Below are 84,278 nucleotides of genomic sequence, written 5' to 3'. Positions count from 1 at the left end.
GTCGACCGGCAATTTCCTGCCGGTTTCCCGGTCCGGGCCGCCAATAAGCCCCACGAATCGGGCGATCCTGCCGACCGGCAAAATCCTGCCGCTTGACGACGGTATTTTCCCGATGGCAGCATCACATTCCATCAAGTGGACGTCAGACGACGACCAGCGCAGTCACCTGAAGGTTTAAAGCATGGCACTGCAATTCGCGAGCACGGCGAACAGAACCGTTCTCGCCCGCAGTCACACCCGTCGCCTCGACCAGGCGATCGTCGACTCCGGCTACCGCAGCCGCTTCCGCACCTGGGAGCGGGTCGCCACTGTCCGAAACAACCCGGTCCGGGAACTGGACGACAGCGGCGAACTCTTCTTCAGCCCCGAACTCGTGCCCGCCCTGGCGCACCCGATCCTGGCGCAGGCCGACCCCGCCGTCCGTGAGACCGTGCTGGTCCACCGCCTCTACGAGTACCTCAGATTCACCATCGACCTGGAGCAGAGCGCCGTCATCCCGGTCACCGGCCACATCAGCCGCGGGATGTCCGGACTGGACCTGCCCGAGCCGATGCGGCTGGACGCGTTCAAGATCGTCACCGACGAGGCCTGGCACGCGCAGTTCACCTACGAGATCCTGCGCTCGGTGCGCGAGCGCACCGGCGTCGCGCCGGCGCTCCCGCAGACGCCGACGTTCACCACCGAACTCGCGCGGATCCACGAGGAGCTGCCCGGCGAGATCCGCGGCATGGACGAGCTGCTCTTCGCGATCGTCAGCGAGACGCTGATCTCCTCGATCCTCGACGAGCTGCCCAAGGACACCCGGCTCCCGGTCGGCGTCCGGGACATGGTGGCGGACCACGCGGTCGACGAGGCCAAGCACCACTCCTACTTCTCGACGCTGCTGCGCCACCTGTGGCCCGCGATGACGCCCAAGGAGCGCGAGCTGGCGGGGCCGTACATCCCGCGCCTGATCTTCGCCTTCCTGGAGCCGGACTACCCGAGCACGGCGCTGGGACTGCGGGCCTCCGGGCTGACGGGCGCCCAGGTGGAGCAGGTGCTGAGCGAGGTCTACACCCGCGACAAGGTGGTGGGCGACGTGCGCCGCAGTGCCGCGCCCACCCTCCAGTACTTCGTCGAGGCCGGCGCCCTGGACCACGGCGCCACCCTCGAAGCCTTCCAGGAAGCGGGGTTGGTCACGTGAGCGCGGCCGCATCCGTCCGGGCCGCGCGGACCCTGACGCCGACCGTCACCCAGTACTGGCTCGGCGGCGCGCCCGGCGGCACGCCGCTGCCGCCCGCCCGGCCCGGCCAGCACGTGACGCTGCGGGTCGGCCCCCGGGTCAAGACCTTCACCATCCTGTCGGTCCGGGACGAGGGCTACGAGCTGGCGGTGCGCAACCGGAGCCGCGGCGACCGGCGCGACCACCTGTCGCCCGGCCTGCACGTGGGTGCCGCCCTGCGCATCACGGCCCCGAAGGGGCAGTTCACCGCCGACAGCCGCACGCCGTTCACCCACTTCCTGGCCGGCGGGGTGGGGATCAACCCGATCCTCGCGGTGCTGGCGGCGGGCCGGCTGCGGGACTGGCAGCTGGTCTACGTCGACCGCGGCGCGGACGAGTTCCCCTTCCTCGACCGGGTCCGGCAGTTGGCGGCCGAGCAGCACGGCACGGTGCGCACCGTCGACACCGCCGCGGCCGGGCGCCCGGACTGGGCCGCGATCGTCGCCGCGATCCCGGCGGGCAGCACCATCGGCGCCTGCGGGCCCGCCGGGATGCTCGGTGAGGTCCGGGCCGCCGTGCAGCAGGCGCCGGGCCCACGGCAGTTGATCACCGACGGGTCGGCGGGCGGCACCGGCTCCGAGCTGCCCGACTCGGTCGAGGTGGAGTGCGTGAAGACCGGCGTCACCTTCCGGGCCGCACAGCACCAGCCGCTGCTCGACGCGTTGAACCGCAACGGCGTGGCCGTGCCGTCCTCGTGCCGCCAGGGCATCTGCGGCACCTGCGAGATCGAAGTCCGCACCGGCCGGATCGACCACCGCGACGAGGTGCTGACCGACGAGGAGAAGGCCGAGTCCGGCTACATGCTCCCGTGCGTGAGCAAGTCGATCGGTGCGCGGCTCGTGCTCAACGTCTGACGCCGGCGCTCCCCCCACCACCAGAGAGACCCCCGTGAACCAGCTCATCGCCGGCTACGCCGGCCGGATCGGCCTGAACCTCCCGTTGGAGCCGACCCTCGAGTGCCTGCGCCAGTTGCACGCGGCACACCTGTACTCCGTCCCGTTCGAGAACTTCAGCATGCACGCCAACGCGGCGCGGGGCCTCGGCGACGAGGCGCTGCACGACGCGATCGTGGACCGGCGCCGCGGCGGCATCTGCTTCGAGACCGGCCGGCTGATGCAGCGGCTGTTCGAGGAGTGCGGCTTCGCCCACGAGCTCCGCCTGGCCAGCGTCACCACGCCGAGCCGGACCCCGGCGACCCACCAGGTCTTCGTGGTCACGATCGACGGCGAGCGGTGGCTCTTCGACATCGGCTTCGGGGCCCGGGGCCCGCGCGGACCGGTGCTGCTCGCCGACGGCGCGACCGCCGACCACCCCGCGCTGTCGACCGGGGTCCGCTTCGACGAGAGCGGCGGCGTGCCGGTCTGGACCGTCTCGATCGTCGAACACGCTGTCAACTCCGAACAGTGGCAGGACATCTACGCCTTCGTCGACAGCCCGGTGGCGGCCGTCGACCTCGACATGGCGCACTTCTACACCACTGCGTCCCCCAACAGCCTGCTGAACCGGCACAAGGTGGCGAGCATCCCCACCCCGACCGGCCGGGTGAGCGTGCGGGACGGACACCTGACGATCGTGCACAACGGCAGCAGCACCACCACCCCCGTCGAGGACGAGGCCGAGCTGCTGGAGCTGCTCGACCGTCACTTCGGCCTCGCCGTCCCCGCGCGGGACCTCACGCTCGAAGGGTAGGACCATGCACTTCCTGACCGTACCGGGCTACACCGGATCCGGCCCCGACCACTGGCAGACGCACCTGGAGCACGACTACGCGGGCTTCTCCCGGGTGGTCCAGCGCGACTGGGAGACCGTCGACCGCGACCGCTGGGTCGCCCGGCTCGACGAGGTGGTGCGCGGCATCGACGGCGAGGTCTTCCTGATCGGCCACAGCTGCGGCGCGGTGACCGTCGCCCAGTGGGCCGCCGCCCGCTACGACCACCGGGTGGTCGGGGCGCTGCTGGTCGCGCCGGCCGACATCGACGCGCCCGACGCGCTGCCCGCCATCCAGCCGCAGGCACCGCTGCCCACGTCCGAACTGCCGCTGCCCACCCACCTGGTGGTCTCCGACGACGACCCGTTCCTGGCGCTGGAGCGGGGCCACGAACTGGCCCGGGCCTGGGGGAGCACCCTCGAAGTCGTGCCCGGTGGCGGACACCTCGCCACCCGCGACGGCTACGGCCGCTGGGACTACGCGGCCCACCTGATCTCGCGGCTCACCGGAACCGCACTCGAACCGACCTCGGGACGTGTCCCCCTTGCGCAGTGAGCTCGCCGCGGTGCCGCGGCCCGTCTACTTCTACCTCGCCGCCTCGTTCTTCATGGGGCTGGCCAACACCATCTTCGACGTGGTGTTCAACTTCTACCTCGCGGACCGGGGGATCGGCGAGGGCGACGCGGGCGTCATCTACGCCATCGCCACCGGCGCCATGGCGGCGGCGGTGGTTCCGCTGCTGCTGCTGCGCCGGATCCTGTCGCAGCGGACCCTGCTGATCGGCTTCTCGGTGCTCTACACCGTGCCGTTCGCGGCGCTGCCGTTCGTCGCCTCGATCGCGTCCGCGTCCGTGGTGCTGAGCCTGATCCTGGCCGGCATGCTCGGCCTGCTGTCGGTGGGCAACGCGATGGCCGGCGCCCAGGTCCCCGAGACCGCCCGGACCCGGCTGTTCAGCACCTTCTTCATCTGCTACCTGGGCGCCGGCGTGGCCGGCTCCGCGCTGGTCTCGGTGGTCGGCGGGTGGCTGCACACCAGCGACCTGGAGAAGTACCGGTTCTTCCTGCTGCTGTCGTTCGCGGCGGCCTGCGTGATGCTGGTGCTGCGCCTGCCCTCGGCCCGGCCGGTGCCGCAGGCGGCCGCCGCCGCAGGCACGCTGACGGAGCCTCAGGATCCGGGCGAGAAGCGCAACTTCGTGGCGCTGTTCGTCGCCGCCGGGTTCCTGGGCGCCTCGATCGCGCTCTTCTTCCGGTTCGCCAACGTGCTCTTCGCGCAGGTCTACCACCTCCCGGTGGGCGACATCTCGCTCATCCTGGGCAGCGACAAGGTCGTCAGCATCATCGGTGCGATCTTCGCGCCGGTCCTGGTCAAGCGCTTCTCGCTGCGGCCGAGCGCCGCCTTCTTCGGGTGCCTGGCCGTGGTCGGCCTCGTGCTGCAGACGCTGACCGTCCCGCTGGTCGTGTTCGTGGTGCTCTACCTGTCGCGGCTGCTGTTCAACTACTGCCTGATGCCGCTGCTGGACACGGTGGCCATGTCGGGCTTCGCACCGGCCCGGCAGGTGGTCTCGATCGCCCTGCGGCAGTCCTCGTTCTACCTGGGCGGAGCCGTCGCGGCGGCCGTCTACGGCGCGCTGCTCGGCGCGGGGCGCTGGCAGGCGGCGCTGTGGGTCTCGGCGGGCTGCGCCCTGGTCGGCTCGCTCACGATGATCCTGGTGCGGACCCACGAACCCCGACCCACCCGCAGTGCGGACGAAGAGAAGGTGCTGGAGCATGCTTGACCTCGACAACCGCGACGCCGCGGCCGCCGTGGCCGCCGACGGAACCGCGACGGGCACGCTCGTGGTGGTGGACCCGTACTCCAGCGGCTCGGTGCTGGCCCGGCGGGCGAGGGAGCGCTACGGCGTGGCCGCGGTGGCCGTGCTGACCTCCGAGACGCTGCCGCCCGCGCTGGTCGCGACCTACCCCGCGGCGGACTTCACCGCCGAGGTGCGCTTCTCCGACCCGGCGGCGACCGCCCGGGCGGTCGAGGACCTGTGCGGCGGGCGCCCGGAGTTCCTCGTCTGCGGGTCCGAGCCGGGGGTGGAGGCCTTCGACCTGCTGGCCGCGCACTGGGGAATGCGCCCCAACTCCGGCTCCTCCGAGGCGCGGCGGGACAAGTTCCTGATGCAGGCCCGGCTGCGCGAGGCCGGCGTGCGGTACATCCCGCACCACAAGGGCGCGGACACCGCCTCCGTGCTGGACTGGTGCGCCGCCAGCGGGCTCGCCGAGTACGTGGTGAAGCCGGTCAAGTCCTTTGCCACGGACGGCGTTTACTTCTGCTCGGACCTGGCCGAGGTGCGGGCCGCCTGCGAGCGGCTGTTCGGGCGGCTCGACCTGGCGGGCGAGCTGATCACCGAGGTGCTGGTCCAGGAACGCCTGGTCGGACCGGAGTTCGTGGTCGACTCGGTCTCGCTCGACGGGTCGCACTTCGTCGTCGACATGTTCCGGTACACGAAGGAGACGGTCGACGGGAACCCCGTCTACCGGGCGATGACGGCCGTGGAGGTCGGCGACCACCCGGAGATCACGGCCTACGTGGAGCAGGTGCTCACCGCCCTGGGCATCGAGAACGGCCCCGGGCACAGCGAACTGATCCTCACCGCCGACGGACCGGTGCTGATCGAGACCGGCGCCCGGATGCACGGCGGCCTGGGCGCGAAGCTCGTCGACGTGTCCTCGACCCACTCGCTGATCGACCTGACCCTCGCCGCGCGGATCGACCCGGCGGAGTACCGGCGCCGGACCGGGGTGCGGCCGTCGCTGCGCAAGGGCGTGGTGGAGTGCTTCCTCTCCTCGCCGACGGCGGGCACGGTCACCGCGAACCGGGTGCGCGAGGCCTGCGCCGGCCTGGACAGCTTCCTGTTCGACACCTGCGCCCAGCAGCCGGGCGACCGGATGGAGCAGACCGTCGACCTGATCACCTCCTACGGCCGGGTGGTCCTCGCCAACGCCGACCACGAGGCACTCGCGCGGGACACGGCCGTGGTCCTCGACCTGGACCGGCGCGGCGCACTCGTCGAGGTCCGGCCGGACGCGTAGGGCCCGACCGGCCCGGGACCGGAGCCCCGGGGAGTCGCAGCCGACTCCCCGGGGCTCCGGTCGCACGGGTCGACGGTGCGTCAGACCGCCTTGCGGAAGGCGGCCTGCTGGGTGAGGACCAGCGCCGTGATCTCCTCCGCGAGCTGCGGGCCGAGCTCGCCCCAGCCGTCCTTGTAACCGTAGACACCGGCCAGGGTGCGGGCCTCGTAGTCGCCGTTCATGATCTCGACGTCGTCGGCCGTGATGAGCCCGGGGTGGGCGACGCCGAGGGCGGCCGAGACCTTGACCAGCTCCCGGCGCAGGGTGCGCAGGTAGACGGCGGCCCGGGTGGCCTTCGAGGCCGGGTCCAGGCCGCGGGCCAGCCACGGGTTCTGGGTGGCCACGCCGGTGGGGCACTTGTCGGTGTGGCACTTCTGCGCCTGGATGCAGCCGATCGACATCATCGCCTCACGGGCCACGTTGACCATGTCGGCGCCCAGGGCGAAGGCGACGGCGGCGTTCTCGGGCAGGCCGAGCTTGCCGGAGCCGATGAAGGTCAGCTCGTCGGTCAGCCCCAGCTCGGCGAAGGTGCCGTAGACCCGGGAGAAGCCCATCCGGAACGGCAGCGCCACCGAGTCGGCGAACATCCGCGGCGCCGCACCGGTGCCGCCCTCGCCACCGTCGACGGTCACGAAGTCGACGCCGCGGTCGCCGCGCGCCATCAGCGTGGCCAGCTCCTGCCAGAACCCCAGCTCGCCCACCGCGCTCTTGACCCCGACCGGCAGGCCGGTCTCGGCGGCCAGCAGCTCGACGAAGTCGAGCATCGAGTCGACGTCGCCGAAGGCGGAGTGCCGCGACGGGGAGGCGCAGTCCTGGCCGACCGGGATGCCGCGGATCGCGGCGATCTCCTCGGTCACCTTGGCGCCCGGCAGCATCCCGCCCAGCCCCGGCTTGGCCCCCTGCGAGAGCTTGATCTCGATCGCCCGCACCGGGGCGCCCGCGACGACCTCCTTGAGCTTGTCGAGGTTGAAGGTGCCGTCCTCGTTGCGGCAGCCGAAGTACGACGTCCCGATCTGCAGCACCAGGTCGCCGCCGTTGCGGTGGTACGGGGACAGGCCGCCCTCGCCCGTGTTGTGCATCGCGCCCGCGAGCGCGGCCCCCTTGTTGAGCGCCGTGATGGCCGCGCCGGAGAGCGAGCCGAAGCTCATCGCGGAGATGTTCACCACGCTGGCCGGCCGGAACGCCTTGGCCCGCCCGCGCGGCCCGCCCAGCACCTTGGCCGAGGGGAGCGGGGCCTGCGGGTCGTGCGCGTCGGGCAGGGCGCCGGCGAAGGTGCGCTGCTTCAGGTAGGCGTGTCCCTGGACGTGCTCGACGTCGACCTCGGTCCCGAAGCCGAAGTAGTTGTTCTCCTCCTTGGCGGAGGCGTAGATCCAGCTGCGCTGGTCACGGCTGAACGGGCGCTCCTCCTCGTTGGAGGTCACGATGTACTGCCGCAGCTCCGGCCCGATCGTCTCCAACAGGTACCGGGCGTGCCCGATCACCGGGAAGTTCCGGAGCAGTGCGTGACGCTTCTGCATGAGGTCGCGGGCGGCCAGAAGCGCCACCGCGGTCGCGGCGACGGCGCCGATCCTGCGGGCGTGCATGAACGTTCCTCCTAGAGGCACGGCTCCACCGTCGTGGGGCGCAGCCGTGGTGCCGGGTCGGGCGTGGCGTCGGGCGACGGGCACGGCCGATCAGGCGTCGAACGTCCCCCGAGGAATGCGCCTCGATAGTAGGAGGCCCGGCCCGGCGGCCGGTGGTCAGGGTGCCGGTCGTGCCGGTGGGTCAGGAGACGTGCAGCAGGGCTGCCGCGAAGACCGCGGTGACCCAGGTCCAGAGCGCGGACAGGATCAGGTGCGCGGCCGTGCGGAACCGGTCGCCGCGCCAGAGCCGCGGCGAGAAGTACGCGAACTCGGCCAGCCAGCGGGCGCCCCAGAAGACCGTCTGGCCGGCCAGCAGGGTGGTGCCGAGCGGCGTGCCGGCCAGTAGTTCACGGCTCAGCAGGAGCGGGAGCAGGCCGAGCAGCACGCAGGTCAGCCCGATGAAGAACAGGTGGGCGTAGGAGACCTGGCGGGTCAGCAGGGTGGTGCCCGCCAGGTCGCCGGGCCAGCCGATCAGCCGGGGGAGGACGGCGTGACCGAGGCCGGCGCCCACCAGGACGGCACCCACCAGGCGCAGTTGGGTGTCGAGGAGCAGGAGCTGGGACATCAGTCGGCCTTCCGGAGGGCGAACGCGGTGACCAGCCCGGCCAGGCGCCGTTCGGTGACCACGGTCAGGTCCGCGGCCGCGGCCAGCCGCAGCCATTCGGCCCGGGGCAGGAAGTGCCAGGCGCCGGGCCCGTACACCGCGATGTTCGCGGCGTCGCGCAGGTGCTCCACCAGGAGCAGCGTGCCGCCCGGGCGCAGGGCGCGGGCGCACTCGGTGAACAGCGCCAGGCGGTCGGCCCGGTCGCGCAGTTCGTGGGCGGCGAAGACGGCCAGCACCGTGTCCAGGGCGCCGTCCGGCACCGGCAGCCGGTCCGGCCGGCCGGGCACCGTGCCGGGCGCGGGCGGGACGCGCCGGCGGGCCCGGCGGATCGAGCCCTCGGTGGTGAGGGCCGGGTCGTACAGGTCGACGATCCGCTGCGGTGCGCCGGGGTGGTGGGCGGCGACCGGTCGGCTGGTCTCGTCCAGGCCGGCGGACACCACGAGGTGGTCGCCCGGGCCGGCCGGGAGCAGCTCGCCGAGCCAGCCGTAGGACTGCAGGTCGGAGCGGTCGTACACCCGCCAGGTGGCGAGGGTGCTGCTGGCCAGCCAGGCCGTGGCGAGCAGCGAGCCCGTCCGGACCAGTCGGGCGGCCGGGCCCGGGAGCCGCGGGGCGAGGGCCCAGCCGCCCGCCGCGGTCAGGCAGCCGGCGGCGTACCGCGGCCAGTTGTAGCGGAGGACCTCGCGGACGCCGGAGGAGCGCGGCGGGGTGCCGGGCCGGGCGGAGGCCGGCGTCGGTGGGGGCCCAGTCCGCGGGAGTGGTGCGGTCGTCGGACGCGGGGCGGTCATCGGTGGCCCCCGTCCAGGGCGCAGAGCCGGCCCGGCTGCCAGCCGTAGTCGAGGTTCGCGACGTGGAAGGCGTTGGCGAGCACCGGCGTCGCACCGGCGAAGGGGCCGTGGTCGAAGAAGGTCAGCCGGGGCACCTCGACCGCGACCGGCACCGGCTCCCAGTGCGTCCGGACGGCCTTCACCACCAGGACCGACCGGGTCTGCGCCTCGTACTCGAAGGTGTAGGGCAGCGGGCCGGCGTACCGCCGCGCGTGCTTGGCGTCCGCGAACGGGCTGCCCGCCGGCAGCGGTGCCGGGGTGCCGGTGAGCGCGGCCCGCACGTGCAGGTCGGCCCGGCCGTCGGCGCTGACCACCTTGAACTCCAGCGTCCGGTCGACCACCCGGGTGCCGATCCGGGCCAGCCGGTAGTTGTAGCGGGAGAACGTGTTCCCGCCCAGGGCCATCAGCCGGTTGTCGGTGTCGCTGCGCAGGATCCGCAGGCCGCGCATGGTGCGACCCCCGGGCGTCGGGAAGCGGCTGAAGATCCGGTACCCGGTGAGCAGGAAGTCGCCGCCGAGGCCGGACGGCAGCCCGGCGGGCCGCAGGGCCCGGGCGTCGACGACCGCCGCCGCGACGAAGCCGTGCTCGGTGCCGGTCGGGTCGGTGTACGTGTCCAGGGCCAGTCCGGGCGGCAGCAGCGGGCGGAGCAGCTCGGGCGGCAGCGCGTAGGTGAGCACCAGCGAGTGCGCGAAGTGCGTCCGAATGGGCAGCGGGTGACGCTGCAACAGGTGCCTCACGAGAAGTCCTCCTCCGACGGTCCGACGCGGGCCACGCGGACCACGCCCCACAGCATCGACCGGTCCTCGGCCGCCAGGCCCGGGCCGGCCGGCCCCGGCTCCCGTACGCTCCGCAGCACCACCACGCCGCCCGGCCGCACCGCGTGGCGGACCGCCGCCCGCAGCCGCCGGGCGAACTGCGGGTCCGGGCCGTCCAGCACGTTGGACAGGGTCACCGCGTCGAACGCGCCGGGCGCCGAGCGCTCCAGCACCTCGGCCACGTCGCCCAGCACCAGGCGGACCGGGGGCACCGGGGGCACCGGGGACACCGGGGGCGCTGCGGGCACAGGTGGCATCGGCGGCTTCGGCAGCACTGGCGGTACCGGCGGCATCGGCGGCACCCGGTCCGGGGTGCCCGCGTCCGGCAGCTCGCGTCCGGCGAACAGGCGCCAGGCCCAGGGGTTGGCGGCGTTGGGGTGGCGACCGACCGCCCGGGCGATCCGGCGGCGCAGCACCGTGTCGAACCCGGGCGGGAGGACCCCGCGGAACTGCGGCCGCAGCGCCAGGGCGAGCGAGCCCGCCGGGCGCAGGGTGAGCCGCAGCAGCCGGCGCAGCCCCGGGCCGTCCAGCGAGCGGTGCCACTGGCGGGCCTGCTCGACCGGGTCCGCCAGCCGCAGGAACCGCTCGACCGCCGCCGGTCGCCAGGCCGGCAGCAGGGCGCCGGCGGTTCGGCGGCCGAGCCCCAGCAGGCGTTCGGCGGAGCCGTCGACCGGGTGCGCGGGCCGACCGTCGCCGCCCGCTGCGGGCTCCGTCAGCCGGGCCCGGGCGTAGGCGAGCTGGGCCGGGTTCAGGTCGACCGCGGTGACCCGGTACCCGGCCGCCGCGAGCGCCGCGGCGGTGTCACCGGCGGAGGCCACGCACAGGACCCGCGCGCCGGGTGGCGGGAAGGCGGCCAGTTCGATGCCCGGGTCCTCGTACATCCGGCCGAACAGGACCCGCGGACCGCCGGCCTGAAGCGCGGTCAGGCGCCCGCCCGACCACGGGTTGGCGCTCATCCGGCGGCCGTCCGGGGTGCGGCGGCCGGCTTGCCGGCGACCAGCCAGACCAGTGCCAGCAGGGCCAGGTCCTGCACCACCAACCGTCCCGGCTCGGGGATCTGTGCGGCGCCGAAGAGCAGCCCGCCCGCGTTGAACCCCACCACGAGCACGGTCTGCACCACCGCCGCCGCCCGGGCCCGACGGCCGGTCAGCACCCACACCCCGAGCGCCACCTCGGCCAGGCCGATCGCCAGCAGCAGCGGTGTGACCGCCCACCCCGGCAGCAGCGGCAGACCGGCGACGATCTCCCGCTGATCGGCCCGGCCGGGCCACACCTTGCACCAGAAGCCCTCGTACCACCACACCAGCGCGACCGCCGCTGCGGGCAGTCGGATCCCCCCGGACCTGATCATCGGTCGTCCTCTCGCTCGGCAGTAGCATGACCGATAAGTTGAACATGTTCAACTTGCGGTCGGCGGGCCGTCGGGAGGGTCCGGGCTCACACCCGGGCGTGGGAGGAGATGTCGGCGGTGAACTCGTCGACCATCGCGCTGGTGACGGTTCGGCGGGACTGGGCGAGCGCGGCGAGGAAGTCGGCGGTGCTCGCGCCGGCGGGCAGCTGGTCCGCGCCGGTGGGCGGGGCGACCGTCCCGTCGGCGGCGAGATCGCGTTCGAAGGCCGCCTGTGCCGCGGTCCGGGCCACGTGCCCGATGTCGGCCGGCGTGAACAGTTCGCTCGCGGCGACCAGGGCCGCCACGTCCACCTCGGCGCCGTGCCCGGTGTACCGGGACCAGATGGCCTCGCGCGCGGCCGCGTCCGGCGTGCCGATCGGGATCACGTAGTCGAACCGCCCGGGCCGCAGGAACGCCGGGTCGAGCGACCGCACCGAGTTGGTCGCGCAGACCAGCAGCCGCTCGTCGCGCTCCCGGAACCCCGGGATCAGCTTGAGCAGTTCGTTGGTGACCCCGTGCATCGCCGACGATCCGGTGCGGACGGGGGCGATCTCCTCGACCTCGTCGATGAAGACCAGCACCCGCTCCAGCTCGGCGATCCGGGCGAACGCCTCCCGCAGCCCCGCCGCGAGGCTGCCCTCGTCCGCGAGCCGCGAGGGCAGCAGTTCCACGAACGGCCAGCCGAGCCGGGAGGCCACCGCCCGGGCGAAGGTGGTCTTGCCGGTGCCGGGCGGGCCGAACAGGGTGATCGCGCGCGGCGGCTGGACGCCGTGCCGGGCCGCCCGCTCGGGTTCGGCCAGCGGCAGCACGACCCGGCGCTCGATCAGCGTCTTCTCCGCGGCCATCCCGGCCACCCCGTCCCACAGGCCCGCCGGCAGCAGTCGCCCGCCGAGGTCCGCCAGGGCGTCGGCCGAGCCGCCCGAGCCCGGCTCGGTCTTCTCGAAGTACCCGACCGCCGGCCGCCGGACGTAGCCGGCGTTGCGCAGCCCGTCGCCGAGCAGTTCCTCCTGCGGCAGCACGTACGCGATCCGCCGCACCCGGGCCTCCACCAGGCGGCGCTCCAACTCGCGCAGCAGCGCGCTCGCCAGTCCGCGTCCCCGCCACGCCGGGTGGATCGCGATCCGCATCACCCAGGCCCGCTCGCCGCCCACCTGCGCCAGGGCCGCCCCGACGGGCACCGAGCCGTGCACCGCGACGACCGCGGGCTGGCGCTCCGTCAGCGCCGCGATGCACTCGGCCAGCGAGAAGACCGACTCCTGTCCGAGGTCGGCGGTGCTGTCGATCAGGTGGACGACGCCGGCCAGGTCGTCCTCGCGGTAGTCGTGGATCAGCCAGTTCACCGATGCCCCTCTCGGATGCGTGCCGGATGCCTTCCGGTGCCGGGGACCCTAGGCGGGGTGGGCGGTCGTGGGCCCGCGCCGACCCGGACAACGGGGCGTGCACGAACCGTACGGACGGGCGGTGGCGCTGCGGGTGCACCGGGGTGGGGAGGAGTGCACCGGGGTGGGGAGGGGTGCGTGGGGGTGTGGCGGGGTGCACGGGGGTGTGGCGGGGTGTGCCGGGCCTTGTTCGGGCGGCGGGCACCCGGGTCGCCGGTCCGGCCGCCCGGTGAAAGGCTGAAAGGACCAGCCATATTCGCTGTTGTCCTGGAAGGTGGCGAAGAGCCATGGCTGAACACCCACACGCCGCGCTGATCCGCAAGGGGTACGAGGCATTCTCGCGGGGCGACATGGACACCCTGAGAGGGATGATGACCGCGGACTGCACCCAGCACGTCCCGGGCAGCAGCACGATGTCCGGTGACTTCAAGGGCGTGGACGCCGTTCTCGGCTACTACGGCCGGCTGGCGTCGGAGACGGCCGGTTCGTTCCGGGTCGAGATGAAGCACCTGTTCGTCGACGGCCGGGGGCACGTGATGTCGGTCCACCGGTTCACCGCCGAGCGGGGCGGCAAGACGATCGACATGACGGGCGGCATCGTCTTCCGCGTCGTCGGCGAGAAGATCACCGACCTCGACGAGTGCGTCGAGGACATGGCGGCGGTCGACGCGTTCTGGGGCTGACCCGACGCCCGCCCGGCCCGATCCACGCGCGGCACCGGTCCGCGTTCCGCAGAAGAGCTGCGGGACGCGGACCGATCGCTGCGGGCGGCCGGGCGGCGGGGGTGGGCCGGTGATTGCTGGTACCTGAACAGGCTTATGGTGCAGGGGAGTTGTCGAGCATCGCGGAGGGCTGCAGCGTCCTTCGGTCGGTGCGGACCGGTGATTTTTTGCGACCGCCGGGAAGACAGAACCTGCAGCTCAGATGAATGGAATCCTAAGAATCGATCTTCTGCATCCAGATCGGCTCATGCCAGAAGCATTGACATGGCGTACTCACCACATGACTCTGAGTACCGCCCGGCCGCTGGTCGGGCTGCCGTCGGACCCTGGAGGTTCCTGTGAAGTCGACTGCCACCATGAAGAAGGCCACCAAGAAGATCACCGTCCGCCGCACCGGGGACGTGCGTTTGACCTCGGCCCCCTGCGACACCCCGTACTACCGCTCCGCCTGACGGTAGCGCGGCGATCCGGCCCGGGCGCCCCGGTTCCCCGGGGCGCCCGGGTGTCCATCACACAGGGGAGTGACGTGAGCCAGGGCCCACTTGCGGTGCACGAGTTGAGTTATGTCCCCGAAGGCGACGACGTGGTGGTCGGCCGGCTGGAGACCGGCGCCTACGCCGTCTTCCCCTCGGACGGAGCCGAGTTGCTCAAGCGCCTCTCCGCCGGGACGCCTCCCGAGGAGGCCGCCGCCTGGTACGAGGAGACGTTCAGCGAACCGGTCGACATCGACGACTTCGTCGCCACGCTCCACGAGTTGGGCTTCGTCCGCGAGGACGCGGCGCCGACCGGGCCCGCCGTACGGCTCCGCTTCCAACGGCTGGGCCGGGCGGCCTTCTCGCCGTTCGCCTGGCTCTGCTACGTCGTCGTGCTGGCCGGCTGGGTGGTGACCCTGGTCCGGCACCCCGAGGTGCGGCCGGCCGCGTCGCAGATCTTCTTCACCCGGTCGCTGCTGGTGGTCCAGGTGGTGATCACCTTCGGCCAGGTCCCGCTGCTGCTGGCGCACGAGGGCTTCCACCTGCTGGCCGGTCGGCGACTGGGCCTGCCCACCAAGCTGCGCCTGAGCAACCGGCTCACCTACATCGTGGCCGAGACGCAGATCAACGGTCTGATGAGCGTGCCGCGCCGCCGACGGTACCTGGCCTTCCTGTCCGGCGTGCTGCTCGACGGCGTGGTGCTGGGGATCCTGGTGATGGTCGCCGCGGCGAACCGGCAGGCCGACGGCAGCCTCCCGCTGAGCAGCCGGGTCTGCCTGGCCCTGGGTTTCACCGTGCTGATGCGGATCATCTGGCAGTTCCAGCTCTACCTGCGCACCGACCTCTACTACGTCTTCGCCACCGCGCTGAAGTGCTACGACCTGCACGACGCGAGCAAGGCGGTGCTGTGGAACCGGATCTGGCGCCTGCTGCGCCGCCCGGAGCGCCAGGCCGACCTGAGCCGGTGGACCGAGCAGGACCGGCGGGTCGGCGCCTTCTACGGGCCGTTCATCGTGCTCGGCTTCTGCGTGCTGGCCGGGATCACGGTGAACGTGAGCATCCCGGTCACCGTCCGGTACTTCAGCCTCGCCGCCCACTCGCTGGGGGCGGGCCGGTTCGACGCCCACTTCTGGGACTCGCTGCTGTCGCTCTCCATGAACGTGGCCCAGACCGTGGCGCTGATCGTGCTGGCCCGGCGCAAGCGCCGTGCCGCCCGCGCGGCGGCCCCGGCGGCGGCCCCGTCCTCGAACTCGCCGATCGAAGGGTGAACTGACATGGCCGGTCATCGCAGGATCGTGGGCGCGAGCCCGGCAGCCCGGCTCCGGCTGGCCACCGAGGCCGGGGCCGACCGCGCGGTGGTGGCCCGCTGCCACCGGCGGCTGCGCGGACCGTACACCGGCGTGGACACCGTGCTGCGCGCCGTGCTGCCCGAGGCGGTCCGCCGGTGGCCCGAGCTGGTGGAGCACCACCGGGTGGAACTGCTCTACGGGATGCCGGAGTTGGCGGAGCTGATCGGCGCCGCGCCGCAGACCCTGCTGAGCGAGACGGACTTCGAGGAACGCACCCGGTTCTTCGGCGCCGCGATGATCCGCTGCATGAGCCAGGGCGTCGTCTCCTTCCTGATCGGCTACGCCCGCCGGGTGCGGTCCGGCGGCGGGCTGCCGCCCTACCTGGTCTTCGACGAGGTGGACCAGGCGGAGCCGACCACCCAGGAGCTCATCGCCCTGCTGGTCCGCCGGGCCGATCCGAAGCACCTGCAGGTGACGGTCTGCGCAGCCGCGGGCCCGCTGCCGGACGAGCTGGAGCAGGTCCTGGCCCGCTGCGCCGACCGGGTCGACCTGGCGGGCCCACTGTCGGCAGCCGGCAGCGAGCACGAAGTGGAGCGCGGCGATGCCGAGTTGGCCGAGGCGTACGTGGCCGGTGACGGTACCGGCGTGGACGCCGCGGAGCTGATCGCCTACCAGCGCCTCGACCCCGCGGCACGGGCGCGCCTGCACGACCGGCGGGCGGACGCGTTGGAGCAGGCGTCGCCGAGCTGGGGCATCAGGGTCGGCGCCCTCGCCTACCACCGCGAGCACGGCAGTGACCCGTCCGGCGCCGGCCGGCTCGCCCTGTTCGCGGCCCAGCGGTACTGCGTCGAGGCCGGGTTCTCCGCCTCCGTGCTGGACCTCGGCCTGCGCGGGCGCGCGGTCACGGACCCGATCACCGACCAACACGACTTCTGGGACTTCAGCCACCAGGCGGCGGCCGCCTGCATCTCGCTGAAGCGGCACGCGCAGGCGACGGAGCTGTACCTGGACGTGCTGCGGCGCTACACGGATCCCCGGATCCACATGATGACCAGCTACTCGATGGCGATGCTGCACACCCGCTTCCTGGAGCCGCGCGACCACGACCAGGCGCTGCGCTGGCAGAACAACGCCATCGCCATCGCCGGCCTGCTCCCCGACCCGGCTGACCGGCTCAGCTTCGGCGTCTTCCACGACAACGCGCTGGCCCTGATCCAGATGCACCGGGGCAAGCTGACCGAGGCCCTGGAGCTGATCGAGTCCTGCATCACCCGGCTCGACGCCGAGCTGACGGACGACGAATGGAAGCTCCACCGCTCGCAGTTGCTCTACAACCGGGCCCGACTGCTGACCGCCACCGGCCGGCTGGACGAGGCGTTCGCCGACTTCACGACACTGGTCGACCTCGACCCCTACTACACCGACTACCTCTCCGAGCGGGCCCGGATCCACCGGATCCGCGGCGACTACGCCGCCGCCCTCGCCGACTACGACCGCGCTGTCGAACTGGCTCCACCGTTCCCGGAGTTGTACTACAACCGCGGAACGGCACGGGTGAGCGTGGGAGACACCGCCGGCGCGCTGGAGGACTACGCCTACGTCCTGGAGATGGAGCCGGACGACATCGACACCCGCCTCGCGCGCGCCGAACTGCTCCTCGAACTGGAGGACTTCGACGCCGTCGAGGCCGACGTGGCGGCCGGTCTGGAACTGCGCCCCGAGGAGCCCCGGCTGCTCTGCATGCGCGGCACCGTGCTGCTGGAGCGCGGCCGGCCCGCCGAGGCGTTCGAGGCGCTCGACGCGGCCGTGCAGCGCGATCCCAAGTACCCCGCCGCGCTGCTGAACCGGGCGGTCGTGCAGTACCAACTGGACCGCTACCAGGCGGCGGTGGCGGACCTGACCGTCCTCCTCGACCTCGTCGGCGACGACCCGGACGTCCTCCTCAACCGCGGCATCGCCTACCTGGCCGAGGGCCACCCGGCGCTCGCCCTGGCCGACCTCGACCATGCGCTGACCCTGCCGGGCGCGGACGTGCCGGAGCTGGAGGAGCAGCGCGAGCGGTGCCTGGCGCTGGTGGGGGGCGGGGAGGAGTGACGGACGCCGGTGCGCCGGACCGGCCGAGCTAGTCGATCCCGGGGTGCTGGATGGGGCGGTTGCGGTACAGCGTTCGCTTCTTCGCCCCCGCTCGGGAGGGGGCGTAGCTGAACGCCGTGGCCATCACAGTGCGGTCCGGCGGAAGGGTGGCGTTGATCCGCACCACGTGCGGGTGGGCGAACCGCTCCACAAGCGGGAGGTGCATCCAGACCCGCAACCAGATCGGATAGTCGTGGATGCGCAACGGGAGGCTCTGGACGTCGACAAGGTGGTTCCAGCCGGTGATCCGCATCAGGGGGACTCCTCTGGTGGGCAGGGTTGGTTCGGGGTGGAGGGTCGGGCGGCGTACTCGTCGGTGAGGATGTCGCAGGTGCAATAGTCGCCCGTGCACGGGCTGCCGGTCTCGGCCCCGTACGGACCGATCCCGTTCATGAGCCGGAGCACCTCGGCGCGTTCCGCCACGGCGAGGGCGGGCAGCGAGGTCCGGGGTGGCAACCGCCGGGCGACGGGAGGGTCGTCCAAGTCGCCGACAACTCGAGCGTCGATGAACAAGGTGAGGAGCGGACGCTCGGGAAAGTCGTTGAGCCGCAGGACCCACCAGTGTCCGGCGTCCCGGGCTGCGTAACGGAACACACGTGTGCCGGTGTCGTGCCAGGCCACCTTTGAGGGCAGTGGCGTCATGATCGATCCTCCGGGCCGGTGAAGCGGACAGGTGCTGCCCGAGCCTGACGTACCCGGGCTGGATCTCGACTACCGCCCGACTGCCCTCGGGTGGTCGGGCCGGTTCAGGCCCAGGGCAAGGTGCTGCGGGTGCTCCAGTACTGGGCGGCCGGCTGGGCGAGGGTGGTGAGGGTGGTCAACTGATCCGGGGTGACGGTGAGTTCGGCGGCGGTGAGGTTGGAGGTCAGCTGGTCCTCGGTGGCCGCGCCGGAGAGGACCAGGTCGGCCCAGGGTTGTGCGGCGGCCGCGGCCAGGGCGAGGGCGTCGCAGGAGGTGCCGGTGCGGGTGGCGAGTTCGCGCAGGGCGGCGGTGTCGGGGCCGGTGGCGTTGCGGTCGGCGAGGCGGCCGTTGGCCATGCCCTCCTTCACCACCACCAGCCAGCCGGCCCGGTGCGCCGCGGCCAGGGCCGGGGCGGCGGAACGCTCCAGCAGGTTCCAGGTGGCCTGGACGGCGGTGAACAGCGGCTCGCCGTCGACCGTCACCGCGAGGGCGGCCCGGACGGCCTCCGCCTGGGCCGGTCCGCTGGTCGACAGGCCGACCCGGACGCCCTCCGCCGCCAGTGCCGCCAGGCGGGCGTGCAGCTCGGGATCGGTCAGGGCGGGGCTGTCGGGGGTGACCGAGTGCACCAGGTACACGTCCAGGTGCCGGCCCAGCCGCTGCCTGGTCTCCTTGATCTGACGGTCGAACACCGCCGCCGAGTGCTCCTTCACCTCGTGCACCGGAACGCCCGAGGCGCGCCAGTCGGCGGTGTAGGTGTAGCCCCACTTGCTGCCCACCACGACCTCGGCCGCGGCCTCGGGACGGGCGGCGAGCCACTCCCCGACGAACTCCTCGGCCCGGCCGTAGGAGCGCGCCGCGTCGAAGTACCGCACGCCCGCCGCGTACGCCGCGTCGAGCAGGGCGTGCGTCCGCGCGCGCATCGCCTCGACCGTGCGCTCGGCCGGCAGGTCGAGCTCGCGGCCGAGCGTGATGTAGCCGGGCCGGCCGGTGGCGGCCGTGCCCAGCCCGAACCGCGTGATCGGCGGGCCGGCGGGAAGAGCGGTGGTGCGCGGGGTGGGCACTGGGCGGGATCCCTCCGTCGACAGGATTGCGTCGCAGCTCAGCCTATGCGGCCCACGGACGCTCGGTCCGGTCGGCGCGGCTGCCGGGCGGCCCGGGGCCCGATTACGGCGCGCCGGTCGCTCGAAGGCGCGTGATGAGCTCATCGGCAGCGGCGAGTCGCTGCTTGACGAGGTCCAGTTCGGCGCGGTGGCGCACGCGTTCGTTCGCCACTGCGGCAGCCAGGGCAAGGCGGTCCCGTTCCTCGGACCGGGCCCAGGCGAACTGCAGCTCGACCTGCCGGGTGAAGAGTTCGTTCTCCTCCTCGGCGATCTCCAACTGGTCCTCCTGCAACTCCTGGAGCTCCTGGCGCAAGTGAGTGATGCGCCGGCCCAGCTCGGCACGGAGGTCCTCCAGGGCCGTGATCTTCTCCTGCAGGTCCTGGGCCTTCTCCCGCCGCAGGCGCACGATGTCCGCTTCCACGGCGAGGTGCCTCTCGAAGGCCGCGCTGAGCTCGATGCTGGCCTTCCGGCGGCGCTCGGTGATCTCCTTGCGGAAGTCGTGGAGCTCGTCGCGGGCAGCGTCGAGCTCCGGCAGACCGGCGCCACCGGGCGGCAGCGAGAGACGAACCCGGCTGCTGCGCGGCGCGGTGGCGGACTCCGTCCGGCTCGCCCGGCGGTCGGCGGCGTGCAGCCGGTCCAGCCTGATCCATTCGTCCTTCCACCGCTGCACCCGGTCCTCGTTGCGACCGGCGGGGATCACCTCTCTCCGGCCCGCCTTCTGGGCGTCGGCGAAGCCGTGCAGGACCTGTACCAGGCGGATCAGGACCTCCTGGGTCGGCAGGCGCCTGCCGCTGAGCAGGTCGCTGATCGTGGAGGCAGGCAGCCGCTCCCCGCCGCCGGCCGCAGCCGCGGCCTCGATCTGTCGGAGCGACGGCTTGCCGCCCGATCCGCGCAGGGTCTCCACCCGATCTATGAACGTGGCGAGCGCCTCGTCGAATCCCGGGGCCGGTTCTGCCGGTCCCGCGCCCAAGTGTTGCTTCACCCATGCTCCCTGACGATCCTTCGGGGATGCACCACAGTAGGGCGTCCGCCGGTGGGGAGTCGCGCACATCGGACAGGTCCGTACGGTGGTGCCGTCCAGGTCCCGGCAGGGGCCGGACAGCGTCGTGCATCGCTGCACAGTCCCCCGTCCGCCCCCGTCCGGTAGCGGCCGGGCCTGTGCGGGGAGCTGGCGGGGCGAGCTGGGTGAGAGCTGGAGTGAGGGCATGGAAATCGATGCGAACAGCCCGCACCCGTCCGTCGCCGGCCCCGGCTCCCACACCGCTGCCGGACCGGTACCGAGCCCGGAACCGACGCCCACCCGGGAGCGCCTGCTGGACCTGGTGGCGCTCCTGCTGCTCATCGTCCTGGCCACGGTGGTGTTCGCCGTGGCGGGCCCCACCGCGTTCGCCGCGGTCAACGGTGCGGGGGTGGGCCTGTTCGCCACTTGGCGCGCCGCTCGGCCGCGGCGGTGACCCCGAGCGGCGCTGGGGAGCGGCCCGCGAGCAGGAATCGTCGGCATCCAATGCGCGATCGCGGGAAGGCTAGAGGTCGTTGTCACCGGAACGGGCGGCGGGCTGCCGTCGGCTGACACCTGGGAGGGGCCATGAGTGACGACGGTTCGGGCGGCGGTGGGGACTTCGACACCGGGTCCGTGGACTTCGGGCCGGCCGGGGCAGACGGCGGGTGGCACGACCACGACCCGTACGTGGATCACGACTTCGGGACGCATGCGGACACCGGCGGGGCGGATCCGTGGCACGACGCCGGCGGCGCCGCGGACCCCTGGGTCTCGCCGGCGGAGCCCGCCCACGCCCCGGAACCCGTTTCCGGGTCGGGCCTCGATCCCGTCCTGTTCCCGGACCTGGACGTCGCGCTCGAGGTCGTGCCCGCCGTGGTGCCCGGGTTCGGGTACGACCCGCACGACGGGGGCGTGGTGGGCGACACGTTCTGGAGCGAGCAGCACTGGCACGAGCAGGAACGGCCGGACACCTGTGCGATCGAGGCCCAGGGCATGGTGCTGGCGGACCTGACCGGGAGCCGCCCCACCGAGGCGGAGCTGACGGCGGTGGCGCAGGAGCACCACTGGTACCTGCCCGGCGGGGGGACGCCGCAGGCCGACGTGGGCCTGCTGCTGGAGCACTACGGCCTGGACGCGCACACCCACGAGAACGCCGGACTCGCCGACATCGAACACGCCTTGTCCGAGGGCAAGGGGGTCATCGCCGCCGTCTCGGCCACGGTGCTGGACGGGCCGCCCGGGCCGGACACCCCACTGGCGCAGATACCGGGGCTCCCGGTGCTGCCCGCCGACCACGCCGTCCAGGTGATCGGGGTGGACCGGACCGACCCCGGCTCGCCCGTCGTGGTGCTGAACGATCCGGGCCAGTGGATGGGGGAGGGCGCACGGGTCCCGCTGCACCAGTTCCTCGACAGCTGGGCCGGCTCCGGCCACTACCTGGTGACCGCCTCCAGACCCGACACCACCCAGCCGTGACCGCACCCGCACCCGCGTCCCGGCACGGGGACGGGGAGATGACCTTGGGGGTTCCATGCGCGCCTTCGGCGACCTGCGCCGCGCCGTCCTCGACCTCTTCGACCGGATCGAGGCGCTCGCGGCCGCGTCGGCCTACGCGCCGCGCGCCGCGGTCGACCGCGCCGCCGCGGCCCGCACCCGCGTCGAGGAGGGCCGATTGACCGTGGTGGTCTGCGGCGAGTTCAAGCGCGGCAAGTCCACCCTGCTCGGTGCGCTGCTGCGCGAGCCCGAGCTCTTCCCCGCCGACACGCTGCCCGCCACCAACGCCGTCACCGTGGTCCGCTGGGGTGCGACCGAGACGATCACCGCCGTGCTGGCGGACCCGGGCGGGACGGGGGCCGAACGCCGGATCCCGCTCACCAGGGACCGGATCGCCGAGTACGTGACCGAGGAGGGGAACCCGGGCAACGCCCGCGCCGTCGTCGCCCTGGAGATCGAGACCCCGCTGCCCGCGCTCGACTCGGGCCTCGTCTTCGTCGACACCCCGGGCGTCGGCGGCGTCCAGGACGAGCACACCGCGACCACCCTCGCCTTCCTGCCGAAGGCGGACGCGCTGCTGTACGTGCTCGACACCGAGCGGCCGATCCTCAGCAGCGACATCGACTTCCTCGACCGGGCGCTGTCCTCGGCGCGGTTGACCGGCACCGAGGACAGCCTCGTGGCGGTGCTGACGAAGCTGGACCTGACGACCGAGGCGGCGGTGCTGCTCCGCGAGGCGGAGGCCGCGCTCGCGGCGCTCGCGGGACGGCCGGTCACGGTAGTCGGCGTGTCCGCGCGCGCCGAGGCCCGCCACCGGCGGACCGGGGACCCGGCGGCCCGGGCCGCCGGGAACTTCGCCGCGCTCGAGTCGGCCCTGTGGGACGCGCTCGGGCGACGGCGGGTCAAGGCACTGCTCGGTGACGGGCTGGGCGCGCAGCAGGAACTCGCCCGAGCCGTGCTCGCCCCGCTCGACGCCGCCGAACAGGCGGCCCAGGACCGCACCGGGAAGGTGCTGGACGACCTGCGCCGCCGGGCGAAGGACCGCAGCGACCACCTCGACCGCCTGCAGGCCAACCGCGCGCAGTGGGAGGCGACGCTGAACCAGCGGCTGCAGGAGGCGGCGGACACCGTCGCGTTGACGGTGCTCACCAAGCTGGAGGCCAACTGGACCCGGTTCCAGGAGGTCTACCTGCCGGAGGCGCTGACGACGGGTGACACGGACCGGCTCACCGAGCGGCTCGCCGCCGACCTGTCGGTGCTGCTCGGCGACGCGCTCGCGCTGGCGGACCGGGCCGCGGCCGCGGCCGTGGCGGCCTTCGGCGTCGAGGCCGGGATCACGGTGGCCGCGCCCGCCCCGCCGGACCTGCCGACCGTCCCGCCGCCCGCACTGCCGAACGCCCCCGGCTTCGTGCCGCAGTCGATCAGGAACAGCGGGATCCTGGTCGCCCGCAGCACGGCGGCCGCCAGCAGCATCGGGGGGACCGTCGGCGGCGTCCTCGGCTCGCTGCTGCTGCCCGGCCTGGGCACGGTCGGGGGTGCCGCGCTCGGCAGCGCGATCGGGTCGGCCGTGGGTGGCGTGCTGGGGTACCGGAGCTCGGCGACGATGGTCCGCGACCAGCGCACCGAGACGCGCCGGACCAACCTGCTGCGGCTGTTCCTGCCCAGTCACCCGGCCCAGCAGGCACACCTGCACGGCCTGCTCAGGATGCGCTTCGCGGCGCTGCGGCCCGCCGCGGTCGGGGAGTTGCGCAGCCGGATCGAGAGCGAGCGGCAGGTGGCGCAGAACACGCTGCGCGCGCTGCGGGACGAGGAGCAGGCGCAGCAGGCGCGGCGCTCCGCGGACAGCAGGGCCCACCGCGAGCAACGCGCCCCGCTGGAGGCCTTCCTGACGGAGAACGCCGCGCTGCTGAAGGAGGTGCTGGGGTTCGGGCGGCCGGCGCAGGCCCAGCAGCCCCCGGCGGGCGCGGCGGCCGGTGGCGCTCCCGCCGTCTCGCCGGTCCCCGCTCCCGCCGTCTCGCCGGCCCCCGCGCCCGCCGTCGTGCCGGCCCCCGCTCCCGCCGTCTCGCCGGCCCCCGCGCCCGCCGTCGTGCCGGCCTCCGCGCCCAGCGCCGTGCCGGCCCCCGCGTCCGGCGCTGTTCCGGTCCCCGCGCCCGCCGTCGTTCCGGTCCCCGCGCCCGGCGCCGTTCCGCCGGCGACGGGTGACGACGGCAGCTGGGCGGACGAGTGACCGTCCGCGCCCGGGCCCTGCGGGCCCTGGACACCGCCCTCGCGCAGCTCGGCCACGACCCGGCGCTCGCCGGAGTCCGCACCGCGGTCGGGGTGCTGCGCGACGACTTCGCGCGCACCATGCGCGTCGCCCTCGTCGGCCGGGTCAGCTCCGGCAAGTCGACCCTGGCCAACGCGTTGCTGGAGGGCGACTTCGCGCCGACCGGGATCCTCGAACTCACCTACAACGTGACCTGGTTGCGCCACGCCCCGGACCCGGCGGTCACCGTGCACTTCCGGGACGGCCGGGCGCCCGAGCCGCGCGACCTCGCCGACCTGGCGGCGCTCGCCGCCCGCACCCGCACCGGCCACGAGAGCCCTGCCTACCTCGCCGCGATCTCCCACCTCGACGTGTCCCACCCCAACCCGCGGCTGCGCGGCTACGACCTGATCGACACCCCCGGCCTCGACGCGCTCGGCGGCGACCCGCAGGCCGCGAAGACGCTCGCCCTGCTGGGGCGCAGCGCTGCGGAGGTGACCCGCGAGACGGCCGCCGTCGCCGCGCGGGCCGACGCGATCGTGCTGGTCTTCCCGCGGGCGGTCTCGACGACCGACGCCGCCGTGGCCGCCGACTTCCTCCAGGGCGGGAGCGGCGGTCCGGTGGACCCGGTCGCGGTGGTCGGAGCGCTGACGAAGATCGAGCACCACTGGCCCGACCACGATCCGCTCACCCAGGGCGCCCGGGACGCCGCCCGGCTCATGCGGTGGCCGCAACTGCGGCGCACGGCCTACGAGATCCTGCCCGTCGCGGGTCGACTCGCCGCGGCCGCCGCCCGGTTCACCGAGCAGGACCACGCCGGGCTGGCCGAGCTCGCGGCGCACCCCGACCAACGCGGCCTCGCGGCCCGGGCGGAGAATGCGCAGCTCTTCGCGGCGGCCGACAACGGGCTGCCGCTGCCCGCCGACGTCCGAGCCGGGCTCTGGGAGCGGTTCACCGGCTGGGGGCTCGTCACGGCCTGCGGGCTCATCCGCGAGGACCCGGGGACGAGCGCGGAGCGGCTGCGCGGCGAACTCGCCGAGCGCAGCGGACTGACCGGACTGCGGCAGCTGCTGGAGAGCCACTTCGCCGCCCGGGCCGACGCGATCAAGCTCCACCGGACCGTCACCCGCGCGCAGGGCCTGGCGGACGGCCCGGCCGCCCGGCTGAGCCCGCGTCAGCGGGACACCGCCCGGCGCGTGCTGGCCGGGATCACCCGGCTGACCCACGACCACGCGCTGCGGGAGCTGGGCGTACTGCGCGCCCTGGCCCTGGGCGAGTTGCAGCTCGACGCCATCCGGACCACCGAACTCGCGCGCCTGTGCGGCCGGTTCGGGGACACCGCAGCCGCCCGGCTCGGTGCTGCGGCCGACGCGGGGCCGTCCGAGCTGGTCCGGCTCGCCGGCGAGGGCCACGCCCGGTGGTCGGCGGCCGTGCTGGACCCCTGGCACCGCGCCGCCGACCTGGCCGCCTGCCGGACCGCGCTCGCCGTCTACGACGGCCTGCTGCACGACCTCACCGGAACCGCCGAACGGAGTCCCTGCCCGTGACCGAGCCCATCCTCGCCGTCGACTTCGGCACCACCACCACGGCCGCGGTCCTGGTGACCGGTGCTGGGACGCAGGGTGTGGAGGAACCGTCGGGCCGCGGCCGGACCTGGCCGTCGGCCGTGTACGCCAACGGCGCCACGCTCCTGGTCGGCAGCGCGGCCCGGGCCGAGCGCCACGTGCACCCCGAGCGGTTCCGGGACGCCTTCAAGCCCGAGCTCGGCGGCGACCGGCCGATCCGGCTCGGCGACCGCTCCTTCCCCGTCGTCGAGCTCGCCGCCGCCGTCCTGGCGGCCGTGAAGCGGGCGGCCGAGCAACTGCACGGCTCCCCGGTCGACCGGGGCCTGTTCACCGTCCCGGCCGAGGCGGCCCGGTACCCGGCCCGCACGGAGGCGATGGTCGAAGCGGCGCACCGGGCCGGCTTCGAGACCGTGGAACTGCTCGCCGAACCGGTGGCGGCGGCGCTCGGTCCGCTCGGCGGAACACCGCCGGCCGCGGGCTCGCTGCTGCTGGTCTACGACCTCGGCGGCGGCACCTTCGACACCGCGCTGGTGCGGGTCGACCGCGACGGCCACACCGTGCTGGGCCAGGCGGGCATCACCGGGGGAGGCCGCGAGCTCGACGCCGCGCTGTACCGCGAACTGGCCGCCGGCAGCGGGCCGGAGCTCGTGGCCTCGCTCGGACGGCCCGGCACTCGCGGTCGGCTCGCGGACCTCACGGTCGGGCTGCGGCACCGGCTGACCGACACCCCGTTCGCCGAGCAGTCGTTCGACCTGGCGGGCGCGCCGGCGGGCGGGGTCCGGCTGTCGGCCGGGCGCACCCGGCTGGAGGCGCTGGCCGCACCGCTGCTCGCCGACACCGTCGCCTGCGTCCAGGGCCTGTTGGCCGGCTGCGGGGTGGGGCCGGCCGAGGTGACCGCCGTGCTGCTGGCGGGCGGCCTGTCCCGGATGCCCGCGGTCGCGCCCGGGCTGCGCGCACTGGGCCTGCCGACCGTCAGCACACCGGATCCGGAGCTGGCGGTGGTGCGCGGAGCCGCGGTGTTCGCCGCGGGGGCGGCCCGACGGGTGGCACCGGCCTGGCCGCAGGAGCCCCGCGAGCGGCCGATGCGCTGGCGGCTGCCCGGTGACTGCGGCACCCTCCTGCACTGGCTGCTCGCACCCGGGGACCGGTACCGCACCGGGCAGCCGATCGGACGGGTGCGGCTCGGCGACGGCGCGGTCCTGGCCCTGTGTGCCGAGGCGGACGGCACCGTGGCCGAGGTGCACGCCGCTCCGGGGACGACGGTCTGCACCGGCGACTGGCTGGTGACGGGACTGGCGGACGCGGCCGGACCGAACGCGTGAGCCCGGACGCCCGAGAGGCGGGCGGCCCGCGGGCGGACCCGCCAGGACCGACGACAAGGGATCCGAAGGCGCCAGGACCGACGACAAGGGATCCGAAGCCACGTGATCCGGAGGAACGCGGACCGAAGGCATGCGAATGGAAGGAAGAGTGGGGACCGATGGCCGAGCACTCCGCCACCCGGACCGGCCGCCTCATGGCGGAGCTGCGCGCCGGGGCCGTGTTCCGCGCGGTGGCGCCGATGGAGGCGGTGCCGGGTTGGCCGCTCCCGGCCCGCCGGCGCCGGGCCGGCGCGGAGCCGGTGGTCGCCCTGCGGTTCCCGCTGCACACCCACCGGGCGGTGCGCGAGGGCGGTGCCCTGCTCTTCCCGCCGTTCGCCACGCTGACCGCCGACTGGGCCACCGGGCGCGTCGTCGAGTACACGGACCTGCGGTACAGCCGGCCCTGGCCGGTGCCCGGCGGAGCATCGGAGCCGGTGGGCTTCTTCCCGCACGAGGCGGTGCGGACCACCCTCGGCGCCTACACCGCCGACCGGGAACGGCTGTTGGCCGGGTACGACGACCTCGCGGACGCGTTGGCCGCGGAGCGCGCCTTCGGCGGCGCGCCGGACTTCGCCGAACTGCTGCGGCGCCTGCTCGAACCGGGCCTGGAGCCGTACTACCGCGCGCTCGCACCGCGGTTCCTCGACCGCTTCCTCGGCCCGGGACCGTCCGCAGCAGGCTGACGTACCGGGGTCGGGCGGCAGCGGTCGCCCGACCCCGGGATGACGCTCCGTCAGCAGGGCTCCTGGGCGGCGACGCTTCCCCGACCCGGCGCCGTCGGCGCACCGGGGCCGGTCTGCGGCGGGCGGCCGACCGGGCCGACGTTCCGTCAGCAGGGCTCCTGGAGGGCGCGCCGGTACGCCCACCGCAGGTCGTCGGCCAGTGCCGTCGCCCGGGCGAGCCCGAGCGCGCCGGCCCGTGCGAGCGCGCGGTCCACGGCCAGGCCGGTCAGGTCGAGGTGCTGCAGCAGGTAGGTGCGCAGTGGCGCGGTCCCGGCCTGCTCGCGTGCCGCGGCGAGCAGGCCGGCGAGCCGGTCCGGCGGCAGGTCGGCGGCGCCGGGCGGGTCGAACGGGAAGCCCAGCCGCAGGAAAGCGTCGACCGCGGCGGCGCCGCCCGCGTCGCACCGCTGGACGGCCAGGCCCACCGCGGCGTTGGTGGCGAACGACAGCACGGGCGGGTCGGCTGCGAGGCCGTGCGCCTGTCCGGCCGCGCCGACCGCTGCGGCAGGGTCGAGGTCCTCGCTCGATCCGGCACCGCGCTGGTCGACGCGGTTGAGCACGACGGCCACGGCGCGCGGGTCGAGCCCGGCCGCGAACTCCCCGACCAGCTGCCCGGTCCGCACCCCGGACGCGCTGCCGATCTGCGTGTAGTCGACGGTGACGACGCAGCCGTCCGCCTCGGCCAGCACGGTGCGGAGCACCGCCTCGGTGTGGGCGGCGGCCGCGGACCGCGCCGAGGCGCCGGGCCCGGTCGGTCCGGCGTCCACCCCAGGGGTGTCGATCAGCAGCAGGGTGCCCTGCCCTTGGTAGCCCGGGACCGGGACCCGGACCCGGGGCAGCCAGCGGGCGGCCCCGGCCACCTGCCGGGCGGGCAGCACGGTCAGGGCGAGCCGCACCACGTCGCTCAACTCCGCCAACACCGACCGCACGTCGTCCGTCCCCCGGTACTCGGCCCGGAGCTCCGCGGGCCGCGTCAGGAGGTGCTCGGCGGTGTGCCGCAGGGCCGGCCGGTCGGCGAACGCGCCGGGGTCGACGCTGCCGAGCGCGCGCGCCAATTCCTCGACCAGCGCCCGGTGTTCGTCCCGCATGCGGGCGGGTACGGCCAGGGTCGGGGCCGTGTCGCCCCCCGGTGCGGGCGCGGGCACCGGTACGAAGGCGGTGGCCAGCAGGGTCGCCGGCCGCACCGGGTGCGGGGCCACCGCCGCCCCGAGCACCGCGCACAGCAGCGTCGACTTGCCGGCCTTGAGCGGCCCGACGAACGGGATCCGCAGCTCGCCGCCGCGTTCGGTCAGCGCGTGGAGGTCGGCGCGCAGCCGCTCCGGCGCACCGCTCCCGGTCAGTGCCGCGCCGAAGACCGCCAGCAACTCCCGCGCCACCGGGCTGAACCGGTGGCCATCGGCCAGCACTGCGGCGTTCCACCGGTTGCGCCCGGCGGCGAGGTCGGACTCCGTGCGCCGGATCTGGTTGAGTGCCCCCGTCAGCCGCCTGGCCCGCCGGCGGCTCTCGCCGAGGTCCTCGCGCACCCGGTGCTGCCAGCTCTCCGGCAGGCCGTCGAGCTCGTCCAGCCACCGGGCGTACTCCCCGGGCGCGGCCACCGCGTCGAGCAGGCGGCCGCAGAGGCCGTCCACCTCGGTCCGCCACCGCGCGCAGATCCGGTCGGCGGTCTCCCGACGGTCCGTGGTGCCGGGCGGCAGCACCGGGGCGGGGACGGTCCCGCGCTGCCCGGGCAGGTCCGGCGCCGCGACGGGCGAGGGGCGGAGCGCGTCGACACCGGGGCACACCTCGACGGCCGCCGCCCGGATCCGTGCGAGCCGGCGGCGGTACGTCGTCACCTCGCCGTCCAACGCCTGAGCGGCGGTACCGAGCGCGCCGGCGAGCTGCTCCGCGACCTCCTCCAGGGCGGCGAGGGCCGCCGGGGCGAAGTCCGCCTCGGCTCCCGCCGCCCGGCGGATCGCCCGGGTCCCGTCGTGCACCGCGCGCTCACGGCCGGCCGCGACCGCCCGGCGGAACTCGGCCACCGCGGCCGCGGCCACCGGCACCGGCCAGGCGGTGTACCGCAACGCGTCGGCGAGCAGGTCGGCGTGGGCGGCGGTGCTCGCCCCGCGGGTCTCGGCGAGGTCGCCCAGCGCGGCCAGTGCCTCGTGCAGCGCCCGGACGCCCGGCCACACCTGCGGGTCGCACCGGTGCAGCGAGCCGGGCGGCAGCGGGTCGGGAACGGTGCGGGCGGCGGCGCGCAACCGCCGGGCCCGCTCCCACACCGGGTCCCCGTCGGCGCCGAACAGGTCCCGGGTGCCCTCCTCCAGGGAGGCCAGCCGGTCCAGGGCACGGACCAGCAGCGACCAGGCCGCACCGCACTGTGCCGGCGCCGGCGTGGCCACTACGCGCCCACGCCCCGCTGCTCGTACTCGGCCAGCCGGGTGAGCAACGAGCCCAGCCGGAGCTGCTGTTCGTGGGTCCGGGCCAGCAGGGCGGTCAGCGCGTCGAGACGGCGCTGCTTCTCGTGGGCACTGAGCCGGGAGGAGTCGACCGCCCGCTGCACGGTGTCGCGCAGCGAGACCAGGAAGTCGCCGACGTGGCCGAAGTAGGCGTCCAGGGAAGCGCGCACCTCCTTGGCCACGTAGTCGGCCAGCTCGCCGCGCAGGGTGTCGAGTTGGGAGTCGAAGGCGGTGCGCAGCGCGGCGGCGACGGCCTTGCGGGAGACCTGGTGGTGGTGCACGTCGTAGCTGCTGCCGCTGTGGTGCACGACGACCCGCTTGGTGAACGTCTTGGGGAAGAACCAGCTGACCAGCGGGACCTCCTCCTCGCTGTCCCACCCGGAGCTGTACCGGGTCTCGGAGCGCACGGTCGCCTTCGGCAGCTCCACCGTGATGGCACCCTCGCTCACCACCGGCTTCGGCACGTCCAGTTGCACCGCGAAGGTCTGCGACAGCTTCGCCGTGGAGGAGGCGAGCAGGGCCCGCACCTCCCGTTCCTGCACCTCGATCGCCCGCGCCGCCAGCCCGTCGACCCGCCGGCCCAACTCCGTGCGCGCCAGGCCGAGCACCTCGCCGAGCTGGTCGGCCACGGTGGCGCTCATCCGGGCCGCGTAGGCGTCCGCGGCGGCCGGGGAGTCGAACTCCTTCAGGTCGGCGTCCCCCTGCTCCGCGAGCACACCGTTGGCGAGGATGCGCCGGCCGCGGTCCAGGACGGCCAGCACTCCCGGGAACCGCTGTCGCCGCGGCGGGGGGACCGCGCTGCCGGGGGAGGCCTCCAACAGGGCCACCACGTCCCGGCCCTGGTCGCGCACCTCGCCGACGAACTTCTCCAGGTCGCGCCGGAACGCCCGGACCAGCGCGGCCGGGTCCGGGAGCGCCGCGCGGACGGCCTCCAGCCGTTGCAGGTCGCGGTCGAGGTCGGCGAGCGCCGCGGCGATCTCGGCGCCGCCGGTGCCGGTGGCGCCCACTTCGAGCCGGACCACCGGGTCGAGCCGGTCCACGGCGTCGAGGTGGCGCCGCAGGCCGGAGCCGAGCAGGACGGGGACCGCGCCGGCGCGCAGCCGGCCGAGGGCTTGCTGCGCCAGCGCGGTGACCCCGCTGCGCTCGACCACCTGCAGGGCGTCGCGCCGTACTTGGGGAGCGGTCAGCGCGGGGCGGATCTCCTCCCACGCGGAGAACGGGGCGCGCTCGCGCATCAAGGCCCGCACCGCCTCGCTGTCGCCGGGTGCGAAGGCGTCCCCGTCGCGGTCGGCCTCGATCAGCACCCGGGACCCGCTCAGGCCCCAGGTGGCGACGGACTCGAAGACCTGGGCGGCGGCCTGCTCGGCGGTGAGGCCCAGCCCGGCGGCGACGGCGGCCCGGGTCTGCGCCGGCCCCTGGTCCGCGTTCCCGCCGTAGCCGCGCAGGTCGACCTTGTTGACCACGGCGAGGATCTTCTCCCGCCCGATCACCGCCAGTTGCGGGCCGAGCAGCTCCCTGATCTGCTCCGCGGCGCTGCTGCCCATCTGGGTGAAGTCGAGGACCACCAGGACCACGTGGCTGGCCCGGAGCACCGCGTCCAGCACCGCGCCGAGCTGGCTGGACAGGGCGTACTCGTTGGGTCCCGGTGTGTCGACCAGCACGAGCTCCCCGCCGGTGGCCCCCGCGACGGCCGAACCCGACCAGAACCCGCTGCGCAGCTCGGGCAGTTCGTGCAGCTCGCTGATCACGTCGCCGGCGTTCGCCAGCACCGCCAGCCGCAGCAGGTCGTTCAACCGGGTCAGCACGGCGTGGATCTCGGCCCGGCCCCGGTACTCGACCAGCACGGGCGGTACGGTGCCCGCGGTGATCTCCTGCAGCAGCGGCACGAGTTGGCTGTGCTCCTCGGCAGGGCGCCAGCCGGAGCGCCCGACCTCGGTCCGCACGGACTCGACGACCCGGTCGAAGAAGGCGACGGTGTCCGGGGGGACCGTCATCTCCGGCCACTCGGGATCCAGGCCGTCGACCAGCCGGATCCGGGTCGGCAGCGTGGTCATCGGATTCGCCCGCGCCGGCAGCAGCGGATATCCGACGAGGGCGTTGACGAGGGTCGACTTGCCGGCCTTCATCGGCGCCACGATCGGCATCACCAGGTGCAGGTCGCGGACCGTGCGCGCGTGTCCGCCCAAGTCCCGCCGCACGCGCTGGGCGTCCGCGGCGTAGGCCACCCCGAGCGCCAGCGCGGCATCGAGCACCGCGCCGACCTGCTCGAACGCGTCCAGGCTGTCGTCACGGAGCGAGGCGAGGAGGGCTTCGCGCCCGGCCTCCGCCTCGGGGGCACCAGGATTCTCCATGCTGGCAGTGCTTCCCTCCCGCGGGAGAATGAACACGGCTCTCCCATGAGACTTTCGGCAGGGCGCCGGCGCGGTCGGCGAGGTGCCGTGACGGTTCGTCAGGATCCCGTGCCGCCGCCCTGCCGGCCTCAACTCCGGAACGCGGCCGCGTGCTCGGCGGCCCAGGTGGCGAAGGTCCGGGCCGGGCGCCCCAGGAGCCGCGCGACGGTGTCCGTCGTCGGCCCCGGCGCCGCCAGGCACGCGGCCGCGTACCCGATCAACCGGTCGGGCACGTCCTCCGGAAGCCCCTGGGCGAGCAGCGCCCGGCGCAACACCGCGGGGGAGACCTCTTCGAAGGCGACCTTCCGGCCGACGGCCTCGCCGATGAGTCGGGCCCTGTCGTGCTGGGTGAGCGACTGCGGCCCGGTGATCGCGTAGGCGCAGCCCGCGTGGTCGGGGTCGAGCAGCGCCCGCACCGCGATCTCGGCGATGTCCCGCTGGTGGACCGGGGAGCTGGCGGCGTCCCCGTACACGCCCCGGGCCAGGCCGGTCGCACGGATCTGCGGGGCCCAGGCCAGGGCGTTGGCCGCGAAGTCGGCGCACCGCAGGAACGTCCACTGCAGCCCGCAGGCCCTGGCGGCGGTCTCGACCCGCTCGAACTCCTCGGCGAACCGCCGGTACCCGCCGCCGTACTCGACGGTGACCGCCGACAGGACCACCACCCGGCGCACGCCGCGCTCGGCCGCCAGGTCCAGTACCTGCGCGCTCGCGCCGTCGACGGCGCGCGGACTGAGCAGGAGGGCCTCCACGCCGTCCAGCGCCGGCGCCAGCGACTGCGGCCGCGACGGATCGCCGACGATGAGCCGGGCGCCGTCGGTGAACCCGCGGGCGGCCGGATCCCGCGTGACCGCCCCGGCCTCGGCGCCCCGGGCCACCAGCAGCCTCACCACTTCGCGGCCGACGGTTCCGGTCGCGCCAGTCACCATGATCATGTGCACACTCCTCTTCGGGATGCGGCTGTCGCCTCGCGTCCCCGCGGTTGCGCGGGCGGTGGTACTCGGAGTTCGCGGTGCCCGGACCGGCCGCCGGCCGCGCGCACGGCGGGGGCTGCTCCGGTGCCGGTCCTCGGGCCGGGCGGTGCCTGCGTCATCGGGGTGCCAGGTGCTCGTGCAGGAACGAGGTCTGTGCCTCGACGGCCCGCTCGTGCGATTCGAGGAACGGGGCGTAGTGGCGGCCCGTCAGGCGGACCACCTCGGCGCGCGGCGCCCGGCGGGCGGCCCGGACGGCGGGTCCGGGCAGCGTGCTCCGGTCCTGGTCGCAGACGACCACCAGCAGCGGGCAGCGGATCCGGGACGCGTGGCGGCCGGGCCGGTACCCGCCGATCCGCAGCGCGATCCGGGCGGCGACGGTCCGCTCCCAGGTGGTGTGGCGACCCTCGGGGTCCAGGGCGCGGTCGGCGTCCGTGGCGTCGGGCGTGGTGAGCGAGGCGACGGTGCCGCGCGGCCCGGACGTCGGGACCAGCAGCGGTGCCCGTCCGAGCAGGCCGCCGAGCGCGTCCGCGAGGCCCAGGCCGAAGAGGCCCAGGAGCGCGCCCGGCGTCATGGCGCGCAGCGCGTGGGGAGCGATCGCCCGACCGTCGACCAGCGGAGTCTGGGCGATCGCGCCGGCCAGCCGCGGGTGGTCGGCCGCGACGCGGAAGATGTGGCCGCCCGCGAGCGAGAAGCCCCAGGCGGCGATCCGGTCCGGGTCGACGTCGGGCAGCGTGGCCGCGAAGTCGATCGCGGCGTGCCAGTCGGCGACCTGTTCGTCGAAGCGGACGATCTGGCGCGGCGTGCCGCCGCTCTCGCCGAAGCGCCGGTGGTCGAAGGCGAGGACGGCGAAGCCGGCGGCGTTGAACCGTGCGGCGAACAGGTCCGAGGCCGGCTCCTTCGTCACGGAGGTGCCGCCGGCCATGACCACGCAGCCGCCGTTGGTCCCCGGATAGTGCCAGGCGGCGCACGAGGTGTCGCCGCTGGTGAAGCGTACGTTCTTGCGTTGCTGGAGCACGGGCACCTGGGCCTCCGCAGTGGTTCCGGTGTTCTCGGGGTGCTGGGGACAACCCCATCGTTGGGGCGTCGGCGGCGCGACGGGCACCGCAGGGCGGCGGGATGGGCGAAACTTGCCTCCATGGCGCGCGAATCGACGAATTCCGTACTGAGCCCCCTGGACCAGCGGCTGGTGGCCGCCCTGCAGTGGGACGGCCGGCTCACCGCGGAGCGGGCGGCGCAGGCGCTCGGGCTCGGCGCCGCCACCGTCCGCCGCCGGCTGCACGCACTCGCCGCCGACGGCACCGTGCGTGTCGTGGTCTCGCCCGTCGCGCGCCCGCGCAACGGGGGCTCGGCCGGGGCCCTGTTCCTGCGGATCCGGGTCCTGCGGGGAAAGCTCGACACCATCGTGGCCGCGCTCGCGGCCCGCGAGGACATCCCGTTCATCGACGTCACCACGGCGGGGGACGAGATCTTCGCGGTCGCCCGCACCGAGCCCGGGTCGAGCGACCCGCTGGTGTTCCGTCAACTGCCCTCCACCCAGGCGGTGACCTCCGTGGAGAGCGCGACGATCCTGCACGTGTTCCGGCTCACCTCCGAATGGCGCCACCAGGTGCTGACCGCACCCGAACGCGCGGCCCTCCGGCCGGGCGAGCCGGTCGCGGCGACGACGGCTCCCGACTCCCGGGGCCCGTACGGCGTCGACACCGATGCCCTGGAACAGTCCCTCGTCGAAGCCCTCGCACCCGACGCGCGGCTGAGCGCGACGGCTCTGGCCGCGCGCACCGGCCATCCGGAGAGCACGGTGCGCCGACGCCTGACCCACATGGTCGTCCAGGGCCGTCTGGTCACCCAGGTGCTGGTCGATCCCCGCCGGCTCGGGCTGCCCATCGAGGCCAAACTCCTGTTGCAGGTGCCCCCCGACCACTTGGCCGCAGCCGGGCAGGCGCTGGCCGACCACCCGTCGGTGCACGGCGCGTTCGCGACCTCCGGGCCGTCGAACCTGCACGCGGCCGCGTACTTCCCGGACCTGACGGCGCTCTACGGCTTCCTCTCCCGCGACCTGGCCGGGCTGGGCATCACCCACGTCGAGACGGCCATCGTCAGCCGCGCCGTCAAACGCGCGCCCATGCCGGTCCAGCCGGCCCCGTCACGGTGACGTTCCGTCGGGCGCGGGTCAGGGTCGGCGGCCTCCTGCCAGCCGGAACAGGGCGGCCGTGAGGGCGGCGACGAACCGGTCCCGGGTGGGCTCGTCGACGAGGTCCAGGGACAGGTACGGGTTCAGGTCCTCCAACTCGACCAGGAGCAGTCCGCCGTCGGGGGCGCGGCAGGCGTCGACCCGCTGGATGCCGTGCCCGACGGTGTTCCAGTCGATGAAGCGGTGGGCGAACTCCAGGTCGGCGGCGGTGGGTTCGTACCGTTCGAGGTGCCAGCGCCGCTGCGGGTCGGGGGCGTGCAGGGCGTACTGGAAGGCGTCGTCGACGAAGTAGAACGAGACCTCGTAGGCGAAGCGGATCAGCGGCTGGACCAGGACGTCCCCGTGGGCGGCGACGGTGTCGAGCTGTGCCCGGGGGACCACCTGCAGTCCTATCGAGTCGGCGCCGAGCTTCGGTTTGACGACGTACTCGGGGACGACGGGCAGGCGGGCGACGTCCGCGGCCCGGTCGACGGTGGGGATGACCGGGTACCCGGCGGCGCTCAGGTCGACCAGGTACTGCTTGCCGGCCATGTCGGCCCGCCCGGTCAGCTGGTTGTACACCAGGGCGCCGCGGTCGAGCGCGCGGCGGCGGAAGGCCTGGTACGCGTCCTGGTAGCCCAGCACCGGGCCGCTGTTGCGGACGACGACCAGGTCGAAGGCGTCCATCAGCGCGGCGGCGTCGAGCGGGTGGCACAGGGCGACGTCGAAGTCCGCGCGCAGGCGGGCGGAGAGCTGGACGTCCTCGTCGCCGTACCGCCGCCCCCGGGCGGGATAGGCGAGGTCGGTGACGAGCAGGACGCTGGGCCTGGCGGCGGTCATGGCTCTCCTCGGGGGTGTCCGGTCGGGGTGCTGGGCCAGCCGGCTACGGCTCGGCGCGCGGCCAGGGGCGGCCCTCGGAGCGCTCGATGCTGGTGTTGAAGTGGATCAGGCTGTCGCAGAGCCCCGCCACCTGCTCGGGGGTCCAGTCGGCGAGCAGGTCGCCGATGCCGTCCAGCGTGGTGGCGCGGTCGGCCGCCAACTGCGCGGCGCCCTCCTCGGTGACCCGCAGCTTGCGGGCGATGCCGCCGTCCGGGTCGGGGATCCGCTCGACCAGGCCGGTCCGCAGCATCGCCGAGGTCTGCCGGTTGACGGTGGAGGTGTCCAGGCCGAACGCCTCGGCGAGCTCGCCGATCGACATCGGTCCCTGCACCCGCATCCGGCTGAGCAGGTGGTAGGCGGAGCGGTCGAGCCGGCGCTCCATGCCGGTCGTCCGGCCGCCCAGGCTGTGCCGGGAGAGCAGCATCAGCTCGCGCTCCAGCACGCCGAGGGTCTCCCGCCGATGCCGGAACTGCGCCATGGTCCGTCCTCCCGCTCACTGCCCGCGTCGATCACCGAGAGGCTACCCCGGCGGGCCGCGATATGTATGATGCACGCGATATGCATCATGCACATCGCTGCGGGCGCGGGCCCGCGGTCCCCAGAGGCGAGGAAGAGCAATGAGCGAAACAGCGGCCGCGCCGCGCGGCACCGGAGTGGTCGCGGTGCTCGCGGCGGCCGGCATCGTGGTCGCGTTGATGCAGACCCTGGTGGTGCCGGTGATCCCGGAGCTGCCCAAGCTGCTGCACACCTCCGCCGCCAACGCCTCCTGGACCATCACCGCCACGCTGCTGGCCGGTGCGGTCGCCACCCCGGTGCTCGGCCGGCTCGGCGACATGTACGGCAAGCGGCGGATGCTGCTGGTCAGCCTCGCGGTGCTGGTGGTCGGCTCGGTGGTCTGCGCGGTCAGCTCCGCGCTCGCGCCGATCGTCGTCGGCCGGGCGCTGCAGGGGTGCGCCGCCGGTGTGATCCCGCTGGGCATCAGCATCATGCGGGACGAGCTGCCGGCCGAACGGCTCGGCTCCGCGATGGCGCTGATGAGCTCCTCGCTCGGCGTCGGCGGCGCGCTCGGCCTGCCGACCGCCGCCGCCATCGCCGAGCACGCCGACTGGCACGTGCTCTTCTGGGTCTCGGCCGGCCTCGGCGCGGTGGTGCTGGCACTGGTCCTGCTGCTGGTGCCCGAGTCGGCCCGGCGCAGCGGCGGCCGGTTCGACCTGGTCGGCGCGGCCGGCCTGTCGGTCGCGCTGGTCTGCCTGCTGCTGGCGGTCTCCAAGGGCAGTGACTGGGGCTGGACCGGCGGCACCACCCTGGGTCTGTTCGCCACCGCCGTGCTGGTGCTGCCGGCCTGGGCCTGGTGGGAGCTGCGCACCGCGCAGCCGCTGGTCGACCTGCGGGTCAGCGTGCGCCGCCAGGTGCTGCTGACCAACCTGGCCTCGGTGGTGGTCGGCTTCTCGATGTACGCGATGTCGCTGGTGCTGCCGCAGTTGCTGGAGATGCCCCGGGCCACCGGCTACGGGCTGGGCCAGTCGATGCTGATGGCCGGTCTGGTGATGGGTCCGTCCGGCCTGGTGATGATGGCGGTCTCGCCGCTCGCCGCCAAGGTGTCGGCGAAGGCCGGGCCCAAGGTCTCGCTGCTGGTCGGCGGGGCCGTGATCGCCTGCGGCTACGGCCTGGGCATCGCCCTGATGAGCGCCGCCTGGCAGTTGCTGCTGGTCTCGGTGGTGATCGGCACCGGCATCGCGTTCGCCTACGCCTCGATGCCCGCACTGATCATGTCGGCCGTGCCGGTCACCGAGACCGCCGCCGCCAACGGGCTGAACACCCTGATGCGTTCGATCGGCACCTCCACCTCCTCGGCCGTGGTGGGAGTGGTGCTCTCGCACCTGACCACCTCGTTCGGGCCGTACCAGCTGCCCTCCCAGGACGGCTTCCGCACCGCGCTGGCGCTGGGCTGCGGCGCGGCGGTGCTGGCGGTGCTCGTCACGGCGCTGATCCCGGGCCGCGGGCGGACCGCCGCGCCGGTGCCGGCCCAGGCCGCCGCACCCGCCGACGCACCGGTCGGTCGCGTTTCCGGCGCGGGCCGCGGCGGGGACCGGGAGCACTGAGTCGCAGCACCGAACGCGGGGCCCGAGGCGCAGTCACGCCCTCGGGCCCCGCACGGGCTTGCGCAGGTGGCCGACGCCGGCGCGCGGCCGGTCAGCACCCCCGGCCGCTCAGAGCTCGCGCCCGGCGATCAGGTCCGTGTCCGCTCAGAGCTCGCGCCCGGCGGTCAGGTCGGCGTCCGCTCAGAGCTTGCGCCTGGCGATCAGGTCGGCGTCCGCTCAGAGCTCGCGCCCGGCGATCAGGTCCGCGATCGCCAGCAGGTCCGGATCGGCCGCGGCCCCGGTGGTGGCCGCGGCCAGGCAGTCCAGCGCCCGGCGCCGCTGCCGCACCACCTCCGCCCGGGCCCAGGCCCGTCCGCCGGCCCGCTCGATCAGCGAGGCGGCTTCGACGACCTCGGCGTCCGGCAGCGCCCCCGCCCGGTGGTAGAGCTCGGCCAGCCGGTCCGCGGCCGGGCCCTCGGCGGCGAGCGCGGCCACCACGGGCAGCGACTTCTTGCGCAGCCGCAGGTCGGCGCCGACCGCCTTGCCGGTGGTCCGGCTGTCCCCCCAGATGCCGAGCAGGTCGTCGACCAACTGGAACGCCAGGCCCAGGTGGTGCCCGAAGGCACGCAGCGCGTCCACCTGCTCCGGTGCGGCGCCCGCGGCGAGCGCACCGACCGCGCAGGCGCAGGCGAGCAGCGAGGCGGTCTTGCCCGCCGCCATCTGCAGGCACTCCTCCAGCTCGACGTCCGACCTGGCCTCGAAGGCCAGGTCGCAGCCCTGACCGGCCACCAGGTCGACCAGTGTGCGGGAGACCTCCCGCACGGCCTGCGGACGGTACTGGGCGCTCAGCGTGCCGAGCGCCAGCACCAGCATCGCGTCGCCCGCCAGGATGGCCTGCGAGGTGCCGAAGGCCGACCAGACGGTGGCCCGGCCGCGGCGCAGCACGTCGCCGTCCATCACGTCGTCGTGCACCACGGTGAAGTTGTGCACCAGCTCGACGGCCGAGGCGGTGGCCACCGCGGCCCCGGCGTCGGCGCCGACCGCCCGAGCGGCACCCAGCACCAGTGCCCCGCGCACGCCCTTGCCCCAGTCGGCCCGGGCCGGCCGGCCCTGTTCGTCCCACCAGCCGAAGTGGTAGCCGACCACGGTCCGGATCGGCTCGGCCAGCCGGTCGACCGCCTTGCGCAGCTCCGGGTCGATCGACTCGCGTGCCTCGTGCAGCAGGTGCCAGGCGCGGCCGAGGTCGGTGCCGGTCGTGAGGGTCATCGGCCGGCCTTCACCAGCTCGGCCTCCAGGTACTCCTGCGGCCGCGCCCGGTCGACCTGCCCGGCGGGGTGGTAGCGCTTGGTCCGCCTGGACCAGTCCAGGTTCCCCCGCATCCAGCTGCGCATGCCCGCGAGGTACGGGACCAAGACCTCGGCCGCGTCCGGGTGGGCGCGCAGCAGTACCTGCTCGTCGGCCAGGAAGAGCTCGGTCTCGGCCGAGACGGCGGTGCAGACCTTGGCCATCGCCGCCGACGGGTCGATCCCGCCGTGGTGCTGGACGATGTACACCAGGTTGTGCACCTCGCCCAGGCTGCGCTCCTTCTCCAGCGAGTAGACGTCGTTGGTCCAGCAGACCACGTTGCAGGCCGCGTTCAGCGCAGCGGTGAACTCCGCGCTGCTGTACACCCGTTCGGGGACGTCGAGGCCCTCGACGATGTCGATGAGGTCCATGCAGACGTAGATCGCGCCGGTGTGCCGGCGCTTCACCACATAGGTCTCCGCGTCCGGGACGATGCCCCGGATCCGGTTCCCGGCCTCCCAGACGGCAGCCGTGCGCAGGCACTCCTCCAGGTGCCGGACGAACCGGCGGCGCCACTGCACGGTGGCGCCGGGTGCGGTGCGCCGCCACAGGTCGGCCAGGGAGGAGACCGCGGTCGGCAGCTGCGGGTCCACGGCGGCGGCCGCGCCGTGGTCGGGGCTCTCCAGGACCGCCCGCATCCCCTGGACCACCTCCCGGGCCTGCTCCAGGCTCTGTCCGACCGCCCCGTCGTCCAACTGGTCGTCGACCAGGAAGAGCCAGGCGAACCAGTCGGCCATCAGCTCCAGGTGCCGGGCGCCGGCGGTCGGGTAGACCACCGCCGCGAACCAGCCGAAGTCGGCCCGCTCGAACCGCTCGCGCGAGGACTCGCGCTGGACCAGGCCGATCCGCCGGGTCCACTCGGCCAACTGCGAACGCGCCCGTTCGACGTGCGGATTGACCTGGTACGGGAAGGGGTTGAGGATCTCGGGTACAGCGATCGCGGCGCTCATCTCGGACTCCTTCTTGTCAGCGTTCGGCCGGCTCAGCGGTGTTCCAGCTGCAGGTGCACACCACCCTTGGGGTGCAGGGTGATCAGCGCCTCGGGGAGCACCTCGGGCGCGCCGGCCGGCATCACCAGGCGGTGGCTGCGCGCCACCGTGGCCAGGACCAGGACCAGCTCGCTCATCGCGAAGTGCTTTCCGATGCAGACCCGGTGGCCGCTGCCGAACGGCACGTAGGCGTGCTTGGGCCGCTTGGCGGCCTCCTCGGGACTGAACCGCTCCGGGTCGAACCGCTCCGGCTCGTGCCAGAACTCCGGGTGGCGGTGCAGGAAGTAGCTGTTGACCAGGACGTTGCTGCCGGCCGGCATCCGGTAGCCGCCGATCTCGTCCTCCACGACCGCCCGGCGCATGAACTGGTAGGCCGGGGAGTAGATCCGCAGCGCCTCCTCGACCACCATCCGGGTGTAGGCCAGCTTCGGCAGGTCCTCGAAGGTCGGGACCCGCCCGCCGAGCACCTGGTCGAGCTCGGCGTGCAGCCGCTCCTCGATCTCCGGGTGCCGGGCCAGCAGGTAGAAGGTCCAGGAGAGGGTGTTGGTGGTGGTCTCGTAGGCGCCGATGCAGATGTTGAGGACCTCGTGGTGCAGTTGCTCCAGGTCCATCCCCTTGCCGTCCTCCTCGTCCACCGAGTGCAGCAGCAGGCTGAGCAGGTCGACGTCCTGGCCGGGCGGGGTGCCGCCGCTCAGCCGCTCGCGGATGAACCCGGACACGAAGCTGTCCATGTCGTCGATGGCCCGGCGCAGCCTGCGGTGGCTCGGCGTCGGCACGCTCAACGGCGGGAACGGGAACCGGAAGAAGGCGCCGAGGACGCTGTTGGCCACGCCGAAGGCCCGCTCGAAGGCCTGCGCCACCTCGCCCACCTCGGCGCTGAACAGCGAGCGGTTGACGATCCGCAGGGCCAACTGGCCGATCTCGTCGGTGACGTCGATCGTCGCGCCCTCGGGGTAGTCGCGTTCCCAGCGCTGAAGCATCAGGACCGATTCGTCGGTCATGTTCCGGGTGAAGCTGCCGACCGCCCTGGGCGTGAAGTGCGGTGCCATCATCCGCCGTTGGCGGCGCCACAGGGCCATGTCCGGATTGGCGATCAGGCCGTTGCGCAGTACCGGGCGGACCACCTTGAAGATGGCCGCGTTCTTGTCGTACTGCTCGCCCTTGTCGACCAGGATCTGCCGGATGTAGTCGGGGTGGTTGACCATCACCATCGGCAGGCCCAGCGGGCGGAACCGGAAGATGTCGCCGTGCCGGGCCAGTCCGCCGGCCAGGAAGGCGAGTTGGTCGCGCTTGAACGCCAGCGTGCCGCCGATGCCGTCGCGCGGCCGGACCAGCGGGATCTCCTTGAGCGGTGCGGCCGTGCGGCCGCCTTGCGGGCGGGACAGGGTCTCGGACACGGTAGCCCTCCTCGGATCGTCAGCGGCGCTGCAGCCGCAGGTGGATGCCGCCCTTGGGGTGCAGCGTCAGCAGCGGGGCGAAACCCACGTCGGGCTGGCCGGCGGGCCTGCTGACCGTGAAGGCCTGCGCGAGCATGGCGGTGATCAGGTGGAACTCGATCAGGGCGAAGTGCTTGCCGATGCAGTGGCGGGGCCCGCTGCCGAACGGCTGGTACACGTTGCGGGGCCGCCGGGCCACTTCCTCGGGGGTGAACCGGTCGGGGTCGAAGCGGGTCGGGTCGGGCCAGAACTCGCGGTGGCGGTGGAACAGCAGCATGTTGAGGTAGATGCTGACGCCCTTGGGGATCCGGTAGCCGCCGATCACGTCCTCGTCGACCGAGTTGCGCATGGTGTGCCAGGCCGGGGTGCGCAGCCGCAGCGTCTCGTCGATCACCATCCTGGTGTAGGTCAGCTCCGATAGGTCGGCGAAGGTCGGCACCCGCCCGTCCAGGACGCGGTCCACCTCCTCCTGGACCCGCCGCTGGACGTCCGGGTGGGTGGCCAGCTCGTAGCAGATCCAGGCCATCGCGTTCGCCGAGGTCTCGTACCCGGCGATGATCATGGTCAGGACCTCGTTGGCGAGCTGATCGAGGCTCAGACCGGCCCCGCTGTCCGGGTCCAGGGCGCCGGCCAGCATCGCGAACAGGTCGAGCCGCTCGGTGGGCTCGTCCAGCCGGGTGCGGATCAGGTAGCTCACGAACTCGTCCAGCCGGGCGATCCCGGCGCGCAGCCGGTTCCGTGACGGGGTGCGCCAGTTCAGCGGCGGGAACGGGAAGCGGACGTACTGCCCGGCGAGGTCGTTCACCTCCAGGAAGTCCCGTTCGAAGCGCTCGGTGCGCTCACCGGGATCGAAGCCGCACAGCGAGCTCAGGACGATCCGCAGCGTCAGCTTGGACACCGCCTCGGAGACGTCGACCACCTCGTCGGGGCCGACCGTCGAGCGCCAGCGGTCCATCAGCCCGGTGGTCAGGTCGGTCATGCCCTCGGCGAAGGTCGCCACGCTGCCCCGGGTGAAGGCGGGCGCCATGATGCGCCGGCGGGTGCGCCACGGCTCGCCGCCCGGGTTGCCGATCAGCCCGTCGCGCAGGATGGCCCGGGTGGTCCGGTCCAGGAACCCGTTCTTGTCGTAGCGCTCGTGGTGGTCGACCAGGACGTGGTGGATGTACTCGGGCCGGTTGACCATCACCATCGGCAGACCCGCCAGGCGCATCCGGAAGATGTCCCCGTGCTCGCGCAGCGCCTGCTGCAGGAAGCCGATCTGGTCCTTCCTCATCGCGCGCATCCCGGCGAGGTTCTCGCGCACGCTCAGCGCTGGAAGGGGCCGCACCGGGCTGGTTGGTGTAGGAGGTTCCAAGACGGCCGACGCACGTGACACGTGAGCTCCTCGAAGCCGGTACTCCTGCTGCCGGTCGGTCAGCCCACGAAGCGTCGCATGCGCACCGCACCGCACTCCGGCGGCCGCGGGGCTGCCCGGGCAACTGTCCGACGTGGCAGCGGAAGCTGCGGCAAGTCGTGCGAGCGGTACCTGCGACTCCGGATCCGGGCGGGTCGGCACACGAGGCCCCATGAGCGCCGGGCGCACGCCGAGGGCGCGGACGGACCCGGCCTCGCTGCCGGGGCTCCGAGCCGATCGGACTTTCCGGAATCGGGACAGGCAGGTCAGCGGCGTCTCGTAGGCTCGGCGGCATGGATCCTGCCGTCCCCCACCGTGCGAATGACCCCGGCGGCCATGCCCCACCCTCCGGGGACGGCACGTGGCAGCGGCTCGGCGGGTACTCCTACCTGAGCGCCCCCGAGCGCCTGGAGTACGTGGCCGTGATGCGGGTGTTCTGTTCGACCCTGCTCGCCGACCTCGCGGTGCCGGACGTGGTGGCCAAGCTGGCGAAGGGCGGGGCCTGGCACGGGCCCGTCGACGCCGACACGGTCACGGCGCGGCTGGAGCAGCTGGTGAGGTGGGGGAACCTGCTGCGCAGCAGTCATACGGTGAAGGCCACCAGCATTGCCGAGTACCAGCGCTCGCGGGCCCGGTACCAACTCTCCAAACCGGGCGAGCAGATCCAGCGGGACGCGGAGCAGGTGCTGGCCGGTGCGGAGGCGGCCCGGGAGGTCAGCAGCGAGTTGCTGGCACTGGTGGACCGCGGGCTGCGCGAGCTGGCGGCGGCCGTCGGCGCACCCGGCGGCCCCGATCCGCAGCAGTCGCTGGAGCGGATCAGCACCTTGTTCGTGCAGTTCGCGGAGTTCGCCGAGTCGGTGCGGGACTTCTACGCCTACCTCGGCCAGGTGCTGGCCCGGTACGACCTGGACGGTGCCGAGTACCAGGGCTTCAAGGAACTGCTGCTCGACTACGTCGAAGCGATCACCGACGAGGTGGCGTACCGGTCACCGCGGATCGCCGTCACGCTGGCGGGACTCTGGCCCGAGCTGCCAGGACTGCTGGAGTTGATCGGAACGCACGCCACCGGACTGGGCGCACTGGCCGCAGGGCTGCCCGAGACCCGGGTGCAGCGCAGCCGCGGGCGCGAGTTGGCGGACTGGGAGGGCCTGCGCGGCTGGTTCGTGGACGTCGACGGCCGGGGCAGCCAGGTGGACCAGTTGCGGGACGCGACGCTGCGCGCCCTGCAGTCCCTGCTCGCCAACGCCAAGCGGATGCTGCGGTCGGCGGCGGGGGAGATGTCCCGCCGCCGGGACCTGCTCCGGCTCGCGGCCTGGTTCGACGCGGCCGACCCCGAGGAGGCGCACGATCTCGCGGTCGCGGCGTTCGGACTCTACGGCGCCCGGCACCTGGGTGTCGCGCCGGATCCCGACGGCACGGTGCCCGCCTACGTCAGCTGGTGGAGCGGTCCGGCGGTCGAGGTGCCGGTGGCGTTGCGCGAGCGGGGCAGCCGGGCGCAACGGGGCCGTACCGCCGCGGTCGAGGACCACACCGAACAGAAGGCCAGACTGCTGGCCCGGGCCCAGCAGCACCAACTGGCCCGTCGGGCAGCCGCCGACGAACTCCGCAGTGCTTCGGGGAAGTTCGGCCAGGTGCGGTTGAGCAGTGCCGCCCTGGCCCTGGTGCTGGAGCTGCTGACCGGCGCACTCGGCAACTCCCGGCTGCAGTGGCCGCAGGACGGGCCGGGCCCGCACGGGTTCGCCCTGGAGGACGCCCGGGCCGGCGACGCGGAGCTCGACCTGCGGCTGACAGTGCGGCGGACGGCCGGGACGAGGACCGTCCTGCGCTCGGTGGACGGCGACCTGGCGCTGGACGGGCTGGAGATCGCGGTCAGCGCCTTCGACTCCGTGCTGCCCCGGGCCGAGGCCGAGGTCGAGGAGGCGAGCGCGTAGTGGCGATCCCCTCCTCGCACGACGTCGCGCTCGCGGCCGAGCGTCGGGCCGCCGCCCGGCTCCTGCTGCGGCACCCCCTGGTCACCGCCGACGGGCCGCACGCCGACAGCTTTCCGCTGATCCGGCGTCATGCCGACTGGCTGGGGCAGCGGTTCCAGCAGGTGCTCGGCTACCGGCTGCTCGTGGAGGCGTCCTACGCGCGGCTGTTCAAGGCCGGTCTGGGCCCGGGCGCCGGCCACCGCCTGGAGCGGTCGACCGGCACGCCGTTCACCCCGCGCACCTACGCGTACCTGGCCCTGGCGCTGTCCGTCCTGGTGACGGCGCCCGAGCAGGTGCTGCTCTCCCAGCTGGTCTCCGACCTCCGCGCGGCCGCGGCCGACGCGGGCGTGCGGATCGAGGACGCCGCCCGAGCGGTGGAGAAGCGCACGATGGCGGCCGCGCTGCGCCAACTCGTCAGCTGGGGCGCGCTGGTCGAGACGGAGGGAAGCGTCGGGTCGGTCGCCGCCGAGGCGGAGGGCGAGGCCCTGCTGACCGTCAACCGTGAGATCGCCCGCGCGATCGTGTCCGGCCCGCTGACCCAGAGCCGGGACGGCACGGACCTGGTGGTGCGGTCCGCCGACCCCGGGTTCGGCGGACCGCGCACCTACGTCCGCCGCCGACTTGTCGAGACCCCGGCCGTCTACCTGGACGAACTCACCGACGCCGAGCGCGAGTGGTTGCGCGCCCGGCAGCGGCGCGAGGCCCAGGCGTTCGCCGAACTGCTCGGCCTGGAGGCGGAGATCCGGGCCGAAGGCATCGCCATGATCGACCCGGAGGACGAGTTGACCGACCTCCACCTCCCGGGCACGGGCACGGTCGCGCAGGCCGCGCTGCTGCTGGTCGACCGCCTGGTGCGCCGGCTGCGCCCCGCGGAGGCGGGTCACCCGGCGGTCGGCGGCCGCCTCACCATCGGTGTGCCGATACCGCCCGGGCTGGTCGGCGAGCTCCTCGACGAGCTGATCGAGCAATACGGACGGCGCGCCAACTGGCAGCACGCCTACCTGGAGAGCCCGGCCGCCCTGCGCACCGACGTGCTGGAACTGCTCGGCCGGATGCGCCTGGTCGCCCCGGCCGGGCCGCTGCGAGCCGGTGGTCACGGCGTGCCGGCGCAGTACGGGGCCACCGCGAGCGACGGCCGGGCCGTCACCGACGTGTCGGCGGCGCGGCCCGCCGTCGCCGGGGAGTGGGTGCTGCTCGCAGCGGCCGCGAGGTACGCCACGACCGTCTCGGTCAAGCGGTCCGAACAGCGGGCACCCCGGGGCGACGCAGCACCGGACGCACCACTCGATGCAGCACCGGACGCACCACTCGACGCACGGCCCGCCCCACGATCCGACGCACCAGGAGATGCCCAGTGACCCCCCGAGCGGCCGACCAGCCCCTGCCGCACGCGGCCCCGCACCGCTACCGACTCGAGCGCGCCGGGATCCTCAACGTCTGGCAGTACGACCACCAGGAGTTCGCGTTCGGCGAGGGCCGGCTGCTGCTGCGGGGGAAGAACGGTGCCGGGAAGTCCAAGGCGCTGGAGATGCTGCTGCCCTACCTGCTCGACGCCGACGCCAGGGCCCTGGACGCGACCGGGACCGGCCGCACCACCCTGGCCTGGCTGATGCTCGACGGGTTCGAGCAGACCAACCGGCTCGGCTACCTGTGGGTCGAGTTCCGCCGCACGGACGAGGACGGGGCCGAGCAGCACCTGACCGTCGGCGCCGCCGTGCGCGCGTCGAAGTCCACCAACGCCGCCACCCCCTTCTTCTTCACGACCGGCCTGCGGGTGGGGCAGGACCTCCACCTGGTCGAGGCCGGACAGCCGCTGCCACTCGACCGCCTGCGCGCCGCCGTCGGCGCCGAGAACGTGGTGGACCGGCCGGTCGAGCACCGCGCCAGGGTGGCCCGCGAGCTCTTCGGGCTGACCGACCTCGCGCGCTACCGCAACCTCACCCAACTGCTGCACCGCCTGCGTCGCCCGACCATCGGTGACCGGATCGAGTCGGGCGGCCTGGTCACCGTGCTCGGCGAGACCCTGCCCGCGCTCGACGAGGAGGTGATCGACAAGGTCGCCCGCAACCTCGACGACCTCGACAGCGTCCGCAGCGACCTGGCGAGACTGGAACGGACCGACGAGGCGCTCGGCCGCTTCCTGGGCAGCTACCGGGGCTACCTCCAGGGGGCGCTGCGGCACCGCAGCGGCCGGGTCGCCACGGAGCTGGGCACGCTCGCCGAGCGGCGACTGGCGGCCGGCGAGGCCGCTCGGCGGGTCGCCACACTGCGCGACCGGGCGACGCAAGCCCGAGAGCGGCACGACGAGTTGGCAGGAGCCCGCGACACCGCCGATGCCGATCTGCGCACCCTGCAGGCCAGCGCCCGCTACCGCAGCCTGCAGGAGCTCGGCGAGCGGCGCCGCACCGTCGAGGCGGTGCGCGAGACGGCCGCGGCCACCTGGTCGGCGCTGCGACTGGCCCACAACGCGCAGCAGGCGGCCGGTGTGACGCTCACCCGGGGAGCGGGCCGGACGGCGGGGGAGCTGCGCGAGCTGGGCGCCGCGCACCGCGAACTCTGCGAGCTGGCCGAGCGGGCGGACCTGGCGGTCGCGCACCTGGGTGACCCGGTCGCGGGACCGGTGTCGGTCCTCGCGCCCGCGGCCGAGCAGGAGGTCCCGGACCCGGACGGTGGTACGGAACTGCTCCGCAGTGAGCGCGTGACGGCCCTCGACACCGGTGCGGTGAACTCCGCCCTGCACGGGTGGCGCGATCAACTCGCGGCCGCCGAACCGGTGATCAAGAGCAGGATCCGCACCGCCGGCGAACTCGCGGAGCTGCTGGGGGAGTGGCAGAAGGCCGAGGCGAGGGCGCGGGAGGCCGACACCCAGTACGAGGGGTTGGCAGCGCAGCAGCAGAACGCGGCCGCGCGGGTGACGGAGTGCGCGGCGGCCGTCATCACGGCGGGGGACCACTACGCGGCCGATGTCGGCACCTGGACCGGAAAGCTGGAAGAGCTGTCCGGCACCTCGGCCGCCGACGTACGCGCCGTGCTGTCCAGGGACCTGGCCCCGGAAGCCCCCTTCGAGGAGCGGGCGCTGCCCGTGGCGGTCTCGGACGAGGTCGATGCCACCGCCCACGAGGTCCTGCGGACCTACCGGGCGGCGCTGGCGCAGCGCCGTGAGCGGGCCGCTCTGCTGGCCGCCGGTCTTGCCGACAGCCTGGACGGGCTGCGCGAGGAGCGGACCGGCTGGGAACGGAGCGTCGACCCGGAGCCCCCGACGCCGCCGTTCCGGGAGGCTCCCCGCCGACCGGGCACCGGGGCCCCGCTGTACCGGCTCGTCGACTTCGCGCCCGGCCTCACCGCGGTCGAGCAGGCGGGCCTCGAAGCGGCGCTCGAGGCGTCCGGGCTGCTGGATGCCTGGGTCTGCGCGAACGGCGCGCTGCTGGACCCGTACACCAGGGACACCCTGCTCAGCGCCCCCGGGGCGCCCGGCGGCGCGAGCCTGGCCGACGTGTTGCGCGCGACGCCCGCCGCCGGGAGCGGCGTGACGGTCGAGCAGGTGGTCGGGATCCTCGCAGCCGTTGCCCTGGCGCCGGTCGGCGCTCCCCTCGCCGCGACCACGGGCGCTGCGGTGAGCGTCGACGGGCGCTGGCGGCTCGGGATCGCCGTGGGAGCCCACGCCAAAGCGCTGGCGGAGTACGTCGGCACCGAGGCCAGGGCCGAGACCCGGCGGCGGCGGATCGCCGAACTCGGGGCCCGCATGGCGCAGGTCGAGCGCGACAGGGGGGTGGCCGACACCCGTGCCCGGGAGCTCACGGAGCATCAGTCGAACCTCGACGAGCTGCTGCGACGCGCGCCCAGCAGCCGCGGGCTCTCCGGGGCCTGGGCCCGCCTGACGGAGGCCGAGCGGCTCGCGGCCGATCTCGGGCAGGCAGCCGGGGCGGCAGCGCACGCCGCTCAACAGGCGCGCGCCCGTGGCGTCGAGGCCCGACGCCGGGCGGAAGCCACCGCGACCGCCCACAGCCTGCCGGCCGATCCGCAGTCGCTGGTCACCGTGCGTACCGCCTTGACCGGCCTGGCGGAGGGTACCGACCGGCTGCGCCGCCGCATCGGCCCCTGCACGGACGGACTGACCGCGCACCGGAAGGAACTCCTCAGCTACCAGCAGGCCCGGACCGCCCGGGAGGACGTCGCCCTCGCCTATGCCCGACGGACCAACGATCTCGCCGCAGCCCGCCACGAGATCCGGACGCTGGAGGGTGCGGTCGGGGCCGCCGAGCAGCAGATCCTCGCCGAGGAGGACGCCCTGGTGCGACGCCTGGCGGACATCGGCGCCGAACTCCCCAAGGCGCAGCGCGACGCCCAGCGCCTGCGCGACGACGTGGTGCGGGCCGAGCAGGACGAGCAGACCAGGCACGAGGAACTCACGAGGCAGGAAGAGGAGGTGATCCGCTGCGGACGGGCCCTGCGGACCGCCTTGGCGACCCCCGACATCGTGCGCGGGGCGGCGCTGGCCGAGCACGCCGAAGCGCTGTCCGTCCCCGATCCCGTGCACGAGCCCGCCAGGGCGCGACTGAGGGCGCTGCAGCTGCTGGTCGACGCGGTACACCGCCGGCTCGACCCCGAACGGCGCGACGTCTCCGACACCACCCTGCTCAACCGGTTCAACGAGCTGCGCGACCAACTCGCCGGCGGGTACGACGCGGGCCTGGAGGAGCCCGACGGCATCAAGGTCTGCCGCTTGGTCGACGACACCGGGTCGCACGACGTGGCGCTCGTCGGCGACCGGATCGCCACCCAGGCCGCGGATGCGCGGGCCCGGCTCACGGACCGCGAGCGCGAGGTCTTCCAGCGCTTCCTGACGGGGGAGTTGGGGGACCATCTGGCGGCCCAGATCCTCGCTGCGGGCTCGCTGGTCGACGCCCTCAACGGCACCCTCCGATCGGTCCGCACCTCGCACGGCCTCGGCGTCGAGCTCGACTGGCGGCTGACCGACACGGTGGACGCGGACGTCCGGGCCGCCGTCGAGCTGCTCCGCAGCCCGTCCGGGCTCCGGACCCGCGAGCAGTCCGAGCAGTTGAGGGAGGTGCTGCAACGGCGCATCGAGGACGCGCGGCGGGCCGACCCGGCGGTCGGGTACGCCGCGCACCTGCGGACCGCGCTCGACTACCGACAGTGGTTCGCCTTCCAGCCCTGGGTGTTGGACGACGCGGGTGCGACGAGGCGGCGGAAGTTCACCGGCCGCACCGGACTCAGCCAGGGCGAGCAGCGGGTGCTCTCCTACCTCGCGCTCTTCGCCGCCGCCGCTGCGCAGTTCACCACGCTGGCCGAGAGCGCCCCGCAGGCGCCCCGGCTGATCCTGCTGGACGACGCGTTCGCCAAGGTCGACGAGCCGACGCACGGGCGGCTCGGCCGCATCCTGGTCGAACTGGACCTCGACTTCGTGCTCACCAGTGAACGCCTGATGGGCAATTGGCCCGATGTGCCGGCCCTCCAGATCTACGAGTGCCTGCGCGACCCGCACGTGCGCGGCGTCGCGACCCTGCACTACACCTGGAACGGGCGCAACCGGCGCCTGGTGAGTGTGTGACCCTCCCGCCGCAGGCCCGCGCGTTCCTGGCGCAGCCGGCCCTCGGCCGGGTGTGGTCGGCGGCGCGCCGACGGTTGGAGGGCAATGGTGTGCAGGCACGGGGCAGTGTCCGGTTGGACGGGCTCGACGCGGTCGAGCGCGAGGCCGTCTCACTGCTGATGGGCCGTCGGATCGGCAGCAGCAGCGCCGTGATCCGGCTCGACGAACTGGATGCCCGACTTCGCACCACGGCGGCGGGTTGCGGCCTGGCCGATGCCCTGGAGCACCTCGGCCCGCCCCTGACGGACCGGCGCGGCGACCGGGACAGTGGCCGACGGGCGCGGGCCGCCGTCTGGGCGGCGGCCGAGCAGGACGTTGCCGGATCCCCACTCGCCGATCAGGACTGGGTGTCCGACTGGCTCGACGACCTGCGCCGCAGTGGCGCGGTCGGGCGGCTGTCGCCCCTGGACGCGGCCGAGGTGCTGCGTCAGGCGGTCCAGGCCCTCACCGCGCTGCACCCGGTGCGGGACGAACGGGTGCAGCCGATCGGTCGTGGCGACCTCGCCACCCGGGTGACCGGCACCGCCCACGGGCTGGACGACGACACGGCGCTGTCGCGCGTCGTCCTTCGCGGGCTCGCCCGTGCCCTGGGCACTGATCCGCCGGAGCTCGCACCCGCGCGCCGCGCGCTGTGGCGCGCCGCCGGTGTGGTCCCTGACGAGGTGTCGAGCACGGTCCTCACCTACGGCCTGCGACCGGTCGGACCGGGGTGGCGGGAGCGAGCCCTGCGGGAGCGGTCTGAGTGGCACGCCGAGACCCACCTGACGCTCCGTGAGCTGCGCGCGCTCGACCTCGTGCTGCCCCACGGCACCGTCGTGCACGTGTGCGAGAACCCCCGGGTGGTCGAAGCCGCGGCCGACGCGCGGTGCGCCGCTGCGCTGGTCTGCACCTCGGGGAGCGCCGCCACCGTCGTGCTCGACCTGCTCGACACCCTCACCGCAGCCGGTCACCAGCTCCGCTACCACGGCGACTTCGACTGGCCGGGGATCGCGCTCGGCAACCGGATCGTCCGCCGCCACGGGGCGCTGCCCTGGCGGATGTCCGCCGCCGACTACGAGGAACTCGCCACCCGGGCAGGGATGCTGGGCATCCCGGCGGTCCCGCTGACGGGTCCGGCGGTCGAGGCGGACTGGGACGCGGAGCTGGCCCCGGCCATGGCGAGCCTCGACCGGGCGCTGCACGAGGAGTCGGCGCTGGAGTGGCTGGTCGCGGACCTGCGGCCCACCCGGTAACACAGCGGGGGGGGGAGCCGGGGCCTTCGCCGTCCCGGCAGAGGACTCTTCGGTGGGGAATCGGAAGAAGCTTGACCGGGTGAATGCAGAACTCACCCGAAGGCTGCCAATTTCGGCCGCGGAGAGCCTTCGTGGACCAAATATCGGCCTTGGCGGCCGCGATCACTGTCCCTAGGCTCTCTCCAACTCGCCTCCCTGAGTGCCACCTTCCCCCACGAAAGAGGCCTCCGTGCGCCGTGCCCTGACTGCATTTGCCGCATTCGCCCTCGCAACAGCCGGAGTCGTCGTCGCCGCCCCCACCGCCAGTGCCGGCGGCTACGGGTGCACCGGCAACCTGGTCGGCAGCTTCTCCGACAAGCACAACGGCACCGTCTGGGGCACGCTGTACGTGTACTACGACTCCTCGACCGGCGACAACTGCGCGGTGAACGTAGCGAATTCCGCGGGGTACTACGGGACGTCGACGATCAAGAACGTCGTGATCAGCGAGTGCTCGCAGACCTCCCCCGGCCCCGTGTGCGACGAGATCGGGACCCCGCAGGAGGACAACAAGAACTACTACGACTACGCCGGGCCGGTCAGGGTGCACGCGCCGGGCCACTGCATCTACGCGGCCGGCGACCTGTTCGACCCCGGAGTCACCACCTATGCCGAGGTGCAGACCAGCCCCCAGGCCGCCTTCTGCGGCTGACCGGTCCGCAGTCTCGCCGTGGCCGCGCTGCTGCGCCGATGTGCACGCTGGTTGGCATGCGAGTTGTCGGCCGCCATGCGCCCATGAGTTTCTTCCGTACCCGCGAAGACAATCCACCGTACGAACACAAAGGAGTTCCCGTGCGTCGTGCTCTTTCCGCGCTGGCTGCTGCGGCTCTCGCCGCTGCCGGGCTCGTGGCCGCCGCTCCCATGGCGAGCGCCAGCGGCTACGGCTGCAGCGGCAACCTGATCGGCAGCTTCTCCGACATCGAGCGCAACTCCGGTGCCACCTGGGGCACGCTGTACGTCTACTACGACTCGTCCACCGGCGACAACTGCGCGGTCAACGTGGCCAACTCGGCCGGCTACTACGGCACGCTGACCTACAAGGACGTCACGCTCAAAGAGTGCGCCGAGACCTCGCCCTCCGTCAGCTGTCACCCGACCAGCACCGTGGCCGACCCGACGACTCCCTACACGCGCTACTACGACTACGCCGGGCCCGTCCGGCTCCACGCGCCGGGGCACTGCATCTACGCGGACGGCACCCTGTCCAACCCCGCCAACAACTACCTCGCCGTGGCCGTGGTCAACCCGCAGGCGACCTTCTGCGGCTGACGAGGCGTCAGTCCGGCCTGCGGCGCACCAGCGGCCGGCCACCCCAGTTCCGGACCGGGTCGCACGGCGACCCGGTCCGGGACGGTACCTTTCTGCGGCCCGCAGCCGGGTAACCGGTCCACCGGGGCCCCGGGCTCAGCCCGCGTCGCCCGGAGCATGTGACGGCGCGCCCGCAAGGGTGAAGACCGGTACCGGATCGGCGCGCCGGGCGGGGAGGTCGTACGGCACCGTCACCGGTGCGGGGTGTCCGTTCGGACGTATTCGAGGGCTGCGCAGGACCACGAGCGGGGGCTGGTGCCGAGGAGGAGGATGCGGGCGCCGGGGTGGAGGTGGGGGGACGACTGTGCGTCGGCCAGGCCGAGGAGGAGGTCGCCGGCGGAGCAGTGGCCGAGGTCGGCGACGAGCGGGGAGTGAACGGTGGTGAAGTCCACTCCGGCAGCGGTGGCGTAGAGGCGGCGGACGGATTCGCCGTAGTGGCCGGTGATCATCAGGTCGAAGTCGGCGGCGCCCACGGAGGGGGCGTCCGTCAGGGCGGTGACGGTGGCGGAGACGCCCCTGAGGACGGCGCGCATGGTGCTGAGCGGGCTGCCCCCGGTGGGGAGGTCGGCGCGGATCGACTCGCTGGTGGCGAGGAGGCGGAAGCCGCGGCGGGGCGGGGTCGCGGAGACCAGGCAGGCGGCGGCTCCGTCGCTGTTGACGGTCTGGCCGTCCGCCATGAACCGGGTGGCGTGCTCGCGTTTGTTGGTGGTGGCGAGGAGGACCACGGCGGACGGGTCGGCGAGGACGGCGTTCCGGGCGATGCGCAGGGCGGGCGGGATGTTCCCGCAGGCGTTTCCGGCCAGGGCGACGGTAGGGAGGGCGGGGCGGCCGAGTTCCTGGAGGAAGTCCCACACGTCGTAGCAGAACGAACCCTGCGCGGGGGATTCGGCGCAGTAGACGGCGGTGGACGGAGCACCCGGGCCGTCGGCCAGGGAACGGGCGGCTGCCCGGGCGGCCAGGCGGAAGGGCTGCTGGCCGCTGACCCGGCAGTGGCGCAGGCCCTCGGCCTGCAGGCGGTCGAGTTCCCGGGTCACCACCGCGTCGCCCAGGTCTTCGAGGGCGACCTTGTCCCCCAACTCGGCTGCCAGGGAGGAGAGATAGACGGGCACCGCGTTCACGTGCGCTCCCTCGTGCTGGCGGGCGGGAGGAGGAGCGCGGTGGCTTCGGCGATCGGTACGTGGCGGCGGGCGGCCTCGACCAGGAGGCGCTCGATGCCGAACAGGCCGGCCCGTGCGGCGGATGCGGGGACGTGGGCGGTATCGATGAGCAGCAGCAGGTGGCACTCCTCGGGATGGTGTGCGAGGTGGGCGAAGAACGTGGCGTCATGCCGTTCGAGGGTGGCAACCGTTTCGACGGTGGTGCGGCTCCGGAACGCGTCCCACTCCTCGGCCCGGACTTCGGTCGGCAGGTCGGTGAAGTCCGCCTCCATCCGGGCGTCGTTGAAGTAGGCGTCGATGCCCGAGGGCACCCCACGGGCCGCCGAGACCTCGGCGACGACCGCGTCGATCTCGACCGGGTCGTAGTGGCCGTGGCAGTACGCCGCCAGGGCGCGCCGGTACGTGGTCCGCAGCGTCGAGGTGAAGTCGGCAGCAGGATCGACGTGGTGGACGAACAGGCCGTTCTGCGCCATCGCCGCGGCCAGGCCCCGCGAACGCTCGTCGTGGCGGTTGCCGACGATCAGTTGGAGCGGGACGCTGTCCCGCTCGGTCAGGGCGGCGAGCAGCAGCGCCACTGCGGTCAGCAGCACCGTGGACGTGGAGGTGCGGGAACGCCGGGCCAGGAGGCCCGCTGCCACGGCCGCCGCCCGGGACTCGATCCGCAGCCGGTGGAAGCGCGGCCCGTCCGCCGGCACCCGGGGCATCCGCGGCGGGTCGGCGAACACCGGACCCGGCACCGCGCTCAGCGCTTGCCGCCAGTGCTGCACCGCGAGGGCGCTGCGTGCGGCCCCGACCTCGGAACGCTCGAACGCGGCCTGGTCGAGGGCGGTCCACTGCGGTGGCGGTGCGGCGGCCGGGGCCGCCGGATCCCGGTGCAGGTGCAGGTGCAGGTCGGTGTCCGGTGTGGAGTGAACGGCGCTGCGAAGTTCGGTGTGCAGGTCGGCGAAGACCCTTCGGGCGCCCCAGCCGTCGACGGCCACGTGCGAGAGCGTCAGGGCCAGCCGGGTGACCCGGTCGTCCTCGACCACGGCGGCGACCCTGATGGGCCAGTCGGTGGTGAGGTCGAAGGGGGTGGCGGCCATCTCCTTGGAAACGGCTTCCGCGAGTGGGCCGGTGGGCTCGCCGGCGTCCGGGCGGACGATGCGCACGGGGAGGACCCCGTCGGGTACGGCCTCCTGGTAGGGGCCGTCCGGCGAGCTGCCGAACCGGGTGCGCAGGGCGGGGACGCGTTCCACCACGGCGGCGATCGCGGCGAGGCAGCGGTCGAGCGGCACCGGGGGGTCGACGGTGAGCACGGACGGCATGTTCAGCACGTGGCTGTCGGCGCCGAACCAGATGTGCGGCCGCCAGATGGCCAGTTGCCCCCAGGTCATCGGCGCCCGGCCCGAAGGGTGCGGGCCGGCCGCGACCCGGACGGGCTCGACCGGGCCGGCCGCGACCCGGACGGGCTCGACCGGGCCGACCGTGACCGGGACGGCCGGGTGCGGCAGGGGCCCGGTCACGGTCGGGTCCCGGGCGTCGCGACGGCGCGGAGCACGCTGCCGAAGGACTCTTCGTCGAGTAGGTCGATGAGGCGGACGAGGTCGACCGGTCCGGCGAACTTCCCCTCCAGGCCGGCGTGGAGTCTGATCACGGCGAGTGAGGTGCCGCCCGCGTCGAAGAAGTTCTCCTCGTCCGGGACGGGAGTACCGGGAGCGCGGCCGAGGGCCTCGCACCACAGGCGTTCCAGGGCGGCGCGGGTGTCGTCAGCGGTGGTCATCGTTCGTCTCCTCCCAGACGGTGGCGGGGTAGCCCAGGCACTGGAGCATCGGCTCCATGAACGGGTGGCTGCGCAGCTGTTCGCGGACTCTGTCCCGGCGTTCGGGCGAGCGCTGCCAGCGTCCGACCTGCCGGTCGGACAGCGGTCGGACGCCGCCCAGGGCGGAGACCGCCTGCTCGGACAGGTCGGCCGGGACGGCCTGCGGGAATGAGCTGAACGGCAGGCGCACCGTCAGGCCCAGCAGGTTCGCCAACTGCCCCTGGACGGCGTCACCCTGACGGACGAGGTCCTCGTAGCGGAGCTGGACGAGGCGCAGGTGCCGGCCGCGGAGGGCTGCGACCGCGCGCACGTCGCGGTCCCAGCGCGCGAAGTCGCAGTAGAAGCCGGGCCACGGGGGCAGCACGCTGGTCACCACGTCGCGCGGGTCGCGGACGATGTCGACGATCCAGGTGTCGGGGAAGTCGGCCAGGTCGGCACCGAAGTGGTCGGCGCAGTGCGGGGTGCGTTTGGCGACCGTCCAGCCCGGGGTGGTCGCGCCGAGCAGGTCGCCCAAGCAGTGTTCGCCGTCCCGGACGTGCACGTCCTCGAAGGTCCGGAAGAGGTTGAGCAGCAGTGTCGTTCCGGACCGCGCCGAGCCGAAGACCAGGACACGCAGGCCGGCTCCGGGAACGGCGGGGGGCGGTGGGACGCAACGGACGGGGAGGCCGGGGCCGATCACCGGAGTGCCTCCGATGCCCACAGCAGCGGAGAGTTCAGCGGGTCGTGGACGCCGCGGACTTCCGGGTCGGGTGCCGCCGCGGACGCTGTGCCGTCGTCCGGGCCCGTCCGGTGGAGCTCGCCGAGGTCGCAGGCGAGGACCCGGTGGCCGGTGGTGGCGGCAGCCGCGGGGTGGGCCTGCAGCAGCCGCAGGGCGGCGGTCAGCAGCGGTTCCCGGGTGCGGCGCGGGACGGCCGCGACACCGCCGGCGAACAGCACCCAGGGGCGGCGGGCGGCGGGCTCCGGGAGCAGGCGTCGGCAGTCCTCGGCCGCGCGATGCAGGGCGTGGATCCGGTCGCGGAGCTCCATGAGGAGCAGGCCGTTGGTGTTGCGCCCGGTGCCGTCGGCACCGGCGCCCCAGAAGAAGTCCCGGCGAGTGTCCTCGACCAGCGGACGGCTACCGGTTGCTGCCAACTTCACTGCCAGGGAGGGGTACTGGGTGAACTTGGCGGTCACCGCGCGGCGCATGACGTCGACCCGGGCCTCGGCCCAGTCGGGGCGCAGCGGGACGTCCCGGCTGCGGCCGAGCCGGGCGGCGAGGCTGGGGGAGGATGCCCGGCGGATGGTCCCGGCGTGCTCGGTGTCGGTGAACTTGGCGGCCTGGAAGTAGTGTTCGGCGGTCGGCCAGAGGTGTCCGTCGAGCAGGATCGGATAGCGCGCGAAGTTGGTGAAGGCCCCGTACTCGTCCGTCAGTCGGTGGAAGGTCACCGGGGCGGACGCTCGGCGGACGGCCGGGCCGGAAGCCGACCCGGAACCGTCGGCGCGCTCGGTGCGGTGCTCAACCGACATGGGGCGCCTGCTCACTGGTGAGGGCCTGGTAGCGCAGCGTGAGCGCCCGGCGAGGGCGGTCGCTGTGGTTCGGGCCGGAGGCGTGCAGCAGGTGGGGGTGGAAGGCGAGGGCCTGACCGGGGTCCATCGGGACAGGGCGGGCTTGTTCGGTCTGCCAGTGGGTGTCGGTCACGCGGGCCTCGCCGCCGAGGTGGCCGACCGCGCCGGCCCGGTTGCTGCCCGGGATGACCTCCAGGCAGCCGTTCTCGACGGTGCACGGGTCGAGGGCGATCCACAGGGTGACGTAGTCGTCGGCGGGTCCGGTGAGGTAGGGGGCGTCCTGGTGCGGCGGCTTGGGGGAGCCGACCTTGGGCGCCTTGTACCAGACGATGGAGTGCACCAGACGGTGCTCGCGTCCGCCGAGCAGTTCGGTCACCAGGGCGGTGGCGGCGGGCTTGCGGGACACCTCCGCCACCAGGTCGGAGTGCCGGACGGCGTTCGACACCTTGCGCAGCACGCCGGGGTACGACCCGGCGCCGCCGTCCTGGCCGTGGTAGCCGCCGCCGCGCGCCTCCAGGTTGAAGTCGCCGGAGCTGTGCGTCATCGGGGCGGCGAGGTGCCGGAACCGGTCCGCCTCGGCCAGCAGCCCGGCCACCTCGGCCGGGTCGAGGGCGTCGAGGAGGAGGTAGCCGTCCTGCGCGTACCGGTTCGATCGGCTGTCGGTCATGGTCTTCCTCACCGTGCCTAGAGGTCCCAGAGGTCGAACTGCGAGACGATCTCTCGCAGTTGCGCGGCCAGTCCGGTCGGCGGCGTCATCCGGTAGTGCACGCCGATCGCGGCCAGCCGCTCGAAGAAGTGCTCCACCACGTCCACGTCCTGCATGATGATCATGCGCATCCAGTCCGCCGACCCGGCGTTGAAGGAGCGTGAGGTGGACAGCTTGACGCCGGCCTCCCTGGCCAGCAGGAAGTCGAAGGTGTCGACTCCGGTCAGCTCGCCCTCCGCGGTCGAGTCGAACCCGGCCGGCGGGCGGAGCAGGAACTTGTAGCCGGCCTGCGGGGGGAGGAGGGCGTCCTCGGGCCAGCCGAGGTCGCGCCAGCCCTGGACGGCCGCGGTCAGGGCAGCCGAGATGCGGTCCTGCACGTCCTCGCGGATGCCGTCGTCGGTGGAGGCGCGCAGCGCCGCGGCGACCGCGTCCTGACAGAACTCCGGGATCATCACGCAGAATTCGGAGTTGTGGATCCGCAGGTCGTTGATGACCGAGGGGTTCCCGGCCATCAGGCCCACCCGCAGGCCGGGGAGGCCGAGCTCCTTGCTGACGGACAGCACCGTGACGGCGACGTCCATGGCACCGGGGATCTCCAGGATGTTCACCGACCGCTCGCCGCGGTGCACGGTGTACCAGCTGTCGTGGTCGTGCAGCACCAGCACGCCGTGCCGCCTTGCCAGCGCGACGAGTTCGGTGAGGTACTCGCGGCCCAGCACCGTTCCGGTGGGGTTGGTCGGCGAGTTGATGTACAGGCAACGGACGTCGTGGCCGCCGATCCGCTCCAGGATGGCGTCCAACTCGGCGAGCACGGGCCGGAAGTGCTGGTCCATCGGCACCCGGACGACCTCGGCGCCGTTGCCGACACCGATACTGGTCACGGTGCTCAGCGCGAGCTCCGGTACCAGCAGGTAGCGGCCGGCGTAGCTGCGGGTGATGGCGTCGAAGGCCTGGGAGGCGCCCGTGGTGACCATCACCTCGGCGTGCGGGTCCAGCGTCACCTCGAACTGGCGGTGCATGAACTGCCGGAACTCTTCGCGCAGTTCGGCGGTTCCGTAGGAGGACGGGTAGTGCCGGGCGGACTCCGCGCCGCGGCCGAGGGCGTCCATGGCGTCGAGGGTGGGCCGGAACTTGTCGTAGAACGGGTAGCCGTAGTCGGTGCCGAAGTCGAGAAACGCGGCTCCGCGCCGGGCGGCCTGGTCGGCGTACCAGCGCTTGAGCACCAGGTGGCGCTTCTCGATCAGGCCTGTCGCACGGCCGGCGACAACCCGGGTGTTCAAACCGCCGCCGAGCCGGGCGAGGGCGCCGTCCCGAGCGGAATCGTCCTCGCGGAACATATGTCAACTCCACCGTGTTCGCGGGTTCGTGTGGACTGCGGCCACCGGACGGCAGAGGAATGCCCGCCAATTCGGCAAAGGGCGTCGTCATGCTCGCCGATTCGTGGCCGGGGGCGCGTCGAATGCACCCGACAGAATGCCCGGATGATGGCCGGGCAGGTAAGCGAGAGGAATGCCGCAGCCCTTTCAGGCCGCAACACGGTGCAATGTTACACGACACTGGGGCGTCGATCTACGTGTCCGTTTGGTTCGCTTTTGATGGCTTTGAGGTGGGATTCTCCTGCGCAACTCGCGTAGAAAAAAGGACACTTGACATGCCGTCACCGGGCTGTCTGTAATATTGCACAGCATGTCGGGAGGCTGCGAACAATCTCGAATATGTCGCCGGAGTGGCGTTGTGCCCCACCTTTCGGCGATTCGGTCGGCCTGCTAGGAACAGCATTCACTTGTGGAAGAGGCGAGATGGGCACCGATCAACCAGTTCGGCTATCAACTGTCGTCATGGCTCACCCGCACCGGGACGAAGCGGCGAAGCGCCTGCAGAAGCAGTACCCGGAACTTGGCATCAGGATCGTCCATGACCCGGATCCGGACGGGCCGCCGGCCACCCTGCGAACGGCACGGCTGGCCTGGGGCGCCGTCGCGGCGGGCGCGACCCACCACCTGGTGCTCCAGGACGACGTGGAACTGTGCCAGGGCTTCGCCGAGGCGGTGCACCGCGCCGTCGTCGCCGGGCCGGTCGGGCCGCTCTCCTTCTTCGCCAACTGGGCATCCCGCTCCGGGCAGATGCTCCGGCTGGCCGCGCTCAGCGGCGCCGGCTGGGCCCCCGTCCTGGACGAGTACGTCCCCGCCCAGGCGTTGCTGCTGCCGGCCGGGCTGGCCGCCGAGTTCGCCCGGTACGCGCAGACGCTGCACTTCACCGTCCCCGACAACCAGGCGATGTCCGCCTTCCTGGCCGCCAAGCAGCTGAACACCTACGTGAGTTGCCCCAACCTGGTGGAGCACGCCGACGGTGCGGGCAGCCTGCTGTCGCACGACGTGATGTTCGGTGTGCGCAGCTCGGTGCTGTACCCGCGGGACGTGGACGTGGCGGCGGAGGCCTTCGACGGCGGGGTGGTCGCCTCCCGGTGCGTCCCGCACTTCGAGAGCCTCGCGGGCTACGCCGTGGTCTTCTTCCAGAGCGAACGCGACGGTGCGTCGGCCGGGAGCGTGGCGGCGCACGAGATCCTGCGCGACTGCGACATGTCCAACGCGGAGATCGTCGAGCAGTTCCGGGCCTGCCTGGGCGGGCAGCCGCAGGCCGAGCCGGCCGAGTCCGGCTTCGGCTACCCGTTCATCTTCCAGCTGTGGTTGACCGCGTTCCTGCTCGGCGTGGTGGCCGCGTGCGTGCTCGGCGACTCCGAGCGGGCGGCGAGCGACGGTGGGGCGGCCGGCGGCCACCCGCGCGACCGCTTTGCCCCGGACCCGGCGGTGCTCGAGCGCGGGCTGGAACGCCCGTGGGCGAGCGGGGCGTTGGCGACGCTGCCGGCCGGAACGCTGCGGCGGTTCCTGCCCGCCGAACAGCTCACGGTCGCCTCCGCGCGACTGCTGGGCCTGTGTACCGAGGCGTTGCGGGCGGGTTTCGCGGCCCCGGCCCGCTGGCCCGAACTGCTGACGTTCCCGGAGCGGTTGGCCCCCGCCCGACGCAGCTGAGGCAGCGGCCGACGGAAGCGGCGGTCAGCGGGCGACGGAAGCGGCGGTCAGCGGGCGGCGCACCGGCAGTACAGGTCGACGCCGGTGAGGTCCGGATGATGTCGGACTGTCTCCGCGCGGACCTGGCAGGTGTCGGGGTCGCACAGGTGCAGGGCCGGCCAGCCGCCGGTGGCGGCCAGCCGCAGGTCGGTCGACGCGCTGTCGCCGATGACCAGGCAGACCTGTCGGCCCGCGGCGTCAAGTCGGGACCGGACGGCCTCGGCGAACGCCGAATCGGCTTTGGCGCAGCCCAATTCGCCCGAGACGAAAACCTCGGCGAAGCGGTCGGCGAGGCCGGAGGCGAGCAACTTGCGGCGCTGGTGCGGTCGGCAGCCGTCGGTGGTCAGCCAGAGTTCGTGCCGCTCCCGCAGCCGGTCGAGCTGGGCCGGGACGCCGGGGAGCGGGCGGAGCAGGTCCGACCGGCGGGTGCGGAACTCGGCCGCGGCCCGGGTGGCGAGCCGGTCGGTGCCGGTCAGAGCGGTGAGTGCCGCGGCCCACGCCGACCGGCCGTGCTGACCAATCATGTCGACTGCGGACCGGGGGAGTTCGAGTTCCTGCGGGTCGATCCACAGGGCCTCCCAGGAGCTCAGCCGGGCGGTCTCGGGACTGCCTCGCCAGGGGTTCGCACGCCAGACCTCCCGGGTCGCCGCGAAGACCGCGTCGACAGCCTCCGGCCCGTCCGGGACGCCGAGGTGGCGCAGCGTGTCGCCGATCGCGGCGCGCGCGGCCGGGACGTCCGGGATCAGAGTGTCGTCCAGGTCGATCAGCAGGACGCGGTCCAGCATCAGTGCTCCGGGTTCGAGGGCGCTCCGAAGTGCGCCGTACCAGTGTGCTTCGCCGCCGTCGACGAATTTCGCCGTACCCGACCGAACGAGGTGGAGAGGAAATGTCAGAACGGCCGATGTGCACGGTCATTGTGCCGACCTACAATCGGGCCGACCTGCTGGAGCATACCCTGTTCTCGCTCGCCCGACAGTCGGTCCCGACATCGGATTTCGAAGTGATCGTGGTGGACGACGGCTCGACGGATTCCACGCCGGAAGTGGCGGCGCGCTACGCGTCGCGGCTCGGTCTGCGCTATTTCCGGCAGGCCGACGAGGGATACCGGGTGGCGGCGGCGCGGAATGTCGGGATATCCCACGCGCGGTCGGAGGTCTGCGTCTTCCTCGACTCCGGTGTGCTGGCCCACTCCCGGCTGCTGGCCGCCCACCTGGCCAGCCACGCCGTGGACCCGGACGCCGCCGTCTGCGGGTACGTGCACGGGCTGAGCTTCGACGACCACGGCGCGGACGCGATCCGCGCGATCGGCGACCCCGGTCGGCCGGACCAGACCATCGCCGGGATGGCGGCCGACCCGGCCTGGGCCGATCCGCGCGAGGCCTTCTACGCCAAGCACACCGACGAGTTCGGCGGGCTGCCGGCGCCCTGGGTGGTGTTCTGGACCTGCAACGTCTCGGCGCGCACCGAGCGGCTGCGCGCCGTCGGCCGGTTCGACGAGGCCTACCGGTCCTGGGGCGCGGAGGACATCGACCTCGGCTACCGGCTGCACCGTGCGGGCACCCGGTTCGTGCTGAACCGGGCGGCGGCCTCGGTGCACTGGCCGCACCCCAAGGACCGGGCGGCCAACACCGAGTCGGTCATGGCGAACTACCGGTACTTCGCGGCGGCGTACGACGACCCCGCGGTGCGGTTGGTGGGCCGGGTGCGGCTCTTCGACCTCAACGACGCATTGATGTCCAGGACTGCGAGGCAGCTGCCATGACCGAGGAAATCAGAAGAATCGTCTCCGGTGTTCCCAAAATCGGGGAGTTCATCGCGACGATGGCGGACGACGCCGACCTGTGGGACGCCGGAATGGAATCCATGGCGAGCGTCCAGCTGATGATGCAGTTGGAGGACCATTTCGGCGTGGAAATCCCGGAGGAGAAACTGACCAGGGAGACCTTCTCCAGTATTCGCGCCATCGAGGCGGTGCTGACGGAACTGCTGCACGCGCCGGAGCGGAGCGGGCAGCACGCGGGGAAGACCGTGGCCCCGTGACCGGGGCCGCTGGCATCCTCGCCCCGGAGTTGGAGGACCTGCTCGCCGTGGTCGCCGAGCAGGCCGCCGCCGCGGCGGCGGACGTCGACCGGAACGCCCGCTTCCCCGCGGAGGCCGTCCGGGCGCTGCGCGAGACGGGGCTGATCACGGCGATCGCCCCGCGCGAGCTCGGCGGCCTCGGCCTCGGCCTGCCGGCCCTGGTGCGGGTCGCCGAGCAGCTGGCCCGCAGGTGTGGCTCCACGGCGATGATCTGGGCCATGCACCAGACTCAACTGGCTTGCCTGGTACGCCATCACCCGCGATCCGCGGTGCTGCCCGAGGCGGTGGCCGAGGGCTGGCTGATCGCTTCCGTCACCAGCGAGCGCGGGGTCGGCGGTGATCTGCGCAGCAGCCGCACCAGCCTGCTCGACGGGGCGGCGGGCGGTCTGACCCTGGAGAAGGCGGGCACCACGGTCTCCTACGGGGCCGATGCCGACGCCTACCTGGTCACGGCCCGCCGCTCGGCCGACGCGCAGAGCGGCAGCCAGGTCGCCGTGCTGGTGACCCGGGAGCAGGTCGAGCTGGAGCAGCAGGGGAGTTGGGACGTCCTCGGGATGCGGGGCACCTGCAGTGCGGCCTTCCGGCTGCGGGCCGCATTCGGGGCGGACCAGGTCCTGCCGGTGCCGTTCCGGACGGTGGCCGCCGCAACCATGGTCCCGGTCTCGCACCTGCTGTGGGCCGGTGTGTGGACCGGGCTCGCGGCCGAAGCGGTGCGTCGGGCGGCCGGCGCGGCCAGGCTCCGCGCGGGCACCGACCCCGCCGCCGAGGTTCCCGAACTCGGGCGGGCCCACGCGAAGTTGCTGGGCCTGCGGGGCCAACTCGGCGCGGCGGTGCAGGCCGTCGAGCCGGCGTACGAGGCCGGGCGCGAACCGACGCTCGGCCTGGGCGCGCAGCTGAACGCGCTGAAGGTCGCGGCCTCCGAAGGGGTCCTGGAGATCGCCCAACTCGCCCTGCAGATCTGCGGCATGGCCGGCTTCGCCGAGCACGGTCGGCACTCGGTCGCGCGGATCCTGCGCGACGCGCACTCCGCACCGCTGATGATCGGCAACGGCCGACTGCTCGCGGCCAACGCCCGAACGGTCCTGCTGTCCCGGGGGGAACGATGATCGTCGCACCGGACCCGGCCCGTCCGGGGGAAGGGCTGAGCATGGCGGCCGATCCGGCGCTGCGAGCGCCCGGGGTGGCGCTGGTGGGGGCCGAGGGGACGCGGGTCCTGGACGGTCTGCGGGCTGGTCTGGCCGCCGCGTTCGGGGGCAGCGAGGACCACTTCCTGGCCCCGCCGGTGATCGCCAGGGCGGTGTCCGAACGGGCCGGCTACCCGAACGCGTTCCCGCACCTGCTCGGCACCGTGCACGGCACGGAGGACGACGGGCCCACCGACCTGGTGCTCACCTCCGCGGCCTGTCACCACGTGTATCCGCTGCTCGCCGGCACCGTGCTCGGCGGCGAGCGGCAGTTCGGCGTGGAGGCCGTCTGCTTCCGGGCCGAGGCCACCGCCGAGACCGGGCGGCTGCGCTCGTTCCGGATGTACGAGGTGGTCCGGTTCGGCGCACCCGAAGAGGTGCAGCGTTGGCGCGACCGGGCGCTGGAGTCCGCCGTCGAGTGGGTCGGCGGGCTCGGTCTCACCGTCGAGGTGGTGGCGGCCAACGACCCGTTCTTCGGGCGGCCCGGTCGGCTGCTGGCGGCGGTGCAGCGCTCGGAGGAACTCAAGTGGGAGCTCCTGGCACCGGTCGACGATCGGCAGGTGCAGGCGATCGCCTCGGCGAACGGCCACAAGGACCACTTCGGCGCGGCGTTCGGTCTCGCGCTGGCGGACGGGTCGCCGGCGCACAGCGCCTGTGTCGCGTTCGGCCTCGACCGGGTGGTACTCGCGCTGCGCCACCGCCACGGCGAACGGACCGGGGACTGGCCGGCCCACGTCCGGCAGGCCCTGGCGCTCGGACCGCGCCCGGAGCGGACCGGCGGCGCGGCATCGACCAGCAGGGGCGCGCAGCGCGCCGGGGAGAAGGGGAGGACGAGCCGATGACCGACGACGACGGCGTCCCGCTGACGTTCGGTCAGTTGTCCGTGTGGCGGATCACCGACCGCTGGCCGATCGCTCGCCGGCCGGAGACCTACCTGGGCACCGTGGTTCCGGTGCCGGCCGGGTGCACGCCGGAGCTGCTGCAGGTGGCACTGCGCGTGCTCTGCGAGCGGCACGAGTCGCTGCGCACCCACTTCGTGGACACGCCGCGGGGGCCGGTCCAGCTGGTCCGGCCGGCCGAGGACCGGGTGCGGGTCGCCACCGTCGAGCTGCCCGGGGCGGACGAGGCGGCCGCGCTGGCCGCGGGCCGCGCGGAGGCCGCCGAACCGATCGACCGGGCGGTGGACTTCGGGCGGCGCTTCACCGTGGTGACCGACGGCAGCCGCCCGCGGTTCGTCGTGCTGGTCTGCGACCACATCGTCGCCGACGGCTTCGCGCACCGCCGGATGAGCGCCGAACTGACGGTACTGATGGGCGGGGTGGACCCGGACGGCGACCGCTGGCTGGCGCAGACCCCGTCCCAGCCGCGCGCACTCGCGCTGTTCCAGCAGTCGGAGGCCCATCGGCCGCGCCGGGACGCGGCCCGCCGCCACTGGGCCGGCCTGCTGGCGGCGCTGGACCCGGCGATCTTCCCGCTGCCGGACCACGGCGACCGGGACCCGGGCCGGATCGAGGCCGTGCTGAGCTCTCCCGGCGCGCGCTCGGCACTCGCCGCCGCGGCGCGCCGCCTCTCGGTGTCCGCCCACGGCGTGCTGGCCGCGCTGACCGCGGTGGCGCTGGCCGTGCTGACCGGGACGCCGCACGTGGTGCTCACGCTCCAGTCGAGCAACCGCTTCCAACCGCCCTGGCTCGACATGGTCAGCTCGATGAACCAGTACGCCCCGCTGCACCTGGACCTCGCCGCGCGGCCCGACGGCTTCGACGCGTTCGCCGCGGCCGTCCAGTCCGGGGCGCTGCGCGCCTACCGGTTCGGCGCCTACGACCTCGACGAAGTCACCGCGCTGGTCCGGGCCGAGCGCGGCATCGAGCTCGGCTTCGACCACTTCTACAACTTCATGGCGGCGGACGTCACGACGGCCCCGCCGTACCGCCCGGCCGAGGCCGCGCCCGGGCGGGTGGTCGCCACCCGCCCCAACCGGCAGGTCGGTCCGCGCTTCGACCTGAAGGTGCACGGCGGCCCCGACCTGCGGCTGGTCGTCCGGGCCGACCCGCGACTGCTGCCGGAGGCGCGGTTGGCGGCGCTGCTCGGCTGGTTCGACCAGGAGCTGCGGCGCCTCGCCGTCGACGCCGTGGTCGGCACGGCCGCCCAGTACGAGAGATGTGAGCGCGCGCTCGCGCGCCGGGACCCGGAGGAGGTAGTCGGATGGAGGACCTGAGGTCCGTCGCCGCGATCGAGATCGACGACCTGTCACGCACTTTCCAGGAGCCGCAGGGTCGGGTGCGACGTGCCGTCGACGGCCTTTCGCTGCGTGTCGACCAGGGCGAGATGGTGGGGCTGTTGGGGCCGAACGGCGCCGGCAAGACCAGCACCGCGAAGATCCTGATGACGGTGCTGCTGCCGAGCTCCGGGCACGCCCGCGTGCTCGGCCACGACGTGGTCGCCTCGACGCAGGCCGTGCGGCGCTCGATCGGCGTCATCCTGGGCGGCGACGCGGGCCTGTACCCGCGGCTGTCGGCCCGGGACAACCTGCTGCTGTTCGCCGACCTGTACGGCATCCCGTACCGCGAGCAGAAGCGCCGGATACCCGAACTGCTCGACACCGTGGGCCTCCTGGGGCGGGAGCGGAAGCGGGTGGAGACCTACTCGCGGGGCATGAAGCAGCGGTTGCACATCGCCCGCGGCCTGCTGCACGACCCCAGGGTGGTCATCCTCGACGAGCCGAGCAACGGCATCGACCCGGTGGGCGCACGGGAGCTGCGGGCCCTGGTCCGCGACCTGGTGCACCAGCAGGGCCGGACGGTGCTGCTCACCACGCACTACATGTTCGAGGCCGAGGAACTCTGCAGCCGGGTAGCGGTGATGCGCGACGGCCGCAAGATCGCCGAGGGTACCCCCGAGGCGCTGAAGAAGCAGACCGACGGCCAGGTCGTGCTGACGGTGCGTCTGAACGGCGCGGACCACAGTGACGTGCAGCGGGTCCGGGCGCTGCCCGGCGTCCGCTCGGCGACCCTGACCGAGCTGGGCGCCGGCCAGTCCCTCGACATCCACAGCGGACAGGCCGCGGACGTCACCGCCGCTGTGCTGGCCGAACTGCGTGAGCTGGAGATCCGCGAGGTGTCGAAGCGCGAACCCACGCTGGAGGACGCGTACGTCGCCCTCATCTCGGGGGACGGCCGGTGAGCGCGGCGGAGCGGTTCCGCTCGGGCGTCGGGTTCGTGCTGCGCTCCTGGCGCCTGGAGCTGTGGCAGCTCACCCGCAGCCGGCTGTACCTCTTCCAGGCCATCCTGCTCCCGCTGATCTTCGCCTCGCTGGCCTTCTACATGTTCGGCGCCTCGGCCCGCCGCACGCCGCCCGTCGACGTGGCGCTGAGCGCCGCGCTGATGGGCATGTGGTCGTCGACGCTGCTCGGATCCGGCAACGCGATCAACCGACTGCGCTGGATCCAGATGCTCGAACCCCTGGTCGCCAGCCCCCGGTCGACGTTCGTCATCACGCTGCCGTTCGCCGTCGCCACCGCCTCGCTGGGGGTGTACGGGCTGGTGACGACCCTGCTCTGGAGCGGCCTGGTGTTCGGCATGCCGCTGCACATCGCCGACCCGGGCCTGTTCGTGGCGGCGGTCGGTGCGACGGTGCTCGGCCTGGGCATGCTCGGGCTGCTGATGGCCTCCGCGTTCATCCTGTACCCGACCGCGCAGTCGCTGGCCAACTTCTTCGAGTACCCCGTCTGGATGCTCAGCGGCATGCTCGTCCCCGTCTCCGCGCTGCCCGACGCGGTCCGGCCCGTCTCCGCTGTCCTCGCCCCCACCTGGGGGGTCCGCGCCCTGGAGGGCGCGGCGGCCGGAAGTCCCGGCACCGGCCCGGCGGTGGGCATGTGCCTGCTGCTCTCGGCGGTCTACCTCGCGATCACGCTGCTCCTACAGAAGAGGTTCGAATGGCTGGCACGGTCCAGCGGCACACTGGCGCTGCAGTGACGATGCGACTGTTCTTCGTGGCCGGGTGGCGCTCCCACCTGGCACTGTTCCGCTGGCTGCGGCCGTCCGCGTTCATCCCCACGGTGCTGGGTGCCCCCGTGGTCCAACTGGTCTGGTTCGTGCACCTCGGCCGCTACCTGGGCAGCTACCCGCCCGAGTACTACGTCGTCGGCAACGCCCTCAACGCGTGCGCCATGGCGGGCCTGTTCGCCCCCGCCATGTCGATCCAGGGCGAACGGGTCTGCGGCACCCTCGGCGCCGTCCTCGCCACCCCGGCGAACCGCGCCGTGATGTTCGGAGGCCGGATCGGGCCGGCGGTCCTGATGGGGGCCTTCACCTCCGCGGTGATGCTGACCGTGGGCACGGCGCTCGGCTGGCTGCACCTCCCACTCCGGGCCCTGCCCCCGCTGGCCCTGGCGGTCCTGGTCACCGCCCTGTCCTGCAGCGCCTGCGGACTGCTGATCGGCGCGATCGGCCTGCGCACCCGGGAGGCCATCTTCGCCGCGAACGTCGTCCTCTATTCGATGCTGCTGCTCTGCGGGGTGAACATCCCGCTCGACCGCCTGCCCGGCTGGCTCGCCGCGATCGGCCGCCTGATGCCGATGTCCCAGGGCATCGAGGCGGCCCGCAACGCACTCGCCGGCCACGGCGACGTGCTCGGCCTGCTGGCCGTGGAAACCCTGAAGGCGCTGGCGATCCTGCTGCTCACCCTGCTCGTCCTGCGCACGCTGGAGCAGCTCAGCCGCCGGAACGCGTCCCTCGACGACGCCTGACGGCCCCGGCACCGCGCACAGGAGTGCGGGTCACCGTCGGCACGGGCGCCGGCTGCTCGGCCACGTGCGTGCCGAGCGGCTGCGCCGGCGGGAGACGGTGCGGGGCCGGCATGGATGCGGCCTCCCGGGGTGGTGGTCGAGTGGGTGGCGGAGTGTCACAGTGTGGTCAGTTCGGTGAGGTCGGCGATCACCTCGGAGGCGATCACCGGGTCGAGCTCGGCGAAGGTCGGGAAGGTGCGGTTGCGGGTCCAGTAGTCTCCCGGGCGCCTGTCGAGCCACACCGTTTCCACCCGCTGCTCGGGGTAGGCGTCGAACATACCGACGGCGATGCCCTCCTCCGGGGCGATCACCACGTAGAGATCGGGCCCGACCCGGCGGGACAGCCAGCGCTCGACGCCGTTGTCCAGGGGCTCGCCGCGCCGCCAGCCGCGCTGTTCCAGGCCGACCAGCCGGACCGTGGGCAGCACCGGACCGTTCTCGAAGCGGGTCAGGCGGTGGCCCACCCGCTCCTCGTTGGTCAGCGTGTACGTGGGGCGGCCGAGCTGACGGAACGGCTGCAGGATCTCGTAGTCGGCGAACAGCTCCGACCAGTCGGCGAGGCCGTCGCCGAGCAGGAGCGGGTGCGCCAGCCGGACACAGGCCGTGGCCGGCAGTGCGAACGCCTCGTCCCGGACGTCCGCCAGGGTGCGGTCCTCGGCGACGCGGAACGCCGTTACCCCGCCGTCCGTCTCGGACAACCACACCAGGCGGCGGACCAGGTGCCACAGCAGCGGATGCCCGACGAAGAGCTGGTAGAACTCCTCCGCCGTCCACGACCGCCGGGTGACCATCGCCTCCTCCAGGCGCCGGATCTTGTCCCCCGCCACCGTGCGGACGTCCTTCTTGAGCGCGGCGAAGCGCTGGCGTTCGGCGGGCGCCAGCTCGGCGTCATCCCGCGCCCCCGGGGCGGGCAGGTCCTTGCGGCGGGCGCCGGCCGCATCCAGCACGTACGGCTTGAGGTATTCGTCGAAGCCGACCGTGAACGTCCGGGCGCCGTAGTCGATGACGGTGGTCCCGTCGGCGTCCAGCCCGAAGTCCGGGACGAGGCGGTCGGACAGCTGCTCCCCGGTCAGGCCCAGACCTGCCGCCACCTCGGAGATCTTCTCCTGGGCGCGGGTCTTGAGCGCCTTGAACTTCACCCGCTGTGCGATGCCGTGCAGGTGCAGTAGGGCCGTGTCGGTGCCGATGGCTGCCAGCACCTCCAGGCCGTCCACCGCCCGGTGGTGTGCCCCCTCGCCCGGCCAGGCGCGGAGCACCGGCGTCAGCCGGCGGACCGTCTCGTCGTCACCGAAGCGGCCGAGCACGTGCAGCGCCCACCCGTCCTGGGCCGGCATGCCGACCAGCCGCCACTGCTCGAACACCGCCCAGCAGAACTCCGTCAACGACCGCGGCTCGCACAGCCGGGTCACCTCGTCGAGGCCCGGGTAGAACGCCCCGGGCGCGGACAGCGCGAGCATGGTGAGCACGTGCCGCACCGCCTCGGCAGGAAGGGCGCCCTCACCGCCGCGCAGCAGCAGCTGCGGCAGCATCACCGGCTCTGCCCAATCGCAGACCGGGGGCAGCTTCACCGGGAGCGCGGTCACCAGCGGGTCGGCCGACAGCAGAGCGCCCACGGCCTCCTCCGCCGTTGGCCCGTACTCGGCGGCCACCGCGCGAACTGCCGACGCGCCGTGCGCCTCGGCGACCACCCGCAGGGCCTGCTCGGCGCCGAGCCGGGCCGCCCCGGCCTTCCCGAGCGCGGCGGGCACCAGCAGCCGGGCCGCGTCCACGCCGTGCCGGACGAACCAGGAACGCGCAGTGCTCCCAGCCGACTTGAGGCGAACCAGCCAGTCCACCATGGTCTCGGCCACCCGGGCGTCCAGGTACGGAAGCAGCAGGGGCGCGTGCGTGGCCGGGTTCCCCACCGCGGCGGCCCGGATCGGTTCGACGGCGTCCGTCCCGAATCGGGCGGCGATCCGGCGCAGGGAGTCCCCGGAGTGCCAGATGCGCTCACCGACGCGCCAATGTGCGAGCAGGGGCCGGGCCAACTCCTCGTCGCCGTAGACGAACAGCGCGAGCTCGGCGTGCTGTTCGCCGCGCAGCCGCGCGCCCTCGGGCTGCCCGACCCTGGCCCGGATCGTGGCCGCGACCTGCTGCCAGTCCTCGTCCGACCAGCTCGTGTACCAGGACTCGGAGGTCGCCGCCCACGCCTCGCGCTCGCCCGGCAGCCACCGCATCTGCGGTTCGCGAGGCGCGCTGAGGTCGGTCAGCACGCGGGGCTTGCCGGCGGAGCGCGGCCGCGTCCACGGCGGGCTGGTGAACAGCTCCGGCAGCGAGCCGGGGCCGACCTCCGGCACCCGCTCGCCGAGGTTGGTGAGCGGCTCCACCAGGGCCGCCTGCTCCAGCGTCAGCTCCGGCAGCAGTTCGCGCGCGGTCGCGCAGTGGACGGCGACGTGGCCGGTGAGGAGCTGCCGGGCGAGCTGCTGCGCGGCCGGGTCGGTGGAGGCCGCCGCAGCCTCGGCGAGCAGGCGCAGGGCACGCCGGGGGAAGCGGCGCATACCGGCCAGGAGGGCCGCGCGGGTGGACTTGATGCCGTCCTGCTGGGCCAGCAGCCCCCTGAAGCCCTCGTCGGAGGGGAGCTCGGCGAGCGCGTCCAGGATCCGCTTCTTGCCGTCCTTGTGGTGGTAGCTGGTGGTCAGGTCATGCAGCATCACCGGTGCTGCGTCGCCGCCGAGGCCCTCTGCCACGGTCGCGATGATCTCGGTGGACCAACCGTCATAGCCCAGACTCGGCAGCGGGGGGAGCTTCTCCAGCGGCTCCGCCGAGGAGAGCGAGCACAGCGCCATCGACCACTCGACGGCGGCCAGACGGGGGCCCGACGCGACGCACTCCTCGACCCAGGCGGTCTCTGACGGCACCAGGTACGCCGCCACCACCAGGCGGGTCAGGCTGTTCCGGCAACCCGCCAGGGCCTCGACCGCCGCGCGGTGGGTCTCCTCGTCGCAGTCCGCCAGCAGCGACCGGACTCGGTCCGCGGCGGGCCGGTACCCGCCGTGCCTCTGGTTGGCCCCGCGCCGGACGCGGGGGTGGACGGACCTCTGGTGGATCCAGTCGGTCTCGACAGCCGTCGTGAACAGCTCGACGGTGGCCCTGGCCGCGAACGGCAGGCCGAACTCCTTCACCCAGGCATCCACGGCCAGGCTGATCCTGCTCTCGCCCGAGTACGCGTACACGGCGGCGAGCACCGCCGCCCCGAGCGGGTCCCGGCTGCCGGACTGGTGGGCGCGGGCGGCCGCGACCAGCTCCGGGTCACTGCGTTCCGAGGCGAGCGTCTGCTCCAGCCAGTCCTCCATCTGCCGCAGCCCGTCGCGGTACGAGGTCACCGGGCCCTTCCCCGGCGCGGACGGCTTCCGGGGAATGCCGCCCCGGCGCGGGATCAGCGCCCGACGCCAGGCGTCCGGCATGACGAAGACGTCCTCGTCCTCGGGACCGGAGGCCTCGGCCGTGGGTGCGGACCGGACGGGCCGTGCCACGAGCACCGGATCTGCCGCTGTACCCGGCCCCGTGCTCACCCCCGCACAGATCTCGCGGTAGCCCTTGCGTTCCTTCTCGGTGACCACCTTGGCGAAGTGCGCCTGCGCCTCCTCCACGGTCGGGAACGCCTTGACCTGCTCCCGCCCGTCCGTGCCGGACCGCCCGTACCGCACGGTCACCGCGACACCGTCGACCGCAGCCTCCCAGAACTTGTCCGAGCTGCCCTCGACGAACTCCCAGCGCCGCACGGCCCCGCCCCTCTCCTCGCACTGATGATCAGGAGACGAACGTTAACGAGTCCCACCGACAAGTCCCCGGCCGATCGCCCCCCGCTGCTCACCTCCCCGCCGAAGTCACCGTGCGCCGGCGCTGCGTGCCTCGGCGAGCGGCGTACACGCCCTGGACGTATTGCTGGCTGCGCCCGTCACCGGCGGGTCGAAGTGGGGAGCCAGGGGCTGGCAGGGAGCTCCTGAGGTCCTTGATCACTCCCGTGACGAGACGCACTTGGCCTTCGGGGGGGCACGGCTCTGCGAAGGCCCGTGCGTACGCCGGCCGCCCGATCGTGACTCTGACAAACCGACGCGTTCCCGGAGGAGGAACTGACTTCCACTCAGAGAATGGCGATCACCGCGTAGCGTGACCCGAGTGCGGGTCCGCCGTCGGACACACCGTCAGACGGTCCGAAGGTGCTGGCGAGGCGAGCCGGGCTTCGCCCCGGCTGGGATGTCGCCATTCGTGTGGCGCAACGCGGCGCGCGTCGGCTTGTGTGAACAGGTCGCACCGGATTGTCTGGGTCGCGTCTATCGGCATGTCCGCCATCAGCCAGAACGTCCTCCGGCGGGCCATTCCAGGAGGAATCATGCGTACACGAAGCCTGTCTGTCGCGGCCGCAGCCGCCGTTCTCGCCCTGGTCCAGCCAGGCATCGCCGCCGCGAACGGCGACCCCAGCACCACGGTCACGTTCACCGTCACGACCGGCGCGCTGTCGCTGTCGGTACCGGCCAGCGCCACCCTCGGCTCGGGAGCGCCCGGCACCACGATCAGCGCACCGATCGGCGCCTGTACCGTCACCGACGACCGCGCCCTCCTCTCGGCCTCCTGGACGGTGACCGCGGCGGAGACGGACTTCGCGAACGGACAGTCGACCATTCCGGCCGCCCATGCCACCTACTCGGTCGGGACGGTGACGACGACCGGCACCATCACCGCCACCACGACGAACGTGACGCTGACCAACTCCGCGCAGACGGTGCTCACCGGGAGCGCCGGTGTCGGAGACAACACCGCGAGCTGGGACCCGACAATCGCCGTGAACGTGCCCGTCAGCGCCATCGGCGGAACCTACACCGGAACGCTGACCCAGTCCGTTGCCTGACGGAGTGAAGGGTGTGCGCCGGTACTGGGCCCTGCTGCTGATGCTGGCCTTCGTGCAGGCCGCCGGGGTGGTGCCGGCGGCGGCGGGGGAGGCATCCGGGGCACCCTCTCCCCAGGGCGCGGCTGCGGGCAGGAGCATCGCCATCAAGCTTCTCGACGCTCCGGAGAACCGCCGTGCCGATCCCAGGGCGCATGCCTACATCGTCGACCACCTCGCACCCGGCTCGACCATCGAGCGGCGGGTGGAGATCACCAACGAGTCGTCCACGCCGATGCACGTCGACGTCTACGCCGCGGCAGCCACCATCGCGAAGGGTGAGTTCACCTTCGCGCCGGAGCACACCCCCAACGAGCTGACCGGCTGGACGTCGTTCGATGCGACGGACCTCGAGCTGGCGGCCTCCGAAACGGCGCGGGTGAGCACCACCATCCGAGTGCCCGGGGACGCCGCCGCCGGGGAGCGGTACGGCGTCATCTGGGCACAGACGAGCGCCCCCACGGATCGCTCGCACACCGTGACGGTGCTGGGCCGGGTGGGCGTCCGCATGTACGTCGACGTCGGTCGCGGTGACGAGCCACCCTCGGACTTCACGATCGAACGGCTCTATCCGGCCCGAGCCGGCGACGGGCGTGGAGAGGTCCGCGCCCGGATCCACAACACGGGGGGTCGCGCCCTGGACATCAGCGGGACGCTGTCCCTCCTCTCCGGGCCGGCCGGACAGCACGCCGGACCGTTCTCGACCGCCAAGACGGGCGCCACGCTGGCTCCGGGCGACAGCGGGGAGGTGGTGGTCCCACTGGACGCAACGCTGCCGAACGGCCCCTGGGCCGGGGAGCTCACGCTCAGAAGCGGCCTGGTCCAGCACAGCACCCGGGCCACCATCACCCTCCCGTCGACTCCCGGCAGCGTCGGAGCGGACGCCGCGTCGGCCGCACTGCAAGGGGACTTCCCCTCCTCGGTGGTCGCGTGGGTGTCAGCCCTCGCCCTCGCCGCTCTCTGCCTTCTGCTCTCCAGGTTCCTCCGGCGCCGTCGATGACGACTCCGACCATGACGACTCCGACCGTGACCTGCTTCCGCAGCCGGCTGATCTGCTCCGTGGGCGACGTATGACGGTCCTCGTCGAGCGCGTCACCGCTCCTTCTGTGCCGGCGCCGTCCTCGCCGGCGCGCCGACGTCGGCACACCTCTCGCCCGCCCCCGGCCTTGTGGATGCTTAAAGTAATGAACATGTCACGATGAGTATCCACAGCTTGTTCTCGACGGTTGGAAGCGGAGATGTCGGTGTTCAGACGCGGGAGAGGGCGGGCCGGAGCGAGCCGCGGCGCGGGAGGTGCGGGCGGTGTGTTCCGATCCCGGCTGAGGGTGCGGGCCCGGAGGGCGGGGGCGGTCACGTTGGCCGGGCTGGCGGTCCTGGCGATCGTCCTGGCCACGGCCTGGACCGCGACGGTTCAACCCACGTACGTCGCCCACGCCGGCGGCGCGACGACGCCGGTGATCGAGCCTTTCGCCGCCATCGGCTTCGCCGAACCCCTGGGCACCACTGGCCCCGGCGGTACTGCCAGAGCCAGCAATATCGGCAGCGCCAGCCTCACGTTCACGGTCGTCCCAGTCGGCCTGACCATCGCCAAGAGTCACACGGACCCGTTCATCAAGGGCGAGGACGGCGTGTACACCATCACTGTGGGTAACCGCGCGACCGCCAGCCCGACCAATGGCACCACGGTCACCGTCCACGACCTCCTCCCCGAAGGTCTTCGGGCCGACAGGATCAGCGGCGCGGGATGGAACTGCATTCGGGCCACCCTCACCTGTACGCGCAGCGACATCCTGCCCGCTGGTCACAGCTACCCACCCATCACCCTGAACGTCGATGTCTCCTGCCACGCCCGCGAGCGGGTCATCAACACCGCCACCGTCACCGGAGGGGGTGACGGCACCACCAACACCGCCACCGACCCCACCACGATCAAGCGCCACGGGCATGACGACGAGGGGCATGACGATGACGGGCACAACGGCCACGGCGGGGGGCACGACCACTGCGACGGCCACGACCACTGGTAGCACTCAACCCACCTGGCCGTAGGGGAGGGTCGTGGAGGCCCTCCGTCGCTGCGGCGGACCTCCACCACCTCCGACCCAACTCCCAACTCCCCACTCCCCACCCCGACACCGGCACCGCTCCGGAGGGCGACCCCTACGGCAACAGCCTCTTCCCGTCGGCCGAAGGCTGAAGCCTGCTGCAGAAGGCCGTAAAAGGCCGTAAGCGGTCAGGCCGGCGTCCTGGCCCGGTGGCCCGTCAAGTCGGCTGCGAGCGTGCGCTCGTGTCGTCTCGACAGCCAGTGGACGGTGCCGGGCTGGCACCGGTAGATGCGCTGTCCATGCGCGGGATCACGCAGCAAACAGGGGGACGCCCGACACCCTGGCCGGGCGCGGTTCCTACTACACCAATGCCCACCCGAACGCCGTCGCCCTCTCTGCCGACGGGGGATACCTCGCAGCGGGGACCCGGGCGGGCGGCCAGGGCACCGTGGTCTACCCGCTCGGGGCCGCTGAGCCGGTGCGGCGGATCGACCTGGGGAGCGACCAGACGCTGGAGGACCAGGGGCTGGCCTGGTCCGCGGACGACGGTCTGCTGTTCGCGGTGACGCACGGTCCCGGGAGCGGCACGCCGATGCTGCACGTCGTCCAGGATCCGACCAGGACATCCGGCCGACCGGGGCTCGGGGGAAGGTAGGCATCCGGCGGTGCCGGCGGTTGGTCACCCGTGGACCGTCAAGCAGTGGCGTGCTCCAGAGGATCCAGGAGTGGGCCAAGGCCAACTGGTGCCCGGAGATGAGGGACAGCGGGCCGACCCCGGCCGCCGTGCGCGAGAAGTACAACGCGGGGCACAGCTGAGCAGCAGAGACAACAGAGTCCCCCGTCGGCCAGGAGAGGTGCCGGCTGGCGGGGGCCTTTTTGCGTTCTCCGACTATCGGCCTGGTGGCTGAGGACAGGGCATCGGTTCTGCGTCATCCTGCCAGTGGTAAGGGCACGGAACGACCGTGACGTGCACCTTGTACATGCTCCCCGGCTCCGGGTGCCACCAGGACCAGACGGTAGACCGCCCGTGCGACAGCACCACTTCGTGGTACTCCCGAGTGTTGTCCGGGTCAGCGTGGTACACCCGAGGTGCTTGCTTGTCCCATTGCTCCCGCATCCAGTCGGTGGCCTCCTTGGCCGAGGTGAAGGTGCCGGCCAGCTGATGCGGCTTGAGTAGGCGGTGCCGGACAGCCTCCGGGGGAAGCTCCGAAGCCATGAACTCCGGCCTGCCGGGGTTTCGATTGATCTGCTGCTTGTAGCTCTCAAGAAGGGCGCCTTGGCCGCCCCACAGGAAGCCGTGGAAGTGCAGCCCCGGGACGGGGTCACCTTTCAGGTGCTCGAGCCAGTTGATCGGTTCCACGGGACGTCAACAGCACCTTTCGAAAGGGGAGTTGGCGAATGTTCGGGGCCTGTCGCAGTCAGGAGGTACGACGCGCCGCATCAGGCCGGCGGGAAGGCCGAGCGGCGCACGGCCGCAGTCAGCTCGCCCAGGTCGGCCTTGGCGAGTGCACCGACCAGATACGCGCGCATCTCTTCCACGACGTCACCCGGCTGGGCCAACACGGCCGGCGCGAGTCCGGCGCGCATCTCGGGATCAGCGAGGGCCTGGCGAAGGATGCGGTTGGCGACCTCGGCGGCAACCCACTGTGCGGTGCGCTCTTGCAGCGCGATGGTGAGGTGGAGAGAGGGCTCGTCTCCCACCGCGTGAGGAGAGTGGATGTATCCGCGAGGCAACCAGAAGACGTCGCCCGGGTTCAGCGTGTAGGTCTCAGCTGGTGGAGTGAACTCCAAGTAGTGACGCTCCTCCGCAGTGAATCCGCGTGAGGAGAAGTTGCCGTACTCCTGCACGGGGTTCTCCACGAACGGCGGGTGCAGCGGCCAAGCCTTCTGGCCGTGGAGCTGGACGATCAGGGTGATGTACCGGTCGTAGTGATACCTGAGCCCGTGGCCGCCGGCCGGGGTGTAGTACCCGTTCACGTGAACCTGGTAGCCAGTCTGCAGGGCCAGCGACTTCGCCAGGTCGGAGATGACGGGCTTCATCTTCTCCAGGCCCCGAAGGGACAGGGTCCCGTTCTCGTCCAGGTGCCGGCGAACGCACCCGGGCCGGGGCATGTCGCCGTGCTCGTAGTGGCGGGGGTCCACCGCTGTGCCGCCCCTGAGCAAGATGATGCTCTTCATGGGCAGCGTGTCCGAGTCGATCCAGGAGTCCACCTCCTCCCGAGTGAGCAACGGCCGGAAGCGGTCCGGGTCATGAGGGTAGAGCTTGGGTGCGGTCGGGCAGGCCCTGAGGACTTCTGCCGGATCTCCCAGTAGCAAAGACAGGCTCATTGGGGCTCCATGATCAGAGATGGCCGGTACGCTACGAGCAGTGGGCCGCCCCCGCCTGAATCGGGGACGGCCCACGCTGTGCTCTCCAGGCCGTCAGGCGACGGCGGCGGTGGTGGTGTCCGCACCGAACATGGCGAGGATCTGCTTGGCGCCGGTCACCAGTTCGGCCTTGGTGTAGTGGAGGACCGTGCTGTCGTCGCCCAACTTGGTGTCGCCCATCGCGTAGCCGGCGCCGCCGGTCAGCGGGGCGATCATCATGCAGTCCTCGGCCGAGCCGTCGTTGTCCGAGGCTCCGCCGCACAGGGCCGTGAAAGGCCCCGCGATCTTGGCCTTGTACAGGTCGGACATAGTTGTTCCACCTCTCGTTGGTGGGGACCCGTGCCGGTTGGTACGGGAGTCTTGAGGGCACGTCAGTGCCAGATCCGAGAGTCCGGGATGCGCTCCGGCCACAGCTGGGCCCGAAGACGCTGCATCGTCGGGGATTCCTTGGCAGGCTCCAGGGCTTCCGAGCCGGTGGGCGACTCGGAGCTGTCGCTCTCGTCAGGTTCGCCGGGCTCGACCTGGATCATGTGAGGAGCCCTAGCCATGGTTGCGGGCTTTCGACGGGTGGCGGCATGTGAGCCGGTGAACTACTCGGGCTCGCTTGATGGCAATCGCGACAGCCGGCAGGTTCAGCGGGATCGCGGGCGGTCCTTCTCCGGTCGGCCGTAGCCACGTTCCGCTGCGCCGTGCCGCTCTGACTCATCGGGTCCTCCTCTGTCAGCCGCCGCTGTGGGGCGATGAGTTAGACCGTAAGGAGACCGCTACGGAGAGGGCCACGTTCGTGCGAGTTCTTGCGAGTGCGTCACCCAAGAGTGTTGATCGCCGATGCTATCAACGTACGAGCATCGGGCCCGTAGATCGCCAGCCCCGCCAGTTCGGCGAACGTTTTGGAGTACATCGACACCTCTTGGGGCTGGGTCAGCCGCAGGTGCCCGCTTACTAGCTCGACGGAAGTTTGCTCGTCGTCGAACATGTAGAAGTCTTCGGCCGGTGAGCGTGTGCGATCTGGCCGAAGCGGGATGACTCCGAGGCTGACACCGGGAAGCGTGCTCACAGTGATGAGGTGCCCAAGCTGGCCGACCATCGCCTCAGCGTCGCAAACTGACGCACGTAAAACGCTCTCCTCCACCACCAGAGCGAAGGTCTTGTTGCCGGAGAACAGCATCGCCTGCCGTTCCATCCGTGCATCAACGGCCGCCGAGACATCATCGACAGTCCCACGTGAACGCTGTACGGCCTGAAGCACCGCCGTTGTGTACGCCCGGGTCTGAACCATCCCGGGGACCACTCGGCTGGCGTAGACCCTGAAGCGGTGTGTTCGCTGGTACAGGGAAAGCACCGACTCCTGTGCTTGGCGCAGGCCGGCCTTCTCCAGGCGTCGCCACTCCACGTACATGGATTCGGCATCCCGCGAGGCGGCGATGAGCCTGTCCGCCTGGTCCTCGGCGCCGCAAGCTTTGCACCAAGCTCGAATGTCTGAGTCGGACGGGCCTGCCTTCCCGTCCTGGATGCGCGCGGTCTTGGAGTCGTGCCAACCACATCGGACCGACAACTCGTGTCCGGAGATCCCTGCGTCTCTTCGAAGGTCTCTGAGTCGTTCGGCGAGGGCCTTGCGAGCGGCGATGACGCTGGACGAGGGGGTGTAGGACATGAGTTGTCGATCCGGCTGCGGCTGCTCTTCCTGGGGTGGTCAGACCTTGTAGTGCTGGTGGTCGGTCGCACGTTCCCATACCGCTTCGAAGGCATCAGCGCAGAGCTTCGCGGCGGCCGGGTCCTCCGTGAGTTCTCCTCCGAGCGAGTCCCCGTCGCCGGAGAAGTGCCCCCACCTGACGAGCTTGCTGTCGAACAACCAGAAGTCGTTGCCCGGGAGTGACAGGCTCGAAGCCTTCCGTCGAGGAAGCCAACGGACCTGCTCACCAGCGGCAACGTTGGGGAAGGTCACGTCGTACTCGTAGCGGATGTACTCACTGACCGGCTCGGAGACGATACGGGCGCGTCGGATGACCACACCGCGACTGGTCGCCTCTGCGATCACGTCCAGCCATGGGCGCCACCAGGACTGCCGGTTCTCCGGGTCGAGGCGGCGGCCACTGCGCCACGCAAGGAGTCCTGGGTCGTCCTGCATGTAGCCGTCGCGCATCTCCAGATGAACGGCTGAGCGCTGGGCGGCCCTCAGTAGCTCATCAATCCTCGTCCCGCTCTGCGACATCCAGCGCCTCCCTCAACACCCGTGCCAATCGCGCGGGGACTCGCACTACCGTCTCGTGCTCAGGGATCTTGCCATCGGCGCGGCACTGCTCCTCGGTCTCCAGACTGGTCTTCCAGCCCTGGATCACGAGATCCCTGGTCTCGTCGTCCACCCACACCGTCGGCGAGTCGCCGTCGGGAGAGTCAGGGTCCTTCCCGATGAACCGTAGCGACACGTGGACCTCCTGCACTCGTAGGTTGCGAGATCTTGCTGGGCAGCTGCATCACCCATCGTGGCGCGTGCATCAACAGTCTGTCAGGAGCTTCGGGAAGTTGAGGTACGCACGGGCGCTCTCTGTCCTGGCGCCCAGTCGCAGAAGGACGGGCAAGAGAGGCTCGCTGCGTTCCGGCGGCCCACGCTCTCCATGCAGCCCGAACCGGTGTTTGAGTCTGACGGCGTTGATCAGCTCGGCACTGTCGAGTTCCTACTCAGGGATCGGCTTGGCCAGGCGCCGGGTTGGAGGTCCACGCTGCACGGTGAAGTCACCCTGCTCTGCGGGGCCCATAGCTGCACACGATCGAGGGGCGGTCCCATGCAGACCGCCCCTGACCCGTCGCCCGCCCGCTGCACTCCCCACTCCCAGGCCGCTGACCAGCGGGAATGGAGAAGTCCTGCTGGAGTACTGGTGCCCCGCGTCAGGCCTTGAGGTCGTAAGCCACCGTCACCGGCGCGTGGTCCGACCAGCGCTCCGCGTGCGTAGCCGCCCGCTCGACCTTGCTCCACAGTGCCCGCTCCGCCAGCCCCGGCGTTGTGAGCTGCATGTCGATCCGCCAGCCCGCGTCGTTGTCGAAGGCGCGGCCGCGGTAGGACCACCAGGAGTAGGGGCCGGCCTGGTCGGGGTGGTGGCGGCGGACGACGTCGACGTAGCCGGCTTCGGTGAGGACGCGGGTGAGCCAGGCGCGTTCCTCGGGGAGGAAGCCGGCGGCCTTCTGGTTGCTCTTCCAGTTCTTCAGGTCGGCCTCCTGGTGGGCGATGTTCCAGTCGCCGCAGACGACCACCTCGCGGCCGGCCTCCGCGGCGCGGGAGCGCAGGGAGGTGAGGTGGGTGAAGAACTCGGCCATGAACCGTTCCTTCTCGTCCTGGCGATCGGTGCCGACTTCGCCGGAGGGGAGGTAGAGGCTGGCGACGGTCAGGCCCGGAAGGTCGATTTCGAGATATCTGCCCGAATTGTCGAATTCATCCGATCCGAATCCGATCCGGTGCTCGCTCGGCTCGGTGCGGGAGAGCACCGCGACGCCGGCCCGGCCCTTCGCCGCGGCCGGCGCCCAGTAGGCGTGCCAGCCGGTCAACTCGGTGATCTCGCGAGGGAGTTGGGCGTGATCAGCGCGAACCTCCTGGAGGCAGAGGACATCCGCCTCGGTGGTCTGCAGCCACTCCACGAAGCCCTTCTTCGCGGCGGCCCGAATCCCGTTCACATTCACAGTCGTTACCACGGTAGTCACCCCGGCAGCCTACCCGCCGGGTCCGACGCTCCCGGGCAGCCGCGCTGGTCAGCGGGGGTGGGGGAGGGGAGGGGGTGGCCGGGGGTGCGGGGGCGGTCCGTGGATGAACGTGGGACTGCGTGATGTCGCGGCCAGGTCAAGCCTTGCCATTGGTCTTGACCATCTCCCCGGGAACCACCTAGGGTCACTTACTGCAAAGACCTTTAATAAAGAAGGACGGATAAAGCCCGCCCCCTCACCTGGCAGTACCTGTCAGTAGGGAAAGGGCGGGCCCGGACTTTCTGCGAGAGCAGCCGGCAGCCGTCCCACAGCGGCCGCCATTGCGGCCCAGGGTGGAGGACACGGTGGGGACAGCTCAGCTCACGGCGGTACCGGAGCCGAAGTACTGGCATCTGCGCACGGTCCTGCTGCGCGCCATCGACTCGGAGTTCGCCACCGGCGAGGTGATCCCGAACGAGCGCGACCTCTCCGCCCGCTTCGGCGTCGCCCGGGCGACCCTGCGTCAGGCGCTGGACCAGCTGGAACTGGAGGGCCGCCTGGTCCGCCGGCGCGGCATCGGCACCCTGGTCGCGGCCCCGCGGGTCGGCGTCCCGGTCAGCCGGCGCGAGGAGGGGTGGCCCGGCGGCGGCCCCGAGCAGAGCTGGCAGACGGTCGACTGCGCGATCGCCCCGGCGACCGAGCAGTTGGCGGCGGCGCTGAACGTGCCGGTCGGCGAGACGGTGTACACGGTGCGCCGGGTCCGGCTGAACCAGGGCCAGACCGTGGCCACCGAGTCGCTGCACGTGCCGGACTCCGCGCTGGCCTCGCTGCCCGAGATCCGCAGCGCCGGCAGCGGCGCCGACGAGGGCCGCGCGGTGCTGCGCCGGCTGGAGCGGCTGACCGTGGACGGCGAGTCCCGTGCCGTCGAGCTGGGCGTGGCCGAGGCCGACGAGGCCGCGCTGCTGCAGCGCCCGCCGGGCACCCCGGTGCTGGTGGTGACCACCCAGTTCGCGTCCGGCGGCAAGCTCGCCGCGCTGGCGGTGGCCACCTACCGCGCCGACACCTGCCGGCTGACCTTCGGTGAGACCGGGCTGGTCGAGGTCACCCCGGTGGCCGGGACGGTCCGCACCGCGTCCTGACAGGACGAGCGAGAACGAGCGACAACGAGCGAGAACCGCGAGAGGCCCGCCCCGGAGAACGGGGC

The 84,278-nt window shown here is 73.0% G+C and carries 75 protein-coding genes; 37 read left to right on the top strand and 38 right to left on the bottom strand.

Going from position 1 to position 84,278, the window contains the following annotated elements; translation table 11 throughout:
• Positions 1-181: 181 nt before the first annotated feature.
• The 6 genes from ACFW1A_RS01365 to ACFW1A_RS01340 are packed head-to-tail and all read left to right on the top strand — an operon-like array spanning position 182 to position 6,043.
• Positions 182-1,183, top strand: coding sequence for a diiron oxygenase (locus ACFW1A_RS01365; RefSeq protein WP_380402085.1), 1,002 nt, complete (start codon positions 182-184; stop codon positions 1,181-1,183).
• Entirely contained in the window at positions 1,180-2,115 is a 936-nt protein-coding gene (locus ACFW1A_RS01360) for a flavin reductase family protein (protein ID WP_380402082.1), read from the top strand. Before ACFW1A_RS01365 ends, ACFW1A_RS01360 begins: the two co-directional genes overlap by 4 nt.
• Before the next feature lie 34 nt (positions 2,116-2,149).
• Positions 2,150-2,950, top strand: coding sequence for an arylamine N-acetyltransferase (locus ACFW1A_RS01355; protein ID WP_380402079.1), 801 nt, complete (start codon positions 2,150-2,152; stop codon positions 2,948-2,950).
• A gap of 4 nt (positions 2,951-2,954) precedes the next feature.
• Positions 2,955-3,524, top strand: coding sequence for an RBBP9/YdeN family alpha/beta hydrolase (locus ACFW1A_RS01350; protein WP_380402076.1), 570 nt, complete (start codon positions 2,955-2,957; stop codon positions 3,522-3,524).
• Positions 3,514-4,743 carry an MFS transporter gene (locus ACFW1A_RS01345; protein WP_380402073.1) on the top strand — a complete coding sequence of 410 codons (1,230 nt, stop codon included), beginning with the start codon at positions 3,514-3,516 and terminating at the stop codon, positions 4,741-4,743. The genes ACFW1A_RS01350 and ACFW1A_RS01345 overlap by 11 nt, the downstream gene beginning before the upstream one ends.
• Positions 4,736-6,043, top strand: coding sequence for an ATP-grasp domain-containing protein (locus ACFW1A_RS01340; RefSeq protein ID WP_380402070.1), 1,308 nt, complete (start codon positions 4,736-4,738; stop codon positions 6,041-6,043). The genes ACFW1A_RS01345 and ACFW1A_RS01340 overlap by 8 nt, the downstream gene beginning before the upstream one ends.
• 80 nt (positions 6,044-6,123) lie before the next feature.
• Here ACFW1A_RS01340 and ACFW1A_RS01335 read toward each other — a convergent pair whose 3' ends face one another.
• The 7 genes from ACFW1A_RS01335 to ACFW1A_RS01305 form a co-directional block, all read right to left on the bottom strand.
• Complete coding sequence (locus ACFW1A_RS01335) at positions 6,124-7,665, bottom strand: FMN-binding glutamate synthase family protein (protein WP_380402067.1); 1,542 nt, start codon at positions 7,663-7,665, stop codon at positions 6,124-6,126.
• Between the two features lie 181 nt (positions 7,666-7,846).
• Positions 7,847-8,269 carry a hypothetical protein gene (locus ACFW1A_RS01330; protein ID WP_380402064.1) on the bottom strand — a complete coding sequence of 141 codons (423 nt, stop codon included), beginning with the start codon at positions 8,267-8,269 and terminating at the stop codon, positions 7,847-7,849.
• Entirely contained in the window at positions 8,269-9,093 is an 825-nt protein-coding gene (locus ACFW1A_RS01325; protein ID WP_380402061.1) for a class I SAM-dependent methyltransferase, read from the bottom strand. The genes ACFW1A_RS01330 and ACFW1A_RS01325 overlap by 1 nt, the downstream gene beginning before the upstream one ends.
• Entirely contained in the window at positions 9,090-9,869 is a 780-nt protein-coding gene (locus tag ACFW1A_RS01320; RefSeq protein ID WP_380402058.1) for a DUF2071 domain-containing protein, read from the bottom strand. The genes ACFW1A_RS01325 and ACFW1A_RS01320 overlap by 4 nt, the downstream gene beginning before the upstream one ends.
• The gene (locus ACFW1A_RS01315; RefSeq protein ID WP_380402055.1) at positions 9,866-10,903 is read right to left on the bottom strand and encodes a DUF3419 family protein; all 1,038 of its coding nucleotides are present in this window, start codon (positions 10,901-10,903) and stop codon (positions 9,866-9,868) included. Before ACFW1A_RS01315 ends, ACFW1A_RS01320 begins: the two co-directional genes overlap by 4 nt.
• Positions 10,900-11,298 (bottom strand): DoxX-like family protein, encoded by a 399-nt coding sequence (locus ACFW1A_RS01310; RefSeq protein WP_380402052.1) that lies wholly within the window; start codon positions 11,296-11,298, stop codon positions 10,900-10,902. Before ACFW1A_RS01310 ends, ACFW1A_RS01315 begins: the two co-directional genes overlap by 4 nt.
• Positions 11,299-11,384: 86 nt before the next feature.
• On the bottom strand, positions 11,385-12,677 hold the full coding sequence (locus ACFW1A_RS01305) for an ATP-binding protein (RefSeq protein ID WP_380402049.1): 1,293 nt from the start codon (positions 12,675-12,677) through the stop codon (positions 11,385-11,387).
• Positions 12,678-13,003: 326 nt separating this feature from the next.
• On the opposite strand from ACFW1A_RS01305, the gene ACFW1A_RS01300 reads away from it, so the two are divergent.
• The 3 genes from ACFW1A_RS01300 to ACFW1A_RS01290 all read left to right on the top strand — a co-directional run bounded on the left by ACFW1A_RS01300 (position 13,004) and on the right by ACFW1A_RS01290 (position 17,294).
• Positions 13,004-13,399 carry a nuclear transport factor 2 family protein gene (locus ACFW1A_RS01300; RefSeq protein WP_380402046.1) on the top strand — a complete coding sequence of 132 codons (396 nt, stop codon included), beginning with the start codon at positions 13,004-13,006 and terminating at the stop codon, positions 13,397-13,399.
• A 565-nt stretch (positions 13,400-13,964) separates the two neighbouring features.
• Positions 13,965-15,179: a hypothetical protein gene (locus ACFW1A_RS01295; RefSeq protein WP_380402043.1), complete on the top strand. Its 1,215-nt coding sequence runs from the start codon at positions 13,965-13,967 to the stop codon at positions 15,177-15,179.
• A 6-nt stretch (positions 15,180-15,185) separates the two neighbouring features.
• Positions 15,186-17,294, top strand: coding sequence for a tetratricopeptide repeat protein (locus tag ACFW1A_RS01290; protein ID WP_380402040.1), 2,109 nt, complete (start codon positions 15,186-15,188; stop codon positions 17,292-17,294).
• A 28-nt stretch (positions 17,295-17,322) separates the two neighbouring features.
• Here ACFW1A_RS01290 and ACFW1A_RS01285 read toward each other — a convergent pair whose 3' ends face one another.
• The 4 genes from ACFW1A_RS01285 to ACFW1A_RS01270 form a co-directional block, all read right to left on the bottom strand.
• Positions 17,323-17,586 carry a hypothetical protein gene (locus tag ACFW1A_RS01285; RefSeq protein ID WP_380402038.1) on the bottom strand — a complete coding sequence of 88 codons (264 nt, stop codon included), beginning with the start codon at positions 17,584-17,586 and terminating at the stop codon, positions 17,323-17,325.
• The gene (locus ACFW1A_RS01280) at positions 17,586-17,975 is read right to left on the bottom strand and encodes a hypothetical protein (protein ID WP_380402035.1); all 390 of its coding nucleotides are present in this window, start codon (positions 17,973-17,975) and stop codon (positions 17,586-17,588) included. The genes ACFW1A_RS01285 and ACFW1A_RS01280 overlap by 1 nt, the downstream gene beginning before the upstream one ends.
• 104 nt (positions 17,976-18,079) lie before the next feature.
• The gene (locus tag ACFW1A_RS01275; protein WP_380402032.1) at positions 18,080-19,075 is read right to left on the bottom strand and encodes an aldo/keto reductase; all 996 of its coding nucleotides are present in this window, start codon (positions 19,073-19,075) and stop codon (positions 18,080-18,082) included.
• A gap of 103 nt (positions 19,076-19,178) precedes the next feature.
• Positions 19,179-20,018: a helix-turn-helix domain-containing protein gene (locus tag ACFW1A_RS01270; protein WP_380402029.1), complete on the bottom strand. Its 840-nt coding sequence runs from the start codon at positions 20,016-20,018 to the stop codon at positions 19,179-19,181.
• A 301-nt stretch (positions 20,019-20,319) separates the two neighbouring features.
• On the opposite strand from ACFW1A_RS01270, the gene ACFW1A_RS01265 reads away from it, so the two are divergent.
• From ACFW1A_RS01265 to ACFW1A_RS01240, 6 genes are all read left to right on the top strand, one after another.
• Complete coding sequence (locus ACFW1A_RS01265) at positions 20,320-20,568, top strand: hypothetical protein (RefSeq protein ID WP_380402026.1); 249 nt, start codon at positions 20,320-20,322, stop codon at positions 20,566-20,568.
• A 131-nt stretch (positions 20,569-20,699) separates the two neighbouring features.
• Positions 20,700-21,590 (top strand): hypothetical protein, encoded by an 891-nt coding sequence (locus tag ACFW1A_RS01260; protein WP_380402023.1) that lies wholly within the window; start codon positions 20,700-20,702, stop codon positions 21,588-21,590.
• A 55-nt stretch (positions 21,591-21,645) separates the two neighbouring features.
• Positions 21,646-23,835 carry a dynamin family protein gene (locus tag ACFW1A_RS01255; protein WP_380402021.1) on the top strand — a complete coding sequence of 730 codons (2,190 nt, stop codon included), beginning with the start codon at positions 21,646-21,648 and terminating at the stop codon, positions 23,833-23,835.
• Positions 23,832-25,400, top strand: a complete 1,569-nt coding sequence (locus ACFW1A_RS01250) for a dynamin family protein (RefSeq protein WP_380402018.1) — start codon at positions 23,832-23,834, stop codon at positions 25,398-25,400. The genes ACFW1A_RS01255 and ACFW1A_RS01250 overlap by 4 nt, the downstream gene beginning before the upstream one ends.
• Entirely contained in the window at positions 25,397-26,740 is a 1,344-nt protein-coding gene (locus ACFW1A_RS01245; RefSeq protein ID WP_380402016.1) for an Hsp70 family protein, read from the top strand. Before ACFW1A_RS01250 ends, ACFW1A_RS01245 begins: the two co-directional genes overlap by 4 nt.
• A 158-nt stretch (positions 26,741-26,898) precedes the next feature.
• Entirely contained in the window at positions 26,899-27,462 is a 564-nt protein-coding gene (locus ACFW1A_RS01240) for a hypothetical protein (protein ID WP_380402013.1), read from the top strand.
• Positions 27,463-27,608: 146 nt separating this feature from the next.
• Here the strand turns inward: ACFW1A_RS01240 and ACFW1A_RS01235 are convergent, their stop codons facing one another.
• From ACFW1A_RS01235 to ACFW1A_RS01220, 4 genes are all read right to left on the bottom strand, one after another.
• On the bottom strand, positions 27,609-29,876 hold the full coding sequence (locus ACFW1A_RS01235; RefSeq protein WP_380402010.1) for a hypothetical protein: 2,268 nt from the start codon (positions 29,874-29,876) through the stop codon (positions 27,609-27,611).
• Positions 29,876-32,284, bottom strand: a complete 2,409-nt coding sequence (locus ACFW1A_RS01230) for a dynamin family protein (RefSeq protein ID WP_380402008.1) — start codon at positions 32,282-32,284, stop codon at positions 29,876-29,878. Before ACFW1A_RS01230 ends, ACFW1A_RS01235 begins: the two co-directional genes overlap by 1 nt.
• Before the next feature lie 128 nt (positions 32,285-32,412).
• Positions 32,413-33,255 carry an NAD(P)H-binding protein gene (locus tag ACFW1A_RS01225; RefSeq protein ID WP_380402005.1) on the bottom strand — a complete coding sequence of 281 codons (843 nt, stop codon included), beginning with the start codon at positions 33,253-33,255 and terminating at the stop codon, positions 32,413-32,415.
• A 154-nt stretch (positions 33,256-33,409) separates the two neighbouring features.
• Positions 33,410-34,315 carry an alpha/beta hydrolase gene (locus ACFW1A_RS01220; RefSeq protein WP_380402000.1) on the bottom strand — a complete coding sequence of 302 codons (906 nt, stop codon included), beginning with the start codon at positions 34,313-34,315 and terminating at the stop codon, positions 33,410-33,412.
• 114 nt (positions 34,316-34,429) lie between these two features.
• Here ACFW1A_RS01220 and ACFW1A_RS01215 point away from each other — a divergent pair, with 114 nt between their 5' ends.
• Entirely contained in the window at positions 34,430-35,446 is a 1,017-nt protein-coding gene (locus ACFW1A_RS01215; RefSeq protein WP_380401996.1) for an AsnC family transcriptional regulator, read from the top strand.
• Between the two features lie 18 nt (positions 35,447-35,464).
• On the opposite strand, the gene ACFW1A_RS01210 is transcribed toward ACFW1A_RS01215, so the two are convergent.
• Both ACFW1A_RS01210 and ACFW1A_RS01205 read right to left on the bottom strand, forming a co-directional pair.
• Positions 35,465-36,304 (bottom strand): hypothetical protein, encoded by an 840-nt coding sequence (locus tag ACFW1A_RS01210; RefSeq protein ID WP_380401993.1) that lies wholly within the window; start codon positions 36,302-36,304, stop codon positions 35,465-35,467.
• Positions 36,305-36,347: 43 nt separating this feature from the next.
• Entirely contained in the window at positions 36,348-36,821 is a 474-nt protein-coding gene (locus tag ACFW1A_RS01205) for a MarR family winged helix-turn-helix transcriptional regulator (protein ID WP_380401990.1), read from the bottom strand.
• A gap of 139 nt (positions 36,822-36,960) precedes the next feature.
• Between ACFW1A_RS01205 and ACFW1A_RS01200 the strand changes: the two genes are divergently transcribed.
• Positions 36,961-38,445, top strand: coding sequence for an MFS transporter (locus ACFW1A_RS01200; protein ID WP_380401987.1), 1,485 nt, complete (start codon positions 36,961-36,963; stop codon positions 38,443-38,445).
• A 216-nt stretch (positions 38,446-38,661) separates the two neighbouring features.
• On the opposite strand, the gene ACFW1A_RS01195 is transcribed toward ACFW1A_RS01200, so the two are convergent.
• Genes ACFW1A_RS01195 through ACFW1A_RS01180 form a run of 4 tightly spaced genes read right to left on the bottom strand, consistent with a single transcriptional unit; the run spans position 38,662 to position 43,496 of the window.
• Entirely contained in the window at positions 38,662-39,690 is a 1,029-nt protein-coding gene (locus ACFW1A_RS01195; RefSeq protein WP_380401984.1) for a polyprenyl synthetase family protein, read from the bottom strand.
• Positions 39,687-40,718, bottom strand: coding sequence for a terpene cyclase (locus tag ACFW1A_RS01190; protein ID WP_380401980.1), 1,032 nt, complete (start codon positions 40,716-40,718; stop codon positions 39,687-39,689). The genes ACFW1A_RS01195 and ACFW1A_RS01190 overlap by 4 nt, the downstream gene beginning before the upstream one ends.
• A 32-nt stretch (positions 40,719-40,750) precedes the next feature.
• Complete coding sequence (locus ACFW1A_RS01185) at positions 40,751-42,154, bottom strand: cytochrome P450 (RefSeq protein ID WP_380401977.1); 1,404 nt, start codon at positions 42,152-42,154, stop codon at positions 40,751-40,753.
• A gap of 19 nt (positions 42,155-42,173) precedes the next feature.
• Entirely contained in the window at positions 42,174-43,496 is a 1,323-nt protein-coding gene (locus ACFW1A_RS01180; protein WP_380401974.1) for a cytochrome P450, read from the bottom strand.
• Between the two features lie 383 nt (positions 43,497-43,879).
• On the opposite strand from ACFW1A_RS01180, the gene ACFW1A_RS01175 reads away from it, so the two are divergent.
• From ACFW1A_RS01175 to ACFW1A_RS01150, 6 genes are all read left to right on the top strand, one after another.
• Entirely contained in the window at positions 43,880-45,517 is a 1,638-nt protein-coding gene (locus tag ACFW1A_RS01175; RefSeq protein WP_380401971.1) for a TIGR02677 family protein, read from the top strand.
• Entirely contained in the window at positions 45,517-46,914 is a 1,398-nt protein-coding gene (locus tag ACFW1A_RS01170; protein ID WP_380401968.1) for a TIGR02678 family protein, read from the top strand. The genes ACFW1A_RS01175 and ACFW1A_RS01170 overlap by 1 nt, the downstream gene beginning before the upstream one ends.
• Positions 46,911-51,128 carry a TIGR02680 family protein gene (locus ACFW1A_RS01165; RefSeq protein WP_380401965.1) on the top strand — a complete coding sequence of 1,406 codons (4,218 nt, stop codon included), beginning with the start codon at positions 46,911-46,913 and terminating at the stop codon, positions 51,126-51,128. Before ACFW1A_RS01170 ends, ACFW1A_RS01165 begins: the two co-directional genes overlap by 4 nt.
• Entirely contained in the window at positions 51,125-52,399 is a 1,275-nt protein-coding gene (locus ACFW1A_RS01160) for a TIGR02679 family protein (protein ID WP_380401962.1), read from the top strand. Before ACFW1A_RS01165 ends, ACFW1A_RS01160 begins: the two co-directional genes overlap by 4 nt.
• Before the next feature lie 229 nt (positions 52,400-52,628).
• Positions 52,629-53,090 (top strand): hypothetical protein, encoded by a 462-nt coding sequence (locus tag ACFW1A_RS01155; protein ID WP_380401959.1) that lies wholly within the window; start codon positions 52,629-52,631, stop codon positions 53,088-53,090.
• 140 nt (positions 53,091-53,230) lie between these two features.
• Positions 53,231-53,707 carry a hypothetical protein gene (locus ACFW1A_RS01150; protein ID WP_380401956.1) on the top strand — a complete coding sequence of 159 codons (477 nt, stop codon included), beginning with the start codon at positions 53,231-53,233 and terminating at the stop codon, positions 53,705-53,707.
• A 230-nt stretch (positions 53,708-53,937) separates the two neighbouring features.
• On the opposite strand, the gene ACFW1A_RS01145 is transcribed toward ACFW1A_RS01150, so the two are convergent.
• The 7 genes from ACFW1A_RS01145 to ACFW1A_RS01115 are packed head-to-tail and all read right to left on the bottom strand — an operon-like array spanning position 53,938 to position 60,289.
• On the bottom strand, positions 53,938-54,864 hold the full coding sequence (locus ACFW1A_RS01145; RefSeq protein WP_380401953.1) for a hypothetical protein: 927 nt from the start codon (positions 54,862-54,864) through the stop codon (positions 53,938-53,940).
• Entirely contained in the window at positions 54,861-56,405 is a 1,545-nt protein-coding gene (locus ACFW1A_RS01140) for a condensation domain-containing protein (protein ID WP_380401950.1), read from the bottom strand. The genes ACFW1A_RS01145 and ACFW1A_RS01140 overlap by 4 nt, the downstream gene beginning before the upstream one ends.
• Positions 56,402-56,662, bottom strand: coding sequence for an acyl carrier protein (locus tag ACFW1A_RS01135; RefSeq protein WP_380401948.1), 261 nt, complete (start codon positions 56,660-56,662; stop codon positions 56,402-56,404). Before ACFW1A_RS01135 ends, ACFW1A_RS01140 begins: the two co-directional genes overlap by 4 nt.
• Positions 56,649-57,380 (bottom strand): sulfotransferase family protein, encoded by a 732-nt coding sequence (locus ACFW1A_RS01130; protein ID WP_380401945.1) that lies wholly within the window; start codon positions 57,378-57,380, stop codon positions 56,649-56,651. The genes ACFW1A_RS01135 and ACFW1A_RS01130 overlap by 14 nt, the downstream gene beginning before the upstream one ends.
• Complete coding sequence (locus ACFW1A_RS01125; protein ID WP_380401942.1) at positions 57,377-58,207, bottom strand: NADAR family protein; 831 nt, start codon at positions 58,205-58,207, stop codon at positions 57,377-57,379. Before ACFW1A_RS01125 ends, ACFW1A_RS01130 begins: the two co-directional genes overlap by 4 nt.
• A complete protein-coding gene (locus tag ACFW1A_RS01120; protein WP_380401939.1) occupies positions 58,197-58,913 on the bottom strand; it encodes a phytanoyl-CoA dioxygenase family protein in 717 nt (238 codons plus the stop codon). The genes ACFW1A_RS01125 and ACFW1A_RS01120 overlap by 11 nt, the downstream gene beginning before the upstream one ends.
• A gap of 17 nt (positions 58,914-58,930) precedes the next feature.
• Complete coding sequence (locus ACFW1A_RS01115) at positions 58,931-60,289, bottom strand: pyridoxal phosphate-dependent aminotransferase (protein WP_380401936.1); 1,359 nt, start codon at positions 60,287-60,289, stop codon at positions 58,931-58,933.
• Positions 60,290-60,790: 501 nt separating this feature from the next.
• Here ACFW1A_RS01115 and ACFW1A_RS01110 point away from each other — a divergent pair.
• The gene (locus ACFW1A_RS01110) at positions 60,791-61,981 is read left to right on the top strand and encodes a hypothetical protein (protein WP_380401933.1); all 1,191 of its coding nucleotides are present in this window, start codon (positions 60,791-60,793) and stop codon (positions 61,979-61,981) included.
• 47 nt (positions 61,982-62,028) lie between these two features.
• Here the strand turns inward: ACFW1A_RS01110 and ACFW1A_RS01105 are convergent, their stop codons facing one another.
• Entirely contained in the window at positions 62,029-62,805 is a 777-nt protein-coding gene (locus tag ACFW1A_RS01105) for an HAD family hydrolase (protein WP_380401930.1), read from the bottom strand.
• A gap of 101 nt (positions 62,806-62,906) precedes the next feature.
• On the opposite strand from ACFW1A_RS01105, the gene ACFW1A_RS01100 reads away from it, so the two are divergent.
• From ACFW1A_RS01100 to ACFW1A_RS01065, 8 genes are read left to right on the top strand one after another with little or no spacing between them, the layout of a single operon-like run.
• The gene (locus tag ACFW1A_RS01100) at positions 62,907-63,782 is read left to right on the top strand and encodes a glycosyltransferase (protein WP_380401927.1); all 876 of its coding nucleotides are present in this window, start codon (positions 62,907-62,909) and stop codon (positions 63,780-63,782) included.
• Positions 63,779-64,060, top strand: coding sequence for an acyl carrier protein (locus ACFW1A_RS01095; RefSeq protein ID WP_380401924.1), 282 nt, complete (start codon positions 63,779-63,781; stop codon positions 64,058-64,060). Before ACFW1A_RS01100 ends, ACFW1A_RS01095 begins: the two co-directional genes overlap by 4 nt.
• Positions 64,057-65,205 (top strand): acyl-CoA dehydrogenase family protein, encoded by a 1,149-nt coding sequence (locus tag ACFW1A_RS01090; protein WP_380401921.1) that lies wholly within the window; start codon positions 64,057-64,059, stop codon positions 65,203-65,205. The genes ACFW1A_RS01095 and ACFW1A_RS01090 overlap by 4 nt, the downstream gene beginning before the upstream one ends.
• Positions 65,202-66,125, top strand: coding sequence for a hypothetical protein (locus ACFW1A_RS01085; protein ID WP_380401913.1), 924 nt, complete (start codon positions 65,202-65,204; stop codon positions 66,123-66,125). The genes ACFW1A_RS01090 and ACFW1A_RS01085 overlap by 4 nt, the downstream gene beginning before the upstream one ends.
• Complete coding sequence (locus ACFW1A_RS01080; RefSeq protein WP_380401910.1) at positions 66,122-67,498, top strand: condensation domain-containing protein; 1,377 nt, start codon at positions 66,122-66,124, stop codon at positions 67,496-67,498. Before ACFW1A_RS01085 ends, ACFW1A_RS01080 begins: the two co-directional genes overlap by 4 nt.
• Entirely contained in the window at positions 67,486-68,463 is a 978-nt protein-coding gene (locus ACFW1A_RS01075) for an ATP-binding cassette domain-containing protein (protein ID WP_380401907.1), read from the top strand. Before ACFW1A_RS01080 ends, ACFW1A_RS01075 begins: the two co-directional genes overlap by 13 nt.
• Positions 68,460-69,254 carry an ABC transporter permease gene (locus ACFW1A_RS01070; protein WP_380401904.1) on the top strand — a complete coding sequence of 265 codons (795 nt, stop codon included), beginning with the start codon at positions 68,460-68,462 and terminating at the stop codon, positions 69,252-69,254. Before ACFW1A_RS01075 ends, ACFW1A_RS01070 begins: the two co-directional genes overlap by 4 nt.
• Positions 69,255-69,256: 2 nt before the next feature.
• Positions 69,257-70,027 (top strand): ABC transporter permease, encoded by a 771-nt coding sequence (locus ACFW1A_RS01065; RefSeq protein WP_380401901.1) that lies wholly within the window; start codon positions 69,257-69,259, stop codon positions 70,025-70,027.
• 155 nt (positions 70,028-70,182) lie between these two features.
• On the opposite strand, the gene ACFW1A_RS01060 is transcribed toward ACFW1A_RS01065, so the two are convergent.
• On the bottom strand, positions 70,183-73,827 hold the full coding sequence (locus ACFW1A_RS01060; RefSeq protein ID WP_380401898.1) for a DUF4132 domain-containing protein: 3,645 nt from the start codon (positions 73,825-73,827) through the stop codon (positions 70,183-70,185).
• Between the two features lie 560 nt (positions 73,828-74,387).
• Here ACFW1A_RS01060 and ACFW1A_RS01055 point away from each other — a divergent pair.
• The 4 genes from ACFW1A_RS01055 to ACFW1A_RS01040 all read left to right on the top strand — a co-directional run bounded on the left by ACFW1A_RS01055 (position 74,388) and on the right by ACFW1A_RS01040 (position 77,690).
• The gene (locus ACFW1A_RS01055) at positions 74,388-74,954 is read left to right on the top strand and encodes a hypothetical protein (protein ID WP_380401895.1); all 567 of its coding nucleotides are present in this window, start codon (positions 74,388-74,390) and stop codon (positions 74,952-74,954) included.
• 4 nt (positions 74,955-74,958) lie between these two features.
• The gene (locus ACFW1A_RS01050; RefSeq protein ID WP_380401892.1) at positions 74,959-75,990 is read left to right on the top strand and encodes a peptidase; all 1,032 of its coding nucleotides are present in this window, start codon (positions 74,959-74,961) and stop codon (positions 75,988-75,990) included.
• 355 nt (positions 75,991-76,345) lie between these two features.
• Positions 76,346-77,017 carry a hypothetical protein gene (locus ACFW1A_RS01045; protein WP_380401889.1) on the top strand — a complete coding sequence of 224 codons (672 nt, stop codon included), beginning with the start codon at positions 76,346-76,348 and terminating at the stop codon, positions 77,015-77,017.
• A gap of 466 nt (positions 77,018-77,483) precedes the next feature.
• Positions 77,484-77,690, top strand: a complete 207-nt coding sequence (locus ACFW1A_RS01040) for a hypothetical protein (RefSeq protein WP_380401887.1) — start codon at positions 77,484-77,486, stop codon at positions 77,688-77,690.
• A gap of 234 nt (positions 77,691-77,924) precedes the next feature.
• Here ACFW1A_RS01040 and ACFW1A_RS01035 read toward each other — a convergent pair whose 3' ends face one another.
• From ACFW1A_RS01035 to ACFW1A_RS01000, 8 genes are all read right to left on the bottom strand, one after another.
• Positions 77,925-78,395, bottom strand: a complete 471-nt coding sequence (locus ACFW1A_RS01035) for a hypothetical protein (protein ID WP_380401884.1) — start codon at positions 78,393-78,395, stop codon at positions 77,925-77,927.
• Positions 78,396-78,475: 80 nt separating this feature from the next.
• The gene (locus tag ACFW1A_RS01030; protein ID WP_380401880.1) at positions 78,476-79,363 is read right to left on the bottom strand and encodes a JmjC domain-containing protein; all 888 of its coding nucleotides are present in this window, start codon (positions 79,361-79,363) and stop codon (positions 78,476-78,478) included.
• Between the two features lie 93 nt (positions 79,364-79,456).
• Positions 79,457-79,711, bottom strand: coding sequence for a DUF397 domain-containing protein (locus ACFW1A_RS01025; RefSeq protein ID WP_380401877.1), 255 nt, complete (start codon positions 79,709-79,711; stop codon positions 79,457-79,459).
• A 62-nt stretch (positions 79,712-79,773) separates the two neighbouring features.
• Complete coding sequence (locus tag ACFW1A_RS01020) at positions 79,774-79,932, bottom strand: hypothetical protein (RefSeq protein ID WP_380401874.1); 159 nt, start codon at positions 79,930-79,932, stop codon at positions 79,774-79,776.
• Between the two features lie 275 nt (positions 79,933-80,207).
• Positions 80,208-81,056, bottom strand: coding sequence for a helix-turn-helix domain-containing protein (locus ACFW1A_RS01015; protein ID WP_380401871.1), 849 nt, complete (start codon positions 81,054-81,056; stop codon positions 80,208-80,210).
• A gap of 39 nt (positions 81,057-81,095) precedes the next feature.
• A complete protein-coding gene (locus tag ACFW1A_RS01010) occupies positions 81,096-81,614 on the bottom strand; it encodes a DUF6879 family protein (RefSeq protein ID WP_380401868.1) in 519 nt (172 codons plus the stop codon).
• A complete protein-coding gene (locus ACFW1A_RS01005) occupies positions 81,589-81,828 on the bottom strand; it encodes a hypothetical protein (protein WP_380401865.1) in 240 nt (79 codons plus the stop codon). The genes ACFW1A_RS01010 and ACFW1A_RS01005 overlap by 26 nt, the downstream gene beginning before the upstream one ends.
• Before the next feature lie 460 nt (positions 81,829-82,288).
• On the bottom strand, positions 82,289-83,095 hold the full coding sequence (locus ACFW1A_RS01000) for an exodeoxyribonuclease III (protein WP_380401862.1): 807 nt from the start codon (positions 83,093-83,095) through the stop codon (positions 82,289-82,291).
• Between the two features lie 344 nt (positions 83,096-83,439).
• Here ACFW1A_RS01000 and ACFW1A_RS00995 point away from each other — a divergent pair, with 344 nt between their 5' ends.
• Entirely contained in the window at positions 83,440-84,213 is a 774-nt protein-coding gene (locus tag ACFW1A_RS00995; protein ID WP_380401860.1) for a GntR family transcriptional regulator, read from the top strand.
• Positions 84,214-84,278 lie beyond the last annotated feature (65 nt).

It is taken from the genome of Kitasatospora sp. NPDC058965, from assembly GCF_042741245.1.
GTDB lineage: Bacteria > Actinomycetota > Actinomycetes > Streptomycetales > Streptomycetaceae > Kitasatospora.
Note: the sequence above shows the minus strand (reverse complement) of the source record. Positions and strands in the feature narration are given on the sequence as shown.

What these genes read in the sequence shown, in the direction of transcription:
- ACFW1A_RS01240 (WP_380402013.1), top strand. Translation starts at nt 26,899, where the DNA reads ATGGCCGAGCACTCCGCCACCCGGACCGGCCGCCTCATGGCGGAGCTG.
- ACFW1A_RS01100 (WP_380401927.1), top strand. Translation starts at nt 62,907, where the DNA reads ATGTCAGAACGGCCGATGTGCACGGTCATTGTGCCGACCTACAATCGG.
- ACFW1A_RS01030 (WP_380401880.1), bottom strand. Translation starts at nt 79,363, where the DNA reads ATGAGCCTGTCTTTGCTACTGGGAGATCCGGCAGAAGTCCTCAGGGCC.
- ACFW1A_RS01335 (WP_380402067.1), bottom strand. Translation starts at nt 7,665, where the DNA reads ATGCACGCCCGCAGGATCGGCGCCGTCGCCGCGACCGCGGTGGCGCTT.
- ACFW1A_RS01125 (WP_380401942.1), bottom strand. Translation starts at nt 58,207, where the DNA reads ATGTCGGTTGAGCACCGCACCGAGCGCGCCGACGGTTCCGGGTCGGCT.
- ACFW1A_RS01075 (WP_380401907.1), top strand. Translation starts at nt 67,486, where the DNA reads ATGGAGGACCTGAGGTCCGTCGCCGCGATCGAGATCGACGACCTGTCA.
- ACFW1A_RS01015 (WP_380401871.1), bottom strand. Translation starts at nt 81,056, where the DNA reads ATGTCCTACACCCCCTCGTCCAGCGTCATCGCCGCTCGCAAGGCCCTC.
- ACFW1A_RS01020 (WP_380401874.1), bottom strand. Translation starts at nt 79,932, where the DNA reads ATGATCCAGGTCGAGCCCGGCGAACCTGACGAGAGCGACAGCTCCGAG.
- ACFW1A_RS01285 (WP_380402038.1), bottom strand. Translation starts at nt 17,586, where the DNA reads ATGCGGATCACCGGCTGGAACCACCTTGTCGACGTCCAGAGCCTCCCG.
- ACFW1A_RS01055 (WP_380401895.1), top strand. Translation starts at nt 74,388, where the DNA reads ATGTCCGCCATCAGCCAGAACGTCCTCCGGCGGGCCATTCCAGGAGGA.
- ACFW1A_RS01300 (WP_380402046.1), top strand. Translation starts at nt 13,004, where the DNA reads ATGGCTGAACACCCACACGCCGCGCTGATCCGCAAGGGGTACGAGGCA.
- ACFW1A_RS01080 (WP_380401910.1), top strand. Translation starts at nt 66,122, where the DNA reads ATGACCGACGACGACGGCGTCCCGCTGACGTTCGGTCAGTTGTCCGTG.
- ACFW1A_RS01325 (WP_380402061.1), bottom strand. Translation starts at nt 9,093, where the DNA reads ATGACCGCCCCGCGTCCGACGACCGCACCACTCCCGCGGACTGGGCCC.
- ACFW1A_RS01210 (WP_380401993.1), bottom strand. Translation starts at nt 36,304, where the DNA reads ATGACCGCCGCCAGGCCCAGCGTCCTGCTCGTCACCGACCTCGCCTAT.
- ACFW1A_RS01280 (WP_380402035.1), bottom strand. Translation starts at nt 17,975, where the DNA reads ATGACGCCACTGCCCTCAAAGGTGGCCTGGCACGACACCGGCACACGT.
- ACFW1A_RS01330 (WP_380402064.1), bottom strand. Translation starts at nt 8,269, where the DNA reads ATGTCCCAGCTCCTGCTCCTCGACACCCAACTGCGCCTGGTGGGTGCC.
- ACFW1A_RS01065 (WP_380401901.1), top strand. Translation starts at nt 69,257, where the DNA reads ATGCGACTGTTCTTCGTGGCCGGGTGGCGCTCCCACCTGGCACTGTTC.
- ACFW1A_RS01200 (WP_380401987.1), top strand. Translation starts at nt 36,961, where the DNA reads ATGAGCGAAACAGCGGCCGCGCCGCGCGGCACCGGAGTGGTCGCGGTG.
- ACFW1A_RS01340 (WP_380402070.1), top strand. Translation starts at nt 4,736, where the DNA reads ATGCTTGACCTCGACAACCGCGACGCCGCGGCCGCCGTGGCCGCCGAC.
- ACFW1A_RS01025 (WP_380401877.1), bottom strand. Translation starts at nt 79,711, where the DNA reads ATGTCCGACCTGTACAAGGCCAAGATCGCGGGGCCTTTCACGGCCCTG.
- ACFW1A_RS01205 (WP_380401990.1), bottom strand. Translation starts at nt 36,821, where the DNA reads ATGGCGCAGTTCCGGCATCGGCGGGAGACCCTCGGCGTGCTGGAGCGC.
- ACFW1A_RS01215 (WP_380401996.1), top strand. Translation starts at nt 34,430, where the DNA reads ATGGCGCGCGAATCGACGAATTCCGTACTGAGCCCCCTGGACCAGCGG.
- ACFW1A_RS01315 (WP_380402055.1), bottom strand. Translation starts at nt 10,903, where the DNA reads ATGAGCGCCAACCCGTGGTCGGGCGGGCGCCTGACCGCGCTTCAGGCC.
- ACFW1A_RS01190 (WP_380401980.1), bottom strand. Translation starts at nt 40,718, where the DNA reads ATGAGCGCCGCGATCGCTGTACCCGAGATCCTCAACCCCTTCCCGTAC.
- ACFW1A_RS01105 (WP_380401930.1), bottom strand. Translation starts at nt 62,805, where the DNA reads ATGCTGGACCGCGTCCTGCTGATCGACCTGGACGACACTCTGATCCCG.
- ACFW1A_RS01225 (WP_380402005.1), bottom strand. Translation starts at nt 33,255, where the DNA reads ATGATCATGGTGACTGGCGCGACCGGAACCGTCGGCCGCGAAGTGGTG.
- ACFW1A_RS01110 (WP_380401933.1), top strand. Translation starts at nt 60,791, where the DNA reads ATGGCTCACCCGCACCGGGACGAAGCGGCGAAGCGCCTGCAGAAGCAG.
- ACFW1A_RS01085 (WP_380401913.1), top strand. Translation starts at nt 65,202, where the DNA reads ATGATCGTCGCACCGGACCCGGCCCGTCCGGGGGAAGGGCTGAGCATG.
- ACFW1A_RS01095 (WP_380401924.1), top strand. Translation starts at nt 63,779, where the DNA reads ATGACCGAGGAAATCAGAAGAATCGTCTCCGGTGTTCCCAAAATCGGG.
- ACFW1A_RS01310 (WP_380402052.1), bottom strand. Translation starts at nt 11,298, where the DNA reads ATGATCAGGTCCGGGGGGATCCGACTGCCCGCAGCGGCGGTCGCGCTG.
- ACFW1A_RS01010 (WP_380401868.1), bottom strand. Translation starts at nt 81,614, where the DNA reads ATGTCGCAGAGCGGGACGAGGATTGATGAGCTACTGAGGGCCGCCCAG.
- ACFW1A_RS01135 (WP_380401948.1), bottom strand. Translation starts at nt 56,662, where the DNA reads ATGACCACCGCTGACGACACCCGCGCCGCCCTGGAACGCCTGTGGTGC.
- ACFW1A_RS01255 (WP_380402021.1), top strand. Translation starts at nt 21,646, where the DNA reads ATGCGCGCCTTCGGCGACCTGCGCCGCGCCGTCCTCGACCTCTTCGAC.
- ACFW1A_RS01175 (WP_380401971.1), top strand. Translation starts at nt 43,880, where the DNA reads ATGGATCCTGCCGTCCCCCACCGTGCGAATGACCCCGGCGGCCATGCC.
- ACFW1A_RS01290 (WP_380402040.1), top strand. Translation starts at nt 15,186, where the DNA reads ATGGCCGGTCATCGCAGGATCGTGGGCGCGAGCCCGGCAGCCCGGCTC.
- ACFW1A_RS01365 (WP_380402085.1), top strand. Translation starts at nt 182, where the DNA reads ATGGCACTGCAATTCGCGAGCACGGCGAACAGAACCGTTCTCGCCCGC.
- ACFW1A_RS01115 (WP_380401936.1), bottom strand. Translation starts at nt 60,289, where the DNA reads ATGTTCCGCGAGGACGATTCCGCTCGGGACGGCGCCCTCGCCCGGCTC.
- ACFW1A_RS01230 (WP_380402008.1), bottom strand. Translation starts at nt 32,284, where the DNA reads ATGGAGAATCCTGGTGCCCCCGAGGCGGAGGCCGGGCGCGAAGCCCTC.
- ACFW1A_RS01350 (WP_380402076.1), top strand. Translation starts at nt 2,955, where the DNA reads ATGCACTTCCTGACCGTACCGGGCTACACCGGATCCGGCCCCGACCAC.
- ACFW1A_RS01120 (WP_380401939.1), bottom strand. Translation starts at nt 58,913, where the DNA reads ATGACCGACAGCCGATCGAACCGGTACGCGCAGGACGGCTACCTCCTC.
- ACFW1A_RS01260 (WP_380402023.1), top strand. Translation starts at nt 20,700, where the DNA reads ATGAGTGACGACGGTTCGGGCGGCGGTGGGGACTTCGACACCGGGTCC.
- ACFW1A_RS01195 (WP_380401984.1), bottom strand. Translation starts at nt 39,690, where the DNA reads ATGACCCTCACGACCGGCACCGACCTCGGCCGCGCCTGGCACCTGCTG.
- ACFW1A_RS01265 (WP_380402026.1), top strand. Translation starts at nt 20,320, where the DNA reads ATGGAAATCGATGCGAACAGCCCGCACCCGTCCGTCGCCGGCCCCGGC.